Below are 113,585 nucleotides of genomic sequence, written 5' to 3' on the forward strand. Positions count from 1 at the left end.
CGGGAGGGTGTGGGAGAGTAGGTCACCGCCGGAACATCATTCAGGCCAGGCCCCGAACACGAAAGTGTCCGGGGCCTGACCCATTTAAACACCCAACCCACCAAACGCTCTTGCACTACCCACACGAATCTTCCCAACGCTCCCGCAGTACCCGCAAAAACCCGGGGAACCCTCTCGCAGCAACTGCACCCACCCGGCAGCCGCCGCAGCACCCGCACCCACCCCGCCGACCGCCGTCGTACGCCAAAAACCAACACGGCACCCCGCCCAGACGGGCCCCACCTGCCAGAGCGTCGGCCCTAACACCGCAGCAACTGCCAGAGCGTCCGCTGGAAAGACGCAGCAACTGCCAGGGCGTGCGCTGGAACAGCACATCAGCTGCCAGAGCGTGTGGGGGAGGTGCAGAAGGTGAGAGAGCGTCCGCTACGGGCGGAATTCCCCGTGGAATCCTCCAAAAACCCGTGATTTAAGTCAAAAAGTCGCGGAAACACGCGGAATTTGCGGACCTCACGGGCCCAAGCTGGTAAGTTTTCGAACAGTGGCTTGCACGCATGCCGCGTTCAGGCTCCAGAATCGTGACCGTCCAGGAGGACATCAATGGCTAAGAACCGTAGTGAACTTGTTTCAGAGGTAGCAGGCAAGGCCGGCACCAGCCAGGCAGCCGTCAACTCCGTCCTCGATGCACTGTTCGAGGTTTTCGAGACTTCCGTCGCCGCCGGCGAGAAGATCACCATCCCGGGCTGGCTCGCAGTTGAGCGCACCGACCGTGCAGCTCGCACCGGCCGCAACCCGCAGACCGGCGAGACCATCCAGATCGCAGCCGGCCACAGCGTCAAGCTGACCGCAGGCTCGAAGCTGAAGGCTGCTGTCGCCAAGAAGAAGTAGTCTTCTTCAGCATTACAAGTGGAGCGGTGACCATGCGGTCGCCGCTCCACTGCTTTAACATCACCGGCCCTAGCCGGCCCTAGCCCGATTCGCCGCGGGGGCGCCGGTAGCGGACAATGGATAGGTGCCTTCCGCAGCAAAGTCCCGTCCCGCAGCACCGCAGCCCGCCCCTCAGAAGAGCGCGTCGGCCACGGGCGCCGGAACCCTGGGGATTTCCCGGCCGTGGCAGCTGGCAGGACTCGCAGCGCTTTTTATCGGGCTCGCAGCTGCCCTCCTCTTTTCCGGTGCCGCCGCAGTGCGCGATGTCTCGGATCCCGGAGCACTCGTGCGCTGGGGGCTTCCGGTGTGCAAGGCCATCCACAACATTTCCCTGGCAACAGTTGTCGGCGGATTGATTTTCGCCGTCGGCATCCTGCCCAGGACGTCCGGTCCGCGTTCGCGGCATCATGATGGCGAGGCTCCGGAGCACCCGGCCTTCGCCCGGGCACTGGCCATTGCTGCCGCTGCCGGTGCAATCTGGACGCTTTCCGCCATCGCCGTGCTGGTCCTCACCTATTCGGACGTAGCGGGGCAGGGCCTGTCCGGAGATGCCGAGTTCACCCGGGCCCTGGTGTACTTCATGACGGACATCGAGACCGGCCGGGCATGGCTCAGTGTCACCATCATTGCCGCCGTGGTGACCACGGCCCTGTTCGGCGTCAGGTCCCTGGGCGGCCTTGCCCTCACGCTGATCCTGACCCTGGCCGGACTGGTTCCGGCCGCACTGATCGGCCACTCCTCCAGCTCCTCGGACCACGAGGGCGCCATCAACTCCCTTGGCCTGCACCTGGTAGGCGTCAGCACCTGGGTTGGCGGCATCATCCTGCTGGCCCTGCTGTCCGGGATCCTTACGGGCCAGAAGGCGGGGACCCCCGCGGACATCACAGAACCCACGCTGCGGCGCTTCTCGTCCCTGGCCGGTTTCGCGTTCATCCTGGTCTTCGCGTCCGGAATCATCAACGCCAGCATCCGGGTCACCAACTGGAGCGACCTCTTCGGTTCGGCTTACGGCCAGCTGATCCTGGCGAAGGCGGCGGCCACCCTGTTCCTCGGCGGGATCGGCTTCATGCACCGCCGGTGGGTCATTCCCCAGCTTGGCCGCAAGGGATCAGCGTTCTCATCGCGCCGCGTTCTCTGGCAGCTGGTGCTTGTGGAGCTTCTCGTGATGGGTGCCACCTCGGGCCTCGCCGTCGCCTTGAGCCGTTCGGCACCGCCCCAGCCCACCACCTTTGCCCCTGACGCCTCGCCGGCTTTCATCCTTACCGGATACGAGCTGCCTCCGGAGCTGACACCCGGGCGCTGGCTCACGGAGTGGCGCCTGGACTGGCTCTGGATCGCCGTGGCGCTCTTCGGGCTGGTGGCCTACTTCCTTGGTGTTGCGAAAGTCCGGCGCCGTGGCGACAAATGGCAGTGGTTCCGGACCGTGAACTGGGTGATCGGACTGATGGTGCTGACGTACATCACCTCCGGGCCGCCCGCTGTCTACGGCAGGATCCTGTTCTCCGCACACATGGTGGACCACATGGCCCTGACCATGGTGGCGCCCATCTTCCTCGTCCTCGGTGCTCCCGTGACGCTCGCACTGCGGGCCTTGCCCGCCCGCGCCGACGGCTCCCGTGGCATGCGGGAGTGGCTGCTCGTGTTTGTTCACTCCAAGTTCTCCCAGCTGGTGACCCACCCCATTTTCGCGGCTGCCAACTTCGCCGGGTCCATCGTGCTGTTCTACTATTCGGAAGCCTTCGGGTTTGCGATGCGGGAACACGTGGGCCACGAGCTGATGATCGTGCACTTCGCCCTCACGGGATACATCTTTATCCTGAGCATGATCGGCACCGATCCGCTGCCGCGGCGTGCACCGTACCCCATGCGGCTGCTTCTCCTGCTGGCCACCATGGGCTTCCATGCATTCTTTGGCGTGGCCATCATGGGCGGGACCAACCTTCTGGCCGCGGACTACTTCGGCAACCTCGGCAGGGCCTGGGGACCGTCGGCGCTGCTGGACCAGCAGATGGGCGGCGCAGTGGCCTGGGGTATCGGCGAGGTGCCCACACTGCTGGTGGCAATCGGCGTTGCCATCATGTGGTCCCGCTCCGATGCGCGCGAGACCAAGCGGGTGGACCGCGCCGCCGACAGGAATAACGACGCCGATCTGACCGCTTACAACGATATGTTTGCCAAATTGGCTGAACGCGATGCCAAGCTGGCTGAACGCAATCCAAAGCTGGAAGGACGCTCATGAGCGATACCGTACGCACCCAACACCGGGTCCGCGCCTCCGAACTGGTGGGCCGCAACTGGCTCAACACCGGCGGCAAATCGCTGGACCTGGAAGCCCTGCGCGGCAAGATCGTTTTACTCGATTTCTGGACCTTCTGCTGCATCAACTGCCTTCACGTCCTGGATGAACTGCGCCCGCTCGAGGAGAAGTTCTCCGACGTCCTGGTGACCGTGGGAGTCCACTCGCCCAAGTTCGAGCACGAAGCAGATCCCGTGGCGCTGGCGGCCGCAGTGGAGCGTTACGAGATCCACCACCCCGTCCTGGATGACCCAGAGCTGGACACCTGGAAGGCCTACACGGCCCGCGCGTGGCCCACCCTGGTGGTCATCGATCCCGAGGGCTACATCGTGGCCCACCTCTCCGGCGAAGGCCACGCAGACGGCCTGGCCGTGCTCATCCCCGAACTGATCGCTGAGCACGAGGCCAAGGGCACGCTGCACCGCGGCTCCGGCCCCTACGTCGCCCCGGAAGCCACCTCCGGCACACTCCGCTTCCCCGGCAAGGCTTTGTTCCTGCCGGCAGGACGCGGCACTACCGCTAACGGCGCTTCCAACGGAACCCCCGACGGCGGCACTTCCGTTGCCGCCGCGGCCGCGCACGGCTCGTGGCTGGTCACCGATACCGGCCACCACCGCCTCGTGGAACTGGGCACGGACTTCCACACAGTGCTGGCGACATTCGGCTCGGGCATCAAGGGCCATGCCGATGGCCCAGCCGTCGCGGTCGACTCCGTCAAGCCCACCGCACAGTTCAACGAACCGCAGGGCCTGGTGCTGCTCCCGGAAGACCTGGCAGCAAAGACGGGGTACGACGTCGTTATCGCCGACTCCGTCAACCACCGCCTCCGCGGACTGTCCCTGGCGGACGGGACAGTCACCACGCTCGTAGGAAGCGGCGTGCAGCGCCTGCTCGAAACCGGGCCGGCGCGCGTGGACGAGGACGCCGCCGGGTTCACGGGGAAGCTCAGTGAGCACCCGCTGGAGGTTTCCCTCAGCTCGCCGTGGGACGTTGTCTGGTCCACCAAGCTCAACGCCGTGGTCATCGCCATGGCAGGTACCCACCAGATCTTCAGCTTCGATCCCCTGACGGGAGCCGTGGCCATCGTTGCCGGCAATGGACTGGAAGGCCTGCAGGACGGCCCGGCCCACGAGGCCTGGTTCGCCCAGCCTTCGGGCCTTGCCGAGGACGCTGACGGCAACATCTGGGTGGCCGATTCGGAGACCTCTGCGCTCCGCAAGCTGGTCATCGACGACGACGGCACGGTCACCGTGGAGTCCGCCGTGGGCAAGGGCCTGTTCGACTTCGGCTTCCGTGACGGCGCTGCCGCCGATGCCCGCCTGCAGCATCCGCTGGGCGTCACCGTGCTGCCCGACGGCTCGGTGGCCATTGCCGACACCTACAACGGTGCCGTCCGCCGCTATGACCCCGCCACCAAGACGGTGTCCACGCTCGCGCGGGGGCTGGCTGAGCCGTCGGACGTCATTGTGGACCACACCCAGGCGGCCGGCGCCGAGCCGCTGCTGATTGTGGTGGAGGCCAACAAGCACCAGCTGGTGTACGTGCCCATCCCCAAGGAAGCGCAGCAGGTGGACGAGGGCGCAGCCCAGACCCACCGGCCCAAGAGCCCGATTGCCCCGGGTCCGCTGGAGCTCACGGTCCGCTTCACCGCACCGACGGGCCAGAAGCTGGACGACCGCTGGGGCGATCCCACCCAGCTGAAGATCTCCTCCACGCCGCATGAGCTTCTTGTGGCCGGCGGAGGCACTTCAGTAGGGCTGCTCCGCACCCTGGAACTCGCCTCGGACATCCCGGAAGGCGTCCTGCACATCACCGCCCGCGCCGCTGCCTGCGACGGCCCGGAGACCGAGGACGGCGAGATCCCGGACCACGCCGCCTGCCACCTCTACCAGCAGGACTGGGGCATCCCCGTTCTCATGACCAACGACGGCGACACCGAGCTGGTGCTGGACCTGCGCGGAATGGACTGAACGCCGGCGTCGTGCTTTAGGCTGAAGGCTGTCTCCCGTGACCCCGTGTCACGGGAGGCAGCCTTTTGCGCGCCGGGGCAGGCCCCCACGGCCCTAGTAGGTCAGGAGCGGGGTGACCTTGATGGTGTCGCCGACGACGTCAAGCCGGGTGGTGAAGCTGAAGTCCACCTCTTCGTCGAGCGGGAACCAGGCGCCGGTGAAGGAGCTCTGCTGGACCGCTTCGACGTGGGCCTTCCCGTCCAGCGGGGCCACCACCCATCGGCCGTCGAACGGCTCGATGGAGATCTCCGGGTACTTCGTGATACGCCACTTGATGGTGCCATCGTCCACGTTGTTGGTGCTGGCGAAGTAGAAGGGGCAGTCCGGCTGCAACTTTTGCTGTTTGACCGCTTCGGCGGCGCAGGCGTCCAGGAACTCATTGACCTTCGCGCCGACGTCCTTCCGCAGCTGGTCCGTTGCCACTGTCAGCAGGTTCAACGGAGACGCCGGGACGTCGCGGGAGGTAACAGTTGCCCGGGTGGCGGGGGCCGCGAAGTACTGGCCGTTCAGTGATGCCTCGTATTCGCCGGGGTAAAAGACGGCGAACGTATTCCGGCCGCCGGGCATATTCACCGGCACGCCGTTGAGGGTGGCTTCGCTGGCGTTGACAACAGTCGCGCTCACCGTGGGCAGCTGCGACGGCACGAACGCCCACGTGCTGAAGAACAGCCATTCGGTGCCGGTCTTTTCCAACAGGAACTCGGTGCGCAGCCGGCTGCCGTCGATGGTGTACTGGACCGGCACCATCACCTGGTTCTCCGCCCGTCCCTCCGGGTTGCCGATAGTCACATTGGCCAACCGGGAGGCGGCCGTCTGCAGTGCGGTTCCGTCCAGCATGGCTGCGTTGCTTGGCGGCACGGTGGCCCGCAGAAGGCCCAGCGCCCTGCCGCCGTCACCGTCGTGCAGTGCGTCCAGATATTCCCGGACCGGCTGCTGCGGACTTGCCACGGTGTTGTTCACTACGTTGATGCCAAGGATGGCGCCAGCCACAGCAAGCATGAGGCCAAGCAGCCACCCGGCCGCTATCCTCACCAACGCCTGACTCATCTGCATTTCCCTTACGTTACCTGCAAGCCCGGTGAACACAGGAGTAGCCGCCGTCCCGCTGGGCGGGGATCGGCGGCTTCCTGATAGCCGACGGCGGGCATCCAGGCCCCGGGGCATCGTGCGGTTTTGCCTACCGGCGGCGCCGGGACGAGGTGCCGAACACGCCGCGGAGCAGTTCCCGGCCAAGCTGGGTGCCCATGGACCGGACCATGCTCTTGAGGCCGCCGCCCAAGGCCCCGCCCAGGGCTCCTGCCAGATCGCCCACCATTCCGCCGCCTGTTGGGGCTGCCGGTTCGGGTGCGCGCCGTCGGGGGGCACGTGCCGGAGCCGCATCAGGGCCGGCACCGCGCTCCGGTGCGGGGGCCGGACGGCTGCTGGGCCGGCCCAGGATCTCCTCTTCGATCCTGCGGGCCTCGGCATCGACGTCGGCCTGCCCACCGCGGGCGTGTCCTGCGGTTCCCGGGACCGGGGGCTCGCCGGGTGCGGCTTCGCCGGTGGATGCCGCGCCCTTGCCCGTGAGCTTCTCGTAGGCAGAGACGTTGTCCACCGCGGTGCCGTACTTGGCCAGCAGCGCCGATCCTGCCACAGTGCTTTTGACGAGCTCGTCGGTGCTCGGGCCCATGACGGATTCCGGGGCGCGGAGCCGGGTCAGCGCGACCGGCGTCGGGGCGCCCCTTTCGTTCATGACGGTGATGACTGCCTCGCCGATCCCGGCCGAGGTGAGGGTCTCCTCAAGGTCGTAATCGCTGACCGGGAACGTGGACACCGTGGCTTTCAGGGCCTTGGCATCCTCCGGGGTAAATGCGCGGAGGGCGTGCTGGATGCGGTTTGCCAGCTGGCCCAGGACGTCCGCTGGAACATCCTTGGGAGTCTGCGTAACAAAGAAGATCCCCACGCCTTTGGAACGGATCAGCCGGACCGTGGTGGTGATGGCGTCCAGGAAAGCCTTGGAAGCGTCGTTGAACAGCAGGTGGGCTTCGTCCAGGAAGAACACGAGCTTTGGTTTGTCCAGATCGCCGGCCTCGGGCAGGTCCTCGAAGAGGTCAGCCAGCAGCCACATGAGGAAGGTGGAGAACAGCATCGGCTTGGTCTGGAGCGTGGGCAGCTCCAGGCATGTGACCACGCCGCGGCCGTCCGGGGCCGTCCGCAGCAGCTCAGCGGTATCAAACTCAGGCTCGCCGAAGAACTTTTCCAGCCCCTGCGCCTCAAGGTTGATCAGTTCGCGCAGGATGACGCCGGCTGTGGCTTTGGACAGGCCACCCAGCTCCTCCAGTTCATCCTTGCCTTCATCGGAGGTGAGGAACTGGATGACCGCGCGGAGGTCCTTGAGGTCAACGAGTTCAAGGTTCTTCTTGTCCGCGAAGTGGAAGATCAGCTGGAGGCTGGATTCCTGGGTGTCGTTGAGCTCCATGACCCGGGAAAGCAGGATGGGGCCGAAGGAGGTGATGGTGGCCCGGACCGGGATGCCGTTCCCGTCCCCGCCAAGGGCAAGAAACTCCACCGGGAAGGTCTTGCCGGCCCACGCCTGGCCGATGCCGTCCGTGCGTGCTTTGAGTTTCTCGCTGCCGGTTGCCGCCGTGGCCAGGCCTGACAGGTCGCCCTTGATGTCCGCCAGGAACACAGGAACGCCGGCTGTGGACAGCTGCTCAGCCATCATGTGCAGCGTGACGGTCTTGCCGGTTCCGGTAGCGCCGGCCACCAGGCCGTGCCGGTTCATCATGGCAAGCGGCAGCCGGACCTGGGCTTCCTTGTGAAGTTCGCCGTCCACAATGGCGGCACCCAGTTCGATGGTGGCTCCTTCCAGGGTGTAGCCCTTCTGGATGGTGGCGAGTTTCTCTGCAGTGGTTTTGTTGGCCATGCGGTTTAGCTTATCGGGGGTGCCGGGAGATCCTTGGTGAAGGCGAGCGACTTTACGACTTCCGGATCCTCGTGGAGGTCGAACTGCGGCTCATAGCCGGACGTGAGGTACAGGTATTTGGCTTCAGGCTGCCGGGGACCGGTGGTCAGGTAGACGCGGGTGTAGCCCCGGCGGGCGGCCAGGGCTTCGAGTTCGGCCAGCACCAGCCGGGCCAGCCCCCGACGGCGGTGCGCGGAGTGCGTCCAGATCCGCTTGAATTCCGCCGTTGCCGGGTCGTAGAACCGGAATGCGCCACCGGCCACGGAGATCCCGTTCTCCTGGATCACCAGCAGCGCCCCGCCAGGCCCCTCAAACTCCGACGCCGGGTACCGGTTCAGCTCGTCCGCGGCGGCGCCGCGGCCAAACAGATCGCCGTAGCGGGAGTCGTATTCCACGGCGAGTCCGTCCAGGAGCGGCCGTACCCGCGGATCGTGCATGGGCAGATTCAGCACGGTCAGCGCCGCAGCATCGAGTGCGGCCGGTTCCCGCGGCGCGGTCACCTGAGCCGCCTCCGGGGTGCCCGGGGCGGGGGCAACGCTGGTCTCCAAGTCCATGCTTCAGGTCCTTCCGACGGCGGCTGGTTCGGCCAGCGGGTCCTGCCCGGCCGATGGAGCGGGAGACAGGCCAGCCGCGACGGTCAGCACGGCCCGGGCCAGGGCGTCGTTTTCGCGGAAAGGTGCGGCGTTGGTGCCGGGCCGGGCAAAGGCCCCCGCTCCCCAACCGGACGTTCCCGGACCAACAGCGAAAAGCCTGCCCGCTGCCCGCCCCTTATGATCCCGGAGCTCGTGCCGGTCCGAGACGAGCAGCTTTCCGGTGGAGTGGATGCCGTCCGCTGTGAGCAGCTGCTGTTCACTCGCCAGCCCGGACAGGTGCAGGGATGCAAGCAGCGGATTCAGCGAGCGGGTCACCGACGTGGCCGGCAGGCGCGCCTCGATGAAGGCCGTCGCCCGGACACTGAAGCCGGTCTGCGGTGAGCCTGCCACAAACTCTCCGGTGGCCTCATCCACAGTGACGGCGAGCCCGGGGCCCAGGAAGCTCAGCAGCCCGGCCCGGTGCAAGGCCAGCATTTCACGTAGCCGTCGGGGCGGCGGTCCGGAGTCGATAAAACTGAAGAAGCCGTGCCACCAGCCATGGACTGCCTGTTGCGAGCGGGCATTAAGGCGATCCGCCGGGACCAGCCGGCCCAGGTCCATGTACACCTTCAGCAAAGCCACGAACAGTGCCATGGTTTCGGGATGGTCCGGACCGTCGCGGAGCGCGAGGTCACGCTCGATGTAGCCAGCTACCCCTGCCTGGACGTCGGTGGTGCCGGCGAACTGCCGCCCGGTGAAAGGGCGGTCAAGTTGCTCCAGGTTAAGGCGCAGGGCGGGGTCGGGCACGGTCTCCGCGACCAGCTCCTCACGGGCGCTGCTGTACCAGTCGAGTTCCTCGAAACGTGCGGCAAACTCGGTCCAGCCCGCACCCACCCGTTCCGGACTGCCGGTGAACAGCTCGCGGTAGTAACCGTAACCGGCTTCCTTGGCGATGAGCGGCCACAAGTGGTCCTTGAAATCCAGCTCGGCGTGGCGTTCCAGCAGCGCGTCCAGGGCACCGGCGGTGAAGAACCGCAGTGGGCCGGGCGCCTCACCGCGAAGGGACCCGGAAATCTTGGAGTGGTAGGGCACCCCGCGACGCGAACCGGCCCAGAGCCTGGGCTCCCGTCCGGACGCGCGGTACCGCAGGCCGCCGTCGTGCGTTTCCTCGAACCGGCCGCCGCGCCCTTCCATCAGCAGCACCAGCAGGTCCACAAACGCCAGCCCCATCCCGGCGACGATCACGTCCTGGCCCGGGGCAAGGGCTGAATAGTCGACGTCGGTGGTGTAGCTGGGTGGCGCGTGGTAGCCGCCGTGCCGGGCAGCGAAGTCTGCCCACTTCTCCGACGCGGCGTCGGGCCGCGAGTCGGTGTGGCCGATCGCGGTGACCACGACGTCGGCCCGCAGGGTCCCGCCGTTCGCCAGCCTCACGAGGTGGGTGCCGTCGTCGGACGCTGTGTTGGCAGTGGAGGGACTGCCGGCGGGCTCGATTGCCACAGCAGTGGTGCGGTGGACCGTCAGCGAGCCACCAATGGCCGCAGCTGCCCGGCGGAAGAACCACTCCAGATACTGGCTGTTCAGCTGGCGGGTGGGAAACGTTGCCCCGGTGAGTGAGTGCAGCTGGTGGCGGAGGGACAGCGGAAAGTCAGGCACGTCAGTGATGGTGCCGTCCAGGACCCCGGCGGCCCACCCGGCCAGTCCGGGACCGTCCATGGCCGGACCGTCGCATTCCACGGAGGAGTCAGTGAACATGGTGACGTCCGCGGCCGCTGAGTTGAGCATCAGCCCGGGGTGCTGGTCGTAGCGCCAGATCCGCCCGGAGCCCGCTTCGTACGGTTCCACCACGTGGATGTCCAGGGGACCCGCGAACAGCCTGGCGCGGTTGGCGGCCATCCGCTCGAGTACCCCGGCGGTGCGCGGTCCGCCGCCGACAAAGACGACGGATGGGGCGCTCGCTGGCATGGGTACTCCTGATCGGGACGGTGTGCTGGCCTTGGGTTGAGTGCCCATGCTAGGCAGCCTGTCCGACGGCGGTCGAGGGGCCGGTAATGCCCGTTAACTCCGCGTCGCCGGGCGTTACGGAACGTCAAAAACCGACTCATGACCCCGTGCGAAGCCCGGTGAAGTAATGCAACCCGCCGCCTTGCTGCCTCTTTCCACGCCGCCCTAGATTTGCAGCCAGCACCCGGACCAACAGGCTCCGGCGACCAGGATGCGGATACATGCCGCGACGTACAAACAGCCAGTGAAGAAGCGAGGTGGCGCATGAGTTCAGCAGTAACCAAAGTGGCCCAGCCGGCAGAGCAAGCAAAAGCAGCAGGGCCAACCACCGGACCCCGGCAGCCGGCCACCGACTACTCCGGCTTCCCGCTGGTGGGCGCCAAGCACCCGTGGCGCTGGGTGGGGACGGCGGTGGTGGCCCTGGGCGTCTTCGGCATCGCTTGGTCCCTCGCCACCAACCCGCGGTGGGAGTGGGGCGTCGTAGCTCAGTGGTTCACCGCGCAGTCCGTGGTCAACGGCCTCCTGGAAACCCTGAAGCTGACCGCCATATCCGGGCTGCTGGGGTTTGTCCTGGGCTTCATCCTGGCGCTGATGAGGCTGTCCGCCTCGCCGCTGCTGGTCTCGGTGTCCTGGACGTTCTCCTGGATCTTCCGCTCCACCCCGCTGCTGGTCCAGATGCTCCTTTGGTACAACCTCGGTTACCTGTACGAGAAGATCAGCCTTGGCATCCCGTTCACGGACGTCCGTTTCTTCGAGGTCCAGACCACCACGCTGATCAGCCAGTTTGCCGCAGCTCTGCTCGGCCTGACGTTGAACCAGGCGGCCTATTCAGCCGAAATCATCCGCGGCGGCATCCTTTCCGTTGACCAGGGCCAGCTCGAGGCGGCAGCCGCGCTGGGCATCCCGGCCTGGCGGCGGTCCACCCGGATCGTCCTGCCGCAGGCCATGCGCGCCATCCTGCCCACGGCCTTTAACGAGATCATAGGCCTGGTCAAGGGCACCTCGATCGTCTACGTCCTGGCCTATTCCGAGCTGTTCTACACCGTCCAGGTCATCTACAACCGCACCCAGCAGGTACTCCCGCTGCTCTTGGTGGCCACGCTCTGGTACGTGGTGATCACCTCGGTGCTGAGCGTCTTCCAGTACTACATCGAGCGGCACTACTCCAAGGGCGCGGTGCGCAGCCTTCCCCTGACGCCGCTGCAGAAGGCCAGGAAATTCTTCGCCACCCACGCCGTGGCACCCAACCGCGCAAGGAGCCCCCGATGAGCACCGCCACCCAGAGCCTCCCGGAAGTTACCGCAGCCCCGGAATCCACCCGTGGCCTGGTGGAAATCACAAAGGTCCGGAAATCGTTCGGAACCGCCGAAGTCCTCAAAGGCATCTCCCTGACCGTTGAGCCCGGGGGAGTGGCCGTGATCGTGGGCCCCTCCGGCTCGGGGAAATCCACGCTGCTGCGCACCATCAACCATCTCGAAAAGGTCGACGGCGGCCACATCGCCATCGACGGGACGCTGGTGGGCTACCAAGTCCGGGGCCGGCGCCTGCACGAGCTGCGCGAGAAGGAGATCCTGAAACAGCGGACCGAAATAGGCATGGTCTTCCAGAACTTCAACCTGTTCCCGCACCTGACCGCGCTGGAGAATGTCACCGAGGCGCCCGTCGTCGCGCAGGGGCGTTCCAAGGAGAAAGCGCGCCGCCGCGGACTTGAACTCCTGGACCGGGTGGGCCTGAAGGACCGGGCCGGCGCCTACCCCCGCCAGCTCTCGGGCGGCCAGCAGCAGCGCGTGGCGATTGCCCGCGCACTGGCCCTGGACCCCAAGATACTGCTGTTCGACGAGCCCACCTCCGCCCTTGACCCGGAACTGGTCAACGAGGTGCTGGACGTCATCCGCGAACTGGCAAAGTCCGGCACCACGCTGATCATCGTCACCCATGAAATGGGGTTCGCCCGCGACGTGGCGGACACCGTGGTGTTCATGGACCAGGGCCAGATCGTGGAGCAGGGCAGCCCCCAGGAGATCTTCACCAACCCCCAGGAACCACGCACCCGGAGCTTCTTCTCCAAAGTGCTCGAACCGGCTTTCAACATCTAAAGGAACTCGCCATGGCATCTTTCACAAGCTTCCACCCCAGCGCAGGCCGCGTGCGCTCGCTGGCCGCGCTGCCCGCCGTCGTACTTCTTGGAACGGCAGCACTGTCCGCCTGCGCGGACCCGGGAGCTTCCGCGTCCGGCAGTGCGGTCACGACGGCGGCACGCAACGGCGTGGTCTATAACACCGCTCCGGACCAGCAGCGGATCCGGGCCGAGAAGGACGCGGCGCTCGCCGCCAAGGTTCCGGAGCTGATCGGCAAGGACGGCAAGCTGACCGTCGCCACCACCGCAGGGTCCATTCCGCTGTCCTTCCACGCCACCGATGACAAGACGCCGATCGGTGTGGAGCTGGACCTCGCCCAGCTCGTGGCGGACAAGCTGGGGCTGGAACTGGACATCCAGATCACGTCCTGGGAGAACTGGCCGCTGAAGACCCAGTCCGGCGATTTCGAAGCAGTGTTCTCCAACGTCGGCGTCAATAAGGACCGCGTGAAGCTCTTCGATTTCGCCACCTACCGGGCCGCATACATGGGCTTCGAGGCCAAGAAATCCGCCAGCTACGACATCAGGGGCGCGGACGACATCTCCGGGCTGAAGGTGTCCGTGGGTTCAGGGACCAACCAGGAGAAGATCCTGCTCGCCTGGAACAAGGAACTCGAGGGCAAGGGCAAGGCTCCTGCCGTCCTGCAGTACTACTCCACCGACGCCGACACCATCCTTGCGCTCTCCTCCGGCCGGACCGACCTGAACATCGGCCCTTACCCGTCCACCGTGTACCGCGAGAACACCCGCGATGACCTGAAAGTGGTCGGCAAGGTGAACGCGGGCTGGCCTTCCGAGACACTCGTGGCAGCCACCACGCTCCGCGGCAACGGCCTCGCTCCGGTGCTCACCGAGGCCCTGAACTCCGCCATCAGGGACGGTTCCTACGCCGAAGTCCTGGAACGCTGGGGACTCTCCGAGGAGGCGCTGCCGGAATCCAAGACTGTCACCGGGGAATCGTTCGCAGCCGCACAGGCTGCGGCCACCCAGCCCACGGCGACCCCCTTGGCGACCCCCTCGGCGGGGGCAAAGTGAAGTTCCAGGTCCCGGAAACAACCTCAACACCACAAGGAGCACTCATGCCTGCGCACACTGAAACCGCACCCTTCGCCGCAGCCTGGCAGGAGTGGCACGCCGCCCACGAGCGGCACCGCGCCGATCCGCACGGCTTCCTGGCCGTGACGCACCTGCACTGGCTGGGCAGCTCGGAGGCCCGTCTGGAAGGTGCCCCGGGCACCTGGACTGTGGAGAACGACGCCGTCCGCGTGGTTCTGGAGCCCGGCGAGACCCTGGAACGGGACGGCGAAGAGCTGAACGGTGCCGCAGGCGCGACGCTTACGTTTGGGCCCATTGCCGAACGCGGAGGCATCAACCTGGTTTCCGGTGAGCGGGTGATCGAGGTGGCCAAGCGCGGCGGCGAATACATCGTCCGGCCCCGGCACCCGAAGAATGCCCTGCTGACGGAATACACCGGGACGGCCGCCTACGCACCGGACGCCGGCTTTGCGCTGGCCGGTACGTTCGTGCCGTTCTCCGAACGGCGTCCCACCACGGTGGGCGCCGCCGTCGAAGGCATCCAGCACGTCTACGAGGCGCCAGGCGAGATCCGGTTCAGCCTTGCCGGAGAGGACCTCACGCTCACCGCCTTCAACGGCCATGCCCCGGGAACGCTGTCCGTCCTGTTCACCGACGCCACGTCCGGCAAGACCACTTATGCCGCCAACCGGTCCCTGGCTGTGGGCACGCCCGCTCCTGACGGCACCGTGCTGCTGGACTTCAACCGCGCTGTGAACCTGCCCTGCGCCTACACCGACCTGGCCACGTGCCCGCTGCCGCCCGCGGAAAACCGGCTCTCCGTGGCCATCGAGGCCGGCGAAAAGATTCCCTACGAACGTCAGGACCAGCAGTGAGCACAACAGAAGAGAACACCAGCCAAGCGGCGCGTGCCGGATTCCTGGCAATCGAGGTCGATGGCGCAGGGTGGGACGGCGGGGACTTCGCCGGCCTCGCGGAAGCCCTCCTTGCGGCCGAGTCGGCAGGATTCCACGCGGCCACGTTCACGGATGCGCCCGTTCCGGGCCGGGTCAACGCGCTGCAGCGCGCGGCTTACGCCGGACCGGTCACCCGCACCATCGCCCTGGTCCCCGAAGTGGACACCGTCTACACCGAGCCGTTCCACGTCTCCACCCAGCTCGCGAGCCTTGACTATGTCTCCGGCGGCCGGGCCGGGTGGATCGTCACCGCAGCGGAATCCCCCGAGGCTGCCGCCGCCGTCGGACGTTCGTCCGTAAGTGGCACCGCACTGGCGCAGGAAGCCGCGGCGTCCATCGAGGTGTCCCGCAGGCTGTGGGACTCGTGGGAGGACGACGCCGTGATCCGCGATGTTCCTACCGGCCGCTACCTCGATGCGGACAAACTGCACTACGCGGACTTCGAAACGCCTTCAGGCTTTGCCGGGCCGGCGTATTCCGTGAAGGGTCCGTCCATCATTCCGAGGCCGCTGCAGGGGCAGCTGCCGGTGATCGCGGCCGCGTCGCTGGTGGGTAGCGGGCAGGTTCCGGCCGACGCCGTTGACGCCGTACTGGTCACCGCGCCGACGCCGGAGCTGCTCGCCGCCGAGGTGCGTGATGTCCGGGAACGGCTGGGTGCTTCAGTGGCGGTCATCGCCGAGCTCGACGTCGTCCTGGACTCCCGCGGGCAGGCCGCGGATGAGCGGGTCGGGGGCTTAGCAGGCGGCTTGGCAGACGGCGCCGACGGCGGCCGGGCGCGGTACGCCGGCAGCGCCGCCGGCCTCACGGATCTCCTCGCGGAGCTTCTGAGCGAGGCCGACGGCGTCCGTCTCCACCCGGCGTCGCTCGCCCTGGACCTGGACGAACTTTCCCGGCTGGTCCTGCCGGAGCTTCGGCGCCGGGGCGCACTTCAGCCACCGGTGCAGGACAGTACCTTCCGCGACCTGCTGGGCCTGGCCCGCCCGGCCAGCCGCTATGCAGACTCACCCGCGGCCGCAGCCGTCGGAAACTAAGGGGAACGACCATGACACCGCACAGCCGTGCTAAATCCGATTCTTTTGTACCGTCGGGCAAGATCCAGTTCGGCGTCTTTTTCCAGGGCGTCAACTCCGGCACCATCTGGAAGGCGGCGGAATCGGGGTCCCAGACTGACTTTGACTCGTTCCGCCGCATCGCACAGACCGCCGAACGGGGTCTCTTCGCGGCGTTCTTCCTGGGCGAGGGACTCCGGCTGCGTGAACATCTGGGCCGCCCGCACGCCCTCGATGTGGTGGGCCGGCCGGACGCGCAGACCATGCTGGCCGCCCTCGCGTCAGTGACCAGGAACATCGGGCTGGTGGCCACCCAGAACACCACGTACAACGATCCTGCTGACCTGGCGCACCGGCTCGCGTCCCTTGACCTGATTTCGGGCGGCCGGGCCGCGTGGAACATCGTGACCACGGACAACGCCTGGACCGGGGCGAACTTCCGCCGCGGGGGATACCTGGACCACGCAGACCGCTACAAGCACGCCGAAGCGTTCGTCGAAACGGCCAAGCGGATCTGGGACTCCTGGGAAACCGCGCAGGGGCCCGCCCGCCGCGTGCTCCACGAGGGCCAGCACTACACGGTGGACGTGACGCCGCGACTGCCCCGCAGCGCGCAGTACCGCCCCGTGCTCTTCCAGGCCGGGGACTCGCCCGAGGGCCGCAACTTTGCGGCCCGCCAGGCGGATGTCATCTTCTCCGCCCACCCCAAGTTCGACGACGCCGTGGAGTTCCGCAAGGACCTGGTGGCGCGCTCGCTGGCGGCTGGCCGTGGCGCCAACGCCGTGCAGATCATGCCGGCCAGCGAGTTCATCCTGGCGCCCACCGCAGAGGAAGCGGCGGAGAAGAAGGAGTGGGTGCGGAGCCTGCAGATCGGTCCGCAGCAGGCGGTTGCTTACCTGGAGCAGTTCTGGGGCCGCGAGCTGTCGGAGTACGATCCCGACGGGCCGCTGCCGGACATTGACCCCGTGGTTGAGGAGACCTCCGAGACCCGCGGCAGCGGTTTCCACGGCGCAAAGGCCCGCCAGCTGGCGGACCAGTGGCGGGCGGAAGCCAAGGACAAGGGCCTGTCCATCCGCCAGTTCGTCACGTCCAAAACGGCCCGCATCGATGCCACCTTCACCGGTTCGTACACGGCTGTGGCGGACCAGCTGGCAGAGTACGCCCGCGTGGGTGCCGTGGACGGTTTCAACATCTCGCCCTGGCTGATTCCCACCGGCCTCGACGACATCGTGAACCACCTGGTGCCCCAACTGCAGGAACGCGGTGTCTACCCCACGGAATTCGCGGGCAGCACGCTGCGCGAAAACCTTGGGCTTCAGACGCCAGTGCGTACTGCTGACGAGACCGCTGGGGCGGTCCGCGCGTCATGAATGCGGATCGCCTCAACGGGTGGTTGCGTCGCCGGTTCCGGACCGCGCGCCGCAGCTTTCCTATGGTGTCCGACGACGGCGGTAGGGCGAGTGCCGCCGTCGACAGGTCCCTGGCGGGCGTCACGTTGCAGCTAACGGTGTGGGAGCAGCGGCTGTAGGGGTTTTCGTCACGTGTGGTGTGTCATCCGCGGCCGGCGGTGCCAGCTCACGAACGTGGGCGGCGCAGGCCGGGGGATGCTGGCGAGATCCGCGCCGGGCCGTCGTCGTCGTAATTCCAGAGCGAGGGCTTCCTGCCCGCGGGCCATCGCCCAACGATGGTTCGCGGAAAAGGCGGGCCTGAGCAGCCAGCTGAGCCGGCGCAGCAGCGGTTTGGAGGCACTGACCCGCCAGTCATAGGTGATCACCGTTTCCGGCCCGTCCTGTTCGAAGGTCCAGCGTCCGGTGCCGTTGAGGTCGCCCTGGGCGGAGAGTGCGAGTCCTTTTTCGGTGATGGGCTCGGTGACGGTGAGCTGCCACTTCAGGGTGTACGGCAGCCAACCTTTGGTGTGCAGGGAGAACGTCTTTGCACTGCCTTCCGGGTTGTCTGGATCCAGGGGCGCAACCCTCAAATACACCGAGGGCCACCAGCGGGCCAATGCCCCGGCATCACCCAGAATCTCCATCACCTCGTGCGGGGTTCCGGCGACGCGCCAGACGGTCAGGAATTCGTAGTCACTGCTGCTTTTGGAATTGCCGACCACTGCTGCCTCCACGATCCACGGCAAGGGATAGTTGGCCCAGAGTACTCACGCCGCTACATGTGGTCAACGGCGGATCCCCGCACCGCTGCTGCAGTACGGGGATCCATTCGTCGGCAGGTCCCCCTACTTCTTGGGCAGGCCTGCCGGGTTCAGTTCTGACTTCGGGATGGCTTCCGAAGACAGCCCCCAACGGTCCAGGATCTTGGCGTAACTGCCGTCCCCGATGAGGTGGTTCAGGGCGCCCTGGGCTGCTACAGCCAGACCGTTGCCTTTTTTGGTGGTGAAGGCGATTTCGGCTTTCAGCGGCCAGCCGCCGTCGAGCGTTCCCACCTGTTTGGTCTTGCCGTCCTTGGCAGCCTTGTACGCGGCGCCGGCGTTCGGTCCGAACGTCAGGTCCGCACGGCCGGACTGGAGGGCCAGCGTGGAGGCGGAGTCGTCGTCGTAATATTGGAACTCAACCGGCGCGAGGCCCTTGGCCTTGTTCTCGTCGTCCCACCGCACCAGGATCGCCTCCTGGTTGGTGCCCGACCCGACGATAACGCGCTTGCCCGCCACGTCCTTGGCTTCCTTGATGTCGCCGATGGTCGAGTCGGTTTTGGCGTAGAAGCCCAGCAGGTCGTTCCGGTACGTGGCGAAGTCGAACTTCTCCTTGCGCGCTTCGGTGACGGTGACGTTGGAGAGGACGGCCTCGTACTTGGCGGATTCAATGCCCAATGGCCAGTCGGCCCATGCCACCGGAAGCACCTCGACCTCCAGCCCCAGCGATTCGCCCACTGCGTAGGCGATGTCCACCTCGCTGCCGATGAGCGTCTTGTTGTCCGTGGCGAACAGGCTCAGGGGAGGCGTGCCGCCGGTGGACACAACGGTAAGTTTGCCGTCCGCTTTGATGGCATCCGGGACCAGCGCCGCGGCCGCGGCGTCCACAGTCACCTTGACGCGGTCCTGCTCGGGACTCAGATTGAAGCCTGTGGCGGCCGTGCTGGTGGAAGCGCCCGACGACGGTGCTGACGCCGCCGTCGCGCCGGGGTCCGAGCAGGCGGCAAGGGCCAGCAGCGAGGTCACCGCCATCGCTGCCCCGAGTGCCGGTTTGGTCTTGAATGCGGCCATGATTTCCCCTTGGAAGTTCGTGAGTGTTGCACCGGATTTGTGCTTGTGGCAGCAACTATCCGGGAGGGCAGGCGCGGGATCAAAGACCGCCGAAACGGTGCGATACCGGGAGTAACGGCCGTTAACCGGGCGTCAGGGGCGGTCACAATCCAAGTAGTGCTCCGGGTGGTGCCTGACGAATGTGAGTACTCGCGCAAAAAAGACAGGTGCCCATTACGCGTGTTCCCCTTGGCCGCGGCAATTACGGTGAAACTACGTTGCGTCCAGGCCGGCCGCAGTGCCATGAGGGAGGGCATTTCTATGAGATTTTCAGCGGTAAGTGTGGGCGCGGGACCGGGCAGGCAGCCCCGGCGCGCAGGGTTCAGGGCGGCGGCTGCGGTAGCGGCCGGAAGCCTGCTGTTGGCGAGTGCGGGGGTGGCCTACGCGGACGACGTTTTTAACTCGCTGGACAGCGATATTGATGCCGTGGCTGAGGTCATGGCCCTTAATGTCGGAGGGACACCTGGAAATACAGTTCTGGCTGTCCAGCCAACCGGTGGGGATGGCAAGTCGGGCTGCAATCTGACAGGGTCGACCACCCTTTCAGTGAACCTGAGTTCCAGCAACACGGCAGTTGCTACGGTCTCGCCCAGCATTGTCACCTTCAACTCCTGTGGTGCAACACGGACGCTGACGATCACAGCTGTTGGCCCCGGATCCGCCAGCGTTACGGCAAGCCAGCGGAGTAATGATACTGGCGCCGGGTTCAACTTCGCTCCGGCTGGCTTCACCGTTAATGTGACTGCCCCTGCCCCGTCCAACACCGCCCCGGTCCTGACGATTGACGGTGTTACAAGCGGCGCTTCCTATGCCAAGGGTTCCGTCCCCACCGCCGTTTGCACCGCGACTGACGCTGAAGACGGGATAATCACTCGCCCAATAACCCTCAGCGCCATCACTGGCGCGGATGCCGCCTACGGCGTCGGATCCCAGGAGGCCTCATGCGATTACACGGACGCTGGCGGCCTCTATGTCAAGAGCTCGGTGACCTACAGCATCACCGACGCCACGGCGCCCGAGATCAACTACACGCTTAGCCCCATTGCACCTGATGGCGACAACGGGTGGTACCAGAGCGCTGTAGCCCTGGCCTGGACGGTGACTGACGGCGACTCCCCGAGCACCATCCACCTCGATGGATGCGTCGACCAGCTGATCACCGCGGACCAGACGTCAACGGATTACACGTGCTCCGCTACAAGCAGCGGGGGAAGTGACGGTCCCGTGAAGGTTTCGATCAAGAAGGACGGCACCGCACCAACGGTCAGCAACGCCGCCGGCGCAACCGGCACATTGGGCAAGAACGGCTGGTTCACCTCGAACGTGACAGCTTTCTTCACGGCCACCGACGCTACCTCCGGACTGACTACGAACGCGAAGTCGGCGACCTCCGAAGGCCAAGGAGCCGGCGTATCTGTTGCGAGCCCCATTTTTTCGGACGTCGCCGGGAATTCCTCCGCGGCCGGTGCTGCCAGCCAGTCTTTCGATATCGATTGGACCGCTCCCAACGTCACATACGTCAGTGTTAGCCCAACAACTCCCAATGCCAACGGTTGGTACAAGGAGGATGTTGTAGCCACGTTCGCCGGCAGCGACCTGATATCGGGACTGGCATCACCGGCAACGCTGACGGCCACTTCGACGGGCGAAGGCTCGGCGGTAGTGGTTGAAAGTCCCGTCTTCGAAGATATGGCTGGCAACACCAGCGCTGTGGGGGCAGCAAAATCGGGCGAACTCAAGATCGACAAGACTGCCCCGACAGCCACCTTTGATTCAACCACCGCCGATGTCTACTACGGCTCCACCCCGGTCTTCCCGACCTGCACGGCTTCGGACTCATTGTCCGGTCCGGCAAGCTGTGTTGTCACCGGAGGGGGAACGGCGGTCGGCACCCACACGCTGACAGCCACCGCGACTGACATGGCCGGCAATACGGCGGAGGCAACGCAGACGTACAAAGTAAATCCCTGGACAATCAAGGGCTTCTACCAGCCGATCGACATGGGAAATGTGCTGAACACCGTCAAAAACGGCAGCACCGTTCCGGCGAAGTTCGAAGTGTTTGCGGGCGACAAGGAGATCACGGACCCGAGCCTGATGAAGTTTTCGATGGCGCCGATAACCTGCTCGCTGGGCTATCTCACGGATGACGTCGAAACGACCTCAACCGGCAGCACCGTGCTCCGCTACGACGCCACGGCCGGGCAGTTCATCTACAACTGGAAGACGCCCTCTGTGGCGGGCAGTTGTTACCGGCTCACCATGTGGGCCGGAGACGGCTACTCCTCCATCAGCGCCAGCTTCAAGCTGAAGTAGGAACGAATACCACCAGACAGGAGAGGCCCGGCCATGCGGCCGGGCCTCTCCTGTCTGCGTTGGGTACCGACTTATTAGCCAGCCAGGGCCTTCACAACTTCCTTCGCCACGTCCTCGCTCGACTGCGGGTTCTGGCCCGTGATCAGGTTGCGGTCGCGGACCACGTTCGAACTCCAGGCCGCTGCGTTTTCAATGACCGCGCCCTTCTCCTTCAGCGCGTCCTCAACCAGCCACGGGGTGTTCTCACCGGTGCCGCCGTTCAGCTCCTCCTCATTGGTGAAGACAGTGAGGCGGCGCCCCGCGAAGGCGAACGAGCCGTCGTCGAGCGTTGCGCTGAGCAGCCCCGCGGGGCCGTGGCAGAACGGGGCGATGACCTTTCCGTCCCTGTCCGCAGCGACAAGCAGCCGGCCCAGATCCGCGTCCTTGAACAGATCGGTCATGGGGCCGTGCCCACCGGGCAGGACCACGGCGTCGTAGCCGGCGATATCGACGTCGGCCAGCACCAGTGGGGAGGCCAGCTCGGCGTCGATCGAGGCAAGATAGTCCCGGAAACTGTCGGCCCGTTCCTTGCCGCCCGCAGCCTCCGGGGCCAGGCTGACCTGGTCCACCGTGGGCTTCTTGCCGGCCGGGGTGGCGAGGTGGACCGTATGGCCAGCCGCGCGGAGGGTCTGGTGGGAGACCACGAGTTCCTCGGCCCAGTAGCCTGTGGGGTGCTCGCTGCCGTCCTTCATGGTGAGCGAGTCGGCGGCCGATACGACCATCAGAATATTTGCCATGTTGTTTCTCCTGTCTGTGCCGGTTTCACCCGGCGTAAAGGGTGTGGGATCTGCAGTTCCTAGGCCTGGGCGAGGGAGCTGGAGGCCTCCTCCAGCTCAGCGTAGGTGGCGTCATCGAGGCTTATTCCGGCCGCGGCCATGTTTTCTTCGAGGTGCTTCTCGGATCCGGTGCCGGGAATCGGCATCATCACGGGGGAGCGGCGCAGCAGCCAGGCCAAGGCCACCTGCGAGGTGGTGGCGCCCAACCGCTTTGCGGCCTCGTCCAGCGGGCCGCCGGGCTGAGCCAGCTCACCGGCGGAGATCGGTGCCCACGGGATGAAGCCGATGCCGTTGGCCTCCGCGTATTCCAGTACGTCCTCGGAGCTGCGGTCCGTCAGGTTGTAGCGGTTCTGGACCGTGGAGACGGTGAAGTGCTTTCCGGCAGCCTCCAGTTCGGCCACGCTGACCTGGGACAGGCCAAGTGCCCTGACCTTGCCTTCGTCCTGCAGTTCGCGGAGCACCCCGAACTGCTCGTCGGCGTCCACCTTCGGATCGATCCGGTGCAGCTGCAGCAGGTCCAGCGTGTCCACCTTCAGCTTCCGCAGGCTCAGTTCGGTCTGCTGGCGCAGGTACTCCGGCCGGCCCACCGCGATCCACTGGTGCGGGCCCGTCCGGGTGAAGCCCACCTTCGTGCCGATCTTCAGCCCAGCCTTGTAGGGATGGAGGGCTTCGGCAATGATTTCCTCGCTGGTGTTCGGCCCGTACGAGTCGGCCGTGTCAATGAAGTCCACGCCGAGTTCGACGGCGCGGCGCACCACTGCGACGGCGGCCTGCCGGTCTGCGGGTTCGCCCCACACGCCGTCGCCGACGATGCGCATGGCGCCGAAGCCGAGGCGGTGCACGGTTCCCAGGTCTTTCAGGTCGATGGTTGCGGACAGTTCAGGATGGTTCGTGTCATGGCTCATGGGGGCGGCAACACCATCAGCATGCTGAGTATTCCGCGCCGGGGTGAATTCATCCGGTTGAAATAACCCGGGCGCCGCCGTCGTTGTCCACAGTGTGCCCGCCGGAACCTGGCCGGCGCACCACTACGCAACGCATTGAAAGGCCGGCACCGACGTGACGCTTCCCCTCTCCATCCTTGACCTGGCAACCATCGGTAAGGGCCAGACGGCGGCGGAGAGTTTCGCGGGCAGTGTGGCCATGGCGCAGCGGGCCGAGGACCTGGGCTACCGGCGGATCTGGTACGCGGAGCACCACAACATGTCCTCCATCGCCTCGTCCGCCACCAGCGTGCTGATTGCCCACGTGGCGGCCCACACCAGGACCATCAGGCTGGGCGCCGGCGGGATCATGCTGCCCAACCACTCGCCGCTGACCATCGCCGAGCAGTTCGGCACGCTGGAGACCCTCCACCCGGGCCGGATTGACCTTGGCCTGGGCCGCGCTCCCGGCAGCGACCAGAACACCCTGCGCGCACTTCGCCGGGACCCGATGTCCGCCGACACCTTCCCGCAGGACGTCCTGGAACTGCAGGGCTACCTCACCGGCCCCACCCGGATCCAGGGGGTCGAGGCAACACCCGGCAAGGGCACCAACGTCCCGCTGTACATCCTCGGTTCGTCCTTGTTCGGCGCCCGCCTGGCCGCCCAACTGGGCCTCCCGTATGCGTTCGCCTCGCATTTCGCCCCCAACGCCCTGCAGGATGCAGTGGCGCTTTACCGCCGTGAATTCAAGCCGTCGGCCCAGCTGGACGCGCCGCACGTGATTGCCGGGGTTAACGTGATCGCGGCGGACTCCGCCTCTGAGGCCCAGGAAACTTTCCAGGCCACCAAACGGGCCCGCGTGTCACTGTTCTTCGGCGGCGGGCGCGAGTTCACCGACGACGAAGCGGACATGGTCCTGGACTCCCCGCAGGGCCAGCACGTCTCGCAGATGATGACCTACTCCGCCATCGGCACCCCGGACGCCGTGATCGAGTACCTCGACGAGTTCGCGAAGCACTCTGACGCCGACGAACTCATCGTCGCGCACCAGAGCACGGGAACCGAGGCGCGGCTCCGTTCCGTGGAACTGCTCGCACAGGCCGCGGGGCTGGCCCGGGTCTAATCCAATGGGGTGTCCCGCATGGCGTGACGCGCGGGGCCCCGCGATAATCCGCAAATGGGGGACAGGTCTGGCCGCCTAAAGCCAAATCCTTGACAATAATCAACTGAACCGGTTTAGTAGTGATTACTGAACCGGTTCAGTGATGCAAGTCACGGGACCCAGACTAAAGGGCTCATTCCATGGCAGTAACCATCAGCGACGTCGCCCAGGCGGCCGGCGTCAGCAAAGGTTCTGTGTCGTATGCCCTCAATGGCCAGCCCGGCGTCAGCGATGCCACCCGGGAGCGTATCCTCCAGGTTGCCAAGGAATTGGGGTGGAAGCCGAGCCTGCGCGCCAAGGGACTTTCATCAGCCAAGGCCTACGCGCTGGGCCTCGTCATGGCCAGGGACCCGCGGCTGCTGGGAACCGACCCGTTCTTTCCGGCATTTATCGCCGGGATTGAAACCACACTGGCCGAGCACGATTACACGCTCGTCCTCAGCGTGGCGACGGCTCCGGAGGCGGAGGAACGGGCCTATCGAAAGCTGGCTGACGGCGGCAGGGTGGACGGCGTGATTCTGGTCGACGTCCGGCACAATGACTCCCGGATCGGGCTCCTTCGGGAACTCAACCTGCCTGCCGTAACACTCAACCGGCCTGACGCGGATTCCCCCTTCCCGGCAGTGTCCATGGATGACACCGACGGCATTTCCGCCGCAGTGGAGCACCTGGTGGCACTCGGCCACATCCGCATCGGCCATGTCGGCGGATCCCAAGAATACATCCACGGCCGCAGCCGGCGCCTGGCCTGGGAAGCGGCCATGGCCAAAGCGGGCCTTTCAGCTGATCTGTTCGCCGAAGCGGATTTCACCGCTCCCGGAGGAGTGGCGGCGACGGCGGAGCTGCTCCGCCGGCCGGACCGCCCCACTGCGATTGTCTATGCGAATGACCTGATGGCCACGTCCGGCCAGTTCTACGCCCAATCCCAAGGACTGAACGTGCCCGGCGACCTGTCCGTGACCGGCTATGACAACGCCGAGTTCACCCAATACCTGAATCCACCGCTCACCACGATTGCCACTGACCCCCTGCTCTGGGGCCGGGCGGCTGCTCAGGCTCTCCTGAACCAGCTAAACGGCACCCACTCCGGCGAAGACACCCAGCTCCAAGCACCTGTGCTGCTGGTCCGTGCCTCCACCGGCCCTGCTCCGGCCCAGGCCGCCAGCAGGTCCAGCCCGCGGCCCCCCGCGGGCTAAGCACCCTCATCCCCTACCGCCACCACACAAAACAATGCACCCGGAAGCGCGATCAGCCGCGCCCGTTTTCAGTCACTGCATGCCTGTCCGTTCCACCGAACACCAAACCAAAGATTAAATTCCCACAAGGATCCAAGGAGTCGCAATGAAGCGCTTTACAAAAGCCACCCGCGTGTTGTCAGTGGCCGCCCTTACCGTCATGGGCGCCGGGCTGGCAGCCTGCGGCGGAGGAGGTGGCGGCGGCGGGGGAAGCACCGACTCCGTGACCTCGGCCAAGGGACCCATCAAGATCTGGTACTCCAACAACGAGTTCGAGGTGAAGTGGGGCAAGGCGATGGTTGAGGCCTGGAACGCCGGCCACGCCGACCAAAAAATCGAAGCCCAGGAGATCCCGGCAGGCAAGAGCTCCGAGGAAGTGATCGGCGCCGCCATCACCGCAGGCAATGCGCCGTGCCTGGTCTTCAACACCGCGCCCGTGGCCGTTCCACAGTTCCAGAAGCAGGGCGGGCTGGTGGCCCTGGACAGCTTCCCGGACGGTCTCCAGTACATCAAGGACCGCACCGGGGACCTTGCGGACCAGTACAAGTCCTCCGACGGCAAGATGTACCAGTTGCCGTGGAAGTCCAACCCCGTGGTCCTCTTCTACAACAAGGACCTCTTCGCGAAGGCCGGGCTGGATCCTGCAAACCCCAAGCTCGGGACACAAGCCGAACTGCTGGATGCGGCGCGGACCATCGTGAAGACGGGAGCTGCGCCGAACGCGCTGTGGCCTTCCCCGGCCAGCGACTTCTTCCAGGCGTGGTTCGACTTCTACTCCTTCTACGCTGCCAACACTGACGGCACCCCGCTGGTGAAGGACGGCAAAGCCACCTTCGACAGCGAGAAGGGCAAGCAGGTAGCCACCATGTTCGAGACTCTGTACAAGGAGAACCTCGCCTCCAAGGAGGTCTACCAGGGTGACTCCTTCCTGGAGGGCAAAGCCGCCATGTCACTGGCCGGTCCGTGGGCCATCGCGGCTTACAAGGGCAAGGTCAACTGGGGCGCAGTGCCGGTTCCGGCCGCGACGGCCAAGTCGGACACGTCAACGTTCTCCGACGCGAAGAACGTCGCCATGTACTCCGCGTGCGAGAACCAGGGCACAGCCTGGGAGGTCATGAAGTTCGCCACGAGCAAGGAACAGGACGGCAAGCTGCTCACAGAAAGCGGCCAGATGCCGATGCGCAAGGACCTCCCCACGGCCTTCCCGGACTACTTCGCCAAGAACCCGGCCTACACGCAATTCGCCAAGCAGGCCGCACGGACCGTCGAGGTCCCCAACGTGGCCAACTCCGTAGAGGTCTGGCAGACGTTCCGGACGGCCTGGGCCAAGTCCGTGATCTTCGGCAACGAAAGCATCGACACGGCTTTCAAGGGTGCTGCGGACAAGATCAACCAACTGGTAGCCCAGAAGTAGCGTGACCCCCCATGTCACTCCGCTCTTCTAGTGGGAACCCCGTCACGGGGAAGCCGGCTGGCAGGACGGCGGACCGGCGGCCGGTGGCCAGGAAGCGCAAAAGCTTCCTCGGCCCCCAGCCGCTGGGCCTGCTGTTCAGTGCCCCCTACGTTATTTACATTTTTGCTGTCCTGGCCTACCCGCTGGGTTACGCCGTCTACATCTCGCTCCACGACTACTTCTTCACGGCCCCCCGCGTCAAGGTGGAACGGCCGTTTGTGGGATTCGAAAACTACGTCACCATCCTGACCGACCCGGCAGTTCTGCGTTCGTTCGCCAACATCGGCGTTTTCCTGGTCATCAACGTCCCGCTGACGGTGGTCCTGTCGCTGGTCCTGGCCAACGCCCTGAACAGGGTGACGAAGCTGAAGACCTTCTTCCGGGTCAGCTACTACGTCCCCTACGTGACGGCAAGCGTCGCCGTCGTCGGGGTCTGGCTGTTCCTTTTCCAGCAGAACGGGCTGGTCAACGCCCTGCTGGGGCCGCTCGCCCCCGACCCGTCCTGGCTGGTCAACTCATGGCTGGCCATGCCCACCGTGGCCTTGTATGTGACGTGGAAGCAGCTGGGGTTCTTCATTCTGCTCTACCTGGCGGCGTTGCAGAACATTCCCGATGAGCTGTACGAATCCGCGTCCGTGGACGGGGGGAACAAGTGGGTCCAATTCTGGAACATCACTGTCCCCGGCGTCAGGCCCGCCACGCTTCTGGTTACACTGCTGGCCACCATCACCGGGGCGAACCTGTTTACTGAGCCGTACCTGCTGACGGGGGGCGGCGGGCCCGACGGCGCGTCGACCTCGCCGGTGTTCCTGATGTACCAGAAGGGCATCCTTCAGGGCAACCCCGATGTGGCTGCCGCGCTGGGCGTGGTGCTGGTGCTCGGCGTGCTGGTGATTGCCCTGATACAAAGACGCCTTGTCGGCGGAGAGGAGGACTGACGTGTCTGTCACCAACGCGCAAAGCGCTAAGAACAACGACGACGCCGGCCGGCGTCCAGAGCAGGCCGAAGCTGCGATGCGGGCCGACTCCGGTGTGGAAAAACGGCGAAACCTCGGGGTGCGCAGCTTCATTCTGCTGGCCATTGGCGCCTTCGTCTTCCTTTTTCCGTTCTATTACATGTTCATCGGCTCGTTGCAGGCCTCCCCGGACACCTCCATCGGCGGCGCCTTCCCCAACCCGGGCAACATCACTGGTGAGAACTACGACAGCATCAACGGTTCCATCAACCTGTTCAGGGGCCTCGTCAACTCGGGCATTTTCACGGGGGGCGTGATTCTCTTTACCGTGATTTTCGGTCTCCTGGTGGGCTACGCGCTCGCCCGGATGCAGTTCCGGGGCCGCGGGGCGGTTTTCGGTCTGATGCTGCTTGTGCAGGTGATCCCGTTCCAGTTGCTTCAGATCCCGCTCTATGTCATGATCGTGCGCGATTACGGTTTGGCGGATACCTACATCGGGATGATCCTGCCCTTCGCCATCAACTCCACGGCGGTCTTCGTGTTCCGCCAGTACTTCCTGCAGCTGCCATCCACCCTGTTTGAGGCCGCGCGCATTGACGGCGCTTCGGAGCTGCGGATCCTGTGGCAGATAGCCATCCCGCTGGTCCGTCCAGCCATTGTCACGGCCATCCTGCTGACCTTCATCGGCCCATGGAACGAGTTCCTCTGGCCGTTCCTGGTGACCAAGGACCAGGCTCTCCAGCCGTTGGCTGTTTCCCTTGCCAACTACATCTCCAACGTGGCCGCCACGTCGGCCAACCCTTTCGGCGCCATCCTCGCCGGTGCCTGCGTTCTGGCGGCACCCGCCGTCGCGCTCTTCATTTTCTTCCAGCGCCAGTTCATTTCCACCAATATCGGTTCCAGCGTAAAGGGCTAATTCATGACTTCCCCCCAGACTTCCGCACTGCCCACTGTCCCGTTCACCCTCACCCGCGCAGGGGTCATAATGACCCCCGAGCCCGGCAACGACTTCGAAGCCGAAGGCGTCCTCAACCCCGCCAGCGGCCGCGGGCCGGACGGCGAGCTGTACTTGCTTCCGCGCCTCGTGGCCACCGGCAACGTGTCCCGCGTGGGCCTCGCCAAAGTGATCATCAACGACGACGGCGTCCCCACCGGCGTCGAACGCGAAGGCGTTGTCCTGGCTCCGGACGAGGGCTGGGAACGCGGGCTGAACAACGCCGGCACCGAGGATCCGCGCACCACTTGGGTGCCGGCACTGGGCAAGCACCTGATGACCTACGTGGCCTACGGCCCGCTGGGCCCCCGCCTGGCTTTCGCCCACTCCGAGGACCTCCGGAACTGGGACCGCCTGGGCCCCTGCTTCTTCGAGTACCAGGCCGATCTCTCCATGGACCTGAATCTCTTCCCCAACAAGGACGCAGTGTTCTTCCCGGAACCCGTCAACGACCCCGACGGCGTGCCCTCCTTCGCGATGCTGCACCGCCCCATGTGGGACCTGGGCTGGATCCGTCCGGGCGAAGGCGAGCATCTCCCCGCCGGCGTCACGGACAACCGGCCCGGCATCTGGATCTCGTACGTGGCCGTTGCCGACGTCGAGCGGGACCTGCGCAACCTGGTCCACATGGGCAAGCACAGGCTGGTGGCCCTCAGCGAATTTGCGTTCGAGGAACTGAAGATCGGCGGCGGTCCGCCCCCGCTCCGGGTGGACGAAGGTTGGCTCCTGATCCATCACGGTGTGGCCGGAAAGATGGCCGCCTCCGCCTTCGAGCAACAGCAGAACGTCAACTACACCGCGGCCGCCATGATCCTGGACGCCAACGACCCGTCCAAGGTCATCGCCCGCAGCGACAAGCCGCTCCTGGCGCCCGAAACCGAGGACGAGATCTCGGGAATTGTCCCGAACGTGGTGTTCCCCACCGCGATTGAAAAGATCGGTGACCAGCTGTTTGTCTTCTACGGCATGGCGGACTCGAAAATCGGCGTCGCCAAACTGGACAGGGTCTGACCCGGTGGCGTGTTCCTTGAAGGCAACCCGGCCGGTTGTCACTGCCGTGGCCCTATCGCTGCTTGCCGTTTCGCTGCCGGCCGGCGCCGCAACTGCGGGCCCCGCCGCGCCGCCGTCGTCCGTCAATGCGCTTACCGCGCAGACGGCACCCGTCCTGGCGCCCCTTCTCGCCGAGGGCGAAAGCCTGACCAACCTGGACCACTTGGACTTCCTGCTGGACACCGTCCCGCTGGCCCCGGTGGCCGGGCACACCACCTACCAGCTTGAACAGAACCCCTCGGCGGAAGGGCCGTGGACCTACGCCGACAAGAAGGCCGACGGCAGCTACAACCGGGTGGGCGGCGGCGCCCTTGACCCGGCCACCGGCCACTGGAGCCAGGGCGCTTTCAACGCGGATGACATTGCCCGTACCGCCGTGGTGTACCTGCGGCACTGGAAGCAGACAGGTGACCTGGCAAGCAAGGAGCACGCCTTCCAGAACCTGCGCGCACTGACCTATCTGCAAACGGTGGACGGCCCGAACGCCGGCAACGTGGTTCTCTGGCAGCAGGCCGACGGCAGCCTGAACCCCAGCGCCATCCCGGTAGAACTGCCGGATCCTTCCGACTCCGCGGAATCCTACTGGCTGGCCCGCACCGTGTGGGCGCTGGGGGAGGGCTTTGCCGGATTTGCCGGGTCGGATCCTGAGTTCGCCGCATTCCTGCAGGACCGGCTGCACCTCTCCCTTGGTGCGCTGAACCGGCAGTCCCTCGCCAAGTACGGAACGTTCGACACCGCTGACGGCGTACAGGTCCCGGCCTGGCTGATCGCCGGCGGTGCCGATGCCTCGGCCGAAGCAGTGCTGGGCCTGGCGGCGTATGCGGACGTTGTTCCGTCCGACCCCGTTGCCACCACGGCGCTAATACAGTTGAGCGAGGGCGTGGCCGCCATGTCCTCCGGGTCAGCCACCCAATGGCCGTTCGGCGCGATCATGCCGTGGAACAAGTCGCAGAGCCTCTGGCACGCGTGGGGCGGCATGGCTCCGGCCGCTGTTGCTACCGCGTCCACGGTCCTGGGCAGGCCTGACCTGTTGACCGCAGCGGTGAAGGACACCGCGCAGTTCACCCCGCAGCTTCTCGCAGCAGGCGGACCGGACAACGCCTGGAGCCCCACCCCCGGCGAGGCCCAGATCGCGTACGGCGTGGACTCCCGGGTCCAAAGCCTCGTGGCGACGGCGAAGGCAGCTGACGCTCCGGGCCTTCTGGACGTCGCCGCCATCGCCGCTGGGTGGTTCTTCGGCGCCAACCCCAACGGTGCGCCCGCCTACAACGCTGCCACCGGCACCGCCATTGACGGGATCGAGACGGACGGCCGGATCAACCCCAACTCCGGTGCCGAATCCACCATCCACGCCCTTCTCACCATGCTCGCCCTCGACGCAGACCCCGGACTCCGGGCCAAAGCGCTGGGGATCAGCGTGACGGAGGGGACCAACGGGCTCAGCGTGGTGGAAGCTGAAGCCGGCACCATCACAGGGAACGGCACCGTGGTCCGGCCGCCGTCGTCCTGGACCGGCGAAGCCAACATTTCCGGCGGTGCGTACGTGGACCTGGGCGCCGGCGGCACCCTTTCCATCCCGGTGCCGGCAGCGGACCAGCCCAGCAACATCTTCCCCATCGTGAACCAGGTGATCGCCCCCTCGGGCACCACGACCTGGACGTCGGCGAAGGGCCCGCTGGGCGCCACGGCCAACGGCGGGGCGGGGGCCCAGGGCATTACCGACGCACCCGGCATCCTCTTCCCGTTCACGCTGCGGCGGGCCCTGGCTGCAGGATTGACCTCGGTTACGGCCAGCACGGACGGAGCTGCGGCTTTGGATGCGCTCCTGGTCCAGCCGCTGATTTCCACTGTGCGGGTCTCAGGTTCCGGCGGCGACAGCACGCTGTACGTCAGCGCGGCCAAGTCCACCACGGTCCAGGAGTTGGCCGTCCCGGCAGGGTTTGTGCTGGTCCAGCGCCAGTACGACTCCTCCGGCCAGCCGGTCGACGGCTCAAGGGACGCAGCGGCCACCACTGCGGGCCGCGTCACCGTGGCCCCCGGCGGTTTCACGCTGGTGACGATGACCGCCGGCTGAAGTCCGCTGGACTGAACTGCGGGCCTCACGCCCGGCACGTTTTTGGAAAAGCACGACGGTTTTTGGAAAAGCACGACGGCGGGTTCCCCGGAAACACGCGGGGAGCGCCGTCGTCGTCCGCCTACCGGCCGCACGGCGTGACAGCCGTGCGGCCCGTCCTTACCCACTTTTGGGACTTTTACACATACGTAATGCAAGAGACTTTCGCGGGAAACCCTCCGGGCGGAGAATGAACATGCCCCCTCAGGAATTCCTGGGGAATTCCGGAGCGGGGCACCACCCGGATGTCCGTCAGGAAGACCCAGCGGCCGCTGTTCCGGGCAGGAATCTGCTCGAAGGGTTATGCAAATGCCTACACCGCTCAATCAGAGTGTCGCCGATTCCGCGCTCCTGACCAGGTCGCTCCCGCTGAACCTGCTCCGCGCATTTGTCCGATCGGACGCCTCTGATGAGGGTTTCACACCGTCCCTCCTGACAGAACTCAAAGTCCTGGCCCGCGTTCCCGGACTGCTCGTGGCCTGCAACTACGGCGGAACCTTGTGCGACGCCGAGGGGATCTCCACCGAGACGCTCCCGCTGGGCAGCGCCGCCATCGCACTGCGCGCCCTGGCCGCGCTGCCGAACACCCACGCCGCCGTCATCTCCGGGCGCTCGCTGCGCGACCTCGCGGCAGTTTCCCGGCTGCCGGCCGAAGTGCACCTGATTGGTTCCCACGGTGCAGAGTCGGACATGGGTTACGCGCACGTCCAGTCCCTTGCCACCGAGGCCACCCTCCAGAAAGTCAGCGCAGCACTGTCCGAGGCGGTGGGTTTCCACCCGGGCATCTGGATCGAACGCAAGCCCGTGGCGGTCTCCGTCCACACCAGGCCGGCCACCTCTGACGTGGTGAAGACCGTGACCAAAACCGCGCGGGCAATCGCCAAAGCCCACGGACTGTTCTTCATTGTGGACGGCTCCGTGCTGGACCTTTCCGTGGTGGAACCGTCCAAGGCCGACGCCCTGGAGAGCCTGAGGTCCCGGCTCGGCGCCAGCGCGGCCCTGTACGCCGGGGATGCCTACAGCGACGAGCTGGCCATCGCCACGCTCCGCGGTCCGGACATGGGCCTGCGCGTGGGGCCGGGGGAGACGGCGGCTGCCCACCGGCTGCGCGACCCGGAATCGTTCGCACGCGTTTTGGCAATGCTGTTCGAACTGCGCAGGGCCTGGCTGTTCGGGGAGGACGCAGTCGGGCTTGAGCGGCACTCGATGATCGGCAACGGATCGTCCACCGCTTTGGTCACCCCGGACGCCAAGATCTGCTGGATGAGCCACCCGCTCCCGGATTCAGGCTCGCTGTTCGCCCACATCCTGGGCGGGGACGCCGCCGGGCATTTTTCCGTGGAACCGGTCAAGAGCTCCCAGGTCCTGGGCCAGCGCTATGTGGACAGCACCATGATCGTGGAAACGCGGTGGGCGGACGTCACCGTCACCGATTACCTGGAACCGGCGCCGGACGGCATCACCAGCCTCGTCCGGGTGCTTTCCGGCACGGGCGGCGCCAAAATCGTCTTCGCGCCGCGGCCGGACTACGCCAATGCCCCGTTCAGCATGGAGGCCCGCGGCGACGAACTGCACGTGGTAGGCACGTCGGACCCCATCTATCTGTTCGCGCCGGGCGTCAGCTTCACCGTCACCTCGGACGGCCGCCACGCCACCGCCATGGCTTCGGTCAACCTGCAGGACGGGCCCGTGGTCCTCAACCTGCGCTGCGGGGACACGGAACCGCAGGCCGCGGACCCGGGCGCGGAGACCGACCGGCGGGCCGGCGTCGCCCATCAATCCCGCCGCTGGGTCCAGGAACTGGAGCTTCCCTCCGTCAAGCCATCGCTGGTCCGCCGCTCTGCGCTTGTCCTTCGGGCCCTCGTCCACGAGCCCACCGGTGCCGTGCTGGCCGCGCCCACTACGTCACTGCCGGAGGGAATCGGCGGAACGCGGAACTGGGATTACCGGTACTGCTGGCTGCGCGACGGGTCCATGACCGTGAACGCGCTGGCGGACCTCGGTTCCACCACGGAGGCGGCAGGATTCCTTGGCTGGTTGGGCCGCATCCTCGAGCACGCGCCCGGTCCGGAGTGGCTGCACCCGCTCTATTCCGTCACGGGGGCGCCGCTGTCAACAGAAGCAGTCATCGACAGCCTGCCCGGGTACGCGGGCTCCCGGCCCGTCCGGATCGGCAACGCCGCAGACCATCAGGTCCAGCTGGATGTCTTCGGCCCCATCGCGGAGCTGATCCACACGCTCAGCGAACGGCACGGGACCCTCGCGGATGACCACTGGGAACTGATGGTGCAGATGGCGTCCGCGGTCCTGGCCCGCTGGCACGAGCCTGACCATGGCATCTGGGAAGCCCGCCGTCCGCCGCGGCACCACGTCTACACCAAAGTCATGTGCTGGGTGACGCTGGACCGGGCACTCCGCACCGCGGAACGGCACGGCAGGTCGCCGGAACCGTCCTGGGAACCCACGGCCAGGACCATCAGGGAGGAAGTCCTCCGCGAAGGCTGGGACGAGTCCGCTTCCTCCTACACGGTCGCTTACGACAGCCCGGACCTGGATGCCGCTGTGCTGCACATCGGTCTGTCCGGCCTGCTTGATGTCACCGACCAGCGCTTCCTGGACACCGTCACCGCAGTGGAACGGGAACTGCGGGTGGGCCCCACCGTTTTCCGGTACAGGTACGACGACGGCCTGCCGGGTTTGGAGGGCGGCTTCCACATCTGCACCACCTGGCTGATTGAGGCCTACATCGCGGTGGGCAGGATCGAGGAGGCCTGGGACCTGTTTGACCAGCTGGTGAACCTGTTCGGACCCACGGGGCTGCTGCCCGAGGAATACGACCCCAGTACGGAAACCCACCTTGGAAACCATCCCCAGGCGTACTCGCACCTGGGCTTCATCCGCTGCGCACGGCTGCTGGACGGGCACCAGGACAGGCAGGAACCGCGGACGAAGAACTAGGTGGCGTCACCGGTCCCTGCCTAGAGTGGAGCGATGACAACCCAGGCCAAGTCAGTGGGATTCCGCTCCGAAAGGGGCCCGATTCTTATTGCCCTGATGCTGGCCACCGGCCTCGTCGCCATTGACTCGACCATCGTGGCCACTGCCGTCCCTTCGATTGTGGCTGACATCGGCGGCTTCTCGTCGTTTCCCTGGCTCTTCTCCGCATACCTCCTGGCCCAGGCTGTCTCGGTGCCCATTTACGGCAAGCTGTCCGACATGGCCGGCCGCAAACCGATTATCCTGACCGGCATCGGGCTCTTCCTGCTTGGTTCCATCCTCTGCGGCGTGGCCTGGAACATGCCGGCCCTGATTGCTTTCCGGGCGTTGCAGGGCCTGGGCGCCGGAGCCGTGCTGCCGGTGTCCATCACCATCGCCGGAGACATCTATTCGCTCGAGGAACGCGCCAAAGTCCAGGGGTACCTCGCGAGCGTATGGGCGGCGTCGTCCGTCGTGGGACCGAGCCTCGGCGGAATTTTCGCCTCCCTGGGCGCCTGGCGGGGGATCTTCCTCGTCAATGTTCCGCTGTGCCTGCTGGCAGGGTGGATGCTGGTGCGGACCCTGCACGAGAACGTCGAGCCGGCCAGGCACAAGGTGGATTACCCCGGGGCGGTCCTGTTGGCCGCGTCGCTGACCCTGCTTATCCTCGGGGCACTCCAGGGCGGACACACCTGGGCCTGGGACTCACCTGTCAGCATCGGCATCTTCGCCGCAGGGGCAGTCCTTCTGGTTCTGTTCATCCTGGTTGAGCGGCGCGCTGCCGAACCCGTCTTTCCACCGTATGTTGTGTCGCGGCGCCTGCTCGGCACAACCGCCCTGGTCTCCTTCGGTGTGGGAACGGTCCTGATCGGGCTGACCTCCTACGTGCCGACCTTCCTGGACGGGGCGCTGGCGACGTCGCCGCTCGTTGCCGGGTTGGCCCTCGCAGCTTTGACCGTCGGCTGGCCGATCAGCGCGTCGCAGGCAGGCCGTTTCTACCTGCGGATCGGCTTCAGGTCCACCGCCCTGATCGGCATCAGCATTACCGTCCTCGGGGTAGCCATCCTCGCCCTGACCTCGGCCGCTCCCAACGTTGCGCTGGTGGCGGGCAGCTGCTTCGTCGTCGGGCTTGGCCTGGGCCTGGTGGCGACGCCCACCCTGATCGCTGCGCAGTCGAGTGTCCCGTGGAACGAGCGCGGTGTTGTCACCAGCACCAACCTGTTCGCCCGCTCCATTGGCAGTGCACTCGGCGTCGCTGCCTTCGGAGCCGTCGCCAATGCCGTTTACGCAGGTTCGGCAGGCGGCGCGGACGGCGGGTCGGGCGTGGTGGCAGCGTCGGGGGCCGTTTTCCTGAGCGTGCTCGTCGGCGCTTTCCTCACGGTGGCCGCGGTGGTCGCGATGCCCGCCACCCCCAGAACGAGCCCACGCCGGCAGTCGCTGAAGCCCGATGCGGCCTCGGACTCGCCCCCGGTGCCCTGACCGTCAGCTGAGCAGGAGAGCCACGCCGATCATCGCAGGCACTGCCACCACGGTGGTGATCAGTACGGTGTCCTTCGCTACGGTGAGGCCGGTGTTGTAGCGGCTGGCGGCAACAAAAACGTTCTGGGCGGTGGGAAGCGAAGAGATCACCACCACGGCGAACAGCGCATGCCCTTCCATACCCAGGACAAAGCGGGCAAAGGCGTAGGCCATGGCCGGCTGGACCACAAGCTTGAAGGCACTCGCCAGGACCGTATCCACACGTCTGCCGGCGGCGGCCTGCAACGGCCTGCCGCCGTTCAGGCTCATGCCGAAGGCGATAAGCATCGCAGGGATCGCGGCGCCGCCGATCAGGTGGATCGGCTCAAGGACCAGCGGCGGAATCTCCCAGCCCGTCCCTGCCACCAGCAGGCCCAGGCCCGCGCCCACAATCATGGGGTTCCGCAGGATCATCAGGACGAATCCCACCGGGGTGGTGCGGTGTGAGCTGGTGCTGGCGTCCAGGAGCATCAGGAACAAGGGCGAGAAGAAGGCTAGCTGGAAGATCAGCAGCGGCGCCACGTAGCTCGCATCGCCGAGGACATAGATGGCGATGGGGATGCCCAGGTTGGCGGAGTTGACCAGGGAAGCGGCCATCGAGGACATCAGGGCCTCGGGCAGCGCGCGCTTCAGCCAGAACTTCACGATCGCAAAGAACACCAGGGCGCTGGCGAATGCCGCGACGGCCGTGACCAGCAAGGGTTCGGCGAAGACTGCGTTCAGCTCTGCCTTGCTGAGGGTCTCGAACAGCAGTGCCGGGCTGGCCACGAAGAATGTCAGGCCGCTCAGGACCTGGCGGCCGTTCTCGCCAAGAATCCGCTGCCGGCCCACAAACCAGCCCACCACGATGATGAACCAGACCACAAAGAAGCCCTGCAGCACGCCTACCAAGAAACGCCCCCGAGGCTTCGGCGGTTATGGGTGCCCGGACTCACGCTCCGGCTACAGCGCGGCGTTGTTCAGGGCGAACGGCGGGCGCATCAGGCCGGGCGTGTGGCCCTCCGCAGGATCGTTCCCGATCTGGACAACCTTGTTCTCCCGGTCCACGTGGACGACCTTCGGTGAGTAGGCCTGCGCCTCTTCGGTGGTCATCTGGGCATAGGTAATCAGGATGACGATGTCGTTCTCGTGCATCAGGTGCGCGGCGGCCCCGTTGATGCCGATGACGCCTGAGCCGCGCTCGCCGGCGATGGTGTAGGTCTCCAGGCGCGCACCATTGGTCACGTCCACGATGGCCACAAGCTCGCCTGGGAGGATATCGGCAGCATCCAGCAGGTCCAGGTCCACGGTGACCGAGCCTACATAGTGGAGGTCGGCATGTGTGACGGTGGCCCGGTGGATTTTGGACTTGAACATTGTGCGATTCATAACAGCCACAGTCTAGCGTCGGCCCCCGGATCGCGCAGTGACGCAGGGAACACTACGTCTCCCCGACGGCGGTCCCGCCGTCGTCGCCCGTCTGCACTACGGAAGCGGCTGTTGCTGCGAGCGTCTCACGTGCGGCCAGGATGGCCGGGCGCTGGGCGCTGGAACGGCGCACCGAGGTAAAGACAGTGCGGTGTGGATTGCCGGGCAGATCCAGCAGCTGGGCGGTGGTGCCGCGGCCAATCCAGACGAGGTCCGGCATCAGAGCCACGGCATTTCCCGATTCGATGAGCCGCATCTGTGCCTGGAGGTCAGCGGTCTCGAAGCGTACATCGGGCTCGAAACCGGCGCTCCGGCAGGCCTGTTCCGCCCAGTGGCGGGAGGCTGCGCCGCGCGGTTCCATCACCCACGGCAGCTCCGCGGTGTCCTCAAGTGCGGTGATGGCAGCCCGGTGGGAAGACTTTGGTGGGACTGCCAGCCTGATGGCGTCGGTGGTCAGCTTGATCCGGTCCAGTTCGGGGTAGCGCGGGGCGGCGTGGCCTGGATACTGTTCGGCGATGACCAGGTCGAAGTCCCGCGCCCAGGTCTCATGCAGTGCCGTTTCCGGTTCGCGCTGGATCATTTCAATCCGGACTTCGGGGTAGGCCGCCGCCATCCGCGAAAGGGTGTCCGGCATCAGCGCCAGGGCCGCGGACTGGAACACCGCTATCCGGACAGTCCCTGTGACAGTGGTGAGGGAAGCCGCGAGGTCAGCTTCGGCCTGCTCCATGGTCTCGAGCAGCTGCGCGGTGTGGGCCACAAGGACCTCCGCCTGCGGCGTCAGCTGCACGCGCCGCCCGGTCTTCCTGAGCAGCTCGACGCCCACTTCCTTTTCCAGCAGGGCCAGCTGCTGGGAGACCGACGACGGGCTGTACTGGAGCGCCTCAGCCACCTCCGCGAGCGTGCCCCTGATCTTCAATTCGCGGAGCAGCCTGAGCCGGCGCACGTCAAGCATGAGGAATTCCTTACCGGATCTAATGAATATTGGTTAGAAGTAGTCACTTTATCTAATGCAACTGTGCTCGCATACTGGGGTGAATGAGTTGCCTCCGTCACAGAGCTGCCAGCGACCGCCGTGACGGGCCCCCCACCCCAAGCAGGAGTTCCTGATGAGCACTAAAGACATGTCCCAGTCGATCATGCGGCGTAAGCCCATCGACGACATTGAAGACGAAAACAAGCACAGCGGGCTGTTCAAATCCCTGGGGCTTTGGCAGCTCACGGCCATCGGCGTCGGCGGCATCATCGGCGTCGGCATCTTCTCCCTCGCCGGGCTGGTGGCGCACGGCAGCGCGAGTGAGCCCGGCGTCGGCCCCGCGGTGCTGTTCTCCTTCCTGATCGCAGGCCTGGCGTCCGCGGCGGCAGCACTGTCCTACGCCGAATTCGCCGGCATGATCCCCCGGGCAGGCTCGGCGTACACCTACGGGTACGTGGCGCTGGGCGAGGTGATCGGCTGGTTCATCGGCTGGGACCTGCTGCTCGAATACATTGCCATCGTGGCCGTGGTGGCCATCGGCATTTCCGGCTACTTTGACGCTTTCCTCTCCGGCATCGGGATCCACATGCCGGTCTGGATGACCTCGACGCCGGATGAGGGCAAGGGCGGCATCGTCAACATCCCCGCGATCGTGGTCTGCCTGATCGTGACCTGGATCCTGTCCCGCGGGACCAAGGCCTTTGGCCGGTTCGAACTGGTGGCCGTCGCCATCAAGGTCGTCCTGATCCTGTTCATCATCGGTCTCGGCATTTTTTACATCGACACCAACAACTACAACCCGTTCATGCCCAGCGGCTTCGGACCCGTGCTCGCCGGGTCTGCCACCGTGTTCTTCGCGGTGTTCGGTTACGACGCCATGAGTACGGCAGCCGAAGAGGCAACGGACGGCAAGAAGCACATGCCCAAGGCCATCATCCTGTCCCTGATCATTGCGATGCTGCTCTACGTTGCCGCCACGCTGGTGCTGACCGGCATGCAGAACTACAAGGACATTGACCCCAAGGCGGGCTTCGCTTCCGCCTTCACCGGAGTCGGCCTGCCCATCATCGCCACCATCATTTCTGTATTCGCGGTCCTGTCCATCCTGACCGTGATGCTGACGTTCCTCCTTGGCGTTACCCGCGTCTGGTTCTCCATGAGCCGGGACGGCCTGCTGCCCGGCTGGTTCTCCAAGACCGACCGGCACGGCACCCCGCAGCGCGTCACCTGGATTGCCGGCATCGCTTCCGCCCTGCTGGCAGGCGTGTTCCCGATCAAAGCAGTCGCGGACCTCACGAACATCGGCATCCTGGCCGCGTTCGTCGTCGTCTGCTTCTCGGTCATTGTGTTCCGCTACAAGAAGCCCGACGCCCCGCGCACGTTCCGCCTGCCGCTTATGCCGGTGATTCCCGCCTTCGGCGTCCTGGCCTCCGCCTTCCTCATGTTCCAGCTGCACTGGGAAACCTGGCTGCGTTTCGGTGTTTGGCTGGTCGTCGGCCTGGCCATCTACTTCTTCTATGGCAAGAAGCACTCGCTGATGAACCCCGACAGCCCGCGCCACGAGGAACTTGTGGAGATGCACCGCCCCCTCGTCTGACTCTCCCCGCAGGACGCTCTGGCACTTCCTGTCACCTCAACCCGGACGCTCTTTCACTTTCTTGAAGAAAGTGAGAGGGCGTTTCCGGTTTTCCGGCAGGTAGTGCCAGAGCGTCCGGTGAAAAGGCGCAGGGAGTGCCAGAGCGTCGATGAAAGCGTTGGGTTTTCTAACCTGTATTGCTCAGAAAACATCGCTTTATCTTATGTGACCGCGGGCTCATACTGATGAATAAGACCCCAACATTGCCGAAGAAAGAACGAGAACCAGCCATGACCAACACTGCAATCGAACCCGGTGTGAACGCCGGCCCGGCGCCCCGCACTGCTGACGTTGACGTGCCCCAGGCACGTGCCCTGGCTGCGGAAACCATCGCGCTGGTCCGTCACTGGCTGACCGAAGCTTCCAAGGTTCCCGTGGACGCTTCCGCGCAGCAGCTCGCCGGCGTCCTGAAGGACCCCAACGGCCTGGACTTCACGGTGGGCTTCGTCGACGGCGTCGTCCGCCCCGAGGACCTGAACGTCGCCGCCCGCAACCTGGCCGCCCTCGCCCCCAAGGTCCCGGCGTTCCTGCCCTGGTACATGCGCAGCGCTGTCCAGCTCGGCGGCGCCATGGCCCCGGTCCTGCCCCAGGTGGTCATCCCGATCGCCCGCCGGGTTCTTCGCGAAATGGTGGGCCACCTGATCGTGGACGCCACCGACGCCAAGCTTGGTCCGGCCATCGCGAAGATCCGCAAGGACGGCATCAAGCTCAACGTGAACCTCCTCGGCGAGGCAGTCCTCGGCGAGCATGAGGCCTCCCGCCGGCTGGAGGGCACCCACGCCCTCCTGGCCCGGCCGGACGTTGACTACGTCTCCATCAAGGTGTCCTCCACCGTGGCCCCGCACTCACCCTGGGCGTTCGACGAGGCTGTGGAGCACGTCGTCGAAAAGCTCACGCCGCTGTTCACCCGTGCGGCCTCCTTCGCCGGGACCGGCGCCGGCCAGAAAGCCAAGTTCATCAACCTGGACATGGAGGAGTACAAGGACCTGGACATGACCATTGCGGTCTTCACCCGGATCCTGGACAAGCCCGAGTTCAAGAACCTCGAGGCCGGCATCGTGCTCCAGGCCTACCTCCCGGACGCCCTGGCAGCCATGATCCGCCTCCAGGACTGGGCCGCTGAGCGCCGCGCCAATGGCGGCGCCGCCATCAAGGTCCGCGTGGTCAAGGGCGCCAACCTGCCCATGGAGCAGGTGGAATCCTCCCTGCACGACTGGCCGCTGGCCACCTGGCACACCAAGCAGGACTCGGACACCAACTACAAGCGGGTCATCAACTACTCGCTGCACCCGGACCGGATCAAAAACATCCGCATCGGCGTGGCCGGCCACAACCTGTTCGACATCGCCTTTGCGTGGCTGCTGGCCAAGCAGCGCGGCGCGGAATCCGGCATCGAGTTCGAGATGCTGCTGGGCATGGCCCAGGGCCAGGCCGAAGCCGTCAAGAAGGACGTCGGCTCCCTCCTGCTCTACACCCCCGTGGTGCACCCGGCCGAGTTCGACGTCGCCATCGCCTACCTGATCCGCCGCCTCGAAGAGGGCGCCAGCCAGGACAACTTCATGTCCGCCGTCTTCGAACTCAGCGAGAATGAGGTTCTGTTCGAGCGTGAGAAGCAGCGCTTCCTCGCTTCCCTGGACAAGCTCGACGACGCCGTCCCCCCGGCCAACCGGCAGCAGAACCGCAGCCTCCCGCCGCAGCCCCTGCCGCACGATTCGTTCAAGGACACCCCGGACACGGATCCGTCACTGCCTGCCAACCGCGACTGGGGCCGGGCCATCCTGGGCCGCGTCCCGTCCTCCACGCTGGGCAACGCCGCCGTCGAGGCCGCCACCATCAACGACGAGGCCACGCTCAACACGGTGATTGCGACGGCCGTTGAAAAGGGCAAGGCCTGGGGCGAACTCTCCGGCGACGAACGCGCCGAGATCCTCCACCGCGCCGGCGACGTCCTGGAAGCCCGCCGCGCCGACCTCCTCGAGGTCATGGCCAGCGAGACCGGAAAGACCATCGACCAGGGCGACCCCGAGGTCAGCGAAGCCGTGGACTTTGCCCACTACTACGCCGAATCGGCGCGCAAGCTGGAAAAGGTCGACGGCGCCACGTACGTTCCGGCCAAGCTCACCGTGGTCACCCCGCCGTGGAACTTCCCGGTCGCCATCCCGGCAGGGTCCACCCTCGCGGCACTCGCCGCCGGCTCCGCCGTCGTGATCAAGCCTGCCAAGCAGGCCCGCCGGAGCGGTGCCGTGATGATCGAAGCCCTGTGGGAGGCCGGCGTCCCGCGGGACGTGCTGACCATGGTCCAGCTGGGCGAGCGGGAACTGGGCAAGCAGCTGATCTCGCACCCCGCCGTGGACCGCGTGATCCTCACCGGCGGCTACGAGACCGCCGAGCTGTTCCGCTGCTTCCGCAAGGACCTGCCGCTGCTCGCCGAGACCAGCGGCAAGAACGCCATCATCGTCACCCCCAGCGCCGACCTGGACCTGGCAGCCAAGGACGTGGCCTACTCCGCGTTCGGCCACGCCGGCCAGAAGTGCTCCGCCGCATCACTGGTGATCCTGGTGGGCTCGGTGGCCAAGTCCAAGCGCTTCCACAACCAACTGGTGGACGCCGTGACTTCACTGAAGGTTGGCTACCCGGAGGACCCCACCAGCCAGATGGGCCCGATCATCGAGCCTGCCAACGGCAAGCTCCTCAACGCCCTCACCACGCTCGGCGAAGGCGAAAACTGGGCTGTCGAACCGAAGAAACTGGACGGAACCGGCCGGCTCTGGAGCCCGGGCGTGCGGCACGGCGTCCGCCGCGGATCCTACTTCCACCTCACCGAGTTCTTCGGACCGGTCCTCGGCGTGATGACCGCTGACACCCTGGAGGAGGCCATCGCCATCCAGAACCAGATCGACTACGGCCTCACCGCCGGCCTGCACTCCCTGAACCCGGACGAGCTGGGCATCTGGCTTGAGAGCATCCAGGCCGGAAACCTGTACGTGAACCGCGGCATCACCGGGGCCATCGTGCAGCGCCAGCCCTTCGGCGGCTGGAAGAAGTCCGCCGTCGGTGCGGGCACCAAGGCCGGCGGCCCCAACTACCTCGTGGGCCTCGGGCACTGGGCCAGCAGCGAAGCCACCGCATCGGCAACAGTGACCAACTCAGGGGTGCGCCGGATCCTGAACTCCACCGCGGATGCCGTCCAGCCGGCCGAGCTTGAGTTCCTGCAGCGCTCGCTGGCATCCGACGCGCAGGCATGGGCCGATGAGTTCGGCACTGCCAAGGACGTCTCCGGCCTGAGCGCGGAGCGGAACATCTTCCGGTACCGCCCCCTGCCGGTCACCATCAGGCTCTCCGAAGGCGCGCCGCTGGCGCACCTTGCCCGGACTGTCGCCGCCGGCGTCCTGGCCGGTTCGGCACTGACTGTATCCACCGCCGTCGAACTTCCCGCCCAGTTGCGCGCCGTGCTCACGGGACTGGACATCAACGTCACGGTGGAGTCCGACGCCGAGTGGCTGGCTTCCTCGGCGCGCCTCGCCGCCGCGGGCAAGCTGTCCGGCGCGCGGATCCGCCTGATCGGCGGAGATGCGACCGCCCTGGCGGAGGCAACCGACGGCCGGCCGGACCTGGCTGTGTACTCACACCCGGTCACGGAGGCCGGGCACGTGGAACTGCTGCCGTTCCTGCACGAGCAGGCCGTCAGCATCACGGCCCACCGCTTCGGAACCCCGAACCACCTCTCCGACGCCCTGATCTGAGCCTGAACGGCGAAGGAACAGCGAAAGGCCCGGCGGCCACCTTGTTTAGCCGCCGGGCCTTTCGCTGTTGTGGATGGGGCTGCGCTTCAGCTAACGGCTGCGGCGCGGCAGGAGACCTTCAGTAGTCACCCCAGATACCAGCCCGGGGGAGCCCACGAGGCAGGAACGCTGTGGGCGGAAAATTCTTCACAACGGGTGCAGGTGTAGGCGACTTCGCCCAGTGTCCTGACCGCCCCGTCGCGCCGGTAAACCGGGGGAATGTAAGACTCCAGATAAATGAATTCGTCCGTGCCGCACTTGTCGCACGTCGGCTTGCTGACGAATTCCGGCTCCGCCCTGGAAGTGATGGAGCTGTGACCCGAATGATGGGTAACAAGCGGGCGCACCGGGTGGTGCGTACGCGTCATTGCTGGGTAAAAATGGGTGTTCTCGGCTGTCGTCATTGGCTGCCTATCCCGAGCGCGGCCGGCCCATGGGCTGCAGGGCGCACTCGTACGGTTTGAACCGGCCACTGCTTGACCCCATGGATAATCCAGCATAGGGGAGGCGGGCTTTTTCTACAATGGTTTGAAGAGCCCTGGTTCAGGGTATCTGTTGCTGTCAGGCCGGTTTCTTGAGGGTCCTGCCCACGATGGCCTGGGTCAGCGCATCGATCACTTCAGCGTTGGCCAGCGGATTGCGGATCAGCGTGAAGTCGACGTCGCCCACCGGCGGCAGGTCGAACCGCCGGGTGATGATCTTCAGGTCTTCGGGAACGAGCGACGTCGGCATAACAGCGATCCCGATGCCCGCCCGGAGTGCCGCCAGGACCCCGCTGATCTGCCGGGTGGTGCAGGTGATCCGCCACGTCCGGCCGTGGGATTCGAGGGCGTCGATGGCCAGTTTGCGGCTGAGGCTGGGGGAGGGGTAAGCGATCAGCGGCACGTGATCCCCCGGTTCAAGGGATGTCTGCTCCAGCCCCACCCAGGAGAAGGAGTCGTGCTGGACCACGGTGCCGTCCTTGGCGCCGGCCACCCACTTGACGAACACGAGGTCCAGTTGGCCCGCGTTGAGCTTCCTGTACAGCTGGTCGCTCTGCCCGACAGTCAGCTCGAGGTTGATTTGAGGGTAGACCTGCCGGAATTCGCGCAGAATCCGGGGGAGCCCGGTGATGGCGAGGTCATCGGCGGTGCCGAAGCGCAGCCGGCCCCGCATGGCGGAGCCGGAGAAGTAGCGCGCGGCGGCGTCATGCGCCGACAGGATGGTCCGGGCGAAGCCGGCCATGGCATCCCCGTTGTCAGTCAGCCGGACGTCTCGGGTGTCCCTGGTGATGAGGACGCGCTTGGCGGCCAGCTCCAGCTTGCGGACGTGCTGGCTGACGGTGGGCTGGGCCAGCCCCAGCCGTTCAGCGGCCTTGGTGAAGCTCAGGGTCTCGGCCACGGCCAGGAATGAGCGGAGCTGGGCGGGTTCAAACACGGAATCTCCTTAGGCTGCCATGGCCTGGGACCTGGCCTATTACGTATTGTAATGCGAGTTATAGTTGCGATAGACCTGCATAATCACGCCTGATCAGTTTAGCGTTGGAGTCATCCCGGACCGCCCGCTTCCCTGAGGACTTCCCTGTGGCACCCCCACCGCCTTCATCGGCAACCGTCAGCCAGCCCGTCATCGACTCCGCTTCGTCCCGCACCCAGCCCATCGCCGTCGTCAGTGAGCACCTCCCCTGGCGGCACACCTTCATCTCCCTGAAGGTCCCCAACTTCCGCATCTTCGCGATCGGCCACTTCGTTGCGGTGATCGCCCTCTGGATGCAACGGATTGCCCAGGACTGGCTGGTTCTGGAACTTTCCGGCTCCGTCACCGCCGTGGGCATCACGGTGGCACTGCAGTTCCTGCCGTCGCTGATCCTCGGTCCGTGGGGCGGGATGATGGCCGACCGGTTCGCCAAGCGCAGGATTCTCATCGTGTGCCAGTCGATGGCCGGCGTCCTCGCGGCCGCCCTCGCATTTCTTGCCCTCACCGGCGCGGTGGAAGTCTGGCATGTGTACGGGATCGCCTTGGTGCTGGGCCTGGTCACTGTGCTGGACCAGCCCGCGCGCCAGGTGTTCGTCAACGAACTCGTGGGCCCGAAGTACCTGCGCAACGCCATCAGCGTCAACTCCACCACCTTCCAGCTGGGCGGGCTGATCGGCCCCGCACTGGCAGGACTGCTGCTCACCGCCGTCGGCGCAGGCTGGGCTTTCGCCGCAAATGCGCTGGCGTGCTGCTCCACGGTGACCATGCTGCTGCTCCTGCGGAAGGACCGGCTGTTCATCAGCACGCCCGCGCCCAAGAAGAAGGGCATGCTCCGCGAAGGGCTCCGGTACGCCCTCAGCAAGCCCACCATTTACTGGCCGTGGCTGATGGCCGGCTTCATCGCCGTGTTCGCGATGAGCCTGCCCGTGCTGCTGGCTGCCTTCGCGGACCGGGTGTTCGACGTCGGTGCCGGCGGCTACGGCCTGCTGAACGCCCTCGTGGCCCTGGGCGCTCTGGCCGGTGCTGTCGCGTCCACCCGTCGCCGGCAGCTGCGGCTCCGGTCCGTGGTGTTCTGCGCCGGGATGTACGGCGTCATGCTGTGCCTGGCCGCGTTCGCGCCGTCCCTGGTGTGGTTCGGCGGGGTGATGGTCCTGTCCGGCTTCTGGTGCCTGATGTTCCTTACCGGCTCCAACCAGCTGGTCCAGGTCAGCTCGAACATGGGCATCCGCGGCCGCGTCATGAGCCTTTACATCATGGTGCTGATCGGCGGCCAGGCAATCGGCGGTCCCATGCTCGGCTGGATCGCCGAAAACGTGGATCCGCACGTTGCCCTCTTCGTGTCCGGCGGGGTGCCGGCGCTCGCGGCCCTGACGGTCGGCATCGTGCTCGCCCGAAAGGGTGCGCTGGGGCTCAGGGTGGATCTCAAGGACAGGCGCCACCCGGTGCGCATCGTGAGCCGGGCGGCAGCCTAAACTCCCCGGCAGCCTGAGAAGACCCGCTTAAACGTCCTGCCCGGGCCCGGCCGGACCGAGCGCCGCCAAGGCCTGCCGGACCGGTGTGAACGGCACTCCCGGGAGCTTGGCACGTTCAGGCGCTGCGTCGTAGGCCATGTCCGCGGCGCCCAGGTGGACCGCCCCGCCCAGCACGCGGCCCCACTGCGGAGCGACGAGCCTTGCGCCCGCGGCAGCGATGCGGAGCAAGGGTAGCGGAACGTGGACAGTCCGGCCGCCGCCGTTGCGCTCTACGAGGAGGTCTGCCAGCTGGTTCAGAGGCAGGTTGTCCGGTCCGCCGATGTCCACGGCCTGGTCCTTCAGACTGCCGCGCAGCGCAAGCACTACTGCGGCGGCCACATCGAGGGCGCTGACGAAGTTGACCGGGTTGTCCCCGCGTCCGAAGACTACGGCAACGCCGCTCTTACGCAGGGAGTTACCCATGATCCCCGCGTAGGTTTCCAGGATGGTGGTGGGCCGGATAATGGTCCACTCAAGGCCGCTGGCCACCAGGTACTGCTCGGCGGCGTACTTCATCCGGGCCAGTTCCATGGGGTGTGAGGAAGACGCCCCGTGCATTGAGAAATGCACAAACCGGGTGGCGCCGGCGGTCTTGGCGGCATCCATCAGGTTGATGTTTCCGTCCCGGTCCACCGCAGCGGGCGTGCTGCCCGACTGGGGGCCAAAGCCACTGATGGCAGAGACGACGGCGGTGCAGCCGCTCACAGCGCGGCCGGCATCCGCGCGGCTTTCCGCAGTACCGAGGACGGTCTGGACGCCGCTGCCCTGTAACTCGGCTGCGCTTTGCGGAGACCGGGTCAACACGCGGAACGGCATCCCGGCGTCCTGCAATGCCCTGGCAAGCACCCTGCCCGCTGTTCCGGAGCCGCCAGCCAACAGGATCATGGCTGGCCGCCTGCGGAGTCGGGCCCGTGTGCCTGGCTGACGTTCATTGCAGACCTCCCGGTTGGGGCTTTACCAGATGCAACTCGCACCGCTGCCGCCTGACCTAAAGGGTGGGGTGCGGGTACTCCGCCCCGCGCTTTTGGAACTCCAGCACGTCCTTGTTCAGCACCACGCCGTCGCGGATTTCGATGGCGCGCGAGATCGTCTCATTGCTGTCCCATGCCGCCGGTCCGCTGATGACCGTCTCGAGGAAGGGCAGCAGTGCCTGGCTGATTTCCCAGCTGGAGGAGTTCCAGAGGTAGGACGGGCTGTGGTCCACCGCGTAATAGTTGATGTGGTCGCCGATGGTGAACATGGGTTCGGCGAACGTTGTGGACCGTGCCCAGCTGAAGCCCATGCCCTCGTCGCAGGAAACGTCAACGATCAGGCTGCCGGGGCTGAACGCTGCAAGGTCCTCGGTCCGCAGGTAGGTCAGCGGGTTGTTGGGGTCCTGGAGAGTGCAGTTGACCACGATGTCGCTCTCCGCCAGGAACGGCGCCAGCGGAACCCGGCCCCGCTCAGTGATGACCTGGCTGAGGAAGGGGGCCTCGGCGTCGTGATCAAACTGCACGATATTCACCGAATGGATCGGGGCGCCAACCGCAGCAACTCCCCGGTTGGTCAGTACCTGCACGTCATGGATGCCATGGGCGTTCAGTGCCGTCACCGCACCGCGGGCGGTTGCACCGAAACCAATCACCACGGCACTGAGCCGCCGGCCGTAGTCGCCTGTCGAGCCGGTCAGTGCGAGGGCATGCAGGACTGAGCAGTAACCGGCCAGCTCGTTGTTCTTGTGGAACACGTGCAGGCCGAAACCGCCGTCGCTGGCCCAGTGGTTCATGGCTTCGAACGCAATCAGCGTCAGCTTCTTGTCGATGGCCAGCTGGGTGATGGCACGGTCCTGGACGCAGTGCGGCCAGCCCCAAAGGACCTGGCCGTCCCGAAGTTCGGCGAGGTCTTCCGGCTGCGGTTTGGGCAGGAGGACGACGTCGGACTCCGCCAGGAGCGCTTCCTTGGTGGCCAATTTGCCCACGAGGGTGGAAAGGTGCTCATCCGAGACGCCGAAGCGCTCACCGTAGCCCTGCTCCAGGATGATGCTCCGGCGCAGCTCGGGGGCAATGCGTTCGAAATGCAGGGGATGGATGGGCAGGCGGCGCTCGTCCGGTTTCCGCGTGGAGGCCAGGACGCCCAGGCTCAGCTGGGTCTGTTGACCATTCACTTCTTTTTGGCGGCCTTGCCGGACGTGGTGTCCAGGGAGCTGGCCGGGGCGGAGGCGGCCCTCTTGTCGGCGCGCTTTTCCTTGATGGACTTGCCGGATTTTGCGGATGCTGCTTGACGGGGGGATTTGTCAGCCATGATTGCTCCTGTAGCGGAACCGAAGAGGTTCCTGACTTCTGACGATACACGCCGGCACCTAACGGGCCGCCGGATCAACCGTGTCCCGGATCCGGCGCGAAGGGCGATGGCGCGGCGGTCATTGTGCGGGCAGGTTCCCGGTGTGAAAATGACGCTCTGGGCACTGCGCCGTGCAGGCCTTGCGGAATTACGGGAACGGCACCATGGGAACCATCACGATTGAAAGCACCGTCCTTATTCCCTGCGGACGTCCGGAGGTTTACGCGTTCTGCGTGGATGCCCAGAGCCGGGCGGCAGTGCCCGGGCAGGAGGGGCAGGTTCTGCAGTTCCAGGACCAGGTGCCGGAGCGGTCCTGGACGGAAACACACGAAGGCCGCGGTGAAACGATGATCTGCTCCTACGTGCTGTATCCGGTAGCCGACAGCACCCGGATGACGGTTACGTCGCAGTACGTTCCCAGCGGGCTCGGGCGCCTGTTTTCCGGGGCAAAGGAGGGCGCCCACCGGAAGCAGGAGGCAGCCCGCCTGGCTGCACTGAAGAAGGCTGTGGAGCGGGGAGTGAGGAAAGCCAGGAACGGCCAGGCGCAGTGACCTGTGGGATCCAAGGGCGTTGGAGCGGCTGACGGGAATCGGACCCGCGTATCAAGCTTGGGAAGCTAGCGCTCTACCATTGAGCTACAGCCGCATCGCCCCATTTTGAGCGGGGCAGAACTTAGCTTAGCGCAGATGCGCAGCCTCCCGCGCAACCTGCGCCGCCCGTTGCGGCCGTGTCCGGGGCACGGCCGCGTCATCCAGTAACTCTTCAATAACGTCGTCCACCGTGGCTAGGTCCGGGGCAGGACGAGTGGCTACTCTGAACCCGTTAGCTGCAGTGTCATGGGGGTGGGGCGGGCTACCATCGCCGACCCCGACGCTGAACGAAGGACTCCATGGCATTTGCAGAGCACGAGGTGCTTATCCGGCGGGACGCCATGGCGGTGTACGACTTCCTGATCGACGGAATGAACCTGCCCCAGTGGCGCCGGGGCATCCGCGTCATCGGCCTGGTCTCCGGGGCCGCAGGAACCAGGGGCGCGGTCTACCAGCAGACGATGACGGGCCGGGCAGGACGGCCTATCCCGGCCGACTTTGAAATCACCCAGGCCAGGCCCGGCGCGGAGATCCAGTTCAAGGTGATTTCCGGCCCGGCCCAGCCCTCGGGCGGTTATTACCTCAGCTCAGAGAAGGCCGGAACGCGGGTCCGGTTTGCCCTCGAATGCCAGCCCAAAGGCCTTCTCGGCCTGATGAACACCGGCATGCAGCGCACCATGAAGGCCGAAGTGGCCCAGTTGATGCGCCTCAAGGACGTGCTGGAGATGCGCCAGGCGGCATAGCGCCCTTCGGCAGCGGCTGTTACTGTGCGAGCCGCTGGCCGGTCCAGCTTCCGGAAATGTTCGACGGCGCCGCGAGGGTTCCGCCGCTCAGGTCCCAGTACTGCACTACATCGTTGGCCCTGCGGAGGGCCACTCCGGTGGAGTTCAGCGCGGTGACATCCCGCAGCGGGCGGATGCCGGTGACATCTCCCCAGCCGGTGGCAACGGTGGCCCGGGTTTCGGCGCGGAGTGCGGTGGTGCCCCAGCCCCGATAGAGCTGGACCGTGCCGTCTGTCTTGATCCCGAGCAAGTCCTGGAACCCGTCCGCGTCGTAATCCACCATCGAGATGCGGTTGGCGAAAACGTCCGTAGCCACCGTGGCACGGGCGGAGAGGTCCCCAAGGCCCCTGTTCGGGTAGAGGTACAGGTTTCCGTAGGTGTCCAGCGCGAGGAGTTGGGGGAGCCTGTTGTTGGCGCACCACCCGCCGACGGCCAGGCTCAGCGTGTCCCATCCGCCGCTGCCCAAGGTGATCGGAGCATTGAAGGCCCCGGCGGCGATGCCCCTGTGCAGGGTCAGGTTGCCGTTGTTCCACTGGGTCAGGAGGTCGTACGCGCCGTCGCGGTCCCAGTCGGTGGCGAATACCTGCTTGGCTGTGGCAAACCCTGAGCCGATCACCCTTGCCGCACCGTAGGTGCGGGCGCCGGTGGACGGACGGTCAAGTAACTGTCCTGCCGAGTCAACCGAGACGAGGTCAGCGGCGCTGGTGATGGCTGCCTTGGACAGATCCTGGGTGGGCGGCATGTGCCTGACGGTCGGATCGCACAGAGTAGGTGATGCGGCAGGGAAGGCATTTCCCCCTGTCAGGGCTCCGCCGGGCGAGTTGACGGTGCCCGCCGGAAGCGTTGTGTAGCCGAAGAAGTTCACCACACCCCAGATCTGGTACAGGCTGTTGGTGTAGGAGATGCCTGCGCCCATGACGTTGAAACGGGGGTCCAGCAGCATTGCGTTATGGCCGGGTGAGCCCTTCCACCATTCCACCAGCTGCGCCGCGTCCCGGTCCGTCCGGATGGCGATGACCTCACCGGCACCATTGTTGGGGCTCAAGGCACGGGGATCCGTCCAGAAGCTGGTCCTGTGCTCGATCACTTCACGGGAGGCAATACTGTCAGACCACTCCTGCGCGAGGCCGGCCACCGTGGGGTGGTACTTCACGACGTTCAGGCCTTTGGACACCCGGTATTCGTTGATGCGGTTAAACACGGTGAGAATGGCTGCTGCGTTGTTGTCCGGCACCAGGGCTTCGGGGGACAGTACCTCCGGCGCGGGCATCGATTGTGTAGAGGGGGCGACTAGTTTGCGCTGGGCGAGTTCCTCGTCCGGCGCCCACAGAGGGGGAATGGACGGCGGTTCCGGCGCCGCAGCTTCGGTGGAGATGGTGACGGGTACCGCTTGGGTTGTCGCCGAGGTGGTGGCGGCGGCGGCCGTCGGGCTTTCGTCCGTCGTGGGCGACGCCGGCGTGATCAACGGTTCCACGGCCGGGGCGAGCGGTGACCCGCCGCCGGTGTCCGCGCCGGCCGCAGCGCCGTCGTCGTCCGTTGCAAGCGCCGGGCCCAGGGTGACCGCGCTCGGCCCCGTTGCTCCAGCGGCCTGGGCCGTCGAAGGGCCCGGCCGTTGGCCGGCAGGCGGCCCGGCGTACAGGCCGGCGGCCGGAGACACGAGCGAGAGCGCGCACAGGACAGCCACAACGGCGGGCGCCGAAAATTTTCTCAAATTCATCCCCAGCTTTTGTTCAGTTTGAACCGACCGGGAGACCATCCGGTGGTTTACATCTGAGGCAACATTAGCCCCACCAGGTAACAGCAACAACGAAAGAATGTGCGCTGTGGACAACGCATAGTAATTTGGGAGGCGTGCTGATCTCTGACCGCGACATACGTGCCGAAATAGACTCCCAACGGATCGTCCTTGAACCGTACGATCCGGTGATGGTTCAGCCGTCTTCGGTGGACGTCCGGATCGACCGGTTCTTCCGGCTTTTCGACAACCACAAATACGCGCATATCGACCCCGCGGAGGAGCAGCCTGAGCTGACGCGACTGGTGGAGGTTGAGAGCGGTGAGCCGTTCATCCTTCACCCCGGCGAGTTTGTGCTGGGCTCCACCTACGAAACCGTCACTCTGCCTGACGACATCGCCGCCCGGCTTGAGGGCAAGTCCTCACTGGGCCGCCTGGGGCTTCTGACGCACTCCACTGCAGGGTTCATTGACCCGGGATTCTCGGGGCACGTCACCCTGGAGCTGTCCAACATGGCCACCCTGCCCATCAAGCTCTGGCCGGGAATGAAGATCGGCCAGTTGTGCTTCTTCCGGCTGACATCGGCCGCTGAGTTCCCCTACGGCTCAGGGGAGTACGGCAACCGGTACCAGGGCCAGCGCGGGCCGACCGCCAGCCGTAGCCACCTGAATTTCCACCGCACCGCGGTCTGACGGCCTCTCGAGTGGTCAGATCCCGGCGCTAACCCTCGCGTTCCAGGTAAGAACCTGTCAGGTCTGGGTGGCCAGCCGTACGGGCCAGCGGAAGGCCTTCACTGCCGGCTCCACATAGCGCGCGGCCAGCGGACCCATGATGGCCATGAGCAGGACGTAGGCGGTGGCCATGGCGGCGAGCTCGTCCGGAACCACCCCGGAGGCCACAGCCAGCCCGGCGATGACGATCGAGAACTCGCCGCGGGCAATGAGGGCCGCGCCTGCACGGAAACGGCCCGGGCGGGCAATGCCGGCACGCTTGGCAGCCCAGATGCCCGTGACCATCTTGGTGGCTGCCGTGACGACCGCCAGGATCAGCGCCCAGCCGAGCACGGGCGGAATGGACGACGGGTCCGTGTTGAGGCCGAAGGCAACAAAGAAGATGGCGGCGAAGAGGTCCCGGAGCGGTTCCAGGATCCGGGTGGCGCTGTGGGCCGTGGCTCCCGAGATGGCAATGCCGAGCATGAAGGCACCTACCGCCGCAGAGACCTGCATGGCCGACGCGACGCCGGCCACGAGCAGCGCCGCCCCGAGCAGGTTGAGCAGGAATACTTCGGAGTTTTCGCTGTGCACAGCCTTGGACACATGGTGCCCGTGCCGGAGTGCCACCATCAGGACCACCGTGACCACTGCCAGGGAAATGCCTACTGTGGTCAGCCCGCCCAGGAAACTTACGCCGGCCAAAGTGGCCGTGAGGATGGGCAGGTACAGGGCCATGGCCAGGTCCTCGAACACCAGAATTGAGAGCACCACAGGCGTTTCGCGGTTACCAATCCGGCCGAGGTCGGTGATGACCTTGGCGGCGATCCCCGAGGACGAAATATAGGTCACGCCGCCCATGACCATGGCCCCCACCGGACCCCAGCCGAGCAGGAGGGCCAGTGCGGCCCCCGGAACGAAGTTCAGCACCAGGTCAAGAACACCGGCCTGCCAGGATCTGCGCAGGCCGGTGAAAAGTTCCGAAGCTGTATATTCCAAACCGAGCATAAGCAGCAGCAGGATGACGCCGATCTCACCGGAGAGATGTGCGAATTCCTGCATACCTTCGAGCTTCACCACGCCGCCCGCGCCGAAGGCGAGTCCGCCTATGAGGTACAGGGGGATGGGTGACATTCCGATCCGTCCGGCCAGCCTGGCCAGGAGGCCGAGGCAGAACACAACGGCCCCCAGTTCAATGAGGGTCAGGGCCAGCGGGTCCATAACGGTTATCCGTTGCGGAGGATATCGGCTGCGCCGTCAAGGCCCTCCTGCGTGCCGACGGCAACCAGCAGGTCACCGGCGTGAAGCACGACGTCGGGGCCCGGCGACGGGACCACCTCGCCCTCCCGCATGATAGCCACGATCGAAACACCGCACCGGGTGCGGATGCACGCTTTGCCCATGGGCTGGTTCTGGAACGGGGAATCCGCGGCAATGGAGAACTGCCGGGTCACGATGCCGGGGATTTCCCGGTGCTCCTCAGACAGTTTCATGGCCAGATGCTGCCCGCCCAGGAGGTTGCCCAGGGTGGCGGCCTCATCCCCGGTGAGGGGAATTGACGCCTGGCAGGTGTCGGGATCGTCCCAGGTGGAAACGATAAGTTCCGTCTGGCCCTCCCGGAGCTCCACGACGCCGATGCGGCGTCCGGAGGCTGTCATAAAGTCCTTCCGCCGGCCCAGGCCGGGGAGATCCGTCTCGTCCACGTTCATGATTCCAGCCTAGTCTTTGCAGGCAGGTTTAGGGTGGCCGCGCGCCGGGAGGGGGCCGCGATGGCGGGACCTTGGGGTTTGTTCGCGTCAGGCGGACGGGACCACAGCGATGGCGGCCTTGTCCGGTGACTTCACCGGCAGCAGCACCAGCAGCCCGGCAAGCAGAACAACCATGATGCCGAGAATGCCCCAGCGCTGCGCCTCGCCGGAAGCGACCCAGGGTGTGGCCAGTGCGATGCAGAGCGTGAACAGGGCGGGCGCCAGGAAACTGACGGCCCGGCCGGTGGTGGCGTAAAGCCCGAAGAGCTCGCCGGACTCGCCGTGCGGTGCCAAACGCGCCAGGTACGCCCGGGACGAGGACTGGGCCGGGCCCACAAAAAGGCACAGGAACAGGCCGAAGACCCAGAACGTGGTGGTCCCGGCCCACTCCGTCCCGAAGAAGACGTAATCGCCATTGCCGAGGACCAGGATCATGGTGCCGGCGAGCAGCAGCCCCACCAGCGAGCCGATGATCACTGCCTTGGGCCCCACCCTGTCGTCGAGGAACCCGCCGATGACCGCACCCACCGCTGCCACCACGTTGCCGAAGATGGCGAAGAAGATGACCTGCGACAGTTCAAAGCCGAAGGTGCCGGCCGCGATGACGCCGCCGAACGTGAATACTGCGGCCAGGCCGTCGCGGAAGACGGCGCTGGCGAGGAGGAAGTAGATGGTGTGCGGGCTGGTGGCGTAGATGGCCTTGATCCGGCGGACGAGCAGTGCGTAGGACGCCAGGAAGCCCAGCGGCCTGACCTGCGCCGGACGCGGCAGTTCCGGGACCGCGAACAGGACGGGCAGGGCGAAAATAAAGAACCACAGGGCGGAGAACACGGCAACCAGGCGGATGTTGAGGCTGTTTTCCGTGGAAGCGCCAAACCAGTCAAAGCGGGGCTGGACGAACAGCTGCAGCACCACCAGGAGTGCCACGATGCCGCCCAGGTATCCCATGGCCCAGCCGAAGCCACTGACCTTGCCGATGTTCTTCGGAGTCGAAATCTGGGTGAGCATGGCGTTGTAGTTCACGCCCGCGAACTCGAAGAACACATTCCCCAGTGCAATCAGCGAAACCCCCAGCAGCAGGAACTCCGGCCGCGGGAAGACGAAGAAACACAGTGCCGTGAGGATGGCGACGGCGGCCGTGTTGACGCCCAGCCACAGCTTGCGCCGGCCGCCCGCGTCCGACCGCTGCCCGGTCACCGGGGCGAGCAGGGCAATCGCCAGGCCGGCGACGGCCAGCGCTCCACCGAGGACCGCCGAGGCCTGATCCTCGCCGCCGAACGCCTTGGAGGTGAGGTAGACGGTGAAGACGAAGGTGGTCATGACCGCGTTGAAAGCCGCAGAGCCCCAGTCCCAGGCTGCCCAGGCAATCACCCGGCCCTTGCCCGCGGCTTGGTTTCCGGAGGCTAGTTCCGATGGCGGCTGCGTGGCCTCGGGAGCGCTGGCGGTGTTCATAGGCTGAATGGTATCCGCCCGTGGCGAACATGGAGTTCACGGCTGCCCGGACACCCGGGAAATCCGCTGGCCGGCAGTTCGTGCCCGGGAAAATTGTCCTTAGGGCCTTGATAAACTGTGGCCACCGAATCCAACGAATTGACCGCCTGCCCCAACTTTGACAATCGAATCCCTGACGAACGCGGAGATACCCAGTGATCACAGTTCTTGCCGTGCATTTCGCGGTGGCTGCTGTGGCGCCGTTTCTGTTCAGGGTTTGGGGGCGCAGCGCTTTCTATGCACTGGCAGCTGTCCCCGCGGGATCCTTCCTGTGGCTGTTGCTCCAGTACGGGGCCGTGTACTCGGAGTCGGGCGCAGTGGCCGAACTCGTCCCGTGGATTCCCGCGCTCAAGCTCGAACTGGCGTTCCGGATGGACGCACTGGCCTGGGTCATGTCACTGCTGGTGCTGGGCATCGGATCCCTGGTGCTCGTCTACTGTGCGCGGTATTTCGAGAAGAAGGACGAGAACCTCGGCGGCTTTGGCGCCCAGCTTCTCGCCTTCGCGGGGGTCATGTTCGGCCTTGTCGTGGCGGACGACCTTCTCCTGCTGTTCATCTTCTGGGAACTCACCACCATCCTCTCCTACCTGCTGATCGGGTTCGCCCGGACCAGGCTGGCCGCGCGGCGCTCGGCCCTGCAGGCGCTCATGGTGACCACCGCCGGCGGCCTGGCCATGCTCGTGGGCCTGGTCATGCTTGGTTTCAGCGCCGGAACCTACCGGATTTCGGCAATCCTGGCGCAGGCATCCACGCTGATCACGGGACCGTCCGCGGACACGGTGGCCGCCGCCGTCGTACTCATCCTTGTGGGTGCCATCAGCAAATCCGCGCTGGTCCCGTTCCATTTCTGGCTCCCGGGCGCCATGGCGGCGCCCACCCCGGTGAGTGCGTACCTCCATGCCGCAGCCATGGTGAAGGCGGGGATCTACCTCGTTGCGCGGCTGGCGCCGGGCTTCGCGGAGACCGCGTACTGGCAGCCCATCGTGCTGGGACTGGGGCTTGCCACCATGCTGGTGGGTGGCTACCGGGCGCTCCGCCAGACGGACATCAAGCTCATCCTCGCGTACGGCACTGTCAGCCAACTCGGGTTCCTGTCCATGGTGGTGGGGCTCGGTACGCCCGACGCCGCGCTCGCCGGCCTGGCGATGCTGCTGGCCCACGGACTGTTCAAAGCCACCCTGTTCCTGGTGGTGGGCATCATCGACCACCAGTCGGGAACACGCGATGTCCGCAAGCTGTCGGGCGTCTTCGCTTCGTCGCGGGCATTGGGCATCGTGGCCGGCGTCGGCGCCGCGTCCATGGCCGGTGTGCCTCTGCTCGCGGGGTTCGTGGCCAAGGAGTCGGTGCTGGAGGCTTTTGTCCACCATGCGCAGGGCGGTCCGTGGGGCGCCACGGTGCTCGCTGGCATCGTCCTGGGGTCCATCCTGACGTTTGCCTACAGCGCCCGGTTCATGTGGGGGGCATTCGCGGCGAAGCCCGGAGTGGAGCCCACGCCGTTCAAGGCGGTTTCTCCCTCGTTCCTGGCCGCCCCGGCGCTCCTGAGCCTGCTCAGCATCGCTTACGGCCTGTGGCCGGCACCCGTTGACTCCTGGATCCAGCCCTACGCTGCACTGTTCGCCTCCACCGCGCCCGACGCCGGAACTCCCGGTGAGCAGGCCGGGCACCTGGCGCTGTGGCACGGGTTTACTCCCGCGCTGGGTCTGACGGTCCTCACGTTCGCACTCGGCCTGGCCATGCACTTCGGACGGACCGCTGTGGCCCGCGCGCAGGACCTCGTGCCCGGCTGGGTCGATGCGGACCGGGCCTACCAGCTCACCATCGGGGCGCTGGATGACACCGCCGTGTGGATCACCGGCCGCACCCAGCGAGGTTCGCTGTACTTCTACCTGGCTGTCATTCTCTCCATGGCGTTTGCGCTTCCGCTGACGGTCATGCTCCTGGCGGGCAAGCCGCTGCCGGAGAACCTGTACTTCATCGACCCCTACTCGCCGCTCCAGGCGGTTGTGGGGGCGGGAATCGTGATCGGTGCCCTGGCTGCCGTCAAGGCGAACAAACGGTTCCTGGCCGTCCTGATGGTATCCGTGACGGGCTACGGCATTGCCCTGATGTTCGCGCTGCAGGGCGCGCCGGACCTCGCCCTCACCCAGATGCTGGTGGAAACCATCATTCTGGTGGCTTTCGTGCTGGGCATGCGCAGCCTGCCGGCCGAGCTCCGCGACCGGACCGGCGGGAAATACCGCGTGGTCCGTGTGGTGATCGGCCTGGCATTCGGCACCACCATGATTTTTGCCGCCATCTACGCCATGGGTGCGCGGGTGGCCGTGCCGGTCTCGCTCGAGTTCCCGCGCCTCGCCTACGAGGGCGGCGGCGGGCTGAACATCGTCAACGTGACCCTGGTGGACATCCGGGCCTGGGACACCTTCGGTGAGATATCCGTCCTCGCCCTGGCCGCCACCGGTGTTGCCAGCCTGATCTTTGTCCGCGGGCGGGGCGACCGGATCAAGGTCTCCGCCACAGTTGCCGAGGGCAGCGTCGGCCGGCACGTCGGCGTGGATCCCGGATCGCGGGAGGCCGCAGCGCTGGCCATCAGCCGGAAGTTCGCGGCCTCCACAAGGGACGCCTGGATTGTGGCGGGACGGACCCTTGCACCTGAACGCCGGTCCATCATCTTCGAAGTGGTGACCCGGCTGATCTTCCACACGCTGATCGTCTTCTCCCTCTACCTCCTCCTGGCCGGCCATAACCTGCCGGGCGGCGGGTTCGCCGGCGGCCTCACGGCAGGCCTTGCGCTGGCCATCCGCTATCTGGCAGGCGGCCGCTTCGAACTCCGGGAGGCCACCCCTGTGGGAGCCGGGACCCTGCTGGGAATAGGACTCGCGACGGCGGCGGCGTCCGGCGTGGTGCCGCTCCTGCTGGGCGGCCAGGTATTCCAGAGCGCCATCATTGAGCTGTGGCTGCCTGTCTTCGGCGACATCAAGTTCGTCACGTCCACCATCTTTGACATCGGCGTGTACACCGTGGTCATCGGCCTGGTGCTGGACGTCCTGCGCTCCCTGGGCGGCAAGATTGACGAGCACTTTGAAGACGACGCCGAAGACCACGGTGTACACGCCGATGAGGAGACGCCCTCCAGCGAGCCGGATTCAGTGGGCGCCGCCGTCGAAACCACCGCGAAGGGCCAAGGATGAGTGTCAACCTGACCCTGCTGATTGTCATGGGCGCGCTGTATGCCTGCGGAATCTACCTGATCATGGAACGAAGCCTCACCCGCGTGCTGCTGGGGCTGATGCTCCTGGCCAACGCCACAAACCTCCTGATCCTGGCCACCGGCGGTTATGCCGGGCTCGCTCCGTTCTTCAACAAGGACACGGCTGCGCAGGAGTACGCGGACCCTCTTCCGCAGGCGCTGATCCTCACCTCAATCGTGATCTCCTTCGCCGTGACGGCGTTCATGCTCGGCATCATCTACCGCACCTGGGTGCTGGCGCGCCAGGACGAAATCGAATACGACCTCGAGGACCTCCGCGTTGCTGAGACACCCAGTTTCGATGCCGAGGACGATGCCGAGATCCCGGCCGAGACCTCCGAGTTTCCCCTGACGATGCTTGGCGGCGACGGAAGCTCACTGTCCAACCATGCCTCGGTGGGGGACGGCCCCGGAACGGTCGCGACCATAACGGCCGGTTCGCGGGAAATTCCTGCTGCCGATGCCGCCGCGGAAGAGCAGCCCGGGTCACGCAACCTCAACACTGGCCCCGAAGGAGGTGTGAAGTGAACACCGCAAGCTTTGCCCCGCTCGCCGTCGTCCTTCCCATCCTCGGCGCGGCCCTGGCCTTCCTGCTGATCCGCCATTCCCGGGCCCAGCGCGCCGTGAGCATCGGGGTGCTGTCACTGACGCTGCTGCTCGAATGCGTGCTGCTGGCTTCCGTGTGGGACGGCGGAACGTCCGCTGTGAACCTCGGTGGCTGGCTGCCGCCCTGGGGCATCGTGATGGTGGTGGACCAGTTCTCCTCCCTCATGCTGGTGGTGTCCTCGGCGGTGAGCCTTGCGGTGCTGGTGTACGCAACTGGCCAGGGTATGGCTGACGGCGACCAGGACGCGCCGGTGTCGATCTTCCACCCAACCTTCCTGATCCTGGTGGCCGGCGTCTCAAATGCGTTCCTGTCAGGGGACCTGTTCAACCTCTACGTCGGCTTCGAGATCCTGCTGACGGCAAGCTATGTCCTGATGACCCTGGGCGGGACGGGCCCCCGCATCCGCGCCGGCGTCACCTACGTGGTGGTGTCCGTGGTTTCCTCGGTGCTGTTCCTGATCTCCATCGCCATGGTCTACGGCGCCACCGGAACAGTGAACATGGCCGATCTCGCCATCAAGCTCGCCGATCTGGACGAGGGAACCCGGACCTTGCTGCACGTCATGCTGCTGGTGGCCTTCGGCATCAAGGCCGCTGTGTTCCCGCTGTCCTTCTGGCTGCCTGACTCCTATCCCACCGCACCTGCACCGGTAACGGCTGTGTTCGCGGGCCTGCTGACCAAGGTCGGCGTCTACGCGATGGTCCGCACAGAAACCCTGCTTTTCCCCGGTGACAGCCTGAACACGCCCCTGATGGTCGCTGCGTTATTGACCATGGTGGTGGGGATCCTTGGTGCCCTGGCACAAAGCGACATCAAGCGGCTCCTGTCCTTCACCCTGGTCAGCCACATCGGCTACATGGTCTTCGGCCTGGCGATGTCATCCGTGGCCGGGCTGGGCGCCGCTGTATTCTACGTGGCCCACCACATCACCATCCAGACCAGCCTGTTCCTGGTCACGGGGCTCATCGAACGCCGGGGCGGCAGTTCCTCCGTGGACCGGCTGGCGGGCCTGGCCAAGTTGTCGCCCGTGCTGGCCATCCTGTTCTTTGTGCCGGCCATGAACCTCGCCGGCATCCCGCCGTTCTCCGGATTCCTGGGCAAGGTGGGCCTGATCCAGGCCGGAATCGAACTGGGCACCCCGCTGGCCTACGCCCTGGTGATCGGCGGGGTGGTGACCAGCCTCCTGACGCTCCTGGCCGTGGCCCGGGTCTGGAACCGCGCGTTCTGGCGCAAGCCCTCCGACGCCGAGTACCCGGACCCCGTGCTGCTGGCCGCGCCCGAAGATTCGGACACCGGCAGCAGGGCCGGCCGCACCAACGTCACGCTGCTGCCCCGGACCATGGTTGGCCCCACCGTCGGCCTGGTGCTGCTCGGCGTTGCACTCACCGTCTTCGCCGGCCCGCTCTTCGGTGTCGCCGATCAGGCCGCCCAGGAAATGCTTGACCGGACCTCCTATATCCAAGCGGTAATGGGCGAGGACGCTCCTGTACCGCCGCTGGCCCTGAAGTCGGGAGGCGGAAAATGACCCGCCGCCGGATTTCCCTGCGGCAGGAACTTCCCCTGCTCGTGTGGCTCGTCATCGTCTGGGGCGCGCTGTGGCAGGACTTCAGCGCCGGCAACCTGCTCTTCGGCACGTTATTGGCCGTGCTGGTGGCACGGATGTTCTATCTGCCCCCGGTGGAACTGAGCGGCCGGTTCAATATCCTCCACGCCGTCCCGTTCGCCGTACTGTTCATGGGAAAGGTGGTGGCCGCCAGCATCGACGTCATGTACCTGGCCGTGGTCCGCGGGCCGAAGGTGATCAGCGCCGTCGTCGCCGTCCAGCTCCGCAGCCACCAGGACCTCATGGTCACTGCCACCGGGCATGTCATTTCTTTGATCCCCGGTTCCCTGGTGGTGGAAGTGGACCGTTCCACCTCCACCCTGTACCTCCATGCGCTGAACATCAGCACCCCTGAAGGTGTGGAGAAACTGCGCCAGGAAGTGCGGGCCATCGAGGCAGGCCTGATCCGGATCATGGGCACCCCGGAAGAACTCGAAACGATCCGGCAGGAGGCCGCAGCATGATGCAGACCGTCCTGGCTGTCACGGCAGTCATTCTTTCGCTGGCGGCCGCGGGAGCCATCATCCGGATTGCCCGCGGGCCCTCGCTGCTGGACCGCGTGCTGGCCTCGGACGTCCTGCTTGCCATCCTGGGCGCGGCTTTGTGCATCGACATGGCGGTCAACAGGCACCTGAACAACCTGATGCTGCTGGTTGCGCTGTCCATCGTCGGGTTCGTCGGCTCGGCCACAGTGGCGCGCTTCGTTGCCGGCCGGCGGGAGCAGCCCAATGAATCCTGAAGCCAGCGTCGTGGACACCATCATCGACACCGTATCTGCCGTGTTCATGGTGGTGGGCGCCCTGATGTCCCTTGCCGCCGCCGTCGGCCTGCTCCGCTTCCCGGACCTGCTGAGCCGCATGCACGCGGCCACGAAGCCGCAGGTCCTGGGCCTTTTCCTGCTGCTGGCGTCCATCGGCCTGCAGATGCGCACCTTGTGGGTGTGGCCGGTGCTGCTGGTGGCGTGGATCTTCCAGCTCCTCACGGTGCCGGTGTCCGCGCACATGGTTGGCCGCGCCGGGTACCGCACCAAGCACCTGCACCGTGAGCTGCTCAGCTCCGATGAGCTGGAAGCCGTGGTTCAGAAGGCGGCACAAACCGCCCGGGACGAAGCGTCCGACGCCGGCCGTCCGGACTGATTACCGGCGTCCGGCCTTGCGGCCAACGCCGGACTGCCCGGCCTGCCGGCCGGCGCGCCGGGCAGCCTGGCTAGACGATGTCCTGGGACTTGGCGAAGCGGGTGATGGCGCGCTGGGTGCCGCGGTTGGCGAGCACCTGGATGATGGTGCTGACCGAGGCGGAGATGAGCGCGAAGGTCAGGGCTGAGCGCAGGGTGGTGGGGGTGTCCTCGTGCTTGCCGGTGGGCGGCTTGCGGCCGGTGGACTTTTCCCAGACGGCGTTGACCACTTTGGTGCCGAGGAATCCGGCGCCGAGGCTGACTCCGGTGCCAAGCAGTTTGATGAAAAGGTTCATTCGTGTGACTCCTTGCGGGCGGAAAACGGACTGCCTTTAGCCTAACCGCATGGACGCCAGGATCTCCCGCAGCGCTTCCACCACAAGGTCGTGGTCCTCCTGCTGGGGCAGGCCCGAAACCGTGACAGTGGCAACAGCGCCGGCGCCGGTGACATAGACAGGGAAGCAGCCGCCGTGAGCTGCATACACGGATTCGTCGAACCAGCCCTGGTCCTCGATCCGCCCGCCCCGGAGCCGGGCATGCAACCCCACCAGCAGCGAGGGAATCTCGTACCGCGCAGCGGTGCGCTGCTTGGCCCGCACCCAGTGCTCGTTATCCGGCGTGGCGCCGTCCAAGGCAACATGGAACAGGACCTGGTCCGCCCTGCTGATGTCGATCGCGATGGGCAGCTTGCGGCTCTTGCCGAGTTCCACCAGCAGCAGCCCCAGGTTCAGCGCATCATCCTTGGTGAAACGCGGAAACTGCAGCTCGCTGATCTCGCCGTCGATCCGCGCTATCAGCGCCTCGAGGGCGGCGCGGGGCTGGTCCTCTCCGGAGTCGGGATCAAAGGCTGTCACAGAAGAATGGCCGGTGGTCATGGCCCACAATCTACCGCGCCGGCGGTGTAAACTGGACCACGCCCAACAGGGCAGATTTATTTACGACAGGGGAGCGCCGCCGTCGGGCATCACTGGCATTGCCAGGGAACCGTAGGTGGGCGCTGAGAGTGCGGACAGCCGCAGACCCTCGAACCTGATCCGGTTAGTACCGGCGCAAGGGAGTCGAGTTCTCGAAGTGTCCGGCCAGGGCGGCGACGCCGCGTGCCGGTGCACTTTCCCCTCCTGTTCCTCAGGAGGACCAAATGACAACTGCAGCATTCAACAAGACAACCAATACCTGGCGCGTCGTAGACATTGTGGTGGCCGCGCTTATCGCGATCGCCGGCGGCGTGATTTTCTGGGCGTGGTCACAGGGCGCCGGCATCGTTTCCGCGCCGATGAACGCCGTGTACCCCCCGCTGACCGGCCTGCTGGCCGGCGGCTGGATGATCCCCGCGGTGCTGGGCATGCTCATCATCCGCAAACCCGGCGCAGCACTCTTCTGCGAAACCGTCGCCGCAACCGGCGAGCTCATCATGGGCTCCCAGTACGGCGCCACGGTGCTGATCTCCGGAGTCCTTCAGGGCCTGGGCGCCGAGCTGGTGTTCTTCCTGCTCGTGTACGGCAAGTTCCGGTTCGGCTCGTTCCTGCACCAGAAGTACAACCTCCTCGCCGCCCTGCTGGCCGGCGCAGGTGCAGGGCTGTTCTGCGGCCTGAACGACTCCTTCCTCCCCTGGGGCTGGAACATCGCCTACGAACCCGGTGACAAGCTCGCCTACATCGTGTTCTGCACCATTTCGGGCGCAGTGATTGCCGGCGCCCTGTCCTGGATCGCAACCCGCGGCCTGGCCCGGACCGGTGTGCTGAGCTCCTTCGCGTCCCGGAAGGCAGCTTCGGAGCCTGCCTTCAACTGATGACCGCTTCCGACGCCGGCGCCGCGGAGGTCCGCCCGGCCGCGGTGTCCGCGCGCGGCTGGGGCTGGCGGCACGCCGGCCGCTCCGCCCCCGCCGTCCAGGGGCTCGACCTGGAGATCGGTCCAGGCGAGCGGGTGCTCCTGCTGGGCCCTTCCGGCGCGGGCAAATCCACGCTGCTTCACGCCCTCGCCGGGGTGCTGGGGGATGAGGCGGACGACGCCGACGAGACCGGTTCGCTGCTGATCGACGGCGTCGCTCCCCGCGCCCGGCGCGGACGTTCCGGGCTGATGCAGCAGGATCCGGAAACGCAGGTTGTGCTTTCCCGGCTGGGTGACGACGTCGCCTTCGGCGCCGAAAACCTGGCCGTCCCGCGGGACGAGATCTGGCGGCGGGTCCATGAAGCGCTCGACGACGTCGGACTGCGCAGTGCCGCCCGCCCGCCAGGAGCCGCCGGAACGCCGGGTTCCACCGGCGCGCAAGGTTCCACGGGGCTCGAACTGGACCACCCGACGTCGGCCCTCTCCGGGGGACAGAAGCAGCGGCTGGCCCTGGCGGGGATCCTTGCCATGCGGCCCGGGCTGATCCTGCTTGACGAACCGACGGCCAACCTTGACCCTGCCGGCGTGCTCGAAGTCCGGGACGCGGTAGGCCGGTGCCTGGACAAAACCGGTGCGACGCTGGTGGTGGTGGAACACCGGGTGTCCGTCTGGAAAGACCTGGTGGACCGGATTGTGGTGCTGCAGCCCGGCTCGGCCAACGGTTCGGCTGTCCTGCTGGACGGCCCGCCGGACCAGGTCCTCGCCGAGGCGCGGGAGATGCTGATCGGGGCCGGTGTCTGGGTGCCGGGGTACCTCCCGGCCACCCGGTCCCGCGCGACCGCCGGTTCCGGGGACCTTCTGCTGGCCGCCGAAAACCTGGCTGTCTCCCGCGAGCGGCCGCGGCGCCGCGGGTTCAGGACCATCCCGCCGGTGCCCGTGCAGGAGGGCGTGACCGCTCAGGTCCGGGCAGGCCAGGCACTGACGGTGACAGGCCCCAACGGCGCCGGAAAGTCCACTTTCGCCCTGACGCTCGCCGGACTGCTCACGCCGGTGCGCGGCACGGTGTCCGCCACTGTCGACCTGAGCGCCGGGGCAGGGATTGACCCCTTCAAATGGAAAGCCAACCAGCTGATCTCGCGCATCGGAACAGTCTTCCAGGAGCCCGAGCACCAGTTCGTCACCGGCCGGGTGCTGGACGAGCTGATGTTCGGTCCGCGCCATCTGGGCCACGGGGAGGAACGGGTGGATGACCTGCTCGAAAGGCTTCGCCTGACCCACCTTGTGGACGCCAATCCGTACACGCTCTCCGGCGGCGAAAAGCGGCGCCTCTCCGTGGCCACGGTCCTTGCGGCCCACCCCCGGGTGCTGGTCCTTGACGAGCCCACGTTCGGCCAGGACGCCAACACCTGGGCAGAACTCGCGTCGTTCCTGTCTGAACTGCTCGATGCCGGAACCGCCGTGGTGTCGGTGACCCACGACCAGGAGTTCAGTGCGGTCCTGGGCGGCACGGAACTGCACCTTGGCCCGGCCTCGCTGGGCGAGGCGCGACTGGAAGCCGGTGCCCCGTGAGGGCGGCACTGACGCTGGGCGGAAACCACGCCATCCTCACCCGGGCAAACCCGCTGGCAAAATTTGCGGCGGTCTTCCTGGTTACCCTGGTGCTGGCCCTCTCCATTGACTGGGTATCCGCCACCACCGCACTGCTGGCCGAGTTGGCGCTTTTTCCCCTGGCCGGCCTGACACTCGGACTCCTGTGGCAGCGGGGCTGGCCGCTCATCCTGGCGGCAGCCCTGGGCGGCTGGAGCACCGCCATAGTGGCCGCGGACAGCGGCGCTGTGCTGCTCGACGTCGGGATCTGGTCCATCAGCGAAGGGTCGCTGCAGCTGGGGCTGGGCTTCATGCTCCGCGGGCTGGCGATCGCACTGCCGGCCATCCTGCTGATGAGCTGCACGGACCCCACCGACCTCGCCGATGCCCTGGCCCAGAAGGCCAGTCTGCCCCACCGCTTTGTGCTGGGCACCCTGGCCGCGATGCGGCTTGTGGGGCTGATGGCTGAAGAATGGCAGACCATCGGCATGGCGCGCCGTGCCCGTGGAGTGGGCTCGCACGGAAGCCCCGCTCAACGGCTGCGCGCAACGCTGGGCCAGAGTTTCGGCCTGCTGGTCCAGGCCATCCGCCGTGCCTCCAGGCTGGCCGTCACCATGGAAGCCCGCGGATTTGGCAGCGGACAAAGGACCTGGGCGCGGGAGTCCACTTACTCCGTCCTGGACGTCTGGGTTTTGCTGGGCGGGGTGATGATCGCGGCTGCCGCTGTGGTCTCAGCCGTCAGCGTGGGGACCTGGAACTTCGTCTGGCGCTGAACTGCACGGGTAGTCGTAATCGAAGCCGTGTGCCACAAACTGGGTCAGGGCTACGTCGCCGCCGGGGGTCAACGGCTGGCGTGAGCAGTTGGCCTCCGCCCCGGATACCGAGAGTGCGCCCGCCAGCCAGGTGGGCAGGCCATAGAGGTTGCTGGAGCCTGCCACCGGCCCCACGATCTGCCGCCATTGATAGCTCGAGGAGTAGATGCCGACGTCGGCCTGGATGCTGTGGAAGAAGGCCGTCATGCCTTCAAGAGCGGCGCGGTTGGAGGTCCTGTCGGCTGACCAGCTGTTGCCGATCTCCACATCGAGCCACCACAGGTAATCCTGCGGGTCCGTGATGCCACGGACGTAGGCGTCATCGAAGGCCTTGGCATAGCCATACATGTAAGCGCACGCTTCACCCACGTCCTGGTCTTTGCAGGTTCCGTACGGGTTCGGAACTGAACGGCCCACCGGGTAATCGTTACTTACGGGCCACCATGAACCGGCGTGCCCGGGGTTGGCGGTGTTGACATACAAGGCAACAGAAGGCTGGCCGGTCGGGTTCACACCGATGGCCTGCGCCCAGCGGAGCTGTTCGCCGAGGCAGGGGTTGGTGGTGTTGGCCAGGCCGTTGTTCACGCCCACGATCCCGAATGCAGGATCTGCCGGCAGCGTCTTCCTGCACTGCGGCCAGGAAACATCGTTGCCCAGGACCTGTTCTGTTGAATCGTCCGGTGGCGGTGCGGCGCCGGCTGCCGGAGCCAACGCCAGCCCCAGTACGGCCATGAGCAGGCTCAGCGCTGCTAGCACGGCCACCCGGTGGGTTCTGGCTGGCTGCTCCTGCAACGCGGGCTCGTGCATCGCGGACCTCCACTGTTGCCGGCCCGCGGGGGCTACGCCTAAGGCGCGGTGCCTGTGAAGCCGGTATTTTCAGTGTCCACCGCCCGGCAAGCCTGGTCAAGGAGATGCGTCGGGCAGCGCAGATATCGCATGAGGCGGGTATTTTGTGAGCATTCTCGCGGAATATGGCAATTCGGGGGCCGCAATAACTCACTTGTGATATTTTTGGGGTATGACTCAGGAAGCCGCCGAACACATTGCCGCCACCCTCCGGGACACCCGCACTGAGAAGGGCTGGACCCAGGGACAGCTCGCGGCCGCGCTGGGAACCAGCCAGAGTGCTATCGCCCGGATGGAGCAGGGAAAGCAAAATCTCAGCCTCAAAATGATCCAGCGGCTGGAAACCATTTTTGGCCGCAGCATCGTCAACGTCGGCAGGCCGCAGATGACGCACCTGCGGATCGAAGGCGGGCGGACGCTCTCCGGTGCGGTGGACGTCAACAGCAGCAAGAATGCCGGTGTGGCACTTCTGTGCGCCAGCCTGATCAACCGAGGCACCACAGTGCTGCGCCGCCTCGCCCGGATCGAGGAGGTCAACCGGATCGTCGAAGTGCTGACCAGCATCGGCGTCGAATGCACCTGGCTCAATGACACCGACCTCCAGTTGCGCCGGCCGGCCGAACTCAACCTCGGCGCCATGGACGTTGAGGCCGCCCGCCGAACCCGCAGCGTGCTCATGCTCCTCGGTCCGCTGCTGGATGAAGCCGGTGAATACCGCCTCCCGTATGCCGGCGGCTGCGACCTTGGCACCCGCTCCGTGGAGCCGCACATGCAGGCGCTGCGCCAGTTCGGGCTTTCGGTGGAGGCAACGGCCGGCTTCTACGCCGTGCAGGCCCCAAAGCCTGATGCGCAGCACCGCTCCTTCGTCCTGACCGAACGCGGCGACACGGTCACCGAGAATGCCATCATGGCGGCAGCCCACCGCGAGGGCACCACCGTCATCCGGAACGCCAGCCCCAATTACATGGTTCAGGACCTTTGCTTTTACCTCCAGATGCTGGGTGTGAAGATCGAGGGCGTGGGCACCACCACGCTGAAGATCACCGGGCAGTCACTCGTCGACGTCGACATTGAGTATTTCCCGTCCGAGGATCCCATTGAGGCGATGAGCCTTATTACCGCCGGCATCGTCACCAATTCCGAAGTCACCATCCGGCGCGTACCCATTGAGTTCATGGAGATCGAGCTCGCCACGCTGGAGCAGATGGGCCAGCAGCTGGAGGTCTCAGGGGAGTACATGGCGCGCAACGGCCGCACCAGGCTGGTGGACGTGACCACCAAGCCCTCCGAGCTCCGGGCGCCGGAAGACAAGATCCACCCCATGCCGTTCCCTGGCCTGAACATCGACAACCTGCCGTTCTTCGCGGTCATCGCGGCGAACGCGCACGGCCAGACCATGATCCACGACTGGGTCTATGAGAACAGGGCCATCTACCTCACGGAATTGAACAAGCTCGGCGCCCAGGTGCAGCTGCTGGACCCGCACCGGATCTACGTCAACGGCCCCACGAAGTGGCGTGCCGCCGAGGTGGGCTGCCCGCCTGCCCTCCGGCCGGCCGCCTGCCTGCTGCTGGCGATGCTGGCTGCCCGCGGGGTTTCGGAGCTGCGGAACATCTACGTGATCGAGCGGGGCTATGAGGATCTGGCCGAACGGCTCAACGCCATCGGCGCCAAAGTGGAGTACTTCCAGGATTAGCGTTTCGTCATGATGGGCCGCAACCCGGCTAACCGGGCGGCGGTTGAAGCACAATATAGTCATGCGAACATTCGGCGTCGAGGAAGAACTCCTGATCGTTGATCCGGAGACGGGGGAGCCGCTTGCCCTGGCGGATGCCCTGCTTTCCGGCCGGCGGCTTGCTGCTGACGATGCCCCGGAGGATCCGCAGGTCCTGGGAGCCAAGGACAAAACCGCTTACGACGACGGCGAGATGGGCCTGAGCGCCGAGCTCAAGCTTGAGCAGATCGAGACCCAGACGCGCCCGTGCCTGCAGTATGCGGAGCTGTTGCCGCAGATCAGGGCCGGCCGCCTGCTCGCCGACCAGGCGGCTCGCAAGAACGGCGCCAGGGTGGCCGCACTGGCCACGTCCCCGCTCGCGTCCACGACGCACACTACGCCGGACCCGCGCTATGCACGCATGCTGGAGCGGTACGGACTGACGGCCCAGGAGCAACTGACCTGCGGCTTTCACGTCCATACCTTCATCGAGTCTCCCGAGGAGGGCGTTGCCGTCCTGGACCGGATCCGGGACAAGCTGGCCGTCCTCACGGCCCTGAGCGCCAACTCTCCGTTCTGGAACGGGATGTGGACGGGTTTTGAGAGCTACCGCACCCAGGCGTGGAACCGGTGGCCGACGTCCGGACCGGCTGGCATTTACAGCACCTACTCCGCCTACCGCCGCGTGGTGACGCGGCTGCTGGACAGCGGCGTGATGCTGGATGAAGGCATGCTCTACTTCGATGCCCGGCTGTCCCGCAACCACCCCACTGTCGAGGTCCGGGTGGCCGATGTCTGCCTCCGCGCGGAAGACGCCGCCCTGATCGCCGTACTGGTACGGGCCCTCGTGGAGTCGGCCAGCCGCGAATGGCGCGAGGGCGTCGATCCGGCGCCGGTCCCCACGGTGCTGCTGCGGATGGCGGCCTGGCAGGCGAGCAGCAGCGGGCTCAGTGGAGAGCTGCTGGATTTTGGCACCTTCCGGCCGGCGCCCGCCGTGGACGTGGTGCGGTCCCTGGTGGATTACCTGGCTCCGGTGCTCGAGGAGCAGGGGGAGCTGGCTCTGGCCAGGCAGGGCGTCGAGGACATTATTGCCCGGGGCACCGGCTCCACTGAACAGCGCCGGGCGCGGGATTCGGCGTTGGAACACTCAGCACCCGACGACGGCGGGATGGGCGCCGTCGTCGCCCACGCCGTCGGCGTCACCATGCGCGGAACCTCCGGCCTGCCGGAAGAGAATGAGGCCCCCGAATTGCTCAGGGTCCGCCAGGCTTAGGTGCCGGATTCGTCGCCAGGGGTAACGGCGCGTTCCTCGTAGCGCATCAGCTGTGCCCCCACAGCACCCTCGACCAGGTAGAAGACAAACGGCGGGATGTCCTTGGCCCCTGCCAGGATGGCACCGAAAACCGGGGCGCTCGCGGCGGCTGTGATGCCGCTCCACGGCTTCAAAGGCGAAAGCAGCAGTCCCGCGCCCAGGGCGGCCAGTGCAGCCACGTGCAGTCCCGAATACGACAGGAACGGCCAGCTTGGGCCACGCCGGTAGGCAAATTTTTCGAGATCCGCCGCGCGGTCGGCCAGGGCCACGACAAACAGGGGCGCGCCCGCAACCAACGCTGCGGCTGCGCCGGAGGCGAGGGTCTTCGACGGGCCGGACCGGATGGCCTGGGCGAACCGGACGAATCCGACGGGCACGGCCATGGTGCCGGCGGCGGCAAGGAACTGGCCGAGAATCCAGGGACCCTGGCTGCGCTGGAGCATCGCCAGCCTGGCTTCCGGGTCCCTGGTGGCGTGCACCATCCCCACGAAGGATATTCCGAGCCCCCAGCAGGTGCTGGCGGCGACGATGACTGCTCCGGCCTTTCGATAGGGCCTGTTGCCCTCCAACGTTTGTTCCCCAGTCATGGCTGGCTCCCGGTCCGGCGGATGCGTTGGCCCAGCGACATCGCGGTTGTGACCACGAAGCTACGCCGCGGGGCCGCCGCGGTCAACAGTGTGGAGCATGAACAGAGGGAGCAGGAACAGGGTAGACAATCGGGACAGCCTCAGGCGCCCAGCGCCAGACGCGCTCCCAGTGCCAGCATGACGACGGCGACTGAGCCGTCCAGAATGCGCCAGGACGAAGGCCGCGCGAAGAACGGACGCAGGGCCCGCGCCCCGAAACCCAAAGCACAAAACCACCCCAGGCTTGCCGCCATAGCACCGGCGCCGAACCACCACCGCAACTCCTGCGCCTGCTGGTTGGCCACGGACCCGAGCAGCAGCACGGTGTCCAGATAGACGTGCGGGTTGAGCCAGGTCAGGGCCAGCACGGTAGAGATGGCCGCTCCGGCGCGGAGGGCGGGTTCCTTGCCGGCGGCCGTCAGTGCCCCGGGCCGGATTGCCCGCCTGGCCGCCAGTATGCCGTAACCAACGAGGAACGCGGCCCCCGCATACCGCGCCACGTTCATCACCACCGGACTCGCCTCCATCAGTGCGCCGACCCCGGCAATGCCTGCGGCAATAAGCGCCGCGTCGGAGACGCTGCAGACAAGGACGACGGCGGCGACGTGCTCACCGCGGATGCCCTGCCGCAGGACAAAGGCGTTCTGACTTCCGATGGCCACGATGAGGGCCAGGCTGGTGCCAAAGCCGAGCACGACGGCGGGGAGGAGGGCAGTGGGTTCCATGTTCTCCAAGGTACGGCCGAGGCTATGATAACTCCAGCTAATGATTTTAAACTCTGGTAAGGAATCCTAATGAGGACATTCCAGTTCGAGCAGCTCCGCACCTTTGCGGCGGTGGTGGACGGCGGCACCCTGGAAGCGGCTGCCCGCAGCCTGTACGTCACGCCGTCGGCCATCTCCCAAAGGCTTAGGGCGATGGAGGATGCCGCGGGGCAGATCCTGCTGCAGCGCACCAACCCCGCCCGCCCCACGCCCGCCGGAGAGGCAGTCCTCCGGTATGCCCGGCAGGTCCGGCAACTGGACTGGGATGCCCGGCAGGAGCTCGGAGACAGCGGGGCAGGGCAGAGCCAGCCCATCCCCTTGGTGGTGAACGCCGACTCCCTCTCCACGTGGTTCATGCCCGCGCTGGCGAGCCTGCCCCCGGGTCTCGGTGCATGCTTTGAACTTCACCGCGAGGACGAGCAGCATTCCACGCAGCTGTTGAGGACCGGAATGGTGATGGCAGCGGTCACTGCCACTCCCGAAGCAGTTCAGGGCTGCCGGGTGGAACCGCTGGGTGCCCTGAGATACCGGGCCGTGGCAAGCCCCGGGTACATCGGCCACTGGTGGCCCGACGGGCCGGAACTCGTAGCCGGCAGCCGGGTGCCGGTGGTGGACTTTGACCGCAAGGACAACCTGCAGGACCAGTTCTTCACGACGGTGACCGGTGCAGGCCTCACGGCACCCCGGCACTACGTTCCATCCTCTGCCGAGTTCGCGCAGGCCATCCGGCTGGGACTGGGATGGGGGCTGCTGCCGGAGCAGCAGTGCCTGGCCGACGTCCGGCGCGGGGACCTCGTGGAGCTGGCGCCGGAACACCCGGTTGACGTGTCCCTGTACTGGCAGCGCTGGAAGATCGATTCACCTGTACTGAACGAGTTGACTGCGGCCGTTCGGAAGACGGCGTCCGAGCAGCTCCGCCAGCCCGGATCCTGAGCGTTGCCAAGAGGAGGGATGCGCCTACCGAGGTGCCCGTGCCATACTGGCGGCCGTGACGTCGTCGTATTCGTTCCGGGCCGAATTGTGGCTCTATCCCGGCGAGGCCGGGTGGCACTTTGTGACCGTGCCCCCGGACGTGGCAGAGGACATCCGCGAAGAGGCAGCTGCGTCCCGGAGGGCCTTCGGATCGGTCAAAGTCACGGCGGAAATCGCGGGGCACACCTGGCAGACCTCGGTCTTCCCCGACAGCAGGAGCGGCTCCTTCCTGCTCCCGGTCAAGAAGGACATAAGAGCGGCCGCCCAGGTCAGTGCCGGAGACAAAGTGGACGTCCGCCTCACGGCCGCTGGCGATGGATAGGCCGGGTCTCCCGCGCCGGACCATTCCCTTTTGCCGCGCCCGCTGAATAGTATTGGCAGACGGCGCGTCCAGGTACGCATCGATTATCAGGGGGACGATGCATGGAACACCCGACGCGACGCAGCGCGCTGCTGGGATTTGGGCTGGCTGCTGTCAGCGTCGGGGTGGGGACTACGGCCGCAACGGCAGCCCCGCTACCAGCCGTGACACTCGCGCCCGCCTCCGGTTCGTCCGGGAGCAGTGTTGCGCTCAGTGGAACCGGCTTTCCCCGGTCGTCCGCGGGTACTGTCACGGGGGGCTCGGCGCCGGTACCTTTTCAGACCACCAAGACCGGCACCTTCAGCGCGGTGGCCACTGTCGGGGCAACCGCGCAGGGTCCTGTGGCGCTGACGGCGACTGCCGGCAAGACCTCGGTCACCGCAACGTTCACCGTCCTGGCCGGGGTCCCACCTGTCAGTGCAGCGTTCCTTCGTTTCGGCGTCGCCACACCGGGCGGGGCTGCGGCGGACACTGAGCTTGACGCTGTGGCGGGGCTGGTGGGGGAAAGTCCTGGCATCGTCCTGTCCTACAAGGACTTCCGGCAGGCCCCGCCGGTTTCTGAACTGGAATCGGTGGTGCAGCGCGGCGCGATGCCGCTGGTCACCTGGGAACCGTGGATCGCCGGCGCCGGCGTGACCCAGCCCGCCTACGCACTTGCCCGCATCACCGCGGGAGACTTCGACCCGTACATCAGCCAGTGGGCAGGTGCCCTTGCATCATGGGGCAAGCCGCTGATGCTTCGGTTCGCCCACGAAATGAACGGCAACTGGTACCCGTGGGCCGAAGCGGTCAACGGCAACGGTCCCGGGGACTACATCCAGGCATGGCGGCACGTGCACGATCTCGTCAGCGCAGCCGGAGCAACCAACGTCAACTGGGTGTGGGCGCCCAACGGAGGCGGGTCCGTTGATCCGTCCGTGCTGTATCCGGGCGATGCGTACGTGGACACCGTGGGCCTGGACGCCTACAACTGGGGCACCACCCAGGTGTGGAGTTCCTGGCAGCTGCCCGACGCCGTGTTCGGGCCGCACTTGGCCGCGCTCCGGACAATCGCCCCCGGCAAGCAGATCGTCATCACCGAAACGGCGAGCACCGAAACCGGCGGCAGCAAACCGGACTGGAACACCGCGCTGGTCTCCTACCTGAGGGCACAGCCGGACGTCTCCGGTTTTGTCTGGTTCAACCTGAACAAGGAGACCGACTGGCGGATCAACAGCAGTGCCGCGTCGGCATCTGCCCTCTCCTCGGCGCTGGCCGCCCGCCGCTAAGGCGGCGTATCAGATCTGCTTGAGCGCCTGTTCCAGATCGCCGATGAGATCGTCCACGTCCTCCAGGCCAACCGAAAGCCGCACGACGCCGTCGCTAAGCCCGATGGCGGCCCGGCCTTCGGGGCCCATGGCGCGGTGGGTGGTGGTGGCCGGATGGGTGATCAGGGACTTGGCATCGCCCAGGTTGTTGGAGATATCGATGATCCGCAGCCCGTCCAGCAGCGCAAAGGCGGCGTCCTTGCCCGAGCGGCCGCCCGTCGTCGCAAGTTCCAGTGTGAGAACGGTGCCACCGGCCTTCATCTGCTTGGCGGCCAGCTCGTACTGCGGGTGCGACTTCAGCAGGGGGTATTTGACCCAGCTGACGGCGGGCTGCTGTTCGAGCCATTCGGCGAGCCGCAGCGCGGACGCGGACGAGTGGTTCACGCGCAGCGCCATGGTTTCCAGGCCTTTGGTCAGCACCCAGGCGTTGAACGCGGACAGCGCGGGTCCCGTGTGGCGCATCAGCTGCTTGACCGGACCGTCGATGAATTCCCTGGTCCCGAGGATGGCACCGCCCAGCACCCGGCCTTGGCCGTCAATGTGCTTGGTGCCGGAGTAGACAATGACATCCGCGCCGAACTGGCCGCAGCGCTGCAGCAGGGGAGTGGCAAAAACGTTGTCGACGACGACGGTGGCCCCGGCCGCGTGCGCCAGCTCGCTGACCGCGGCAATGTCCACGATTTCCTGCATGGGGTTCGATGGCGATTCGAAGAAAACGGCCGTGGTGGGCTCGGACAGGGCTTCGCGCCACTGGTCCAGGTCAGGGCCGTCCACGAACACCGTCTCCACGCCCCAGCGCGGCAGGATTTCGTTCAGGATCACAAAGCACGAGCCGAACAGTGAGCGGGCGGCAACCACCCGGTCCCCGGCTGCCAGCAGCGCACCCAGGGCTGTGAAGACAGCGGACATGCCGGACGCCGTCGCGAAGCACGCCTCGGTTCCCTCCAGCAGGCGGAGCCGTTCCTGGAAGGTGGCAACGGAGGGGTTGCCGTAGCGGGAGTAGACGAAGCGTTCGTCCTCGCCTGTGAAGGCGCGTTCGGCTGCGGCGGCCGACTCGTAGACGAAGCCCGAGTTCAGGAACACCGGCTCGGTGGTCTCCTGGAAGTTGGTGCGGTCCAGCCCGCCGCGGACGGCCTGGGTGTCAGGGCTCCAGCCGGCGGCATCTTTGTTGAAGGTCACTTATTTGCTTCCGAGGTTGGTGGGCAGGCCGCGGTTCTTCCAGCCGTTGACGGTTCGCTCGCCGTAGCGGTCGGGCTCGCCTTCGAAACCCTCCAGGACATTGAAGGAGGTAAAGCCGGCCTGTGTCGCGGCGATGGCGGCAGCGATGGACCGCTGGCCGGAGCGGCAGAGGAAAATGAGCTCGGTGGTTGGGTCCTCCGGGGCCTGCTGGGTCAGGTCGGTGAGGAAATCCGGGTTGGGGATCCCGCCGGGGAACGTCCACTGGATAAACAGGGGGTCGTTGTCAGTGGCCTTGGTGTCCGGGATGCCGATGTGGGCCCATTCGCCTTCGGTGCGGACGTCCACCAGGATGGCGCCCTGCTCCAGCTTGGCCCAGGCTTCCAGCGGGGTGAGGTCTCCGGCGTAGCTCATGCGTGGCCCTCGCCGTCGAAGTCGAGGTCGTCGCCCGATTCAAGGTCTTCAACAGCGGTGGCGACGGCGGCATCCGCGCTCGCGATCGCCGTCGGGAGGATGAGTGCCTGGGCAACAATCACGCTGCTGCCGTTGAATGTGGCGGCCGGGCTGCCGTGCAGGACGTACCCCTCGGCCAAGGCGGTGGAAATCCGTTCACAGAAAGCCTTGTCGTCCGGCCCCGTGATGAGCCGGTAGGACAATCTTTCTTCGGGGGCAGGTGCGTCGGACACGACGGAACTCCTTCTTTCACGCTTGCAGCTCGAATGGGTCGATATGCCGAGTATTCACCTGAGGCACCCCGCCGCGAAAGGGAGGGTTGCCGACCGGCCAGTCAGGGCTTGGCGCCGGTTCTCATTACTCCCCAAAAACGTAACATCCGGCCCGCCCGGCCGCACCGCCGCCGTCGTCATGTTCCGTAACCAAGCCGGACTTTCGTAACCTGCGCGTGCTTCTCCCCCTCACCATCCGGGCGGGACAATCAGGCCATGGCGGACAGCAGGAACCAAAGGGCGGGGGGAACCCGGGTACGGCGGCTGGCCGCGGCCCTGTGCGGAGCTTCGATCCTAATGGGCGTGGCCGGCTGCCGGGATGTTCCGGGTCCGCCGCCTTGCCTGCCGCCGGCCTACAGCGTCACGCCGTCGGAAGCGCGGCCGGGAGACCAGGTCACGGTCAGCGCGCAGGACACCACGTGCGATGCCCGCTACGGCGCGGACGCCAAGGTCCAGGTGACGGTTCGGGACGCTGCCGGAATCAACGTGCTGGAGGGACTTGCTCCGATGACCGACGACGGCGGTTTCACTTTCGTGTTTACCGTTCCGGCGGGAATGGCCGCCGGGAACGCCGGGGTCACCGCCTACCCCTACGCCTTGGACTGGTGTGACGACACCGGGGTCAACAACAGGGCGGCATCAGGACTGGAGAGCCTGGTCCGGGTCTCCTGCGTGGAGCGCCTGGTGCCAATGGTTATCCTGGCCGGCTGAGGCCGGTCCTCCTGGCGGCTGACGCGGAGGCGGGGGCGCAAGGCAACGCCCGGACAGGCCTGCGGGGACCGATAGAGTTTCCGCAGGTGGCGCCGGCCGCCATCACTGCAAAGCCGTCCCGGGGGAGGGTCCACACCAGCATGCCGAAAGCCACCGCACTCAGGCGCGTGCCGCCGTCGGCCGCACCCGGACTCCGCAGCCCGCTGACGTCAGCACTTCTTGCGGCCCTGCTCCTGCTGGCCACCCTCCTGTCCAGCCTTCTGCCGGCCGGCGCTGCCGCAGCCGCCCAACCCGGACCGGCCCCGGAGGCAGGAAAGCCGCTGCTGGGCGCTGTCCTTGAGTGGGGCCAGGACTCGGCCGGGTCCTTTGCCGAACGGCTGGGGGCCACCCCCGCGGTGTTCGGCCACGACATCTCCATCCCGTTCCGCGACGCAGAGGCCGACAATCTCCGGCAGTTTTTGGACCAGGCGTCAGCCGTTGGCTCCCACGCAATGTTCACCGTCAAGCCCACCGTTCCGCTCGAACAGATCGACGCGGCGGCGGCCCGGGCGTTCGCTGCTGAGGTCGCCAACGTTTCGGCCGGCTTCCAGGGCACGATGCTGGTGCGCTTCGCCCCGGACATGAACGGCAGCTGGGTTGACTGGGGCCAGCAGCCGGCGGCATACCGTGCTGCCTTCCGTGCCGTCGCCGCGGAGTTCAAGGAAACGGACGACGCCGGCACGCTCATGGTCTGGGAACCATACGTTGGGCGGGACTACCCCTTTGAACGGAACCGCAACGCCCCTGCCGCAGGGAGCGAGGGCTTCGCCCTGCTGGACACCAACAGCGACGGTGCGTGGGACGGCACAGACAGTGCGTATGCGCCCTACTATCCCGGAGACAACGCCGTCGAATGGGCGGGGCTTTCGGCTTACCACGACGACACAGCCGGGAAAGCCGCCGTCAACACCGTGCCTGCGTCCGGAGAGTTGGCGTCCATGCTGGCCGGCGCCGGAAACGAGGACTTCTACGCCACCTACGTGGAGCAAGCCGGGAAGCCCTTTCTCCTGCAGACGGCAGCGTTTTACAGCCCCTCGGCCGGCGGGGCTGCGGAGGCCGAGATCAAGGGAGGCTGGTGGGACCAGACGCTTGAAGCTGCCACGTCGGCGCGCTTCAGCAGGACAGCTGCCGTGGTGTGGGACGAGCGGGTCAGCACACGGGACAGCGGTGTTGCCAGTATCGACTGGACCATCACCGGAAATGCTGAGGTGGCGGCGGCCGCGCGTGCCCGGCTCGCGGCATCGCGACTGGTCACCGGCCCCGTTACTGAGCTGGGAACCGGACAGGCGCACTCCCGGGCCAACACCGTGACCGGTGCCGCCGCCTGGAGCGTGGGTGTGGCCCTGCTTGTCCTCCTGGTGGCGCTATGGCAACTCCCGCGAAGAGTCTCTGCGGTGGGTGCGTGGGGCTATGCCGATCCTTCGAAGCGGGATTCCCGGGTGGACCTGCTGCGCGGCCTGGCCATCGTGTTTGTGGTGGTGAACCACCTCGGCATGACGTCCCTCTTCCAGCTGCTGACCCAGGAGGCGGTGGGCTTTGTCTCCGGCGCGGAGCTGTTCGTGCTCTTCTCCGGGCTGGTGGTGGGAATGGTTTACGGGCCGCGGGTCAGGGATGACTTTGGCACCGTGGTGGACCTGACGGCGCGCCGGGCCGGAAAGCTCTATGTCACGGCCCTGGTGGTACTGCTGGGCATCTTCCTGGTATCCCTGGTGCCGGTCTTTCAGACCGCCTCCCTTACCTCTTACACGGACCAGGGGACAGGTGGTGCAGGGCATGGCTCCGCCGGGCGCACTTACGATCTTTATGCCGGCATGGAATCGCTCTTCGAGTTTCCGGTGCCGCCGCAGCTTCTTCCCGCCATCCTGCTGCTGCAGTTCGGGCCGTGGCAGTTCAACGTCATGGGCCTCTACGTCATTCTCCTGCTGGCCAGTCCCCTGATTCTTGCGGCGCTTAACCGCGGCAAAGCCTGGTGGGTGCTGGCGGCCACACTGGGCGTCTACGGGCTAGGGGCGGCCACCCGCTTCCGACTGCTTCCCTCCCAGTTCGAGGATTCTTTTCCGCTGATGGTGTGGCAGGTGCTGTTTGTGATCGGCCTCGTGGCGGGGTTCCACCGGCGGAAGCTCGTGGCCTGGCTCACGGCGAACCCGTGGGCGGTGGCTGCCTGCACTGTGGGCGCAGCCGTTTTCGCGTTCCTGTCCTGGGGCAACCCTTACCTCGCCAACGGCTTCGATGTGCGGTTGGCTGTCATTCCGGACGGTGTTTACCGGAGTATGTACGACTCCTTCTTTGCGCGCACCTACCTGGCCCCCGGACGCCTGCTCAATGTCCTGGTCCTGATAGTGGCCTCCTACGCGTTCCTCACCGCCTACTGGAAACCGGTGGAGCGTGCCCTTGGCTGGTTCCTCATCCCGCTGGGCCGGGCCACGCTCTACGTGTTCGTTATCCACGTGGTCCTCATAGCGGTGATCGCGAATATCCCGGCGTTGGGCCTGGGCGATGTCCTCGTCAACACCGCGGCCTACGTCGTGATCCTGGGCTTGCTCTGGACCATGGTGCGGACGCGTTTCCTGTTCCGGATCATCCCCACCTGACCGCCGCCGAGCTGCCTCAGGCTTTGAGGATGAGGGCTTCGCCCTGGCCGCCGCCGCCGCACAGAGCCACCACGCCGGTCCCGCCGCCGCGCCGTTTCAGCGCGAGTGCCTGGTGCAGCACGAGGCGGGCGCCGGACGCGCCCACAGGGTGGCCCAAGGCGATGGCGCCGCCGTCGGCGTTGATCATCCCGGCGTCGATCCCAAGGTCCTTGGCGGACTGCAGCACCACCGAGGCGAAGGCCTCGTTGACCTCGATGAGGTCCAGGTCATCGACGCTTAGCCCCTCAAGTTTCAGTGCCCGCTCAATGGCCCGGGACGGCTGGGAGTGCAGGGAGCCGTCCGGTCCGGCGGTTTGCCCGTGGCTGCCGATTTCCGCAATCCAGGTGAGGCCGGCTGCCTCTGCCGCAGCCTTGCTGGCAACCACCACGGCAGCGGCACCGTCGGACAGCGGGGACGAGGAACCTGCCGTGATGGTGGCGGACGGGTCCGTGGAGAAGGCGGGCTTCAGCGCCGCCAGGGCCTCAAGGGTAGTGCCGGCGCGGATGCCTTCATCTGCATCGATGACGACGGCGGGCCCGCGGCGTTGCGGCACCTCCACGGGAGCGATCTCCTCGGCCAGGATTCCGGCTTCCCTGGCAGCTTCGGCACGTTGGTGGGAACGGGCCGCCACGGTGTCCTGGTCCTGGCGGCTGATGCCAAGCCGTGTGTTGCCGGCGTCGGTTGCCGAACCCATCAGTTCTCCGGAGACGGGGTCCTGGAGGCCGTCAAAATTCAGCGAGTCCAGCAGCGGGGTATCGCCGATCGCAACGCCGGCCCGCAGCCGGGGCAGCAGGTGAGGGGCGTTGGTCATGGATTCCTGGCCGGCAGCCACGATGAAATCGGCCTCGCCCGCGCGGATCATCCGGGCGGCGTCGATCACGGCTGTCAGGCCGGAGAGGCAAAGCTTATTGATGGTCACAGTGGGCACGTCCCAGCCGATGCCGGCGGCGAGGCTGGCCTGCCTCGCCGGTCCCTGGCCGGCGCCGGCCTGGATGACCTGGCCCACGATCACGGCCTGGACCTGTTCCGGCGCCACGCCCGAGCGTTCCAGGGCGTTCCGGATGGCATGGGCACCGAGTTGGCTGGACGAGAAGGGTGAGAGTCCGCCGCGGAACCTGCCGAAAGGGGTACGGGCGCCGCCGAGGATGACGGGAATGCGAGCGTCGTTGCTCATGGTGTGCCTTTCCATGCTGCGGATCCAGGAGGTCTCAGGGCCAGCATAGGCGAAATCCGGCGGGCCGTTAGGGCCCCGGTTTTGCGTGTTTTCAGCCGTGGAGGATCAACTGGTGCAGCAGGTGGTCCTGCCATCTGCCCGCGATTTTCAGGTACTCCGGGGCCACCCCGATTTCCTGGAATCCCGTGCGCCGGAGGATCCTGCGTGAGGGGCCGTTGTGGACGAGCGTTGCCGCCTGGATCCGGTGCAGCCCGAGGCTTTCCCGGGCCTGGCCGGTGGCAAACCTGACGGCCGCCGAACCGATTCCCTGACGGGCCAGGCCTGCATCAACCCAATACCCGAGGTTCGCACTGAGGAACGGGCCGCGGACGATGCCGGTAAGGGTGACGGCGCCAACGATATGTGCGGGCTCGCCGTCGTCCACCAGCACCCACGGAACTTCCTGTCCCACCGAAAGCTGGGCCAGTTTGGCCTGAATGATGTTCAGCTGATGGCCCGGAGAAAAGAAGGCCTCATCCCGTGAGGGCTCCCATGCGGCCAGGTGATCACGGTTCCGTAGGCCAGGCTCATGCCTGCTGCGTCGGTGCGGCGGAGCAGCCGGATCCGGACTCCCGGGACCAGGGGCACCGTAAGCTCGCTTGGCATCAGGTTTTCCTGGGTCACTGCTTTTCCTGGGTCACTGCGGTCTAGGTTCTGGCGAGGATTGCCGCTACAAAAGCAGCCGTGGTTGCCAGGACACGTGAGCTTTTGCAGCGGCCGCAGTTGATGTCTGCCGCAAGCGTGTCCTTGCGGGCGTCAAGTACCACCACTGATCCGACGCTCAGGTGCTGGTCCGTATCGCAATCCGCGCACCACGGAAGACTTCCCCGGGGTTGCAGGGCGCCCCGGGGAAGGTATGAACAGGCTGGGACGTTCATTGGCTAGACCAGGCCCGGATAGCTGGTCAGGATGTAGTCGGCAGCGGCCGGGCCCTTCATGCGCAGGCCGTTCCGTTCGGGGTGGATGCGGTCCTTCATGGCTGCCCAGAAGGCATTCTCGGTCCGGGGCATGCGTTCGTTGATGTAGCACCAGCTGGTGTAGAGGCCGTACAGGGGGTCTTTGTCGAGGGTGAATTCAGCCTCGGTGTCATACGAGGTGGCTTCGGAAAGGAATTTGTCGTACTGGGAATGCGCCATGGAGGGCTCTCTTCCGCGAGGTGCGTTTTGTGGCTGCCATTCGGCTACAGCAGCCGTGCCTGAACGCCTTGCACCGGGCGTTCGGGGGTGTCGACGAGGTCAACAGGGAAACCGGTTTCAATTGCTTCCCTACAATGTAGACTGTAGCCGTAGACTACAGATTCAGCAAGCGTCTTTATTATTTGTTGGCACTGGAGGCAACACCTACACAGGACGGAATTCCATGCCCTCCCCGAACAATCCAGCCACCGACACGCCGGGTCAAAAAGCCCGGCTCAGCAAGGAACTTGTGCTGGCCACGGCCTTGGACCTGGTGGATAGTGCGGGCCTTGACGCGCTCACCATGCGTCGGCTGGGCCAGGAGCTCAACTGCGATCCCATGAGCCTCTACCGGTACGCCGAAAACCGGGCAGCGCTGCTTGACGGTGTCTCGGAGCTGGTCTTCAACGAACTCGAGATATTCCCGCATGATCCGGATTGGAAGGCCCAGCTGCGCCGGATCGCCCATGACCTGCGGTTCCTGGCCCTGCGGCACCCAAACGTTGTCCCGTTGCTCGTGACGCGGCCCCTGTCCACTCCGCTGGGGCTCCGGCCGCTGGGTACGCTGCGGCCGCTGGAGCAGATCCTTACGCTCCTAATCGACGCCGGGTTCCAGCCGGCGGACGCGCTGCACGTCTACCGGGCCTACTACGCCTTCCTGTACGGGCACATCCTCAATGAGCTCCAGGAGTTCATCGTGGACCCGGAGGAAAACGAGGTGCTGCTCCGGCTGGGACTGCACCGGCTGCCGGCCAAGGAGTTCCCGCGGCTCCGCGCGCTTGCGCCTGTCCTGGCTGACTACGACGGCGCAGCGGAGCTGGACCAGGGAATGACCATCCTGCTTTCCGGCCTTGAATCGAACCTTTCGCACCGGGTGCCGCCGGCAGGAGCCTGAGCCGCGTCCGGGGCCTGCCGTTATCCGGCCTGCTATTCGAACGACGCCCGGCGCCGGTCGGACAGCCTGGTGTTCCAGACATCGGGCTTGTTGACCTTGAAGCGGCGGCCGGTCAGTGCGCGGGCGTTCAGACGGATGTAATGGTCCTTGCTCCCGGGCTGCCAGGGCTCGAGTTTGAGTGCATCAACGGCGTCCTTTTCAGCCTGGTCCTCAATCAGCGAAGTGTCACCGCGCACCACCACGCTCCAGGCCTCCTCGGTGTGGGGATCATAGCCGTCGATTTCCAGCGCAGCAGGCCTCTCTGACGAGGCGACCCACAGCTTGGTACCGGCAGAGGTGCGGAACACTACGCTCCTGCGGTCCAGGGCGTAGTTCACCGGAAAGATCTCCGGATGATCGTCCACCACAAGGGCCAGGCGGCCCACGGCGTCGTCCGCGAGCAGTTCCCAGCATTCGTCAAACGTCAGGTTGATGTTCGGCTCCGTGTGCGAGTTCATGCACCAAACCTTACGGCCCGGACTCCCGGCCCAACAGGGCCTGACCAGCTGTTGGCCAAATTCAAGGGCAAATTTCATCCTTCCGGTCATTGGAACCACGCACCTTGCCATCCTGCGGGGGCAGGTACCGTGAAAGCTCCCGGCCTGCCAACAGCCACAGGCCCCGGCGGATGGCGGAGAAGCTCACGTGACTGACAGTAACGCAGGCAGTGGAGGCCTCAATCCGGGCTCGCTGACGCCCGTCATCCCGGGTTTCTTTCCCGACCCCACCATCTGCCGCGTCGGGGATGACTTTTACCTGGCCACATCGAGTTTCGAGTATTTCCCCGGGGCACCCATCTTCCACAGCCGGAACCTGGTCCAATGGGAACAGATCGGAAACATCCTGACCCGCAGAAGCCAGTTCGCGGCCGGAGACAGGCGCCGGTCAGGCGGCATTTTCGGGTCCACACTCCGCCACCACAACGGACAGTTCTGGTTCGTGACCACCAACATGAGCGATTTCGGCGGCGGGCACCTGCTGTTCCACGCCGAGCATCCCGCCGGGCCGTGGAGCGAGCCCGTGCCGATTGCGGGAACACCGGGCATCGATCCGGACATCGCGTGGGACAACGACGGCAACTGCTACCTCACCTGGCTTGGTTTCGGGCCCGGTGAGGGCGGTTCCGGAGTGGTCCAGGCGCGCCTGGATCCGGAGAGCGGCCGCCTGCTCGAAAGCCCGCGCAAGCTCTGGCAGGGCTCGGGCCTTGCCCACCCCGAGGGCCCGCATCTGTACCAGACAGGCCGGTGGTGGTACCTGATGATTGCCGAAGGCGGCACGGAGCGCGGCCACGCGGTGTCCATCAGCCGGAGCACGTCCCCGTCCGGGCCTTTCGAGCCGCACCCGGACAACCCTGTCTTCAGTCACCGCAGCCTGGACACGCCCGTTCAGAACGTGGGACACGCGGACCTCGTGGAAGGCCCCGACGGCGGCTGGGCTGCGGTGCACCTGGGCGTGCGGGTTCGTGGGTCCAGCCCCGGCTACCACGTGCTGGGACGGGAGACTTTCCTTGCCGGCATCACCTGGCAGGACGGCTGGCCACGCTTCGACGAGGAACAGTTCAAGGTCCCGCCGGCCGACACCTCCTTCGGGGATGACTTTTCTTCACCCTTGCTGCACATGAGGTGGGTGTCGCCGGGGAACGATCCGGCCTCGTTCAGCCGGCACATCCCCGGAGCAGGCATCCGCCTCCAGGGCATGGGCGAGCGCGCGGGTGAGGACGCGGGCGAGGACGCCGCGGCAGAACGGGCCCCGATGCTGGCCACGCGGGTGCACGACGAGGCGTGGGCAGCGCGCGCCGTCGTCCGCCCGGTGGAGGGGGCCGCAGAACTGGTGCTCAGGATCGACGATTCGCATTGGTATGCCGTCCAGGTTGACGGTGACACCGTGCGGGCGCTGGCGGGGATTGGGCCGCTCCGGCAGGAAATTGCGACGGCGGGTGGCGCCGCCGTGGGGGCGCCCTTGGAGCTGGAGATCGCCTGCGCCCCGGCACCGCTGGCAGGCCAGCCCGGGAAAAATTTCGGGCCCGACGAGGTGTCGCTCGGGTTCCGTGCGGACGGGCAGTCCACCGTCCTGGCCCGGCTCGACGGCCGCTACCTGTCAACGGAGGTGGCCGGAGGGTTCACCGGGCGGGTCATCGGGGTGTCAGCCAGCGGCGGCAACGCGGTGCTGGAACGCTTCGGGTATTCAGCCGACAGGCTGTAGGGCCAGTCTCACGCAAGATGCTTCAGGAGGGCATCCAGAATCGGAAGCTGGCCCTTGACGAGCTTGGTCCGGGCATCGGGTTCGCTCACCCAGCGGGCGTCGTCCACCTCCGGAAAGTCCTGGATGTTGCCAGACCCCTTGGGCCATTCCAGTGGAAAGGTGTTGCTCACAATCCGTTCCGGCCGGAAATCGGACTCAGCGGCGAACACGGTGATGATTTTCCCCGAAGGCTGCCGGAACTCGCCCAGGGGAATGTAGTCCACCGCCGGCGGCGGCGTGCCGATCTCCTCCGCGAACTCCCGCAGGGCCGCCGGCAGGGGATCCTCCCCGGCGCTGTACTCCCCCTTGGGAATTGACCACGAGTGGGTCGGTTTGCGGGCCCAGAACGGCCCGCCCATGTGGGCTATCCAGACTTCCGGCCCACCTGCTGCACTCCGCCGGTACAACAGTATTCCTGCACTTCGAACAGCCATTTCGTTCCTCCCCGCCAAGGCTATACCTGGGACGGGCAGGTCGGGGACAGCAAAGGAGGCGGGCACCTGGCCGGTGCCCGCCTCCTTTGACTTGACCCTGGGGTCAGCTCAAAGCCCTGCCCGTCAGCTCAGCGTCGCGGTATCGATCACGAAGCGGTACCGCACGTCCGAGGCGAGCACCCGCTCGTAGGCGTCGTTGATCTTGCCGGCCGGGATGACCTCAATCTCGGAACCGATCTTGTGCTGGGCGCAGAAGTCCAGCATCTCCTGGGTCTCGCGGATGCCGCCGATCATGGAACCGGCGAAGGACCGTCGACCCATGATGAGGGCGAACGCGTTCACCGGGAGCGGCTCCGCCGGGGCGCCGACGTTCACCAGGGCGCCGTCGAGCGTCAGCAGCTGCAGGTAGGAGCTGATGTCGATCGAAGCGCTGACCGTGTTAATGATCAGGTCGAAGCTGCCGGCCAGGTCGGCGAAGGTGTTCTCGTCGTTGGTGGCGTAGTAGTGGTCGGCGCCCAGGCGGAGGCCGTCCTCCTGCTTCTTGAGCGACTGGGACAGCACAGTGACCTCGGCGCCCATCGCGTGGGCAAGCTTGACGGCCATGTGCCCCAGTCCGCCCAGGCCGACGACGGCGACTTTCTTGCCGGGGCCGGCGCCCCAGTGGCGCAAGGGGGAGTAGGTGGTGATGCCTGCGCACAGCAGGGGAGCGGCGACGTCGAGTTCGATGCCCTCCGGGATGGTCACCACGAAGTCCTCGGTGACCACGACGTGGGTGGAGTAGCCGCCCTGGGTGATGGTGCCGTCGCGGTCCACTGCGCCGTAGGTGCCCACGTTTCCGGCGAGGCAGTACTGCTCCTCGCCCTTGAGGCAGTTGGCGCATTCGCGGCAGGAATTGACCATGCAGCCGACGCCGACGCGGTCGCCCACCTTGTGCTTGGTCACCTCGGCCCCCACTTCGGTGACGATGCCGGCAATTTCGTGGCCGGGCGAGAGCGGATAGCTCTGGGGTCCCCAGTCGCCGCGGACGGTGTGGATGTCCGAGTGGCAGATGCCGGCGAACTTGATGTCGATGAGCACGTCGTGGGGCCCGACGTCGCGGCGTTCGATGGTGGTGGGGACGAGGTCCCCGGTTGCGGACGGTGCAGCGTAAGCGTTTACGGTAAGCATTCTTCTCCAGTGCTGTTCGAGTAGTTGCGTTGTTCGAGTAGTTGCGGCTGAGGGGGAGGATGCCGGCACATTCCCGGTTGCCACGGCGCGGTCAAAGATTTGCCGGGGCTGGACTTTTCCGCTGAGGATGTCCGGCATGGGTTCTTCGATGCAGGCCCGGCGGGGGCGGCGCCGCGTCAGGGTGATGTTGCGCATCACGGCGCCGGAATCCATGGGCACTTCGGCGTACTGGGCGGCTCCCACCCTACCAATTGCGCCGCCGTCGCCCGAATCAGGGTTCCTCCCCTTGGCCTGCTATCCAGCAAACAGCACTCAAGGGAATTGAGGGAGTGCCTGCTGGTACAGGTATTGGCAGGACCTCCCAAGCGGTCCACGCAGCGCTGGCTACTGAATCCCGGCGTACAGGGCGTTGAGCTCGGCGGTCAGTTGCTTCTGCAGGGCGGGCGTCCCGATCTCCTTGCCGTCGATGTGGTTCACCGGAGCGAGCAGCCTGATGCTGGAAATCAGCCAGACGGCGTCGGCATCCAGCAGGTCCTGCGGTTCGAGCGGGCCGTAGCCCAGCTCCCAGCCGGCCGCTTTGGCAGCTGTGAACAGGGCGCCCTGGGAGGTTCCAGGCAGGATTCCGCTGTCCAGTTGCGGCGTGATCAGGCGGCGGATGGTGCGGGTGCCGCCGGCGCCGTCGTCGGACGTTTCCAGGTGCGCCAGCAGCACGGTGGAGGTGGGACCCTCCAGGACGCGTCCATCCGACGAGGTGAAGATGACATCATCCGCGCCCTGCTTCCGTGCATGGCGGAGGGCGGCCATGTTCACCGCATAGGAGAGTGTTTTGGCGCCGAGCAGCAGCCATGGGGCCCGTTCAGCGACGTCGCTGTCATAGCCGCGGTCCAGCAGAATGACGTCTATGCCCGTCTCACGCTGGCGGCGTCCCGCTGCGCCCACCGGCGAGACCTGGACCCAGCAGGTGGGGGAGTCCGCGCCTTCCACGCCCCGGGTGGCCACCAGCTTGACCACCAGTTCGTCATCGGCGTCAGTGGGAGCCGGATGCTTCGCGCGGTGCTCGGCCACACCTGTTTCGATGGCCGCCCGCCACCGGTCCTGGCCGGGGATCACCAGATCGAGGACCTTCGCCGAGCCGCCAAGCCGGTCCAGATGGGCCTGCAGCTTCCGGACCGCGCCGCCCACCGCCAGCATCGACTCGAACACGCCGTCCCCACGGGTGGCACCCTGGTCCGTGGCCAGCAACTGCGGCCGGGAAGCATCGGCCAACCGGCCGGCCGGAAACTCCGGGTCCAGAAAAACAAGCACCACAGTGGCAGGAGAAGTCATGGCTCCAGCTTAGTCGGGCCCGCCGCCGATAAGCTGGGGTCATTGCCCTGGCCGGAAACCGTCCGCCAGGGCGCCTACTGCGGGGGTTAAATCGAGTGCTGTGGCCAGTTTCGCTTTTGGGTACTGCCCCGGGTTGGGTTGTGGTGCTGCTTGGCGTGGCCGACCTGGTGATCAGGGTCCTGGCCGTTGGCATCATCCCCGGCAACAGGCGTCCCACCACGGCCATGGCCTGGCTGCTGGGCATCTTCTTTGTCCCGTTCGTTGGCCTGATCCTCTTCCTGCTCTTCGGCAACTTCAAGCTCTCCAGCCGCCGGCGCCAGCAGCAGGAGATCGTCAACACCCGGGTGCGCTCAGGCATCTCGGCGCTCGCCGACGTCGAAAGCGACTACCCCGGTCCGGAATGGGTGAAGTCCGCCGGTGAACTCAACCGCCGGCTGGGCTCCCTGCCCATGGTGGACGGCAACTCCGTCAAACTCATCCCCGGCTATCCCGATTCGATCCTGGCCATGACTCAGGCAGTGCGCAAGGCCAAGACGTTCATCAATGCCGAGTTCTACATCATGAGCACGGACCACATCACCAACGATCTGCTGACCGCCCTGGAGGAGGCTGCCGAGCGAGGTGTGGAAGTCCGGGTCCTGTTCGACCACATCGGCACGCTGCGGGTTTCGGGGTACCGCAACCTCCTGAAACGGTTGAAGGCAGGCAAAATCCAGTGGAAGCGGATGCTCCCGCTGCTGCCCACCCAGGGCCAGTGGCGCCGTCCGGACCTCCGCAACCACCGCAAGATCATGGTGATCGACGGCGAAATCGCCTTCACCGGCTCGCAGAACCTGATCGAGCCGTCGTACAACAACAAGCGGCACCGCAAGGCCGGCCGCGAATGGGTGGAGCTGATGGCTTCCCTGCGCGGGCCGATCGTCACCACGCTGAACGTTGTCTTCGCCACCGACTGGCTCAGCGAAACCGACGAGTCACTCGAACACCAGCTGCAACTCCCTGCCAACCCGGAACCCGGCAACGTCACCGCCCAGGTGGTGCCCAGCGGCCCCGGATTCATCACCGAGAACAACCTGCGCCTGTTCAACACCCTGATCTACTCAGCGCAGCACCGGATCTCCATCTGCAGCCCGTACTTCGTGCCCGACGATTCCCTCCTCTACGCCATCACCACCGCCGCCCAGCGTGGCGTGGACGTGGAGCTGTTCGTCTCCGAGAAGGGCGACCAGTTCCTGGTCCACCACGCCCAGCGCTCCTACTACGAGGCGCTGCTGGAGGCCGGCGTCCGGATCTACCTCTACCAGGCGCCTTTTGTGCTGCACGCGAAGCACTTCACCATCGACGACGAGGTGGCCGTCCTGGGCTCGAGCAACATGGACATGAGGTCCTTCTCGCTGAACATGGAGGTCTCGGTGATGCTGCTCGGCGCGGACATCGTCAACAGCATGCGCGCGGTCGAAAACACCTACCGGGACATTTCCAGCGAACTCCTGCTTAAGGACTGGGTGCGGCGCCCGCTGGCTGCCAGGTACGTGGACAACGTGGCGCGGCTGACGGCAACGGTCCAGTAGCAGGCGGGTCAGCCAGCGGGGAACTCCGCGCCCAGTGCGGAGAGCACGCCGTAGGCCTTCACCCGGATCTCGTCGTATTCCTCCTCCGGCACTGAGTCCGCCGTGATGGCGCCGCCGACGCCGAGAGTCAGGAGCGCCGACGGCTCGGCGTTGCTGCTGTTCCCGGTGTCGGTGGTGGTCACCAGGGTGCGGATGGAAACGGCCAGGTCCGTGGCGCCGTTCAGCGAGAAGTAACCGATAGCGCCCGAATACAGCCCGCGAGGCCCTTCTTCCAGCCGGTCCAGGATGGCCATGGTGCTGATCTTCGGGGCGCCGGTCATGGAGCCGGCCGGGAAACATGCGGCCACCGCTTCGGCCCGGGGGGCACCGGGCAGCAGCTGCGCATCGATGGTGCTGACCATCTGGTGCACGGTGGCGTAGCTTTCGATCTCGCACAGCCGGCTGACCGTGACAGTGCCGGGCTCGGCGAAGTGGCTGAGGTCGTTCCGCAGCAGGTCAACAATCATGATGTTCTCGGCGCGGTCCTTCAGCGACGTCGCCAGCTCATCCCGCAACTGCCGGTCACTCTCCAGGTCAGCACCCCGGCGCCGGGTGCCCTTGATCGGTTCGGCGCGCATGCCGCCGTCGGACGTGATCTTCAGGAACCGCTCCGGCGACGTGCTGGCCACCGTCAGCCCCCCGAACCGCAGGTAGCCGGCAAACGGGGCGGGGTTCTTTTGCCGCAGCGCCAGGTACGTGGGCCATGGCCGCGCCGCTTCGGCCGGCACCCGGGCAGTCACGGTAGTGGTGAGGCAGACCTCGTACGAATTCCCCTCGTGGATTTCGTGCTGGGCCGAAGAAATCTTGGACTTGTAGGCCTGTTCGGTGTCGCGGCTGCTGAACGCAATGCCGCCGGGGAGGACGGCACTGCCGGGAAGGACGACGCCGCTGCTGCCGCCCGGGACTGCCGCTGCCGCCACCGCCAGGCGGGCTTCCGCCAGCCACTCATCGGCGTCGGGAGCCTCCAGTGCGAGCAGCCAGGCTGATCCTTCGACGTGGTCCAGGACCACTGCGCGGCCGGCGAAGATCAGGGCCGCGTCAGGCGTTGGTGAGGTGACGTCCGATCCTCCGGTCTCGCGCTTGAGCTCATATCCCAGGCAGCCGAGCCAGCCGAGCGTGAAGTCGCAGGGGTAGCCGTCCGGGGTGCGCAGTGCCCTGCGCCCCCACACGGCATCCAGCCAGCGGAAGAACGGGCCGTGCACCCGGGCCGTTGCGGACCCGGCGGTGATCCGGCTTTCGCCTGAGCGGTGGGTGACCGCCTGGCCGTAGGTTCCGGCGTCGTCCGCGAGGATGCTGAAACGGCTGCGCTCCCTGGCGGGGGACTGGTCGCCGGTGGCGGGGGATGGCCCAGCGGCGGGCACGGCGGCGTTGGAGGAGTCCAGCCAGACGGCGTTGGCGGAGCTGCCGTAGAGCGTCTTGTAAAGCGTCGCGGCGTCCGGCCTGGATTCCAGGCGCTCAGCCCGGAGCTTGTGTCCCCGGCGGGTGGCAAGCTCCGGGATCAGCGCCGGCCCGAGGGCGGGCAGGTAGCTCAGCGCCTGCAGCACGTCCACGGGCGCGGAACCATCGGCTTTGTTGAGTACGCGGATATCAGCGTGGTGGGGGACGTCGTCGTCGGCGAGCCAGTCATCCTCCTGCGCGGCCCACTGGTCCCAGAACGGTTCATACGTTCCGCCGTCGCGGTCCAGGGCCCGCTTCCTGCGCACGTTGTCCGGCGAATCGGCCCAAATGACGGCGCTGAGCAGGGGCCTTGCCTCCTTCGCGGCGGCCCCGACGCCCTCGACTATGACAATTTCGGCTGGGAGGGTGACCCGGGCGTCGCCGTCGTAGTGGTTGGCCCAATCCCAGCTGATCCAGCTGGCCGGTTCGCTGCGGCTCAATGGCGTCAGCACGGTGGTCACATAGCGCTCGATCCCGGCGGTGAGGCCGTTCCAGCCCGGGTAGATGTCCTCGAGGTGGAAGAGCGCCACTTTATGGTGATTCCGCAGCAGCGCGGCCAATTCGATGGCAAGAGTGGTCTTCCCTGCGCCGGACCGCCCGTCAATGGCGATGATCACAGGTGCGGGGGTCATGAAATAGAGCGTACCGCTACCGGATCAGCAGCCGGTGCGGCGCCTCCTGGCGGAGAACCTTGCGGACGTGCTCGACGATGCCGGGGACGGCGCCATGGATCTGCCGCCAGACTGCGTCAAAATCGGCCTGGCCGCCGTACCAGGGATCCTCGATGCCCTGATCCAGGAGGTCACTGCCGATAACCGCGGGGTCGAAGCTGCGGAGCATGCGGACTTTGTTCATGGACTCCGGGTCCGGAGCCGCATCGCGCAGCCAGGCGTAGTGATCCACGTCCAGCGCCAGGATCAGGTCGCGTTCGCGGAACCAGGGCGTCTTCCATTCGCGGGCAACATGGTGTTCGGAGCTGAGATGGGTGATGGCCAGCCTCCGGGCGGCCCGCGGGTCTATAGGCCGCCCTGCCTCGTAACCGGTGGTGCCTGCCGAGTCCACCATCACCTGGCCCTCAAGTCCTTCAGCGACAAAAGCCGCCGTCAGCATCAACTCGGCCATGGGCGACCGGCAGATATTGCCCGTGCATACGGCGATGATGCGGTATGGGCTCGGCGATGAGTTCATGGAGCTAAGCATGAGGGATGGAGGAGGGTCTTGGCTAGCAGCGGTCCGCCGAATCTTACAGAATTGGTCAAGCACTCACAGAGTTCAGTCAAGCGGCGGGCCGGGATGGCTGCGGTCTAGTGGATCAAGGCAAGGAGAATGCCGACTGCCACAAAAAGCACGCCGAAAATCCTGCTGAGGATCTTCTGCCCGCGGGCGTCGTGCGTGAAGCGCTGGAACGACTTGGCGGCCAAGGCGAAAAAGAACCACATGACCAGAATGTCGATCGCCACCACGGTAGCCGTGAGGACAACATATTGAGGCAGGAGCGGCTGCTCCGGGCGGATGAACTGCGGCATGAAGGCGAGGAAGAAAACGATCGCCTTGGGGTTCAGCAGGTTCACCCAGAGGCCGCGCCGGAACATTGACCAGGCTGGCTCGTCTCCCAGCGCAGCGGCCTGCTCCTGGTCCAGATCCGGCTGGCTGAGGAACTGCCGGATACCCAGGTACACCAGATAAGCCGCTCCCGCATAGCGGATCACGTTGAAGGCCACCGGGGAACTCGCCACCAGGACTCCCACACCCAACGCCACGATGACCACATGGACGACAAGGGCGGCCTGCTGACCCAAAATTCCCCAGATCGAGCGCCGGAATCCGGACGTCAGCGAGTTGCTCATCGTGTTGATGGCACCGGCGCCGGGAGTGAAGCTGATCAGGACGCCGGCGCCCGCCAATGCGAGCCAAAGGGAGAATTGCACCAGACAAGTTTAGTGCTGTGCTCAGCAGGCGCTGCACCACGGGATTCCACCGGCTGGAATGCCCGCATTTCCTGCTTGCGGGGCTGGCCGGTTCACTCACATTGGCCGTGCCTTGAATGGACCCAATGGTCCATGGTGCACGGGAGGCCCAGATGGTAGCGGTCAAAGTAGTAGTGCGGACCATTGGACATGTATTCGGTCTCTTCAAGGCCCAAATGCCCGATCATGAGGAATCCGCGCTGGTGGGCACGTGTTCGCAGCTCGTGCGCTTCTTCAAGGATCGGCGAGTCGGCGTCAGGGCACTCCGGCCAGACACCGGCATGGGCGATGGCAAAATACCGCGTCCCGTTCGGATCCAGTTGATCCAGGATGGCTTCGACGTGGGGCTCCAACCGTCCGTCGAATTGGTGACTCACAACCTGAATGTCCGCGAACTGCATGTCGGCGTCCAGCTCAATCACCACGAGCTTGGGCTGGACAATGCCCGTGGGCGCTATCAGCAGCCGGGCAAGCAATTCAAGGTCGAAGCCTGCTTGAATGATCATGCTTCGAGGCTATTCGCGCCCGGCCAGTCCCGTACCCCCATAATCTGGCCATGTGGAAAACGCGCCCCAATCCCGAAGGCATCAGGCCCGGGCGATGACCTCACCGTTCGGAATCAGGAACCAGCCGTCGTCGGTGGACCCCCACCGGTGCCAGCCCGCCGAGATCCGCGCGAGGTCCGCAGGGTTGGCGAAGCCATACTCCAGGGCTTGCTCCGCGAAGGCTGAATGCAGCACCCGTTCGCCCCAGACCCGGGCCTGCCAGCGCCGTTGCTGTCCGGTGGCATAGAGCCAGTTGCTGCTGGAGGGGGCGACATCGGTGAACCCTGCGGCCTGGGCCCAGGAAACCAGGCGGCGGCCGGCGTCGGGCTCTGCCCCGTTGCGGCGGGCAATCCGCTGGTACAGATCCATCCATTCGTCCAATTCGGGAATGGCGGGGTACCAGCTCATGCCGTGGAAATCGGCGTCGCGCACCGCCACAATCCCGCCCGGCTTCGCCACGCGGCGCATCTCGCGGAGCGCTTCAACCGGGTCCGTCAGGTGCTGCAGGACCTGGTGGGCGTGCACGAGGTCGAACGTTTCGTCCTCAAAGTCCAGGTCATAGATGTTGCCGGCCACGAACTCCGCATTGGCCACGCCGCGTTCGGCAGCAAGGGCGGTGGCCTGGGTGATGATATCCGGGGACCTGTCCAGCCCCGTCACCTTGCCGGGGGAAACCAGGACGGCGAAATCGCACGTGATGCTTCCCGGTCCACAGCCGACGTCGAGCACGCTGATGCCCGGCGTGAGGTGCGGAATGACGAAGGCTGCGGAATTCTCGGCGGTCCTGGCAGCGTGGGCGCGGACCACCGACTCGTGGTGGCCGTGCGTGTACACATCGTCGTCTTCAGGCTGCTGCGCACTCATAACCAAACGCTACCGCCGTCGTGGCCTGAATGGGAGGAGCCGCCGCGGGAGTGCCAGCCTAGGTGGGCTGGACGGGTGAGGCGGGCCCGTCGTCGGACGCTTCCTGCCGGGCCGCGATGGTGGCCTCCACCATTGCGGTCATGAAACGCGTCACCGTCTCGAGTTCCTGCTCCGCGAAGGCGGCCATGGCCGTGCCCATGTGGCGCGAGAGCGGCATGAACATGGCGCCCCCGTCCTGGAAGGCTTTGGGGGTCATGCGGAGCTGGACCTGCCGGCGGTCCGAGCCGACCCGCTCGCGGATGACGTGCCCGGACTGGACCAGCCGGTCGATCAGTGCCGTGGTGGCGGGGGAGCTGAGGTGGAGTTCCTTCCGCAGGATGCCCGGAGTGACCACGGTGCCCTTAGCGGAATGCCGCATGATGACCGCGAGCGCGTTGAGGTCGGTGCGGTGCATGTCGTTGCGCGCCCCGGCCGTGTCCACGTAGCGGTTGGCCTCAAGAGTGAAGTCCTGGAGGAGCCGCACCAGGGCCTGGGGGGCACTGTTCTCAGGGCGCTGGAACGCTTCTTCTGCCATGTAAAGCGTTCCTCCTCTAGCTGATTGACCGCCCTGACGGATATTACTGCACGCATTTTCCGGAGGGCTATCACGAGGACTTATCTCCAAGCAGGACTTATCTCCACGGTGGAGATACTCTATGATGGAATCAATTGTATTCCCCCTCACCAAAGCCGAGCCCTGAAGGAATCATGAAATCCTCTCCCCAACATAAAGCGCGGGTTCCGTTCTGGCTGCGCTGGCTCATTCCCGCGGTGCTGGTGCTGGCCTGGCTGGCCATCGCCGGAGTCGGCGGTCCCACGTTCGGGCGGCTCGATGAGGTCTCATCCAACGACCAGGCGTCGTTCCTTCCGGCAGGGGCAGAGGCCACCGCGGCGCAGGACTGGCAAAGCAAATTCCGTGACTCCGACGAGGTCCCGGCGGTCATCGTCATTGAGGGCGACGCTGCCATCGGTCCGTCCGGGCTCCGGGAACTTGCATCGCTGAAGACCGGGATAGAGGGCCTGGGGCTGGGCAGTACCGTGATCGGGCCCATCCCGTCCGAGGACGGGAAGGCCGTGCAGTTCATCGCCCCCATCGATTCCTCGGGCGAGGTGAAGGAGTCCGTGCAGGAACTGCGCGGCTTCCTCGCCGAGGCGGCGCCGGAGGGGATGCAGACCTACGTGACAGGTCCTGCCGGGCTGGCGGCTGACCTGGTAAGTGCTTTCGCCGGGATTGACGGGATCCTGCTCCTGGTTGCGCTCGGTGCCGTCTTCGTGATCCTGCTGATCGTCTACCGTTCACTCCTCCTTCCCATCGCCGTCCTCCTGACTTCGGTGTTTGCCCTGTGCGCCGCGATCCTGCTGGTGTTTGGAATGGCCAAGCTCGGGTGGATCCAGCTCAACGGCCAGAGCCAGGGCATTCTTTCCATCCTGGTGATCGGCGCAGCCACGGACTATGCGCTGCTTTACGTGGCGAGGTTCCGGGAGGCACTGACCCACACCCATAACCGGACCGCAGCCGTGGTGACTGCCTGGAAGGCCTCGTTCGAACCCATTCTGGCGTCGGGCGCCACGGTGATCATCGCCCTGCTGTGCCTGCTCTTCTCCGACCTGAATTCCAACAAAGCGCTCGGCCCGGTGGCCGCCGCCGGCATCCTCTGCTCGCTGTTTGCCGCGCTGACCCTCCTGCCCGCATTGATGGCGCTTCTGGGCCGCGCCGCCTTCTGGCCGTTCGTTCCCAGGCTGGTACCTGCGGACGAGCGCGAACCGGAACTGGTCACCGGCCTGGAAGGACAGAAGGGCCTCTGGCGGGCAACTGGCTCGCTCGTGTCGCGGCGCCCCCGCACCGTGTGGATCGCTTCGGTCCTGCTTCTGCTCGCTGCTTCGGCCGGGGTTCTGCAGCTTAAAGCCAACGGGGTGCCGCAGACCGACGTCATCCTCTCGGCGTCCAACGCCGTGGATGGCCAGGATGCGCTGGCGCGCCATTTCGACGCCGGCAGCGGCAGCCCCGCCGTCGTGGTTGCAGACCAAGGCAAGGCCGACGCGGTGCTGGCCAAGGTCAAGGCGGCCGACGGCGTCGGAGACGCTTATCTGTTGGCGCAGGGGAGCGTTCCCATCACCGGAGCCCCCGGTGCGCCGGTGTCGCCGGATGTCCGCGAAGGCAAGGTAGTGATCAACGCCACCCTGAACTACGCGGCGGACTCGATTGAGGCCGAGGATGCCGTCAAGGTGCTGCGTGAGCAGGTGAAAACAGTCGACGCCGGAGCGCTGGTGGGCGGGGTCACGGCAACGGCCCTGGACACCAACACCACAGCCCAGCGTGACCTGGTGATCATCATCCCCATCGTCCTGGCGGTCATCCTGGTGATCCTGATGCTGCTTTTGCGCTCGGTGCTGGCGCCCGTCCTGCTGGTGCTCTCCGTGGTCCTGTCCTATGGCGCTGCCATGGGCGTCTCGGCCCTGGTCTTCAACAACATCCTGGGCTTCCCGGGCGCTGACGCCACCGTTCCACTGTTCGGCTTCGTCTTCCTGGTTGCCCTCGGCGTGGACTACAACATCTTCCTGATGAGCCGGGTGCGCGAGGAGTCGCTGAAGCACGGCACCCGGCCGGGCATCCTGCGCGGACTGGGTGTGACCGGGGGCGTGATCACCTCGGCCGGAGTGGTGCTGGCTGCCACGTTCGCTGCGCTCAGCATCATCCCCATCATGTTCCTGGTTCAGCTGGCGTTCATCGTGGCCTTCGGCGTGCTGCTTGACACCGTGCTGGTGCGCTCGCTGCTCGTACCAGCCCTCGCCTACGACATCGGACCGCGCATCTGGTGGCCCAGCAAGCCCGGCAAGCCGGAGCTGGACGCGGCCGTCCAGCGGGATGCCGTCGGCAGCCCCGAGACCGACCTGGAGGGCGCCGGCCGCCGCTAGGCCTGCTGCGAGGCCTCTCCGGGCACCCGGCAAAACTGCAACCACGCAAACTTGCATTTGTGCAGTATTTGCAGTTGTGCAAAAATAAATGAATGAACACCGTTGCTTCTCCCGGCCTGAGGGAGCGCCGCAAGGTTGAAACCTGGACCGCGCTCCATGAGGCTGCGGCATCCCTGGCCCAACAGCGCGGCCTGGAGCAGGCCACGGTTGAGGCCATTGCGGACAGTGCCGGCGTATCTGCCCGGACTTTCTTCAACTATTTCCCCTCGAAGGAAGACGCCGTCCTGGGCCTTCGTGAGCCTGTGCTCGATCCTGACGAATCAGCCAAGCTGACCGGCGCGCGGGACCTCCTGGCACAGGCGTCGCTGCTGCTCGTGGCTGTCGCCCGTTCAGCCATCGGGGACACGGACCCTGCCCGGCGGCGCGAGCTGCTGCTGCGGTACCCGGACCTGTTCCAGCGGCATATGGAGTACATCGCCAAGGCCGAGGCCCTGGTCTGCGGGGCCGTCGTCGAGGCGCTGTCCGGTGAGCCTTCCTGGTCCGGCGGCGCCGCAGGATTCAGCCCCGAGGACACGGCGCGGATGATCGTCATGCTTGCCTCAGTGCCCGTCCGCTTCAGGGCAAAATCCCCCGATTTCGACCCCGCCACAGGACTCACCCCCGAGGACCTCGCTCCCGCGGTGGCACTTTTCCACCATCTGCAAAGGAAACTTTCTTGACCAACCACGCAATCCCCACCGAGGGAAAGCTTGCCGGGAAGCAGCACATCGTCCTGATGTTCGTCGGCCTGATGCTCTCCATGCTCCTGGCATCGTTGAACCAGACCGTGCTCAGCACGGCGCTGCCCACCATCGTGGGTGAACTCCACGGCGTCAATGACATGCTGTGGGTCATCACTGCCTTCATTCTGGCTTCCACGGTCACCATGCCCATCTACGGCAAGCTGGGCGACCTCATGGGGCGCAAGTCGCTCCTGATGGCAGCCATCCTGCTGTTCATGGCCGGTTCGGTCGTCGGCGGCCTGGCCAACGATATGAGCGCGCTGATCGTCGGCCGCGTGATCCAGGGCCTCGGCGGCGGCGGCCTGATGATCCTGTCCCAGGCCGTCATTGCCGACGTGGTGCCTGCCCGCGAACGCGGCAAGTACATGGGCATGATGGGCGGCGTCTTCGCCATCGCCTCGGTCGCGGGCCCGCTGCTGGGTGGCTGGTTCACTGAGGGCCCCGGCTGGCGCTGGGTGTTCTGGATCAACATCCCGCTGGGTTTGCTGGCCCTGGCCGGCGCTTTCTTCTTCCTGAAACTGCCCAAGCACAGCGGGAAGCCGCGGCTGGACCTCGGAGGCATGGTGCTCCTGGCCATTGCCACCACCTGCCTCGTCCTCTTCGCCACGTGGGGCGGCAGCAAGTACGAGTGGACCGACCCGATCATCCTGGGCCTGATCGCCGGGACTGTTGCCAGCGCCGCCGCCTTTGTCTTCGTGGAGAGCCGGACCGTCGAGCCGATCATTCCGCTGCACCTCTTCAAGGACCTCAACTTCAACCTCGCCACGGTTGCCGGCCTGCTGATCGGTGTGGCCATGTTCGGTGCCATCGGCTACCTGCCCACCTACCTGCAGATGGCTTTCAGCGTCAATGCCACTGATTCGGGCCTGCTGATGATCCCGATGATGGGGGCACTGCTCGTCGCTTCGGTGGTCTCGGGCCAACTGGTCAGCCGCACCGGGCGCTACAAATGGATGCCGATCGCCGGCGGAGTGCTGGTCGCCGCCGCCCTTGTGCTGCTCTCCACCCTCAAGCCGGACTCACCCCTCTGGGAAATCTGCGCCTACCTGGCCGTCATGGGCCTGGGCCTTGGCCTGAGCATGCAGATCATGGTCCTGATCGTGCAGAACTCGTTCCCGCTGCGCGAGGTCGGCACGGCGACGGCGTCGAACAACTTCTTCCGCCAGATCGGCGCCACCCTGGGCTCCGCCGTCGTCGGCAGCCTGTTCGCCAGCCGGCTGGCGGCACTGCTGGTCGAACGGCTCCCCGCCGCGGCGCAGGGCGGGGGAGCGCCCGGCGGGTCCAACTCGCTGACGCCCGCCGTCGTGGGTACCTTGCCTGCCCCCATCAAAGAGATCATCGTTTCCTCATATAACGATGCACTGACGCCCATCTTCATCTGGATGGTCCCGCTGGCCCTGGTGGCCGCGCTGCTGATGTGCTTCGTCAAGGAAAAGGCGCTGGCCACGGCCGTCGAGCATGATGTGCTGTCCGAGTCCATTTCCGAGGGGAACATCCTGATCACGGCTGACGACGCCGACGAGGAAGCCGCCGTCGCCGCCAGGGCCTAGCCCTGCGCCCGCCACCACTCCACCGTCGCCGCTGCGGCTTCGGGAAGCGGGGTGGGGCGCAGGCCCAGGGCGGCCTGGCTTGCGGCCGAGTCCATCACAAAGGGCTTCTGGAACTGGTACAGCATTTCCGCCAGCTCCCGGACATCCTTGGAGAACACACCCGTTGCCCGGATAGCCCACGCGGGCATGGTTCCGATCCTTGGTGCATGCACCCCGGCCGCCTCGGTGAACGCGGACGCCAGTTGCCGCTGGGTCAGGGCCGGGCCCGTGGGCGTATGCCAGACCCTGTTCCACAGCGACGGCGTGCGGGCGGCGTGGATCATCGCGGCGGCCAGGTCCGGCACATACGTGAACGAATGCGGCTGGTCGGCACTGCCGAGCACCCACACCTTCTTTCCGGCCAGCACCGCGGGGACCATGCGCTCGCCGGCGTGCGCACCCCGTACCCGGGGGCCGAAAAAGTCGCCTGACACCATGCTGACGGTGTCGGTGGCCGAGGAAGTCCTGGCCGCCAGCAGCCCGGTCCGTACACCGCGCTTGCCGCCCGCAGCGTTCCGGGGGCCGGCCTCCGTCATGGGGCGCTCCGGCCCGCCATACGAGTAAAGGCTCTCGGGAAAAACGACGACGGCGCCTGCCACACCCGCCGCGGCCAGCACCGTTTGCTCGGCCAGGGGAAGTTCGGCCTGCCATGCGTCCACGCTGTAGGCAGAGCCGTGGATGCAGTGGTACACCGCGGTTGCCCCCACGAAAGCTCCCCGCACCTGTGCGGGATCCCTGACGTCCGCCCTAAGCCTCTCCACGAGGGGGTGCCCGGGCCCGCTGCCCGACCGCGTCAGGATCCGGACGTTCTTTCCCTCGGCCGCGAGCTGCTCGGCAACGGTCCAGCCGACGGGGCCCGCCCCGGTAACCACGTGTACATCGTTCATGACTTCTCCTCCATGAGCGTTATCTCCCACCATGAGAGCAGTGCTCTCCTTTCAGTCTGGGCTCCGCTTCGTGAACCGTCAAGAGCAGTGCTCTCAAATGTTGACTCTGCTCTGACTTGTGCAGCATGCTGGGTCCATGACCGACCCAGGCGCCAGCACGGAAACCATCCCCTTACAGCGGACGCCGCGTGAACGGGCACGCGCCCAGACCATTGCGGACATCGTCCGGCTGGGGCGCGTGCACCTGGCCACGGACGGCGCGGCGGCCTTGTCGCTCCGGGCTGTCGCGAGGGACCTCGGCGTGGTTTCCTCGGCCGTCTACCGCTACGTCGCCAACCGCGACGAGCTCCTGACCCTGCTGCTGGTCGACGCCTACGATGAGCTCGGCGACGCTGTGGATGCCGCGGTGGATGCGGTGCCGGAGCATGACTTCGCCGGACGGTTCACGGCGCTAGGCCGGGCCGTCCGGGGCTGGGCCTTGAAGGAGCCGGCCCGGTACGGCCTCCTGTTCGGCAGCCCGGTGCCGGGGTACCAGGCTCCCGCCGGCCGGACCACAACGCCAGGCACGCGCGTCATCTTCAGACTGGTGGGGATAGTTGACTCCGCCTACCGGGCAGGGGCGCTGGCCCCGGAGCCGGGTGCCGCCGTCGTGCCTTCCGCCCTTTCCGCCGACCTGGCGGCGATCCGCGCCGAACTGGGGCTTGAGGTGCCGGATGCTGTGCTCGCCAACGGAGCGCTGGTGTGGACTTCGCTGTTCGGAACGGTGAGCTTCGAGGTGTTCGGCCAGTACGGGGCGGAAACATTCAGCGCCCGCGACGAGCTGTTCGAGCACCATCTCGCCGTACTTGCCAGGCTTGCCGGACTCCGCGACTGAGTGTTCGCCTGAGGACGCCCTGGCGAATATCTGCGGGCGCACACATGCTAAGCATGCTGCCCTTCCGCTGCCTGGCATCCGGGTCTAGCGTGATCAGCAGCAAATGATTCACCCGCCGCCCGCTGAACGTGAAGTCCTGGAGGCCCGCATGGCTGACCGTATTGCCGAGATCTGGGGAAGCCGGACGCCCTATGCCCGCGATGGGCTGTGGCCCGTGCGCGTTGACCAGGCGCTCGACGGCGGCCTGGCGGAAGCGGACGTGGACCGCTGGGTGCAGTCGGCCTGCGTCCTCTGCAGCAACGGCTGCGCCTGCGATATCGCAGTCAAGGACGGCGCCATGGTGGGCATCCGCGGCCGCGCCGGCGACCTGGTCAATCACGGCCGGCTGGGGCCCAAGGGCCTGTTCGCGAGCTGGCAGGGTGTCTCCCACAAGGACCGGCTGACCAGCCCGCTGATCCGCGAAAACGGGCGGCTGGTGGAGTGCAGCTGGGACACTGCGATGGAACGCATTGTGGGCCGGAGCCGGCAACTGCTGCAGGAACGCGGGCCGCTCAGCCACGGTTTCTACACAAGCGGCCAGCTGTTCCTGGAGGAGTACTACGCGCTGGCCGTAATCGGGAAGGCCGGCATCGGCACCCCGCATATGGACGGCAACACCCGGCTGTGCACCGCCACGGCGGCGGCCGCGCTGAAGGAGACCTTCGGTGCCGACGGCCAGCCCGGGGCGTACCAGGACATCGACCACTGCGACGCCATCTTCCTGTACGGGCACAACATGGCCGAAACCCAGACGGTCCTGTGGTCCCGTGTGCTGGACAGGATTGCCGGCCCGGACCGGCCCCTGGTTGTCTGCGTGGATCCGCGGGACACCGAGGTGGCACGGCACGCCGACGTGCACCTTGCCGTGAAACCGGGGACCAATTTGGCCCTGATGCATGCCCTTGTCCGGGAGATCCTCCATAACGGCTGGGAGGACGGGGGCTACCTCGGCGAGCATACGCTTGGGCTGGAGGATCTCCGGAAGACGGTGGAGCCGTGGACTGCCGAGGCCGCAGCCGAAACGTGCGGCGTTGCTGCGGACGACATCCGGAAGGCGGCGCGGATCTTCGGCACCTCAGGCCGGGTGCTCTCCACGGTCCTGCAGGGCTTCTACCAGTCATCACAGGCCACCGCGTCCTCCTGCCAGGTCAACAACCTGCACCTGCTCCGCGGAATGCTGGGACGCCCCGGCGCCGGGATCCTGCAGATGAACGGCCAGCCGACCGCCCAGAACAACCGGGAATGCGGGGCCGACGGCGACCTGCCGGGCTTCCGGAACTGGGAGAACGAGGACCACATCAAGGACCTGGCCCGGCTCTGGAAGGTGGACCCGGCCATCATTCCGCATTGGGCGCCGCCCACCCACGCCATGCAGATCTTCCGCTATGCGGAGCAGGGTTCCATCGAATTCCTGTGGGTTTCCGCCACCAACCCCGCCGTATCCCTGCCCGAGCTCCCGAGGATCAGGGAGATCCTCGCCAAGCCCGAACTCTTCCTCGTGGTGCAGGACCTGTACCTGACCGAGACAGCCCAGGCGGCCGACGTCGTCCTTCCAGCCGCCGGCTGGGGCGAAAAGACCGGGACCTTCACCAACGCCAACCGCACCGTGCACCTCTCGGACAAGGCAGTGGAACCCCCGGGGGAGGCGCGGCCGGACCTCGAGATCTTCCTGGACTACTCGCGCCGGATGGACTTCAGGACCGAGGAGGGGGAGCCGCTCCTGCGCTGGAGGGGACCCGAGGAAGCCTTCGAAGCCTGGAAGGAGTGCTCGCGCGGGCGGCCCTGCGACTACACGGGAATCAGCTACGAACGGCTCCGCGGCGGCAGCGGCATCCCCTGGCCGTGCAACGGGGAGAACCCGGATGGCCGTGTCCGGCTGTACGAGGACGGCGTGTTCCCCACTGAGCCTGATTACTGTGAAAACTACGGGCACGACCTCCTGACCGGCGCCGCCATTCCGCCGGCCCAGTACAAGGCCCTGGCCCCGGCCGGCCGGGCCATTCTGCGCAGCGCTCCCTATACCCCGCCCCATGAGGAGCCGGACCGGGAGTATCCGCTGCGGTACACGACCGGCCGCACCGCCTACCATTTCCATACCCGGACCAAGACCGGGCGGTCCAAGCCGCTCACCGCTGCTGCGCCGAAGGCCTGGGTGGAGATGGCCGCTGAGGACGCGGCCGCAATGGGGATATCCGAAGGTGACGTGGTCAGGGTTACTTCCCGCCGCGGAAGGATCGAGGCCCCGGTCCGCGTCAGCGGCATCCGGCCAGGAAGCGTATTTGCGCCGTTCCATTACGGCTACTGGGACAGCGCTGACGGTCCCGGCGAACACCCCACGGCCGCCAACGAACTGACGATCACCGAGTGGGATCCCGTCTCCAAGCAGCCGGTGTTCAAGAACGCGGCGGTGAAGGTGGAGCGGATTGCCGGGGCCGCCGGCCCGGCGCCCGCGCCCACGACGACGGCCTCCCGCCCTACCGGTGACGCGCAGGTCCCCGCGACGGTGGGCGGCCGGGATGCCGAAGCCTCCGAGGTCCCCAGCCCCGGCCTGCCACCACAGTTTCCCGGCGCCATCAGCTCGGGAGCCACGGGCTCCGATGCCGCCACGCCGGATGCCACCGGAGGCCCGCGATGAACCTCAAAATCTACCTGGGCCTGCTGCGCAAGGCCGAGGAAACCCTGGCCCGGTCCTACCGCGAGGTGGCCGACGGGCATGGTGCCGAACCGGATGTCCACTTCCTGTGCCTCACCCTCGCGAAGCAATGCGACGAGCATGAGCGGAAGCTGCAGCCCGTCGTCGAACGCTACGGTGAGGACACCTCCGACAACGAACCTGAACGGCTGCATGCCGAGGGCCTGGCCGGTACCCGCAGCGGGCCGGTGGGGCTGCTGCGCGATCTGCAGGATCTGTACCTGCTGGCGAGCCTCGTGGACATCACCTGGACCATGATCAAGCAGGCGGCCTCGGCCCTCCGGGACGAGGAGCTCCTGGCGGTGGTGGAAAAGTGCGACTCTGAAACGACAATCCAGCTCCAATGGCTGCAGACCAGGATGAAACAGGCGGCGCCGCAAGCCCTGGTGGCGGCACGCTGAAAGGAGATCACCGTGACTGAGACAGCACCGGAAGGCGAACCCCGGAAGGCGAGCACTGAGCCCGGCCTGGACGGCGAGGGCGACCAGTACGACGAGGCCGGCTTCGCCCATGCTGAGGCCGCGGACCGCACGCCGGAGGATGCCCGCGAGACCCAAGTGGACTTGGACAGGGATTCCTAAGAGACCGTTCACGCACAGCGAACACCGCCGTTGCCGCATTCGGCGTGCCCAAAAACCGCTTGATTCCGCGGGCTGCCCAGGTACGGGGCTACCCGAATGCCCAAAGTTGAGCGCATCCCACTCAACTTGTCTTGACAACATCCGGCCCGCGGGTAGAGTTGAGTCTAGAACGCTCAATGAGTGGGCGGAACGCAAGTTTCCACAAGAAAGAAGGAAGCAACACATGTCACGTGCAGTAGGTATCGACCTCGGAACCACCAACTCCGTCGTCTCCGTTCTCGAAGGTGGCGAGCCCACCGTTATTGCCAACGCCGAGGGTGGCCGCACCACGCCGTCGGTCGTTGCATTCTCCAAGTCCGGCGAAGTCCTGGTCGGCGAGATCGCCAAGCGCCAGGCCGTCAACAACATTGACCGCACCATCGCCTCCGTCAAGCGCCACATGGGCACTGACTGGTCCGTCTCCGTAGACGACAAGAAGTACACGGCGCAGGAAATCTCCGCCCGTATCCTCATGAAGCTGAAGAACGACGCCGAGTCGTACCTGGGCGAAAAGGTCACCGACGCCGTCGTCACCGTGCCCGCGTACTTCAACGACGCCCAGCGCCAGGCCACCAAGGAAGCCGGCGAAATCGCGGGCCTGAACGTCCTGCGCATCGTCAACGAGCCCACCGCGGCAGCACTGGCCTACGGCCTGGACAAGGGCAAGGAAGACGAACTCATCCTGGTCTTCGACCTCGGCGGCGGAACCTTCGACGTCTCCCTGCTCGAAGTCGGCAAGGACGAAGACAACTTCTCCACCATCCAGGTCCGCTCCACCGCCGGTGACAACCACCTCGGCGGCGACGACTGGGACCAGCGCGTTGTTGACTACCTGCTCAAGCAGCTCAAGGTCAAGGGCATCGACCTCTCCAAGGACAAGATCGCCCTGCAGCGCCTGCGCGAGGCATCCGAGCAGGCGAAGAAGGAACTCTCCTCCTCCACCAGCACCAACGTCTCCCTCCAGTACCTGTCCGTCACCCCCGACGGCCCGGTCCACCTGGACGAGCAGCTGACCCGCGCCAAGTTCCAGGACCTCACCAAGGACCTGCTGGACCGCACCAAGAAGCCGTTCCAGGATGTCATCAAGGAAGCCGGCATCAAGCTCTCCGAGATCGACCACATCGTTCTCGTGGGCGGTTCCACCCGTATGCCCGCCGTGTACGAGCTCGTCAAGGAACTCGCCGGCGGCAAGGAGCCGAACAAGGGCGTCAACCCCGATGAGGTCGTCGCTGTCGGCGCCGCACTCCAGGCCGGTGTCCTCAAGGGCGAGCGCAAGGACGTCCTGCTGATCGACGTCACCCCGCTTTCCCTCGGCATCGAGACCAAGGGCGGCGTCATGACGCACCTGATCGAGCGCAACACCGCCATCCCCACGAAGCGCTCCGAGACCTTCACCACGGCGGATGACAACCAGCCGTCCGTGGCCATCCAGGTCTTCCAGGGCGAGCGTGAGTTCACCCGCGACAACAAGCCGCTGGGCACGTTCGAGCTGACCGGTATTGCACCGGCTCCGCGCGGCGTCCCGCAGGTCGAGGTCACCTTCGACATCGACGCCAACGGCATCGTGCACGTCTCGGCGAAGGACAAGGGCACCGGCAAGGAACAGTCCATGACCATCACCGGCGGCACCGCGCTCTCCAAGGAAGACATTGACCGCATGGTCAAGGACGCCGAGGAGCACGCAGCCGAGGACAAGGCCCGCCGCGAGGCAACCGACACCCGCAACACGGCCGAGCAGCTCGCGTACTCCGTGGACAAGCTAATCGCCGACAACGCCGACAAGCTGCCCGCAGAGGTCAAGAACGATGTCCAGGCCGACGTCGACGCCCTCAAGAAGGCACTCGAAGGCACGGACGACGCCGCCGTGAAGACCGCGTTCGAGAAGCTGCAGGCTTCGCAGGGCAAGCTCGGCGAGGCCATCTACGCCCAGGCAGGTTCTCCTGATGGCGCCACCGGCGCTACAGGTGCCGAAGGCGCAGCGGGCCCTGAGGGCACGAAGGCTGACGAAGACATCGTCGACGCTGAGATCATCGACGAAGACGAAGCGAAGAAGTAGCCATGCCGCACCACGGTAACGAGGAAGAGCACAACTCATCCGCAAACCAGGAGCAGCAGGAACGCCAGCAGGGCGAAGGCCACCAGGAGCCGGTCATCCGGGACAACCGCAAGGTTGACCCGGTGACCGGGCGGGCGCGGCACCCCGAGGGCGAGCACCACGCTGAACCCCAGGACGCTGCAGCACCGGCGGATTCCGACGGCGACGCCCTGGCCCAGGCCGAGGAGATCCTCAACGGCATTGAAGTGCCCGCTGAGGAATCCGTGGCCCAGGGCGCGGGACATGCTGAAGCCGCGGAGCTGAAGAACGACCTTCTTCGCCTCCAGGCCGAGTACGTCAACTACCGCAAGCGCGTTGAACGCGACCGTGCCGTGGCAGGGGAGATGGCCGTCATCGGCGTCCTGAACTCCCTGCTGCCGGTACTGGACGACGTCGACGCCGCCCGCCAGCACGGTGACCTCACCGACGGCCCCTTCGCCGCGATCGCCACCAAGCTGGAGAACGCGCTGAAGACGTACGGCCTGGTCCGGATCGATGAGACGGGCGTGGAGTTCGACCCCACGGTCCACGAAGCCCTCATCCAGCAGCCTGGCGAGGACATCGAAGTTGACACCGTCAGCCAGGTCCTCCGCTCCGGCTACCGCTCCGGCGACCGCGTCCTCCGCGCAGCACAGGTCATCGTCGCAGTTCCGGCGTAGGGGTCACCAATGCGCTACGCCGGATATGGGGCGGTGCCCGCTTCGCGGTGCCCTCCACACCGCCGCCCCATATCCGGCCTCCGCGCAGGCGGTCATCTCGCCTAAGGTGAGGTAACCACAGAGCTCGCAGCGGTACAGGGGCCCCGGGAGTGGCATCGGGCCTGCCGGAGCGTGGTGGCTTGGTCCGATAGGACCGAGCCACCACGCGTAGGGGCGGGGGCCCCTGTATCGCGGAGAGCGTGGGTACAACTTTAAGAAGTACGAGAAAGGAAACGCCATTGGCTAGCCAGGATTGGGTGGACAAGGACTTTTACGCGATCCTTGGTATCGCCAAGGACGCTTCCGAAGCCGACATTAAGAAGGCCTACCGGAAACTTGCCCGCCAGCATCACCCGGACACCAACGCCGGGAATGTCGCTTCGGAGAAGAAGTTCAAGGACATCTCCGAGGCCTATTCGGTGCTTTCGGACCCCGATGAGCGGCAGCAGTATGACGCGATCCGGGCAATGGGCGGCGGCGCCCGGTTCGCTCCGGGCGGGGCGGGTGCCGCCAACGGCGGGTTCGAGGACATGTTCGGTGGTTTGTTCACCGGGAGCACGGGACGCCACGCCGGCGGCTTCAGCACGGCCGGCGGCATTCCGCCCGAGTTCGCTGACCTGTTCGGTGGCGGCGGCTTCGGGGCCCAGCCTGGTTTCCAGCGGACCCCGCAGAAGGGTGCGGACCGCACCGCCTCGACCACCATTTCCTTCGCGGGCTCCATCCGCGGCACCTCCATCGGCCTGCGTGAGCCCAACGGTGAAGTGATCGATGTCCGCGTTCCCGCCGGGATCAAGGACGGCCAGAAGGTCCGCGTCCGCGGCAAGGGCCAGCCCGGCCCGGCAGGCAACGGGGACCTTGTGGTGGCGGTTGCCGTAAAGCCCCACGATTTTTACACGCGCGACGGCGACAACCTCCGCATCCACGTTCCCGTCACCTTCCCGGAAGCTGCTTTGGGCGCCGACATCGAAGTCCCCACTCTGGACGGCGAGAAGGTCCGGGTCCGCGTGCCTGCGGGCACCCCGTCCGGCCGTACGCTTCGGGTGAAGGGCCACGGCGTGAAGACGTCCAAGGCCACCGGTGACCTCCTGGTGACCATCGACGTCGCGGTTCCCAAGAACCTGAACAAGGAAGCCGAGGCGGCCGTGAAGGCGTTCGCCGCAGCCACCGCCGATGCCGACGTCCGAAGCGGCCTGGCCGCCAAGGCCCGGCTGTAGGCAGCGGAGCAGACCGTGGACATCAGCGCTGACCAGCCGATCTTTGTGATCTCCGTGGCGGCTGAACTGGCGGACATGCACCCGCAGACCCTCCGGCAGTACGACCGGCTGGGCATCGTTTCGCCCAGCCGCGCGCCGGGGAAGTCCCGCCGCTACTCGCAGCGGGACGTGAACATGCTGCGTGAAGTCCAGCGGCTGTCCCATGAAGGGGTCTCGCTTGAAGGCATCAAGCGAATCCTGGAACTGGAGAACCAGGTGGCCGCGCTGCAGTCCAAGGTGAGTGAACTGACCGAGGAGCTGGGCCGCCGTCGTCCGCTTGACCAGCGGATCTTCGCCGCCGGTGCGGCCGGCGACGTGGTGAGCCTGGCCCGCGGCCAGCGGCCCCGTGCACGGTCACAGGCCGTGGTGATCTGGCGCCCCCGGGCCCTGGGCACCTAACTGGCGTGCAAATGATGCTCGGACGGCTACCTGTTTCCGATACCCATAGGGGTATGCTGGCGATGTAGGCAGTTACATCAATCGTTCAGGAGCAGCCATGAACTACACGCATACCGTGACAGTACCGCTGGAGTGGGAGGACGCTGTGCAGCGCACCCGGGAAGCCCTTGCCGCGCAGGGATTCGGGATCCTCTCCGAGATCAACGTCCGTGCCACCTTTGAGGCCAAGCTCGGCAGCGATGCGGCGGACGCGCTGGGCGACTATGTGATCCTTGGCGCCTGCAATCCTGCCCTGGCAAACCGGGCCCTGTCCGCGGAGCCTGACATGGGGGCGCTCCTGCCGTGCAACGTGGTGGTCCGCCGCGGCCCGGACGCTGCCCGGACCACCATCCAGGCGATCGATCCGCAGACCATGGCAAAACTCAGCGAGAGCCCCGCCGTCCAGGAGGTTGCCAACGACGCCGACACCCGCCTCCGGGCGGCCTTGGCTTCCCTCGACGGCACGGGAGAAACTCCGGGCAACTAGCCCTCGACCGAAATTAGAGTACCCACTACTCGTGACGGGTCCGCCCCCTTTGTCTTGAATGGAACTGCAGCTGGGTCTCACAGCGCAGGTTCGAGCCTCTGGGGGTTTTTCGCGTGTTCGGTTCTTCAGTCCAAATGTTCGCAGGGTCCACCGCCGGGCTGATCCTGCTCGCCATCGGCCAGACCATCGTGGTGGTGTGTGTCTGCTTCGACATGGTGCGTGCGCTGTCCGTTCCGCGGTCTCACCGGCGATACCTGGCCAGCACCGTGTTCCGGACGCTGGCCATCCCGTCCATCATCACCACCGGCATGAGCGTGCTGATCGACGCGTTGTCGTGGTCCTGGATGGATGTGTGCATGTCGATGTTCGTGATGGTGGCGATCATCTTCCGCCTCCATCACGACAAGGACGAGGACAGCTGGTGGAAGGGGAAAGGCAAGAAGCTGGCGCGCTGGGCCCGCCGGCAGTTCAGCGGTGGCACGTCCGTCGCGCCGGCGATGGGGTAGCCTCCCTGATCCAGCCTTTCGACCGTGCCGGCAGCCCGGTCCTGTCCCCGGTAATCCACGTATAACCGCAGTTCAGGGCCGTTCTATGGTGATCCGGCCGGATTGTGTCGGGCCGGCAGACCAAAGTTACGCGTCGGCAGGTTTCCCGCAGGTTAACTCTCAGCCTCTCCCTTTTCCGCGGTTTCTCCCGCCCGTATGCTGTGCGCCGTAGCTCCGGCCCGGGCTTGGCAACACTCCCGAAACTGTCCCGAAACCAACGCCGCGGACACCGAAACAATCCGCTCCTACATTCATCGCAAGGGGTCACTTCTGACGGACCTCGGAGGCGAACCGCTGCCCAGCGCAGCGGCAGAGTGAGAAGCAGGTACACATGAGGGTTTCGGTCACCAAACGCGCTTTCCTTCCCCTGGCAGCGGCCGCCCTGGCCACCGTCCTGGCAGGCTGCGGCAGCCAGATTGCGGACCCGGCGTCGGCGGGTTCCACCGCCAGCAGCGGCGCTTCCTGTGTCAACACCTCGGGCAGCAGCGTCAAAGTGGGGTTCATCAACTCGCTCTCGGGCACCATGGCCATCAGCGAGAGCACTGTCTTCGACTCCCTGACCCTGGCCGCCGAGGAGATCAATGCTTCCGGCGGTGTCCTCGGCAAAAAGCTCGAGGTCATCAGCGAGGACGGCGCCAGCGAACCCACCAAGTTCGCGGAGCGTGCCGGAAAGCTGATCCAGCAGGACTGCACCGCCGCCGTGTTCGGCGGCTGGACCTCGTCCAGCCGCAAGGCGATGCTCCCATTATTTGAGGCCAACGACGCACTGCTCTTCTATCCGGTGCAGTACGAGGGCCTGGAGTCATCCAAGAACATCTTCTACACCGGGGCCACCACCAACCAGCAGATCATTCCTGCCCTGGACTACCTGGCCGAGCAAGGGACCAAGTCACTCTTCCTCGTTGGCAGTGACTACGTCTTCCCGCGCACAGCCAACAAGATCATCCAGGCCTACGCCGAGGCCAAAGGCATCGAAGTCCTCGGGGAAGAGTACGCCCCGCTTGGTTCCACGGAATTTTCCACGATCGTCAACAAGGTCCGGGATTCCAAGGCTGACGCGGTCTTCAACACCCTCAACGGCGACAGCAACGTGGCCTTCTTCCGCCAGTACAAGAGCATCGGCCTGACGGCGGACACCATGCCGGTGGTCTCAGTCTCCATCGCCGAGGAGGAAGTCCCCGGCGTCGGCCTGGACAACGTGCAGGGCCAGCTGACGGCCTGGGATTACTACCAGACCCTGGACACCCCGGCCAACAAGAAGTTCGTCGCCGCGTTCAAGGCCAAGTTCGGCTCCGAGCGGGTAACGTCCGACCCCATGGAGGCTGCCTACACCTCGCTGTACCTGTGGAAAGCCATGGTGGAAAAGGCAGGCTCGTTTGAGGTGGACAAGGTCCAGGCTGCAGCTGACGGGGTGACCTTCGAGGCACCTGAAGGCCTCGTAACTGTCAACGGAGAGAACAACCACATCACCAAGACCCCGCGGATCGGCAAGATCAACGCGGCAGGCCTGATCGACACGGTGTGGTCATCACCTGCGGCCGTTGAACCGGATCCTTTCCTGGCCACGTACGACTGGGCCAAGGGCCTGGCCAAGTAGCGGCCGCTCCGGAATCGAGGAAAGGCCTGCTGGAATGGAACTCCTGATAGGGCAGATGTTCGCCGGACTCAGCCTCGGCTCGGTGCTGCTCCTGGCAGCACTGGGACTCTCGTTGACCTTCGGCCAGATGGGGGTCATCAACATGGCCCACGGCGAGTTCATGATGGCCGGCGCCTACACGGCCTTCGTGGTCCAGCGGGCCATCTCCGACGCCGGCATATCGCTGCTGGTTTCCATTCCCGCAGGCTT

101 protein-coding genes, 1 tRNA gene and 2 riboswitches (1 of these 104 running past the window's edge) are annotated in these 113,585 nt (G+C 66.1%); of the genes, 59 read left to right on the plus strand and 43 right to left on the minus strand.

The window, feature by feature from the left end:
* Window positions 1-597: 597 nt before the first annotated feature.
* From ABIA70_RS19740 to ABIA70_RS19750, 3 genes are all read left to right on the plus strand, one after another.
* Window positions 598-885: an HU family DNA-binding protein gene (locus tag ABIA70_RS19740; protein ID WP_056341443.1), complete on the plus strand. Its 288-nt coding sequence runs from the start codon at window positions 598-600 to the stop codon at window positions 883-885.
* 124 nt (window positions 886-1,009) lie between these two features.
* Window positions 1,010-3,163: a bifunctional copper resistance protein CopD/cytochrome c oxidase assembly protein gene (locus ABIA70_RS19745; protein ID WP_354149284.1), complete on the plus strand. Its 2,154-nt coding sequence runs from the start codon at window positions 1,010-1,012 to the stop codon at window positions 3,161-3,163.
* Window positions 3,160-5,190, plus strand: coding sequence for an NHL domain-containing thioredoxin family protein (locus ABIA70_RS19750; protein WP_354149285.1), 2,031 nt, complete (start codon window positions 3,160-3,162; stop codon window positions 5,188-5,190). Before ABIA70_RS19745 ends, ABIA70_RS19750 begins: the two co-directional genes overlap by 4 nt.
* A gap of 93 nt (window positions 5,191-5,283) precedes the next feature.
* Here the strand turns inward: ABIA70_RS19750 and ABIA70_RS19755 are convergent, their stop codons facing one another.
* The 4 genes from ABIA70_RS19755 to ABIA70_RS19770 all read right to left on the minus strand — a co-directional run bounded on the left by ABIA70_RS19755 (window position 5,284) and on the right by ABIA70_RS19770 (window position 10,707).
* Complete coding sequence (locus ABIA70_RS19755; protein WP_354149476.1) at window positions 5,284-6,276, minus strand: hypothetical protein; 993 nt, start codon at window positions 6,274-6,276, stop codon at window positions 5,284-5,286.
* Between the two features lie 130 nt (window positions 6,277-6,406).
* On the minus strand, window positions 6,407-8,134 hold the full coding sequence (locus ABIA70_RS19760; RefSeq protein ID WP_354149286.1) for a helicase HerA-like domain-containing protein: 1,728 nt from the start codon (window positions 8,132-8,134) through the stop codon (window positions 6,407-6,409).
* A gap of 5 nt (window positions 8,135-8,139) precedes the next feature.
* Window positions 8,140-8,610 (minus strand): GNAT family N-acetyltransferase, encoded by a 471-nt coding sequence (locus ABIA70_RS19765; RefSeq protein ID WP_354149477.1) that lies wholly within the window; start codon window positions 8,608-8,610, stop codon window positions 8,140-8,142.
* A 120-nt stretch (window positions 8,611-8,730) separates the two neighbouring features.
* Window positions 8,731-10,707: an FAD/NAD(P)-binding protein gene (locus ABIA70_RS19770; RefSeq protein ID WP_354149287.1), complete on the minus strand. Its 1,977-nt coding sequence runs from the start codon at window positions 10,705-10,707 to the stop codon at window positions 8,731-8,733.
* 303 nt (window positions 10,708-11,010) lie between these two features.
* Here ABIA70_RS19770 and ABIA70_RS19775 point away from each other — a divergent pair, with 303 nt between their 5' ends.
* From ABIA70_RS19775 to ABIA70_RS19800, 6 genes are read left to right on the plus strand one after another with little or no spacing between them, the layout of a single operon-like run.
* The gene (locus tag ABIA70_RS19775) at window positions 11,011-12,015 is read left to right on the plus strand and encodes an amino acid ABC transporter permease (RefSeq protein ID WP_354149288.1); all 1,005 of its coding nucleotides are present in this window, start codon (window positions 11,011-11,013) and stop codon (window positions 12,013-12,015) included.
* Complete coding sequence (locus ABIA70_RS19780) at window positions 12,012-12,842, plus strand: amino acid ABC transporter ATP-binding protein (RefSeq protein ID WP_354149289.1); 831 nt, start codon at window positions 12,012-12,014, stop codon at window positions 12,840-12,842. Before ABIA70_RS19775 ends, ABIA70_RS19780 begins: the two co-directional genes overlap by 4 nt.
* A gap of 11 nt (window positions 12,843-12,853) precedes the next feature.
* A complete protein-coding gene (locus ABIA70_RS19785; protein ID WP_354149290.1) occupies window positions 12,854-13,918 on the plus strand; it encodes a transporter substrate-binding domain-containing protein in 1,065 nt (354 codons plus the stop codon).
* 44 nt (window positions 13,919-13,962) lie between these two features.
* Complete coding sequence (locus tag ABIA70_RS19790) at window positions 13,963-14,793, plus strand: DUF1684 domain-containing protein (protein WP_354149291.1); 831 nt, start codon at window positions 13,963-13,965, stop codon at window positions 14,791-14,793.
* Window positions 14,790-15,905, plus strand: a complete 1,116-nt coding sequence (locus ABIA70_RS19795; RefSeq protein ID WP_354149292.1) for an LLM class flavin-dependent oxidoreductase — start codon at window positions 14,790-14,792, stop codon at window positions 15,903-15,905. Before ABIA70_RS19790 ends, ABIA70_RS19795 begins: the two co-directional genes overlap by 4 nt.
* Before the next feature lie 11 nt (window positions 15,906-15,916).
* On the plus strand, window positions 15,917-17,293 hold the full coding sequence (locus ABIA70_RS19800) for an NtaA/DmoA family FMN-dependent monooxygenase (protein WP_354149293.1): 1,377 nt from the start codon (window positions 15,917-15,919) through the stop codon (window positions 17,291-17,293).
* A gap of 167 nt (window positions 17,294-17,460) precedes the next feature.
* Here the strand turns inward: ABIA70_RS19800 and ABIA70_RS19805 are convergent, their stop codons facing one another.
* Together ABIA70_RS19805 and ABIA70_RS19810 are read right to left on the minus strand one after the other, a co-directional pair.
* Entirely contained in the window at window positions 17,461-18,033 is a 573-nt protein-coding gene (locus tag ABIA70_RS19805; RefSeq protein WP_354149294.1) for an SRPBCC family protein, read from the minus strand.
* Between the two features lie 123 nt (window positions 18,034-18,156).
* The gene (locus ABIA70_RS19810) at window positions 18,157-19,140 is read right to left on the minus strand and encodes an ABC transporter substrate-binding protein (protein ID WP_354149295.1); all 984 of its coding nucleotides are present in this window, start codon (window positions 19,138-19,140) and stop codon (window positions 18,157-18,159) included.
* Between the two features lie 300 nt (window positions 19,141-19,440).
* Between ABIA70_RS19810 and ABIA70_RS19815 the strand changes: the two genes are divergently transcribed.
* Window positions 19,441-21,495 carry a PxKF domain-containing protein gene (locus ABIA70_RS19815; protein WP_354149296.1) on the plus strand — a complete coding sequence of 685 codons (2,055 nt, stop codon included), beginning with the start codon at window positions 19,441-19,443 and terminating at the stop codon, window positions 21,493-21,495.
* 74 nt (window positions 21,496-21,569) lie between these two features.
* Here ABIA70_RS19815 and ABIA70_RS19820 read toward each other — a convergent pair whose 3' ends face one another.
* Both ABIA70_RS19820 and ABIA70_RS19825 read right to left on the minus strand, forming a co-directional pair.
* Complete coding sequence (locus tag ABIA70_RS19820) at window positions 21,570-22,271, minus strand: type 1 glutamine amidotransferase domain-containing protein (protein ID WP_354149297.1); 702 nt, start codon at window positions 22,269-22,271, stop codon at window positions 21,570-21,572.
* A gap of 59 nt (window positions 22,272-22,330) precedes the next feature.
* Window positions 22,331-23,215 (minus strand): aldo/keto reductase, encoded by an 885-nt coding sequence (locus ABIA70_RS19825; protein WP_354149298.1) that lies wholly within the window; start codon window positions 23,213-23,215, stop codon window positions 22,331-22,333.
* Window positions 23,216-23,369: 154 nt separating this feature from the next.
* Between ABIA70_RS19825 and ABIA70_RS19830 the strand changes: the two genes are divergently transcribed.
* From ABIA70_RS19830 to ABIA70_RS19870, 9 genes are all read left to right on the plus strand, one after another.
* Complete coding sequence (locus ABIA70_RS19830) at window positions 23,370-24,359, plus strand: LLM class flavin-dependent oxidoreductase (protein ID WP_354149299.1); 990 nt, start codon at window positions 23,370-23,372, stop codon at window positions 24,357-24,359.
* 179 nt (window positions 24,360-24,538) lie between these two features.
* Window positions 24,539-25,594, plus strand: a complete 1,056-nt coding sequence (locus ABIA70_RS19835) for a LacI family DNA-binding transcriptional regulator (RefSeq protein WP_354149300.1) — start codon at window positions 24,539-24,541, stop codon at window positions 25,592-25,594.
* 145 nt (window positions 25,595-25,739) lie between these two features.
* On the plus strand, window positions 25,740-27,047 hold the full coding sequence (locus ABIA70_RS19840; protein WP_354149301.1) for an extracellular solute-binding protein: 1,308 nt from the start codon (window positions 25,740-25,742) through the stop codon (window positions 27,045-27,047).
* An 11-nt stretch (window positions 27,048-27,058) separates the two neighbouring features.
* The gene (locus ABIA70_RS19845; protein ID WP_354149302.1) at window positions 27,059-28,024 is read left to right on the plus strand and encodes a carbohydrate ABC transporter permease; all 966 of its coding nucleotides are present in this window, start codon (window positions 27,059-27,061) and stop codon (window positions 28,022-28,024) included.
* Between the two features lie 76 nt (window positions 28,025-28,100).
* On the plus strand, window positions 28,101-28,958 hold the full coding sequence (locus tag ABIA70_RS19850; RefSeq protein ID WP_354149478.1) for a carbohydrate ABC transporter permease: 858 nt from the start codon (window positions 28,101-28,103) through the stop codon (window positions 28,956-28,958).
* A gap of 3 nt (window positions 28,959-28,961) precedes the next feature.
* The gene (locus tag ABIA70_RS19855) at window positions 28,962-30,047 is read left to right on the plus strand and encodes a glycoside hydrolase family 130 protein (protein ID WP_354149303.1); all 1,086 of its coding nucleotides are present in this window, start codon (window positions 28,962-28,964) and stop codon (window positions 30,045-30,047) included.
* 16 nt (window positions 30,048-30,063) lie between these two features.
* Window positions 30,064-32,160 (plus strand): hypothetical protein, encoded by a 2,097-nt coding sequence (locus ABIA70_RS19860; protein WP_354149304.1) that lies wholly within the window; start codon window positions 30,064-30,066, stop codon window positions 32,158-32,160.
* A 348-nt stretch (window positions 32,161-32,508) separates the two neighbouring features.
* Window positions 32,509-35,157 (plus strand): trehalase-like domain-containing protein, encoded by a 2,649-nt coding sequence (locus ABIA70_RS19865; protein WP_354149305.1) that lies wholly within the window; start codon window positions 32,509-32,511, stop codon window positions 35,155-35,157.
* 33 nt (window positions 35,158-35,190) lie between these two features.
* Window positions 35,191-36,654 carry an MFS transporter gene (locus tag ABIA70_RS19870; RefSeq protein WP_354149306.1) on the plus strand — a complete coding sequence of 488 codons (1,464 nt, stop codon included), beginning with the start codon at window positions 35,191-35,193 and terminating at the stop codon, window positions 36,652-36,654.
* A gap of 3 nt (window positions 36,655-36,657) precedes the next feature.
* On the opposite strand, the gene ABIA70_RS19875 is transcribed toward ABIA70_RS19870, so the two are convergent.
* Genes ABIA70_RS19875 through ABIA70_RS19885 form a run of 3 tightly spaced genes read right to left on the minus strand, consistent with a single transcriptional unit; the run spans window position 36,658 to window position 39,052 of the window.
* Window positions 36,658-37,584 carry an AEC family transporter gene (locus ABIA70_RS19875; protein ID WP_354149307.1) on the minus strand — a complete coding sequence of 309 codons (927 nt, stop codon included), beginning with the start codon at window positions 37,582-37,584 and terminating at the stop codon, window positions 36,658-36,660.
* A 51-nt stretch (window positions 37,585-37,635) separates the two neighbouring features.
* A complete protein-coding gene (panD, locus tag ABIA70_RS19880; RefSeq protein WP_354149308.1) occupies window positions 37,636-38,061 on the minus strand; it encodes an aspartate 1-decarboxylase in 426 nt (141 codons plus the stop codon).
* Window positions 38,062-38,113: 52 nt separating this feature from the next.
* Window positions 38,114-39,052 (minus strand): LysR substrate-binding domain-containing protein, encoded by a 939-nt coding sequence (locus ABIA70_RS19885; protein WP_354149309.1) that lies wholly within the window; start codon window positions 39,050-39,052, stop codon window positions 38,114-38,116.
* 154 nt (window positions 39,053-39,206) lie between these two features.
* Between ABIA70_RS19885 and ABIA70_RS19890 the strand changes: the two genes are divergently transcribed.
* Both ABIA70_RS19890 and ABIA70_RS19895 read left to right on the plus strand, forming a co-directional pair.
* On the plus strand, window positions 39,207-40,670 hold the full coding sequence (locus ABIA70_RS19890) for an amino acid permease (protein WP_354149310.1): 1,464 nt from the start codon (window positions 39,207-39,209) through the stop codon (window positions 40,668-40,670).
* Between the two features lie 269 nt (window positions 40,671-40,939).
* Window positions 40,940-44,452 carry a bifunctional proline dehydrogenase/L-glutamate gamma-semialdehyde dehydrogenase gene (locus ABIA70_RS19895; protein ID WP_354149311.1) on the plus strand — a complete coding sequence of 1,171 codons (3,513 nt, stop codon included), beginning with the start codon at window positions 40,940-40,942 and terminating at the stop codon, window positions 44,450-44,452.
* A gap of 600 nt (window positions 44,453-45,052) precedes the next feature.
* Here ABIA70_RS19895 and ABIA70_RS19900 read toward each other — a convergent pair.
* Complete coding sequence (locus ABIA70_RS19900; RefSeq protein WP_354149312.1) at window positions 45,053-45,907, minus strand: LysR family transcriptional regulator; 855 nt, start codon at window positions 45,905-45,907, stop codon at window positions 45,053-45,055.
* Window positions 45,908-46,053: 146 nt separating this feature from the next.
* On the opposite strand from ABIA70_RS19900, the gene ABIA70_RS19905 reads away from it, so the two are divergent.
* Window positions 46,054-47,418, plus strand: a complete 1,365-nt coding sequence (locus tag ABIA70_RS19905) for an MFS transporter (protein WP_354149313.1) — start codon at window positions 46,054-46,056, stop codon at window positions 47,416-47,418.
* 27 nt (window positions 47,419-47,445) lie between these two features.
* On the opposite strand, the gene ABIA70_RS19910 is transcribed toward ABIA70_RS19905, so the two are convergent.
* From ABIA70_RS19910 to ABIA70_RS19920, 3 genes are all read right to left on the minus strand, one after another.
* Complete coding sequence (locus ABIA70_RS19910; RefSeq protein ID WP_354149314.1) at window positions 47,446-48,342, minus strand: SDR family oxidoreductase; 897 nt, start codon at window positions 48,340-48,342, stop codon at window positions 47,446-47,448.
* A 103-nt stretch (window positions 48,343-48,445) separates the two neighbouring features.
* Window positions 48,446-49,600: a N(5)-(carboxyethyl)ornithine synthase gene (locus tag ABIA70_RS19915; protein ID WP_354149315.1), complete on the minus strand. Its 1,155-nt coding sequence runs from the start codon at window positions 49,598-49,600 to the stop codon at window positions 48,446-48,448.
* On the minus strand, window positions 49,597-49,737 hold the full coding sequence (locus ABIA70_RS19920) for a hypothetical protein (protein WP_354149316.1): 141 nt from the start codon (window positions 49,735-49,737) through the stop codon (window positions 49,597-49,599). Before ABIA70_RS19920 ends, ABIA70_RS19915 begins: the two co-directional genes overlap by 4 nt.
* Before the next feature lie 203 nt (window positions 49,738-49,940).
* Here ABIA70_RS19920 and ABIA70_RS19925 point away from each other — a divergent pair, with 203 nt between their 5' ends.
* Window positions 49,941-50,327 (plus strand): hypothetical protein, encoded by a 387-nt coding sequence (locus tag ABIA70_RS19925; RefSeq protein WP_354149317.1) that lies wholly within the window; start codon window positions 49,941-49,943, stop codon window positions 50,325-50,327.
* A gap of 20 nt (window positions 50,328-50,347) precedes the next feature.
* Here ABIA70_RS19925 and ABIA70_RS19930 read toward each other — a convergent pair.
* Window positions 50,348-50,421, minus strand: a tRNA-Gly gene (locus ABIA70_RS19930).
* A 244-nt stretch (window positions 50,422-50,665) separates the two neighbouring features.
* On the opposite strand from ABIA70_RS19930, the gene ABIA70_RS19935 reads away from it, so the two are divergent.
* Window positions 50,666-51,109 (plus strand): SRPBCC family protein, encoded by a 444-nt coding sequence (locus tag ABIA70_RS19935; RefSeq protein WP_354149318.1) that lies wholly within the window; start codon window positions 50,666-50,668, stop codon window positions 51,107-51,109.
* A 19-nt stretch (window positions 51,110-51,128) separates the two neighbouring features.
* Here ABIA70_RS19935 and ABIA70_RS19940 read toward each other — a convergent pair whose 3' ends face one another.
* Window positions 51,129-52,865, minus strand: a complete 1,737-nt coding sequence (locus ABIA70_RS19940; RefSeq protein WP_354149319.1) for a CAP domain-containing protein — start codon at window positions 52,863-52,865, stop codon at window positions 51,129-51,131.
* Window positions 52,866-52,999: 134 nt separating this feature from the next.
* Between ABIA70_RS19940 and dcd the strand changes: the two genes are divergently transcribed.
* The gene (dcd, locus tag ABIA70_RS19945) at window positions 53,000-53,575 is read left to right on the plus strand and encodes a dCTP deaminase (protein ID WP_354149320.1); all 576 of its coding nucleotides are present in this window, start codon (window positions 53,000-53,002) and stop codon (window positions 53,573-53,575) included.
* 57 nt (window positions 53,576-53,632) lie between these two features.
* Here dcd and ABIA70_RS19950 read toward each other — a convergent pair whose 3' ends face one another.
* The 3 genes from ABIA70_RS19950 to ABIA70_RS19960 form a co-directional block, all read right to left on the minus strand.
* Complete coding sequence (locus tag ABIA70_RS19950; RefSeq protein WP_354149321.1) at window positions 53,633-54,814, minus strand: cation:proton antiporter; 1,182 nt, start codon at window positions 54,812-54,814, stop codon at window positions 53,633-53,635.
* A gap of 5 nt (window positions 54,815-54,819) precedes the next feature.
* A complete protein-coding gene (locus ABIA70_RS19955) occupies window positions 54,820-55,302 on the minus strand; it encodes a cation:proton antiporter regulatory subunit (protein WP_354149322.1) in 483 nt (160 codons plus the stop codon).
* An 87-nt stretch (window positions 55,303-55,389) separates the two neighbouring features.
* Window positions 55,390-56,793 carry an MFS transporter gene (locus tag ABIA70_RS19960; protein WP_354149323.1) on the minus strand — a complete coding sequence of 468 codons (1,404 nt, stop codon included), beginning with the start codon at window positions 56,791-56,793 and terminating at the stop codon, window positions 55,390-55,392.
* A 194-nt stretch (window positions 56,794-56,987) separates the two neighbouring features.
* On the opposite strand from ABIA70_RS19960, the gene ABIA70_RS19965 reads away from it, so the two are divergent.
* Genes ABIA70_RS19965 through mnhG form a run of 6 tightly spaced genes read left to right on the plus strand, consistent with a single transcriptional unit; the run spans window position 56,988 to window position 63,425 of the window.
* Window positions 56,988-60,020 (plus strand): Na+/H+ antiporter subunit A, encoded by a 3,033-nt coding sequence (locus tag ABIA70_RS19965; RefSeq protein WP_354149324.1) that lies wholly within the window; start codon window positions 56,988-56,990, stop codon window positions 60,018-60,020.
* Window positions 60,017-60,607, plus strand: a complete 591-nt coding sequence (locus ABIA70_RS19970; protein ID WP_354149325.1) for a Na(+)/H(+) antiporter subunit C — start codon at window positions 60,017-60,019, stop codon at window positions 60,605-60,607. The genes ABIA70_RS19965 and ABIA70_RS19970 overlap by 4 nt, the downstream gene beginning before the upstream one ends.
* The gene (locus ABIA70_RS19975; protein WP_354149326.1) at window positions 60,604-62,211 is read left to right on the plus strand and encodes a Na+/H+ antiporter subunit D; all 1,608 of its coding nucleotides are present in this window, start codon (window positions 60,604-60,606) and stop codon (window positions 62,209-62,211) included. Before ABIA70_RS19970 ends, ABIA70_RS19975 begins: the two co-directional genes overlap by 4 nt.
* Window positions 62,208-62,753, plus strand: coding sequence for a Na+/H+ antiporter subunit E (locus ABIA70_RS19980; protein WP_354149327.1), 546 nt, complete (start codon window positions 62,208-62,210; stop codon window positions 62,751-62,753). Before ABIA70_RS19975 ends, ABIA70_RS19980 begins: the two co-directional genes overlap by 4 nt.
* On the plus strand, window positions 62,750-63,028 hold the full coding sequence (locus tag ABIA70_RS19985) for an MrpF/PhaF family protein (protein WP_354149328.1): 279 nt from the start codon (window positions 62,750-62,752) through the stop codon (window positions 63,026-63,028). The genes ABIA70_RS19980 and ABIA70_RS19985 overlap by 4 nt, the downstream gene beginning before the upstream one ends.
* Complete coding sequence (gene mnhG / locus ABIA70_RS19990) at window positions 63,018-63,425, plus strand: monovalent cation/H(+) antiporter subunit G (RefSeq protein ID WP_354149329.1); 408 nt, start codon at window positions 63,018-63,020, stop codon at window positions 63,423-63,425. Before ABIA70_RS19985 ends, mnhG begins: the two co-directional genes overlap by 11 nt.
* A gap of 70 nt (window positions 63,426-63,495) precedes the next feature.
* Here the strand turns inward: mnhG and ABIA70_RS19995 are convergent, their stop codons facing one another.
* Window positions 63,496-63,759: a DUF4235 domain-containing protein gene (locus tag ABIA70_RS19995; protein ID WP_108598066.1), complete on the minus strand. Its 264-nt coding sequence runs from the start codon at window positions 63,757-63,759 to the stop codon at window positions 63,496-63,498.
* 36 nt (window positions 63,760-63,795) lie between these two features.
* Window positions 63,796-64,338 (minus strand): heme-degrading domain-containing protein, encoded by a 543-nt coding sequence (locus tag ABIA70_RS20000; protein WP_354149330.1) that lies wholly within the window; start codon window positions 64,336-64,338, stop codon window positions 63,796-63,798.
* 57 nt (window positions 64,339-64,395) lie between these two features.
* Window positions 64,396-64,537: riboswitch (TPP riboswitch) on the plus strand.
* Between the two features lie 64 nt (window positions 64,538-64,601).
* On the opposite strand from ABIA70_RS20000, the gene ABIA70_RS20005 reads away from it, so the two are divergent.
* The 3 genes from ABIA70_RS20005 to ABIA70_RS20015 are packed head-to-tail and all read left to right on the plus strand — an operon-like array spanning window position 64,602 to window position 67,650.
* A complete protein-coding gene (locus ABIA70_RS20005) occupies window positions 64,602-65,252 on the plus strand; it encodes an ECF transporter S component (RefSeq protein ID WP_354149331.1) in 651 nt (216 codons plus the stop codon).
* A complete protein-coding gene (locus ABIA70_RS20010; protein ID WP_354149332.1) occupies window positions 65,252-66,859 on the plus strand; it encodes an ABC transporter ATP-binding protein in 1,608 nt (535 codons plus the stop codon). Before ABIA70_RS20005 ends, ABIA70_RS20010 begins: the two co-directional genes overlap by 1 nt.
* A complete protein-coding gene (locus tag ABIA70_RS20015) occupies window positions 66,856-67,650 on the plus strand; it encodes an energy-coupling factor transporter transmembrane component T family protein (protein ID WP_354149333.1) in 795 nt (264 codons plus the stop codon). The genes ABIA70_RS20010 and ABIA70_RS20015 overlap by 4 nt, the downstream gene beginning before the upstream one ends.
* Here the strand turns inward: ABIA70_RS20015 and ABIA70_RS20020 are convergent.
* Window positions 67,609-68,496, minus strand: coding sequence for a glycoside hydrolase family 25 domain-containing protein (locus ABIA70_RS20020; RefSeq protein WP_354149334.1), 888 nt, complete (start codon window positions 68,494-68,496; stop codon window positions 67,609-67,611). The genes ABIA70_RS20015 and ABIA70_RS20020 overlap by 42 nt on opposite strands.
* A gap of 211 nt (window positions 68,497-68,707) precedes the next feature.
* On the opposite strand from ABIA70_RS20020, the gene ABIA70_RS20025 reads away from it, so the two are divergent.
* Window positions 68,708-70,231 (plus strand): UDP-N-acetylglucosamine 1-carboxyvinyltransferase, encoded by a 1,524-nt coding sequence (locus tag ABIA70_RS20025; RefSeq protein ID WP_354149335.1) that lies wholly within the window; start codon window positions 68,708-68,710, stop codon window positions 70,229-70,231.
* 61 nt (window positions 70,232-70,292) lie between these two features.
* Window positions 70,293-71,522: a glutamate--cysteine ligase 2 gene (locus ABIA70_RS20030; protein ID WP_354149336.1), complete on the plus strand. Its 1,230-nt coding sequence runs from the start codon at window positions 70,293-70,295 to the stop codon at window positions 71,520-71,522.
* On the opposite strand, the gene ABIA70_RS20035 is transcribed toward ABIA70_RS20030, so the two are convergent.
* Both ABIA70_RS20035 and ABIA70_RS20040 read right to left on the minus strand, forming a co-directional pair.
* Window positions 71,519-72,148, minus strand: coding sequence for a hypothetical protein (locus tag ABIA70_RS20035; RefSeq protein ID WP_354149337.1), 630 nt, complete (start codon window positions 72,146-72,148; stop codon window positions 71,519-71,521). The two genes, ABIA70_RS20030 and ABIA70_RS20035, sit on opposite strands and share 4 nt — an antisense overlap.
* Window positions 72,149-72,288: 140 nt before the next feature.
* Window positions 72,289-72,912 (minus strand): LysE/ArgO family amino acid transporter, encoded by a 624-nt coding sequence (locus tag ABIA70_RS20040; protein ID WP_354149338.1) that lies wholly within the window; start codon window positions 72,910-72,912, stop codon window positions 72,289-72,291.
* A 69-nt stretch (window positions 72,913-72,981) separates the two neighbouring features.
* Between ABIA70_RS20040 and ABIA70_RS20045 the strand changes: the two genes are divergently transcribed.
* The 3 genes from ABIA70_RS20045 to ABIA70_RS20055 all read left to right on the plus strand — a co-directional run bounded on the left by ABIA70_RS20045 (window position 72,982) and on the right by ABIA70_RS20055 (window position 75,552).
* Window positions 72,982-73,884 carry a LysR family transcriptional regulator ArgP gene (locus ABIA70_RS20045; protein ID WP_354149339.1) on the plus strand — a complete coding sequence of 301 codons (903 nt, stop codon included), beginning with the start codon at window positions 72,982-72,984 and terminating at the stop codon, window positions 73,882-73,884.
* A 55-nt stretch (window positions 73,885-73,939) separates the two neighbouring features.
* A complete protein-coding gene (locus tag ABIA70_RS20050; RefSeq protein ID WP_354149340.1) occupies window positions 73,940-74,245 on the plus strand; it encodes a DUF1905 domain-containing protein in 306 nt (101 codons plus the stop codon).
* 101 nt (window positions 74,246-74,346) lie between these two features.
* Window positions 74,347-75,552: a glycoside hydrolase family 26 protein gene (locus ABIA70_RS20055; RefSeq protein WP_354149341.1), complete on the plus strand. Its 1,206-nt coding sequence runs from the start codon at window positions 74,347-74,349 to the stop codon at window positions 75,550-75,552.
* Window positions 75,553-75,561: 9 nt separating this feature from the next.
* Here the strand turns inward: ABIA70_RS20055 and ABIA70_RS20060 are convergent, their stop codons facing one another.
* Genes ABIA70_RS20060 through ABIA70_RS20070 form a run of 3 tightly spaced genes read right to left on the minus strand, consistent with a single transcriptional unit; the run spans window position 75,562 to window position 77,453 of the window.
* Window positions 75,562-76,770, minus strand: coding sequence for an O-succinylhomoserine sulfhydrylase (locus ABIA70_RS20060; RefSeq protein WP_354149342.1), 1,209 nt, complete (start codon window positions 76,768-76,770; stop codon window positions 75,562-75,564).
* Window positions 76,771-77,181, minus strand: coding sequence for a rhodanese-like domain-containing protein (locus tag ABIA70_RS20065; RefSeq protein ID WP_354149343.1), 411 nt, complete (start codon window positions 77,179-77,181; stop codon window positions 76,771-76,773).
* Window positions 77,178-77,453 (minus strand): DUF1737 domain-containing protein, encoded by a 276-nt coding sequence (locus ABIA70_RS20070; protein ID WP_354149344.1) that lies wholly within the window; start codon window positions 77,451-77,453, stop codon window positions 77,178-77,180. The genes ABIA70_RS20065 and ABIA70_RS20070 overlap by 4 nt, the downstream gene beginning before the upstream one ends.
* Before the next feature lie 13 nt (window positions 77,454-77,466).
* Window positions 77,467-77,582: riboswitch (SAM riboswitch) on the minus strand.
* Between the two features lie 126 nt (window positions 77,583-77,708).
* Between ABIA70_RS20070 and ABIA70_RS20075 the strand changes: the two genes are divergently transcribed.
* Window positions 77,709-78,203 carry a hypothetical protein gene (locus tag ABIA70_RS20075; RefSeq protein WP_354149345.1) on the plus strand — a complete coding sequence of 165 codons (495 nt, stop codon included), beginning with the start codon at window positions 77,709-77,711 and terminating at the stop codon, window positions 78,201-78,203.
* Between the two features lie 140 nt (window positions 78,204-78,343).
* Complete coding sequence (gene opgC / locus ABIA70_RS20080) at window positions 78,344-80,833, plus strand: OpgC domain-containing protein (protein ID WP_354149346.1); 2,490 nt, start codon at window positions 78,344-78,346, stop codon at window positions 80,831-80,833.
* A gap of 16 nt (window positions 80,834-80,849) precedes the next feature.
* On the opposite strand, the gene ABIA70_RS20085 is transcribed toward opgC, so the two are convergent.
* The 4 genes from ABIA70_RS20085 to ABIA70_RS20100 all read right to left on the minus strand — a co-directional run bounded on the left by ABIA70_RS20085 (window position 80,850) and on the right by ABIA70_RS20100 (window position 83,221).
* Entirely contained in the window at window positions 80,850-82,046 is a 1,197-nt protein-coding gene (locus ABIA70_RS20085; protein WP_354149347.1) for an acetyl-CoA C-acetyltransferase, read from the minus strand.
* Between the two features lie 91 nt (window positions 82,047-82,137).
* The gene (locus tag ABIA70_RS20090; protein ID WP_354149348.1) at window positions 82,138-82,497 is read right to left on the minus strand and encodes a GNAT family N-acetyltransferase; all 360 of its coding nucleotides are present in this window, start codon (window positions 82,495-82,497) and stop codon (window positions 82,138-82,140) included.
* A 32-nt stretch (window positions 82,498-82,529) separates the two neighbouring features.
* Complete coding sequence (locus ABIA70_RS20095) at window positions 82,530-82,709, minus strand: hypothetical protein (protein ID WP_354149349.1); 180 nt, start codon at window positions 82,707-82,709, stop codon at window positions 82,530-82,532.
* 257 nt (window positions 82,710-82,966) lie between these two features.
* A complete protein-coding gene (locus tag ABIA70_RS20100; protein ID WP_354149350.1) occupies window positions 82,967-83,221 on the minus strand; it encodes a hypothetical protein in 255 nt (84 codons plus the stop codon).
* Between the two features lie 223 nt (window positions 83,222-83,444).
* On the opposite strand from ABIA70_RS20100, the gene ABIA70_RS20105 reads away from it, so the two are divergent.
* Entirely contained in the window at window positions 83,445-84,155 is a 711-nt protein-coding gene (locus tag ABIA70_RS20105) for a TetR/AcrR family transcriptional regulator C-terminal domain-containing protein (protein WP_354149351.1), read from the plus strand.
* A 32-nt stretch (window positions 84,156-84,187) separates the two neighbouring features.
* On the opposite strand, the gene ABIA70_RS20110 is transcribed toward ABIA70_RS20105, so the two are convergent.
* Window positions 84,188-84,652, minus strand: coding sequence for a pyridoxamine 5'-phosphate oxidase family protein (locus ABIA70_RS20110; protein WP_354149352.1), 465 nt, complete (start codon window positions 84,650-84,652; stop codon window positions 84,188-84,190).
* Between the two features lie 187 nt (window positions 84,653-84,839).
* On the opposite strand from ABIA70_RS20110, the gene ABIA70_RS20115 reads away from it, so the two are divergent.
* The gene (locus ABIA70_RS20115; protein WP_354149353.1) at window positions 84,840-86,396 is read left to right on the plus strand and encodes a glycoside hydrolase family 43 protein; all 1,557 of its coding nucleotides are present in this window, start codon (window positions 84,840-84,842) and stop codon (window positions 86,394-86,396) included.
* A gap of 8 nt (window positions 86,397-86,404) precedes the next feature.
* Here the strand turns inward: ABIA70_RS20115 and ABIA70_RS20120 are convergent, their stop codons facing one another.
* The 3 genes from ABIA70_RS20120 to ABIA70_RS20130 form a co-directional block, all read right to left on the minus strand.
* Entirely contained in the window at window positions 86,405-86,869 is a 465-nt protein-coding gene (locus ABIA70_RS20120) for an NUDIX hydrolase (RefSeq protein WP_354149354.1), read from the minus strand.
* Between the two features lie 123 nt (window positions 86,870-86,992).
* Window positions 86,993-88,036, minus strand: coding sequence for an NAD(P)-dependent alcohol dehydrogenase (locus ABIA70_RS20125; protein WP_354149479.1), 1,044 nt, complete (start codon window positions 88,034-88,036; stop codon window positions 86,993-86,995).
* A 384-nt stretch (window positions 88,037-88,420) separates the two neighbouring features.
* Window positions 88,421-89,362: an aminodeoxychorismate lyase gene (locus ABIA70_RS20130; protein ID WP_354149355.1), complete on the minus strand. Its 942-nt coding sequence runs from the start codon at window positions 89,360-89,362 to the stop codon at window positions 88,421-88,423.
* 98 nt (window positions 89,363-89,460) lie between these two features.
* Here ABIA70_RS20130 and cls point away from each other — a divergent pair, with 98 nt between their 5' ends.
* Window positions 89,461-90,933: a cardiolipin synthase gene (gene cls, locus ABIA70_RS20135; protein WP_354149480.1), complete on the plus strand. Its 1,473-nt coding sequence runs from the start codon at window positions 89,461-89,463 to the stop codon at window positions 90,931-90,933.
* Between the two features lie 8 nt (window positions 90,934-90,941).
* Here cls and ABIA70_RS20140 read toward each other — a convergent pair whose 3' ends face one another.
* From ABIA70_RS20140 to ABIA70_RS20165, 6 genes are all read right to left on the minus strand, one after another.
* The gene (locus tag ABIA70_RS20140) at window positions 90,942-93,041 is read right to left on the minus strand and encodes a chorismate-binding protein (protein WP_354149356.1); all 2,100 of its coding nucleotides are present in this window, start codon (window positions 93,039-93,041) and stop codon (window positions 90,942-90,944) included.
* 16 nt (window positions 93,042-93,057) lie between these two features.
* A complete protein-coding gene (locus tag ABIA70_RS20145) occupies window positions 93,058-93,597 on the minus strand; it encodes a low molecular weight protein-tyrosine-phosphatase (protein ID WP_354149357.1) in 540 nt (179 codons plus the stop codon).
* A 116-nt stretch (window positions 93,598-93,713) separates the two neighbouring features.
* Window positions 93,714-94,337: a LysE family transporter gene (locus ABIA70_RS20150; RefSeq protein WP_354149358.1), complete on the minus strand. Its 624-nt coding sequence runs from the start codon at window positions 94,335-94,337 to the stop codon at window positions 93,714-93,716.
* A gap of 92 nt (window positions 94,338-94,429) precedes the next feature.
* Complete coding sequence (locus ABIA70_RS20155) at window positions 94,430-94,882, minus strand: hypothetical protein (RefSeq protein ID WP_354149359.1); 453 nt, start codon at window positions 94,880-94,882, stop codon at window positions 94,430-94,432.
* An 81-nt stretch (window positions 94,883-94,963) separates the two neighbouring features.
* The gene (locus ABIA70_RS20160) at window positions 94,964-95,785 is read right to left on the minus strand and encodes a methyltransferase domain-containing protein (protein ID WP_354149360.1); all 822 of its coding nucleotides are present in this window, start codon (window positions 95,783-95,785) and stop codon (window positions 94,964-94,966) included.
* Window positions 95,786-95,843: 58 nt separating this feature from the next.
* Entirely contained in the window at window positions 95,844-96,359 is a 516-nt protein-coding gene (locus ABIA70_RS20165) for a MarR family winged helix-turn-helix transcriptional regulator (protein WP_354149361.1), read from the minus strand.
* A gap of 173 nt (window positions 96,360-96,532) precedes the next feature.
* On the opposite strand from ABIA70_RS20165, the gene ABIA70_RS20170 reads away from it, so the two are divergent.
* The 3 genes from ABIA70_RS20170 (at window position 96,533) to ABIA70_RS20180 (ending at window position 101,072) form a co-directional block, all read left to right on the plus strand.
* Complete coding sequence (locus ABIA70_RS20170) at window positions 96,533-98,740, plus strand: MMPL family transporter (RefSeq protein ID WP_354149362.1); 2,208 nt, start codon at window positions 96,533-96,535, stop codon at window positions 98,738-98,740.
* Between the two features lie 92 nt (window positions 98,741-98,832).
* Window positions 98,833-99,459: a TetR family transcriptional regulator gene (locus tag ABIA70_RS20175; protein ID WP_354149363.1), complete on the plus strand. Its 627-nt coding sequence runs from the start codon at window positions 98,833-98,835 to the stop codon at window positions 99,457-99,459.
* A 56-nt stretch (window positions 99,460-99,515) separates the two neighbouring features.
* Complete coding sequence (locus ABIA70_RS20180; RefSeq protein ID WP_354149481.1) at window positions 99,516-101,072, plus strand: MDR family MFS transporter; 1,557 nt, start codon at window positions 99,516-99,518, stop codon at window positions 101,070-101,072.
* Here the strand turns inward: ABIA70_RS20180 and ABIA70_RS20185 are convergent.
* Complete coding sequence (locus ABIA70_RS20185; protein ID WP_354149364.1) at window positions 101,069-101,998, minus strand: NAD-dependent epimerase/dehydratase family protein; 930 nt, start codon at window positions 101,996-101,998, stop codon at window positions 101,069-101,071. The genes ABIA70_RS20180 and ABIA70_RS20185 overlap by 4 nt on opposite strands.
* Window positions 101,999-102,134: 136 nt before the next feature.
* On the opposite strand from ABIA70_RS20185, the gene ABIA70_RS20190 reads away from it, so the two are divergent.
* The 12 genes from ABIA70_RS20190 to urtB form a co-directional block, all read left to right on the plus strand.
* Complete coding sequence (locus ABIA70_RS20190; protein WP_354149365.1) at window positions 102,135-102,872, plus strand: TetR/AcrR family transcriptional regulator; 738 nt, start codon at window positions 102,135-102,137, stop codon at window positions 102,870-102,872.
* Window positions 102,873-103,020: 148 nt separating this feature from the next.
* On the plus strand, window positions 103,021-105,546 hold the full coding sequence (locus ABIA70_RS20195) for a molybdopterin oxidoreductase family protein (RefSeq protein ID WP_354149366.1): 2,526 nt from the start codon (window positions 103,021-103,023) through the stop codon (window positions 105,544-105,546).
* Window positions 105,543-106,004: a hypothetical protein gene (locus ABIA70_RS20200; protein ID WP_354149367.1), complete on the plus strand. Its 462-nt coding sequence runs from the start codon at window positions 105,543-105,545 to the stop codon at window positions 106,002-106,004. The genes ABIA70_RS20195 and ABIA70_RS20200 overlap by 4 nt, the downstream gene beginning before the upstream one ends.
* A 12-nt stretch (window positions 106,005-106,016) precedes the next feature.
* Window positions 106,017-106,184 (plus strand): hypothetical protein, encoded by a 168-nt coding sequence (locus ABIA70_RS20205; RefSeq protein WP_354149368.1) that lies wholly within the window; start codon window positions 106,017-106,019, stop codon window positions 106,182-106,184.
* 223 nt (window positions 106,185-106,407) lie between these two features.
* Window positions 106,408-108,279: a molecular chaperone DnaK gene (gene dnaK, locus ABIA70_RS20210; protein WP_354149369.1), complete on the plus strand. Its 1,872-nt coding sequence runs from the start codon at window positions 106,408-106,410 to the stop codon at window positions 108,277-108,279.
* A gap of 2 nt (window positions 108,280-108,281) precedes the next feature.
* Window positions 108,282-108,977, plus strand: a complete 696-nt coding sequence (locus tag ABIA70_RS20215; RefSeq protein ID WP_354149370.1) for a nucleotide exchange factor GrpE — start codon at window positions 108,282-108,284, stop codon at window positions 108,975-108,977.
* Between the two features lie 278 nt (window positions 108,978-109,255).
* Window positions 109,256-110,230 (plus strand): DnaJ C-terminal domain-containing protein, encoded by a 975-nt coding sequence (locus ABIA70_RS20220; protein WP_354149371.1) that lies wholly within the window; start codon window positions 109,256-109,258, stop codon window positions 110,228-110,230.
* Between the two features lie 15 nt (window positions 110,231-110,245).
* Window positions 110,246-110,668, plus strand: a complete 423-nt coding sequence (locus ABIA70_RS20225) for a heat shock protein transcriptional repressor HspR (protein ID WP_354149372.1) — start codon at window positions 110,246-110,248, stop codon at window positions 110,666-110,668.
* 97 nt (window positions 110,669-110,765) lie between these two features.
* Complete coding sequence (locus ABIA70_RS20230; protein ID WP_354149373.1) at window positions 110,766-111,194, plus strand: DUF302 domain-containing protein; 429 nt, start codon at window positions 110,766-110,768, stop codon at window positions 111,192-111,194.
* A 134-nt stretch (window positions 111,195-111,328) separates the two neighbouring features.
* Window positions 111,329-111,700 carry a hypothetical protein gene (locus ABIA70_RS20235; RefSeq protein WP_354149374.1) on the plus strand — a complete coding sequence of 124 codons (372 nt, stop codon included), beginning with the start codon at window positions 111,329-111,331 and terminating at the stop codon, window positions 111,698-111,700.
* A gap of 370 nt (window positions 111,701-112,070) precedes the next feature.
* Window positions 112,071-113,336 (plus strand): urea ABC transporter substrate-binding protein, encoded by a 1,266-nt coding sequence (urtA, locus tag ABIA70_RS20240; RefSeq protein ID WP_354149375.1) that lies wholly within the window; start codon window positions 112,071-112,073, stop codon window positions 113,334-113,336.
* Window positions 113,337-113,370: 34 nt separating this feature from the next.
* Window positions 113,371-113,585 carry the 5' end (the start) of an urea ABC transporter permease subunit UrtB gene (urtB, locus tag ABIA70_RS20245; protein ID WP_354149376.1) on the plus strand. It continues 670 nt past the right edge of the window, so 215 of the gene's 885 nt are visible here — the first part of the coding sequence; the start codon lies at window positions 113,371-113,373; its stop codon lies off the right edge, out of view.

Source organism: Arthrobacter sp. 754 (assembly GCF_040548695.1).
In the GTDB taxonomy this organism is placed as follows: Bacteria; Actinomycetota; Actinomycetes; order Actinomycetales; family Micrococcaceae; genus Arthrobacter.

What these genes read in the sequence shown, in the direction of transcription:
- opgC (WP_354149346.1), top strand. Translation starts at nt 78,344, where the DNA reads ATGCCGAAAGCCACCGCACTCAGGCGCGTGCCGCCGTCGGCCGCACCC.
- ABIA70_RS19955 (WP_354149322.1), bottom strand. Translation starts at nt 55,302, where the DNA reads ATGAACGTGGACGAGACGGATCTCCCCGGCCTGGGCCGGCGGAAGGAC.
- ABIA70_RS20215 (WP_354149370.1), top strand. Translation starts at nt 108,282, where the DNA reads ATGCCGCACCACGGTAACGAGGAAGAGCACAACTCATCCGCAAACCAG.
- ABIA70_RS19935 (WP_354149318.1), top strand. Translation starts at nt 50,666, where the DNA reads ATGGCATTTGCAGAGCACGAGGTGCTTATCCGGCGGGACGCCATGGCG.
- ABIA70_RS19750 (WP_354149285.1), top strand. Translation starts at nt 3,160, where the DNA reads ATGAGCGATACCGTACGCACCCAACACCGGGTCCGCGCCTCCGAACTG.
- ABIA70_RS19910 (WP_354149314.1), bottom strand. Translation starts at nt 48,342, where the DNA reads ATGATCCTGTTGGCTGGCGGCTCCGGAACAGCGGGCAGGGTGCTTGCC.
- ABIA70_RS19940 (WP_354149319.1), bottom strand. Translation starts at nt 52,865, where the DNA reads ATGAATTTGAGAAAATTTTCGGCGCCCGCCGTTGTGGCTGTCCTGTGC.
- ABIA70_RS20065 (WP_354149343.1), bottom strand. Translation starts at nt 77,181, where the DNA reads ATGAGCTACGCCGGAGACCTCACCCCGCTGGAAGCCTGGGCCAAGCTG.
- ABIA70_RS20165 (WP_354149361.1), bottom strand. Translation starts at nt 96,359, where the DNA reads ATGGCAGAAGAAGCGTTCCAGCGCCCTGAGAACAGTGCCCCCCAGGCC.
- ABIA70_RS19755 (WP_354149476.1), bottom strand. Translation starts at nt 6,276, where the DNA reads ATGAGTCAGGCGTTGGTGAGGATAGCGGCCGGGTGGCTGCTTGGCCTC.
- ABIA70_RS20020 (WP_354149334.1), bottom strand. Translation starts at nt 68,496, where the DNA reads ATGCACGAGCCCGCGTTGCAGGAGCAGCCAGCCAGAACCCACCGGGTG.
- ABIA70_RS20010 (WP_354149332.1), top strand. Translation starts at nt 65,252, where the DNA reads ATGACCGCTTCCGACGCCGGCGCCGCGGAGGTCCGCCCGGCCGCGGTG.
- ABIA70_RS19760 (WP_354149286.1), bottom strand. Translation starts at nt 8,134, where the DNA reads ATGGCCAACAAAACCACTGCAGAGAAACTCGCCACCATCCAGAAGGGC.
- ABIA70_RS19815 (WP_354149296.1), top strand. Translation starts at nt 19,441, where the DNA reads ATGAGATTTTCAGCGGTAAGTGTGGGCGCGGGACCGGGCAGGCAGCCC.
- ABIA70_RS19770 (WP_354149287.1), bottom strand. Translation starts at nt 10,707, where the DNA reads ATGCCAGCGAGCGCCCCATCCGTCGTCTTTGTCGGCGGCGGACCGCGC.
- ABIA70_RS19865 (WP_354149305.1), top strand. Translation starts at nt 32,509, where the DNA reads ATGCCTACACCGCTCAATCAGAGTGTCGCCGATTCCGCGCTCCTGACC.
- urtA (WP_354149375.1), top strand. Translation starts at nt 112,071, where the DNA reads ATGAGGGTTTCGGTCACCAAACGCGCTTTCCTTCCCCTGGCAGCGGCC.
- ABIA70_RS20055 (WP_354149341.1), top strand. Translation starts at nt 74,347, where the DNA reads ATGGAACACCCGACGCGACGCAGCGCGCTGCTGGGATTTGGGCTGGCT.
- ABIA70_RS19780 (WP_354149289.1), top strand. Translation starts at nt 12,012, where the DNA reads ATGAGCACCGCCACCCAGAGCCTCCCGGAAGTTACCGCAGCCCCGGAA.
- ABIA70_RS19765 (WP_354149477.1), bottom strand. Translation starts at nt 8,610, where the DNA reads ATGCACGATCCGCGGGTACGGCCGCTCCTGGACGGACTCGCCGTGGAA.
- ABIA70_RS19950 (WP_354149321.1), bottom strand. Translation starts at nt 54,814, where the DNA reads ATGGACCCGCTGGCCCTGACCCTCATTGAACTGGGGGCCGTTGTGTTC.
- ABIA70_RS20000 (WP_354149330.1), bottom strand. Translation starts at nt 64,338, where the DNA reads ATGACCACCGGCCATTCTTCTGTGACAGCCTTTGATCCCGACTCCGGA.
- ABIA70_RS20040 (WP_354149338.1), bottom strand. Translation starts at nt 72,912, where the DNA reads ATGGAACCCACTGCCCTCCTCCCCGCCGTCGTGCTCGGCTTTGGCACC.
- ABIA70_RS19870 (WP_354149306.1), top strand. Translation starts at nt 35,191, where the DNA reads ATGACAACCCAGGCCAAGTCAGTGGGATTCCGCTCCGAAAGGGGCCCG.
- ABIA70_RS20030 (WP_354149336.1), top strand. Translation starts at nt 70,293, where the DNA reads ATGCGAACATTCGGCGTCGAGGAAGAACTCCTGATCGTTGATCCGGAG.
- ABIA70_RS20075 (WP_354149345.1), top strand. Translation starts at nt 77,709, where the DNA reads ATGGCGGACAGCAGGAACCAAAGGGCGGGGGGAACCCGGGTACGGCGG.
- ABIA70_RS19970 (WP_354149325.1), top strand. Translation starts at nt 60,017, where the DNA reads ATGAGTGTCAACCTGACCCTGCTGATTGTCATGGGCGCGCTGTATGCC.
- ABIA70_RS19790 (WP_354149291.1), top strand. Translation starts at nt 13,963, where the DNA reads ATGCCTGCGCACACTGAAACCGCACCCTTCGCCGCAGCCTGGCAGGAG.
- ABIA70_RS19980 (WP_354149327.1), top strand. Translation starts at nt 62,208, where the DNA reads ATGACCCGCCGCCGGATTTCCCTGCGGCAGGAACTTCCCCTGCTCGTG.
- ABIA70_RS20180 (WP_354149481.1), top strand. Translation starts at nt 99,516, where the DNA reads ATGTTCGTCGGCCTGATGCTCTCCATGCTCCTGGCATCGTTGAACCAG.
- ABIA70_RS20155 (WP_354149359.1), bottom strand. Translation starts at nt 94,882, where the DNA reads ATGATCATTCAAGCAGGCTTCGACCTTGAATTGCTTGCCCGGCTGCTG.
- ABIA70_RS20035 (WP_354149337.1), bottom strand. Translation starts at nt 72,148, where the DNA reads ATGACTGGGGAACAAACGTTGGAGGGCAACAGGCCCTATCGAAAGGCC.
- ABIA70_RS20230 (WP_354149373.1), top strand. Translation starts at nt 110,766, where the DNA reads ATGAACTACACGCATACCGTGACAGTACCGCTGGAGTGGGAGGACGCT.
- ABIA70_RS19920 (WP_354149316.1), bottom strand. Translation starts at nt 49,737, where the DNA reads ATGGCTGACAAATCCCCCCGTCAAGCAGCATCCGCAAAATCCGGCAAG.
- ABIA70_RS19840 (WP_354149301.1), top strand. Translation starts at nt 25,740, where the DNA reads ATGAAGCGCTTTACAAAAGCCACCCGCGTGTTGTCAGTGGCCGCCCTT.
- ABIA70_RS20005 (WP_354149331.1), top strand. Translation starts at nt 64,602, where the DNA reads ATGACAACTGCAGCATTCAACAAGACAACCAATACCTGGCGCGTCGTA.
- ABIA70_RS19810 (WP_354149295.1), bottom strand. Translation starts at nt 19,140, where the DNA reads ATGGCCGCATTCAAGACCAAACCGGCACTCGGGGCAGCGATGGCGGTG.
- ABIA70_RS20235 (WP_354149374.1), top strand. Translation starts at nt 111,329, where the DNA reads ATGTTCGCAGGGTCCACCGCCGGGCTGATCCTGCTCGCCATCGGCCAG.
- ABIA70_RS19850 (WP_354149478.1), top strand. Translation starts at nt 28,101, where the DNA reads ATGCGGGCCGACTCCGGTGTGGAAAAACGGCGAAACCTCGGGGTGCGC.
- ABIA70_RS19820 (WP_354149297.1), bottom strand. Translation starts at nt 22,271, where the DNA reads ATGGCAAATATTCTGATGGTCGTATCGGCCGCCGACTCGCTCACCATG.
- ABIA70_RS20110 (WP_354149352.1), bottom strand. Translation starts at nt 84,652, where the DNA reads ATGAACTCGCACACGGAGCCGAACATCAACCTGACGTTTGACGAATGC.
- ABIA70_RS20185 (WP_354149364.1), bottom strand. Translation starts at nt 101,998, where the DNA reads ATGAACGATGTACACGTGGTTACCGGGGCGGGCCCCGTCGGCTGGACC.
- dnaK (WP_354149369.1), top strand. Translation starts at nt 106,408, where the DNA reads ATGTCACGTGCAGTAGGTATCGACCTCGGAACCACCAACTCCGTCGTC.
- ABIA70_RS20100 (WP_354149350.1), bottom strand. Translation starts at nt 83,221, where the DNA reads ATGGCGCATTCCCAGTACGACAAATTCCTTTCCGAAGCCACCTCGTAT.
- ABIA70_RS20170 (WP_354149362.1), top strand. Translation starts at nt 96,533, where the DNA reads ATGAAATCCTCTCCCCAACATAAAGCGCGGGTTCCGTTCTGGCTGCGC.
- ABIA70_RS20025 (WP_354149335.1), top strand. Translation starts at nt 68,708, where the DNA reads ATGACTCAGGAAGCCGCCGAACACATTGCCGCCACCCTCCGGGACACC.
- ABIA70_RS20130 (WP_354149355.1), bottom strand. Translation starts at nt 89,362, where the DNA reads ATGACTTCTCCTGCCACTGTGGTGCTTGTTTTTCTGGACCCGGAGTTT.
- ABIA70_RS20120 (WP_354149354.1), bottom strand. Translation starts at nt 86,869, where the DNA reads ATGGCTGTTCGAAGTGCAGGAATACTGTTGTACCGGCGGAGTGCAGCA.
- mnhG (WP_354149329.1), top strand. Translation starts at nt 63,018, where the DNA reads ATGAATCCTGAAGCCAGCGTCGTGGACACCATCATCGACACCGTATCT.
- ABIA70_RS20195 (WP_354149366.1), top strand. Translation starts at nt 103,021, where the DNA reads ATGGCTGACCGTATTGCCGAGATCTGGGGAAGCCGGACGCCCTATGCC.
- ABIA70_RS19995 (WP_108598066.1), bottom strand. Translation starts at nt 63,759, where the DNA reads ATGAACCTTTTCATCAAACTGCTTGGCACCGGAGTCAGCCTCGGCGCC.
- ABIA70_RS20140 (WP_354149356.1), bottom strand. Translation starts at nt 93,041, where the DNA reads ATGACCCCCGCACCTGTGATCATCGCCATTGACGGGCGGTCCGGCGCA.
- ABIA70_RS20085 (WP_354149347.1), bottom strand. Translation starts at nt 82,046, where the DNA reads ATGAGCAACGACGCTCGCATTCCCGTCATCCTCGGCGGCGCCCGTACC.
- panD (WP_354149308.1), bottom strand. Translation starts at nt 38,061, where the DNA reads ATGAATCGCACAATGTTCAAGTCCAAAATCCACCGGGCCACCGTCACA.
- ABIA70_RS19785 (WP_354149290.1), top strand. Translation starts at nt 12,854, where the DNA reads ATGGCATCTTTCACAAGCTTCCACCCCAGCGCAGGCCGCGTGCGCTCG.
- ABIA70_RS20125 (WP_354149479.1), bottom strand. Translation starts at nt 88,036, where the DNA reads ATGCTTACCGTAAACGCTTACGCTGCACCGTCCGCAACCGGGGACCTC.
- ABIA70_RS20160 (WP_354149360.1), bottom strand. Translation starts at nt 95,785, where the DNA reads ATGAGTGCGCAGCAGCCTGAAGACGACGATGTGTACACGCACGGCCAC.
- ABIA70_RS19740 (WP_056341443.1), top strand. Translation starts at nt 598, where the DNA reads ATGGCTAAGAACCGTAGTGAACTTGTTTCAGAGGTAGCAGGCAAGGCC.
- ABIA70_RS19800 (WP_354149293.1), top strand. Translation starts at nt 15,917, where the DNA reads ATGACACCGCACAGCCGTGCTAAATCCGATTCTTTTGTACCGTCGGGC.
- ABIA70_RS20190 (WP_354149365.1), top strand. Translation starts at nt 102,135, where the DNA reads ATGACCGACCCAGGCGCCAGCACGGAAACCATCCCCTTACAGCGGACG.
- ABIA70_RS20200 (WP_354149367.1), top strand. Translation starts at nt 105,543, where the DNA reads ATGAACCTCAAAATCTACCTGGGCCTGCTGCGCAAGGCCGAGGAAACC.
- ABIA70_RS20045 (WP_354149339.1), top strand. Translation starts at nt 72,982, where the DNA reads ATGAGGACATTCCAGTTCGAGCAGCTCCGCACCTTTGCGGCGGTGGTG.
- ABIA70_RS19825 (WP_354149298.1), bottom strand. Translation starts at nt 23,215, where the DNA reads ATGAGCCATGACACGAACCATCCTGAACTGTCCGCAACCATCGACCTG.
- ABIA70_RS20145 (WP_354149357.1), bottom strand. Translation starts at nt 93,597, where the DNA reads ATGAACTCATCGCCGAGCCCATACCGCATCATCGCCGTATGCACGGGC.
- ABIA70_RS19835 (WP_354149300.1), top strand. Translation starts at nt 24,539, where the DNA reads ATGGCAGTAACCATCAGCGACGTCGCCCAGGCGGCCGGCGTCAGCAAA.
- ABIA70_RS19985 (WP_354149328.1), top strand. Translation starts at nt 62,750, where the DNA reads ATGATGCAGACCGTCCTGGCTGTCACGGCAGTCATTCTTTCGCTGGCG.
- ABIA70_RS19890 (WP_354149310.1), top strand. Translation starts at nt 39,207, where the DNA reads ATGAGCACTAAAGACATGTCCCAGTCGATCATGCGGCGTAAGCCCATC.
- ABIA70_RS19925 (WP_354149317.1), top strand. Translation starts at nt 49,941, where the DNA reads ATGGGAACCATCACGATTGAAAGCACCGTCCTTATTCCCTGCGGACGT.
- ABIA70_RS19855 (WP_354149303.1), top strand. Translation starts at nt 28,962, where the DNA reads ATGACTTCCCCCCAGACTTCCGCACTGCCCACTGTCCCGTTCACCCTC.
- ABIA70_RS19845 (WP_354149302.1), top strand. Translation starts at nt 27,059, where the DNA reads ATGTCACTCCGCTCTTCTAGTGGGAACCCCGTCACGGGGAAGCCGGCT.
- ABIA70_RS19885 (WP_354149309.1), bottom strand. Translation starts at nt 39,052, where the DNA reads ATGCTTGACGTGCGCCGGCTCAGGCTGCTCCGCGAATTGAAGATCAGG.
- ABIA70_RS19775 (WP_354149288.1), top strand. Translation starts at nt 11,011, where the DNA reads ATGAGTTCAGCAGTAACCAAAGTGGCCCAGCCGGCAGAGCAAGCAAAA.
- ABIA70_RS20175 (WP_354149363.1), top strand. Translation starts at nt 98,833, where the DNA reads ATGAACACCGTTGCTTCTCCCGGCCTGAGGGAGCGCCGCAAGGTTGAA.
- ABIA70_RS19960 (WP_354149323.1), bottom strand. Translation starts at nt 56,793, where the DNA reads ATGAACACCGCCAGCGCTCCCGAGGCCACGCAGCCGCCATCGGAACTA.
- ABIA70_RS19895 (WP_354149311.1), top strand. Translation starts at nt 40,940, where the DNA reads ATGACCAACACTGCAATCGAACCCGGTGTGAACGCCGGCCCGGCGCCC.
- ABIA70_RS20105 (WP_354149351.1), top strand. Translation starts at nt 83,445, where the DNA reads ATGCCCTCCCCGAACAATCCAGCCACCGACACGCCGGGTCAAAAAGCC.